At 71.4% G+C, this 115343-nt stretch carries 100 protein-coding genes and 1 riboswitch; of the genes, 40 read left to right on the top strand and 60 right to left on the bottom strand.

The genetic code is table 11. The features are described 5' to 3' along the window. Positions 1-325: 325 nt before the first annotated feature. The 5 genes from ligA to ACZ573_RS04625 form a co-directional block, all read right to left on the bottom strand. The gene (ligA, locus tag ACZ573_RS04645; protein WP_471298863.1) at positions 326-2527 is read right to left on the bottom strand and encodes an NAD-dependent DNA ligase LigA; all 2202 of its coding nucleotides are present in this window, start codon (positions 2525-2527) and stop codon (positions 326-328) included. 31 nt (positions 2528-2558) lie between these two features. Beyond that, the gene (locus ACZ573_RS04640) at positions 2559-3542 is read right to left on the bottom strand and encodes a methionine synthase (RefSeq protein ID WP_471298860.1); all 984 of its coding nucleotides are present in this window, start codon (positions 3540-3542) and stop codon (positions 2559-2561) included. Beyond that, positions 3539-4228, bottom strand: a complete 690-nt coding sequence (locus ACZ573_RS04635; RefSeq protein WP_471298857.1) for an SDR family oxidoreductase — start codon at positions 4226-4228, stop codon at positions 3539-3541. The genes ACZ573_RS04640 and ACZ573_RS04635 overlap by 4 nt, the downstream gene beginning before the upstream one ends. Before the next feature lie 295 nt (positions 4229-4523). Then, positions 4524-4868 carry a DUF1330 domain-containing protein gene (locus ACZ573_RS04630; protein WP_471298854.1) on the bottom strand — a complete coding sequence of 115 codons (345 nt, stop codon included), beginning with the start codon at positions 4866-4868 and terminating at the stop codon, positions 4524-4526. 89 nt (positions 4869-4957) lie between these two features. Beyond that, on the bottom strand, positions 4958-5923 hold the full coding sequence (locus ACZ573_RS04625) for a GlxA family transcriptional regulator (protein WP_471298851.1): 966 nt from the start codon (positions 5921-5923) through the stop codon (positions 4958-4960). 116 nt (positions 5924-6039) lie between these two features. On the opposite strand from ACZ573_RS04625, the gene ACZ573_RS04620 reads away from it, so the two are divergent. Next, positions 6040-6963 carry an NADP-dependent oxidoreductase gene (locus ACZ573_RS04620; RefSeq protein ID WP_471298848.1) on the top strand — a complete coding sequence of 308 codons (924 nt, stop codon included), beginning with the start codon at positions 6040-6042 and terminating at the stop codon, positions 6961-6963. Positions 6964-7119: 156 nt separating this feature from the next. After that, complete coding sequence (locus ACZ573_RS04615; RefSeq protein ID WP_471298845.1) at positions 7120-7416, top strand: hypothetical protein; 297 nt, start codon at positions 7120-7122, stop codon at positions 7414-7416. Here the strand turns inward: ACZ573_RS04615 and ACZ573_RS04610 are convergent. After that, positions 7402-9924 (bottom strand): helix-turn-helix domain-containing protein, encoded by a 2523-nt coding sequence (locus ACZ573_RS04610; protein ID WP_471298842.1) that lies wholly within the window; start codon positions 9922-9924, stop codon positions 7402-7404. The genes ACZ573_RS04615 and ACZ573_RS04610 overlap by 15 nt on opposite strands. 200 nt (positions 9925-10124) lie before the next feature. Between ACZ573_RS04610 and ACZ573_RS04605 the strand changes: the two genes are divergently transcribed. Then, the gene (locus ACZ573_RS04605; protein WP_471298839.1) at positions 10125-10898 is read left to right on the top strand and encodes a PE-PPE domain-containing protein; all 774 of its coding nucleotides are present in this window, start codon (positions 10125-10127) and stop codon (positions 10896-10898) included. Positions 10899-10967: 69 nt separating this feature from the next. On the opposite strand, the gene mnmA is transcribed toward ACZ573_RS04605, so the two are convergent. Then, the gene (mnmA, locus tag ACZ573_RS04600) at positions 10968-12101 is read right to left on the bottom strand and encodes a tRNA 2-thiouridine(34) synthase MnmA (protein ID WP_030725384.1); all 1134 of its coding nucleotides are present in this window, start codon (positions 12099-12101) and stop codon (positions 10968-10970) included. Between the two features lie 61 nt (positions 12102-12162). Between mnmA and ACZ573_RS04595 the strand changes: the two genes are divergently transcribed. Further along, complete coding sequence (locus ACZ573_RS04595; RefSeq protein WP_471298835.1) at positions 12163-12831, top strand: N-acetylmuramoyl-L-alanine amidase; 669 nt, start codon at positions 12163-12165, stop codon at positions 12829-12831. 50 nt (positions 12832-12881) lie between these two features. Here the strand turns inward: ACZ573_RS04595 and ACZ573_RS04590 are convergent, their stop codons facing one another. From ACZ573_RS04590 to ACZ573_RS04540, 11 genes are all read right to left on the bottom strand, one after another. Continuing rightward, a complete protein-coding gene (locus ACZ573_RS04590; protein ID WP_471298833.1) occupies positions 12882-14045 on the bottom strand; it encodes a cysteine desulfurase family protein in 1164 nt (387 codons plus the stop codon). Between the two features lie 181 nt (positions 14046-14226). Beyond that, positions 14227-15084 (bottom strand): thioesterase family protein, encoded by an 858-nt coding sequence (locus ACZ573_RS04585; protein WP_471298830.1) that lies wholly within the window; start codon positions 15082-15084, stop codon positions 14227-14229. 47 nt (positions 15085-15131) lie between these two features. Further along, positions 15132-15788: a trimeric intracellular cation channel family protein gene (locus ACZ573_RS04580; protein ID WP_471298828.1), complete on the bottom strand. Its 657-nt coding sequence runs from the start codon at positions 15786-15788 to the stop codon at positions 15132-15134. Between the two features lie 152 nt (positions 15789-15940). Further along, positions 15941-17017, bottom strand: a complete 1077-nt coding sequence (locus tag ACZ573_RS04575; protein ID WP_471299085.1) for an ABC transporter ATP-binding protein — start codon at positions 17015-17017, stop codon at positions 15941-15943. 32 nt (positions 17018-17049) lie between these two features. Beyond that, positions 17050-18114 (bottom strand): ABC transporter ATP-binding protein, encoded by a 1065-nt coding sequence (locus ACZ573_RS04570; RefSeq protein WP_471299082.1) that lies wholly within the window; start codon positions 18112-18114, stop codon positions 17050-17052. 83 nt (positions 18115-18197) lie between these two features. Next, positions 18198-19205 carry an ABC transporter permease gene (locus tag ACZ573_RS04565; protein WP_327737522.1) on the bottom strand — a complete coding sequence of 336 codons (1008 nt, stop codon included), beginning with the start codon at positions 19203-19205 and terminating at the stop codon, positions 18198-18200. Between the two features lie 152 nt (positions 19206-19357). Then, positions 19358-21106 carry an ABC transporter substrate-binding protein gene (locus ACZ573_RS04560; protein WP_471298825.1) on the bottom strand — a complete coding sequence of 583 codons (1749 nt, stop codon included), beginning with the start codon at positions 21104-21106 and terminating at the stop codon, positions 19358-19360. 78 nt (positions 21107-21184) lie between these two features. Further along, positions 21185-22180 carry an ABC transporter permease gene (locus ACZ573_RS04555; protein WP_471298822.1) on the bottom strand — a complete coding sequence of 332 codons (996 nt, stop codon included), beginning with the start codon at positions 22178-22180 and terminating at the stop codon, positions 21185-21187. Positions 22181-22599: 419 nt separating this feature from the next. After that, complete coding sequence (locus ACZ573_RS04550; protein WP_301366361.1) at positions 22600-23340, bottom strand: enhanced serine sensitivity protein SseB C-terminal domain-containing protein; 741 nt, start codon at positions 23338-23340, stop codon at positions 22600-22602. 94 nt (positions 23341-23434) lie between these two features. Then, positions 23435-24169: an enhanced serine sensitivity protein SseB gene (locus tag ACZ573_RS04545; protein WP_471298820.1), complete on the bottom strand. Its 735-nt coding sequence runs from the start codon at positions 24167-24169 to the stop codon at positions 23435-23437. A gap of 151 nt (positions 24170-24320) precedes the next feature. Next, positions 24321-24977, bottom strand: a complete 657-nt coding sequence (locus ACZ573_RS04540; RefSeq protein WP_471298817.1) for an AAA family ATPase — start codon at positions 24975-24977, stop codon at positions 24321-24323. A gap of 206 nt (positions 24978-25183) precedes the next feature. Continuing rightward, a riboswitch (glycine riboswitch) is annotated at positions 25184-25287 on the top strand. 175 nt (positions 25288-25462) lie between these two features. Between ACZ573_RS04540 and gcvT the strand changes: the two genes are divergently transcribed. The 5 genes from gcvT (at position 25463) to ACZ573_RS04515 (ending at position 30728) form a co-directional block, all read left to right on the top strand. Next, the gene (gcvT, locus tag ACZ573_RS04535) at positions 25463-26578 is read left to right on the top strand and encodes a glycine cleavage system aminomethyltransferase GcvT (RefSeq protein WP_471298815.1); all 1116 of its coding nucleotides are present in this window, start codon (positions 25463-25465) and stop codon (positions 26576-26578) included. A gap of 101 nt (positions 26579-26679) precedes the next feature. Then, positions 26680-27063, top strand: coding sequence for a glycine cleavage system protein GcvH (gene gcvH / locus ACZ573_RS04530; RefSeq protein ID WP_327383136.1), 384 nt, complete (start codon positions 26680-26682; stop codon positions 27061-27063). Between the two features lie 17 nt (positions 27064-27080). Continuing rightward, positions 27081-28337 carry a serine hydroxymethyltransferase gene (glyA, locus tag ACZ573_RS04525; protein WP_301366366.1) on the top strand — a complete coding sequence of 419 codons (1257 nt, stop codon included), beginning with the start codon at positions 27081-27083 and terminating at the stop codon, positions 28335-28337. Positions 28338-28675: 338 nt separating this feature from the next. Beyond that, positions 28676-30058 (top strand): L-serine ammonia-lyase, encoded by a 1383-nt coding sequence (locus tag ACZ573_RS04520; protein ID WP_030009293.1) that lies wholly within the window; start codon positions 28676-28678, stop codon positions 30056-30058. Between the two features lie 163 nt (positions 30059-30221). After that, positions 30222-30728, top strand: coding sequence for an AMIN-like domain-containing (lipo)protein (locus ACZ573_RS04515; RefSeq protein ID WP_471298811.1), 507 nt, complete (start codon positions 30222-30224; stop codon positions 30726-30728). A 56-nt stretch (positions 30729-30784) separates the two neighbouring features. On the opposite strand, the gene ACZ573_RS04510 is transcribed toward ACZ573_RS04515, so the two are convergent. Together ACZ573_RS04510 and ACZ573_RS04505 are read right to left on the bottom strand one after the other, a co-directional pair. After that, on the bottom strand, positions 30785-31429 hold the full coding sequence (locus ACZ573_RS04510; protein ID WP_471298808.1) for a dihydrofolate reductase family protein: 645 nt from the start codon (positions 31427-31429) through the stop codon (positions 30785-30787). Between the two features lie 52 nt (positions 31430-31481). After that, positions 31482-32195 carry a flavodoxin family protein gene (locus ACZ573_RS04505; protein ID WP_471298806.1) on the bottom strand — a complete coding sequence of 238 codons (714 nt, stop codon included), beginning with the start codon at positions 32193-32195 and terminating at the stop codon, positions 31482-31484. 111 nt (positions 32196-32306) lie between these two features. Here ACZ573_RS04505 and ACZ573_RS04500 point away from each other — a divergent pair, with 111 nt between their 5' ends. Next, complete coding sequence (locus tag ACZ573_RS04500; protein WP_471298803.1) at positions 32307-32855, top strand: PadR family transcriptional regulator; 549 nt, start codon at positions 32307-32309, stop codon at positions 32853-32855. A gap of 87 nt (positions 32856-32942) precedes the next feature. Here the strand turns inward: ACZ573_RS04500 and ACZ573_RS04495 are convergent, their stop codons facing one another. Next, the gene (locus ACZ573_RS04495) at positions 32943-33155 is read right to left on the bottom strand and encodes an EF-hand domain-containing protein (RefSeq protein ID WP_030009288.1); all 213 of its coding nucleotides are present in this window, start codon (positions 33153-33155) and stop codon (positions 32943-32945) included. A 256-nt stretch (positions 33156-33411) separates the two neighbouring features. Here ACZ573_RS04495 and ACZ573_RS04490 point away from each other — a divergent pair, with 256 nt between their 5' ends. The 3 genes from ACZ573_RS04490 to ACZ573_RS04480 all read left to right on the top strand — a co-directional run bounded on the left by ACZ573_RS04490 (position 33412) and on the right by ACZ573_RS04480 (position 35387). Further along, positions 33412-34170 (top strand): tRNA-dependent cyclodipeptide synthase, encoded by a 759-nt coding sequence (locus ACZ573_RS04490; protein WP_471298800.1) that lies wholly within the window; start codon positions 33412-33414, stop codon positions 34168-34170. Continuing rightward, the gene (locus tag ACZ573_RS04485; RefSeq protein ID WP_471298798.1) at positions 34151-34315 is read left to right on the top strand and encodes a hypothetical protein; all 165 of its coding nucleotides are present in this window, start codon (positions 34151-34153) and stop codon (positions 34313-34315) included. The genes ACZ573_RS04490 and ACZ573_RS04485 overlap by 20 nt, the downstream gene beginning before the upstream one ends. 118 nt (positions 34316-34433) lie before the next feature. Continuing rightward, entirely contained in the window at positions 34434-35387 is a 954-nt protein-coding gene (locus ACZ573_RS04480; protein ID WP_471298795.1) for a cytochrome P450, read from the top strand. Positions 35388-35467: 80 nt separating this feature from the next. On the opposite strand, the gene ACZ573_RS04475 is transcribed toward ACZ573_RS04480, so the two are convergent. From ACZ573_RS04475 to ACZ573_RS04450, 6 genes are all read right to left on the bottom strand, one after another. After that, positions 35468-36655: a YncE family protein gene (locus tag ACZ573_RS04475; protein ID WP_471298793.1), complete on the bottom strand. Its 1188-nt coding sequence runs from the start codon at positions 36653-36655 to the stop codon at positions 35468-35470. Continuing rightward, positions 36652-37443, bottom strand: a complete 792-nt coding sequence (locus ACZ573_RS04470) for a polysaccharide deacetylase family protein (RefSeq protein WP_471298790.1) — start codon at positions 37441-37443, stop codon at positions 36652-36654. Before ACZ573_RS04470 ends, ACZ573_RS04475 begins: the two co-directional genes overlap by 4 nt. Before the next feature lie 363 nt (positions 37444-37806). Then, complete coding sequence (locus ACZ573_RS04465) at positions 37807-38319, bottom strand: ATP-binding protein (protein ID WP_301366375.1); 513 nt, start codon at positions 38317-38319, stop codon at positions 37807-37809. Positions 38320-38575: 256 nt separating this feature from the next. Then, a complete protein-coding gene (locus tag ACZ573_RS04460) occupies positions 38576-39343 on the bottom strand; it encodes an enoyl-CoA hydratase/isomerase family protein (RefSeq protein WP_471298787.1) in 768 nt (255 codons plus the stop codon). An 83-nt stretch (positions 39344-39426) separates the two neighbouring features. Then, positions 39427-40653 (bottom strand): L,D-transpeptidase, encoded by a 1227-nt coding sequence (locus ACZ573_RS04455; protein WP_471298784.1) that lies wholly within the window; start codon positions 40651-40653, stop codon positions 39427-39429. A 421-nt stretch (positions 40654-41074) separates the two neighbouring features. Then, entirely contained in the window at positions 41075-42295 is a 1221-nt protein-coding gene (locus ACZ573_RS04450; RefSeq protein WP_471299080.1) for a L,D-transpeptidase, read from the bottom strand. Between the two features lie 182 nt (positions 42296-42477). On the opposite strand from ACZ573_RS04450, the gene glgX reads away from it, so the two are divergent. Together glgX and ACZ573_RS04440 are read left to right on the top strand one after the other, a co-directional pair. Then, complete coding sequence (gene glgX, locus ACZ573_RS04445; protein ID WP_471298781.1) at positions 42478-44787, top strand: glycogen debranching protein GlgX; 2310 nt, start codon at positions 42478-42480, stop codon at positions 44785-44787. A 115-nt stretch (positions 44788-44902) separates the two neighbouring features. After that, positions 44903-45625 (top strand): CDP-alcohol phosphatidyltransferase family protein, encoded by a 723-nt coding sequence (locus ACZ573_RS04440; RefSeq protein ID WP_471298778.1) that lies wholly within the window; start codon positions 44903-44905, stop codon positions 45623-45625. Here ACZ573_RS04440 and ACZ573_RS04435 read toward each other — a convergent pair. Beyond that, entirely contained in the window at positions 45606-46109 is a 504-nt protein-coding gene (locus ACZ573_RS04435) for an FAD synthase family protein (protein WP_471298775.1), read from the bottom strand. The genes ACZ573_RS04440 and ACZ573_RS04435 overlap by 20 nt on opposite strands. 150 nt (positions 46110-46259) lie before the next feature. On the opposite strand from ACZ573_RS04435, the gene ACZ573_RS04430 reads away from it, so the two are divergent. The 3 genes from ACZ573_RS04430 to ACZ573_RS04420 are packed head-to-tail and all read left to right on the top strand — an operon-like array spanning position 46260 to position 50448. Next, on the top strand, positions 46260-47471 hold the full coding sequence (locus ACZ573_RS04430; RefSeq protein WP_471299077.1) for a glycosyltransferase: 1212 nt from the start codon (positions 46260-46262) through the stop codon (positions 47469-47471). Then, positions 47468-49225, top strand: a complete 1758-nt coding sequence (locus tag ACZ573_RS04425; protein ID WP_471298772.1) for a lipopolysaccharide biosynthesis protein — start codon at positions 47468-47470, stop codon at positions 49223-49225. Before ACZ573_RS04430 ends, ACZ573_RS04425 begins: the two co-directional genes overlap by 4 nt. Then, positions 49222-50448: an MATE family efflux transporter gene (locus tag ACZ573_RS04420; protein WP_471298769.1), complete on the top strand. Its 1227-nt coding sequence runs from the start codon at positions 49222-49224 to the stop codon at positions 50446-50448. The genes ACZ573_RS04425 and ACZ573_RS04420 overlap by 4 nt, the downstream gene beginning before the upstream one ends. 263 nt (positions 50449-50711) lie before the next feature. Here ACZ573_RS04420 and ACZ573_RS04415 read toward each other — a convergent pair whose 3' ends face one another. Then, the gene (locus tag ACZ573_RS04415; protein WP_471298766.1) at positions 50712-52235 is read right to left on the bottom strand and encodes a hypothetical protein; all 1524 of its coding nucleotides are present in this window, start codon (positions 52233-52235) and stop codon (positions 50712-50714) included. Positions 52236-52330: 95 nt separating this feature from the next. Between ACZ573_RS04415 and ACZ573_RS04410 the strand changes: the two genes are divergently transcribed. Genes ACZ573_RS04410 through ACZ573_RS04400 form a run of 3 tightly spaced genes read left to right on the top strand, consistent with a single transcriptional unit; the run spans position 52331 to position 54252 of the window. Continuing rightward, positions 52331-52870: a WcaF family extracellular polysaccharide biosynthesis acetyltransferase gene (locus ACZ573_RS04410; protein ID WP_471298764.1), complete on the top strand. Its 540-nt coding sequence runs from the start codon at positions 52331-52333 to the stop codon at positions 52868-52870. An 8-nt stretch (positions 52871-52878) separates the two neighbouring features. Beyond that, positions 52879-53994, top strand: a complete 1116-nt coding sequence (locus tag ACZ573_RS04405) for a glycosyltransferase (protein ID WP_471298761.1) — start codon at positions 52879-52881, stop codon at positions 53992-53994. 33 nt (positions 53995-54027) lie between these two features. Beyond that, on the top strand, positions 54028-54252 hold the full coding sequence (locus ACZ573_RS04400; RefSeq protein ID WP_471298758.1) for an HD domain-containing protein: 225 nt from the start codon (positions 54028-54030) through the stop codon (positions 54250-54252). On the opposite strand, the gene ACZ573_RS04395 is transcribed toward ACZ573_RS04400, so the two are convergent. The 4 genes from ACZ573_RS04395 to gmd all read right to left on the bottom strand — a co-directional run bounded on the left by ACZ573_RS04395 (position 54245) and on the right by gmd (position 59385). Then, positions 54245-54463 (bottom strand): DUF6458 family protein, encoded by a 219-nt coding sequence (locus tag ACZ573_RS04395; RefSeq protein ID WP_471298755.1) that lies wholly within the window; start codon positions 54461-54463, stop codon positions 54245-54247. The two genes, ACZ573_RS04400 and ACZ573_RS04395, sit on opposite strands and share 8 nt — an antisense overlap. Before the next feature lie 110 nt (positions 54464-54573). Then, positions 54574-55245: a hypothetical protein gene (locus ACZ573_RS04390; protein WP_471298752.1), complete on the bottom strand. Its 672-nt coding sequence runs from the start codon at positions 55243-55245 to the stop codon at positions 54574-54576. Positions 55246-55341: 96 nt separating this feature from the next. Next, the gene (locus ACZ573_RS04385) at positions 55342-58125 is read right to left on the bottom strand and encodes a CBM96 family carbohydrate-binding protein (protein ID WP_471298749.1); all 2784 of its coding nucleotides are present in this window, start codon (positions 58123-58125) and stop codon (positions 55342-55344) included. A gap of 246 nt (positions 58126-58371) precedes the next feature. Beyond that, positions 58372-59385, bottom strand: coding sequence for a GDP-mannose 4,6-dehydratase (gmd, locus tag ACZ573_RS04380; RefSeq protein WP_189742990.1), 1014 nt, complete (start codon positions 59383-59385; stop codon positions 58372-58374). Positions 59386-59651: 266 nt separating this feature from the next. Between gmd and ACZ573_RS04375 the strand changes: the two genes are divergently transcribed. Further along, the gene (locus ACZ573_RS04375; protein ID WP_471298746.1) at positions 59652-60596 is read left to right on the top strand and encodes a GDP-L-fucose synthase family protein; all 945 of its coding nucleotides are present in this window, start codon (positions 59652-59654) and stop codon (positions 60594-60596) included. Between the two features lie 22 nt (positions 60597-60618). Here ACZ573_RS04375 and ACZ573_RS04370 read toward each other — a convergent pair whose 3' ends face one another. Beyond that, positions 60619-62094 (bottom strand): sugar transferase, encoded by a 1476-nt coding sequence (locus tag ACZ573_RS04370; protein WP_471298743.1) that lies wholly within the window; start codon positions 62092-62094, stop codon positions 60619-60621. A gap of 382 nt (positions 62095-62476) precedes the next feature. On the opposite strand from ACZ573_RS04370, the gene ACZ573_RS04365 reads away from it, so the two are divergent. Then, a complete protein-coding gene (locus ACZ573_RS04365; protein WP_471298741.1) occupies positions 62477-64747 on the top strand; it encodes a M4 family metallopeptidase in 2271 nt (756 codons plus the stop codon). Positions 64748-64841: 94 nt separating this feature from the next. Here the strand turns inward: ACZ573_RS04365 and ACZ573_RS04360 are convergent, their stop codons facing one another. Together ACZ573_RS04360 and ACZ573_RS04355 are read right to left on the bottom strand one after the other, a co-directional pair. Further along, positions 64842-65525: a hypothetical protein gene (locus tag ACZ573_RS04360; protein WP_471298738.1), complete on the bottom strand. Its 684-nt coding sequence runs from the start codon at positions 65523-65525 to the stop codon at positions 64842-64844. Between the two features lie 168 nt (positions 65526-65693). Next, entirely contained in the window at positions 65694-67259 is a 1566-nt protein-coding gene (locus ACZ573_RS04355; protein WP_471298735.1) for an MFS transporter, read from the bottom strand. Positions 67260-67404: 145 nt separating this feature from the next. On the opposite strand from ACZ573_RS04355, the gene ACZ573_RS04350 reads away from it, so the two are divergent. After that, positions 67405-68406 carry an Lrp/AsnC family transcriptional regulator gene (locus ACZ573_RS04350; RefSeq protein WP_471298733.1) on the top strand — a complete coding sequence of 334 codons (1002 nt, stop codon included), beginning with the start codon at positions 67405-67407 and terminating at the stop codon, positions 68404-68406. A 19-nt stretch (positions 68407-68425) separates the two neighbouring features. On the opposite strand, the gene glgP is transcribed toward ACZ573_RS04350, so the two are convergent. Together glgP and ACZ573_RS04340 are read right to left on the bottom strand one after the other, a co-directional pair. Beyond that, the gene (glgP, locus tag ACZ573_RS04345) at positions 68426-71062 is read right to left on the bottom strand and encodes an alpha-glucan family phosphorylase (RefSeq protein ID WP_471298730.1); all 2637 of its coding nucleotides are present in this window, start codon (positions 71060-71062) and stop codon (positions 68426-68428) included. Between the two features lie 120 nt (positions 71063-71182). Continuing rightward, complete coding sequence (locus tag ACZ573_RS04340) at positions 71183-72052, bottom strand: serine/threonine-protein kinase (protein ID WP_471298729.1); 870 nt, start codon at positions 72050-72052, stop codon at positions 71183-71185. Positions 72053-72720: 668 nt separating this feature from the next. Between ACZ573_RS04340 and ACZ573_RS04335 the strand changes: the two genes are divergently transcribed. The 4 genes from ACZ573_RS04335 to glgB all read left to right on the top strand — a co-directional run bounded on the left by ACZ573_RS04335 (position 72721) and on the right by glgB (position 80380). After that, a complete protein-coding gene (locus tag ACZ573_RS04335; RefSeq protein WP_471298726.1) occupies positions 72721-74715 on the top strand; it encodes an alpha-1,4-glucan--maltose-1-phosphate maltosyltransferase in 1995 nt (664 codons plus the stop codon). Further along, positions 74712-76430, top strand: a complete 1719-nt coding sequence (gene treS, locus ACZ573_RS04330; protein WP_471298724.1) for a maltose alpha-D-glucosyltransferase — start codon at positions 74712-74714, stop codon at positions 76428-76430. Before ACZ573_RS04335 ends, treS begins: the two co-directional genes overlap by 4 nt. Positions 76431-76613: 183 nt before the next feature. Beyond that, a complete protein-coding gene (locus ACZ573_RS04325; RefSeq protein WP_471298721.1) occupies positions 76614-78065 on the top strand; it encodes a maltokinase N-terminal cap-like domain-containing protein in 1452 nt (483 codons plus the stop codon). Further along, the gene (gene glgB, locus ACZ573_RS04320) at positions 78062-80380 is read left to right on the top strand and encodes a 1,4-alpha-glucan branching enzyme (RefSeq protein WP_471298718.1); all 2319 of its coding nucleotides are present in this window, start codon (positions 78062-78064) and stop codon (positions 80378-80380) included. The genes ACZ573_RS04325 and glgB overlap by 4 nt, the downstream gene beginning before the upstream one ends. Positions 80381-80405: 25 nt before the next feature. On the opposite strand, the gene ACZ573_RS04315 is transcribed toward glgB, so the two are convergent. Together ACZ573_RS04315 and ACZ573_RS04310 are read right to left on the bottom strand one after the other, a co-directional pair. Beyond that, on the bottom strand, positions 80406-80747 hold the full coding sequence (locus tag ACZ573_RS04315; RefSeq protein ID WP_471298716.1) for a thioredoxin family protein: 342 nt from the start codon (positions 80745-80747) through the stop codon (positions 80406-80408). A gap of 25 nt (positions 80748-80772) precedes the next feature. Then, entirely contained in the window at positions 80773-81165 is a 393-nt protein-coding gene (locus ACZ573_RS04310; protein WP_266605082.1) for a MerR family transcriptional regulator, read from the bottom strand. Between the two features lie 339 nt (positions 81166-81504). Between ACZ573_RS04310 and ACZ573_RS04305 the strand changes: the two genes are divergently transcribed. Next, positions 81505-82188, top strand: coding sequence for a helix-turn-helix domain-containing protein (locus ACZ573_RS04305; RefSeq protein WP_471298712.1), 684 nt, complete (start codon positions 81505-81507; stop codon positions 82186-82188). A gap of 137 nt (positions 82189-82325) precedes the next feature. On the opposite strand, the gene ACZ573_RS04300 is transcribed toward ACZ573_RS04305, so the two are convergent. Beyond that, positions 82326-83351, bottom strand: coding sequence for an ATP-dependent 6-phosphofructokinase (locus tag ACZ573_RS04300; RefSeq protein ID WP_471298709.1), 1026 nt, complete (start codon positions 83349-83351; stop codon positions 82326-82328). A 224-nt stretch (positions 83352-83575) separates the two neighbouring features. Between ACZ573_RS04300 and pta the strand changes: the two genes are divergently transcribed. The 3 genes from pta to pyk all read left to right on the top strand — a co-directional run bounded on the left by pta (position 83576) and on the right by pyk (position 88469). After that, positions 83576-85720 (top strand): phosphate acetyltransferase, encoded by a 2145-nt coding sequence (pta, locus tag ACZ573_RS04295; RefSeq protein ID WP_471298706.1) that lies wholly within the window; start codon positions 83576-83578, stop codon positions 85718-85720. Between the two features lie 45 nt (positions 85721-85765). Beyond that, entirely contained in the window at positions 85766-86980 is a 1215-nt protein-coding gene (locus tag ACZ573_RS04290) for an acetate kinase (protein ID WP_471298703.1), read from the top strand. A 61-nt stretch (positions 86981-87041) separates the two neighbouring features. Next, on the top strand, positions 87042-88469 hold the full coding sequence (gene pyk / locus ACZ573_RS04285) for a pyruvate kinase (protein WP_471298701.1): 1428 nt from the start codon (positions 87042-87044) through the stop codon (positions 88467-88469). A 112-nt stretch (positions 88470-88581) separates the two neighbouring features. Here pyk and ACZ573_RS04280 read toward each other — a convergent pair whose 3' ends face one another. The 7 genes from ACZ573_RS04280 to ACZ573_RS04250 all read right to left on the bottom strand — a co-directional run bounded on the left by ACZ573_RS04280 (position 88582) and on the right by ACZ573_RS04250 (position 99165). After that, on the bottom strand, positions 88582-89235 hold the full coding sequence (locus ACZ573_RS04280) for a hypothetical protein (protein ID WP_471298698.1): 654 nt from the start codon (positions 89233-89235) through the stop codon (positions 88582-88584). An 11-nt stretch (positions 89236-89246) separates the two neighbouring features. After that, positions 89247-93731, bottom strand: coding sequence for a polymorphic toxin-type HINT domain-containing protein (locus ACZ573_RS04275; protein ID WP_471298695.1), 4485 nt, complete (start codon positions 93729-93731; stop codon positions 89247-89249). A gap of 20 nt (positions 93732-93751) precedes the next feature. Next, complete coding sequence (locus tag ACZ573_RS04270) at positions 93752-94639, bottom strand: FG-GAP repeat domain-containing protein (RefSeq protein ID WP_471298692.1); 888 nt, start codon at positions 94637-94639, stop codon at positions 93752-93754. A 242-nt stretch (positions 94640-94881) separates the two neighbouring features. Then, positions 94882-96198: a hypothetical protein gene (locus ACZ573_RS04265; protein WP_471298689.1), complete on the bottom strand. Its 1317-nt coding sequence runs from the start codon at positions 96196-96198 to the stop codon at positions 94882-94884. Beyond that, positions 96188-96775: a DUF6114 domain-containing protein gene (locus ACZ573_RS04260; RefSeq protein ID WP_471298687.1), complete on the bottom strand. Its 588-nt coding sequence runs from the start codon at positions 96773-96775 to the stop codon at positions 96188-96190. The genes ACZ573_RS04265 and ACZ573_RS04260 overlap by 11 nt, the downstream gene beginning before the upstream one ends. Before the next feature lie 109 nt (positions 96776-96884). After that, complete coding sequence (locus ACZ573_RS04255; RefSeq protein ID WP_369475589.1) at positions 96885-97532, bottom strand: DUF6230 family protein; 648 nt, start codon at positions 97530-97532, stop codon at positions 96885-96887. A 628-nt stretch (positions 97533-98160) separates the two neighbouring features. After that, positions 98161-99165: a tetratricopeptide repeat protein gene (locus ACZ573_RS04250; RefSeq protein WP_471298684.1), complete on the bottom strand. Its 1005-nt coding sequence runs from the start codon at positions 99163-99165 to the stop codon at positions 98161-98163. Positions 99166-99439: 274 nt separating this feature from the next. Here ACZ573_RS04250 and ACZ573_RS04245 point away from each other — a divergent pair, with 274 nt between their 5' ends. After that, a complete protein-coding gene (locus ACZ573_RS04245; protein WP_471298681.1) occupies positions 99440-100060 on the top strand; it encodes a TetR/AcrR family transcriptional regulator in 621 nt (206 codons plus the stop codon). 31 nt (positions 100061-100091) lie between these two features. Here the strand turns inward: ACZ573_RS04245 and ACZ573_RS04240 are convergent, their stop codons facing one another. From ACZ573_RS04240 to ACZ573_RS04220, 5 genes are all read right to left on the bottom strand, one after another. Beyond that, positions 100092-100562 (bottom strand): hypothetical protein, encoded by a 471-nt coding sequence (locus ACZ573_RS04240; protein ID WP_471298678.1) that lies wholly within the window; start codon positions 100560-100562, stop codon positions 100092-100094. A gap of 75 nt (positions 100563-100637) precedes the next feature. Continuing rightward, on the bottom strand, positions 100638-102338 hold the full coding sequence (locus ACZ573_RS04235) for an acyl-CoA mutase large subunit family protein (RefSeq protein WP_471298675.1): 1701 nt from the start codon (positions 102336-102338) through the stop codon (positions 100638-100640). A 98-nt stretch (positions 102339-102436) separates the two neighbouring features. After that, entirely contained in the window at positions 102437-102766 is a 330-nt protein-coding gene (locus tag ACZ573_RS04230; protein ID WP_301366410.1) for a DUF3817 domain-containing protein, read from the bottom strand. An 89-nt stretch (positions 102767-102855) separates the two neighbouring features. Continuing rightward, entirely contained in the window at positions 102856-103362 is a 507-nt protein-coding gene (locus ACZ573_RS04225) for a MarR family winged helix-turn-helix transcriptional regulator (protein WP_301366411.1), read from the bottom strand. A gap of 21 nt (positions 103363-103383) precedes the next feature. Further along, positions 103384-104640: an MFS transporter gene (locus ACZ573_RS04220; RefSeq protein ID WP_471298671.1), complete on the bottom strand. Its 1257-nt coding sequence runs from the start codon at positions 104638-104640 to the stop codon at positions 103384-103386. Between the two features lie 113 nt (positions 104641-104753). On the opposite strand from ACZ573_RS04220, the gene ACZ573_RS04215 reads away from it, so the two are divergent. Further along, on the top strand, positions 104754-105752 hold the full coding sequence (locus tag ACZ573_RS04215; RefSeq protein ID WP_471298668.1) for an ArsR/SmtB family transcription factor: 999 nt from the start codon (positions 104754-104756) through the stop codon (positions 105750-105752). 292 nt (positions 105753-106044) lie between these two features. Here ACZ573_RS04215 and ACZ573_RS04210 read toward each other — a convergent pair whose 3' ends face one another. The 5 genes from ACZ573_RS04210 to ACZ573_RS04190 form a co-directional block, all read right to left on the bottom strand. Continuing rightward, positions 106045-106674 carry a TetR/AcrR family transcriptional regulator gene (locus ACZ573_RS04210; RefSeq protein WP_471298665.1) on the bottom strand — a complete coding sequence of 210 codons (630 nt, stop codon included), beginning with the start codon at positions 106672-106674 and terminating at the stop codon, positions 106045-106047. After that, positions 106671-107360 carry a DUF4166 domain-containing protein gene (locus ACZ573_RS04205; RefSeq protein ID WP_471298663.1) on the bottom strand — a complete coding sequence of 230 codons (690 nt, stop codon included), beginning with the start codon at positions 107358-107360 and terminating at the stop codon, positions 106671-106673. The genes ACZ573_RS04210 and ACZ573_RS04205 overlap by 4 nt, the downstream gene beginning before the upstream one ends. Beyond that, positions 107357-107998: a hypothetical protein gene (locus tag ACZ573_RS04200; RefSeq protein ID WP_471298660.1), complete on the bottom strand. Its 642-nt coding sequence runs from the start codon at positions 107996-107998 to the stop codon at positions 107357-107359. The genes ACZ573_RS04205 and ACZ573_RS04200 overlap by 4 nt, the downstream gene beginning before the upstream one ends. 171 nt (positions 107999-108169) lie before the next feature. Further along, a complete protein-coding gene (locus tag ACZ573_RS04195; RefSeq protein ID WP_471298657.1) occupies positions 108170-108466 on the bottom strand; it encodes an MTH1187 family thiamine-binding protein in 297 nt (98 codons plus the stop codon). Then, positions 108463-108807, bottom strand: coding sequence for a DUF3817 domain-containing protein (locus ACZ573_RS04190; protein ID WP_351151214.1), 345 nt, complete (start codon positions 108805-108807; stop codon positions 108463-108465). The genes ACZ573_RS04195 and ACZ573_RS04190 overlap by 4 nt, the downstream gene beginning before the upstream one ends. 197 nt (positions 108808-109004) lie before the next feature. Between ACZ573_RS04190 and ACZ573_RS04185 the strand changes: the two genes are divergently transcribed. The 5 genes from ACZ573_RS04185 to ACZ573_RS04165 all read left to right on the top strand — a co-directional run bounded on the left by ACZ573_RS04185 (position 109005) and on the right by ACZ573_RS04165 (position 112371). Then, positions 109005-109643: an AIM24 family protein gene (locus tag ACZ573_RS04185; protein WP_030009698.1), complete on the top strand. Its 639-nt coding sequence runs from the start codon at positions 109005-109007 to the stop codon at positions 109641-109643. Continuing rightward, the gene (locus tag ACZ573_RS04180; RefSeq protein WP_301366422.1) at positions 109643-110293 is read left to right on the top strand and encodes an AIM24 family protein; all 651 of its coding nucleotides are present in this window, start codon (positions 109643-109645) and stop codon (positions 110291-110293) included. The genes ACZ573_RS04185 and ACZ573_RS04180 overlap by 1 nt, the downstream gene beginning before the upstream one ends. Positions 110294-110304: 11 nt before the next feature. Beyond that, complete coding sequence (locus ACZ573_RS04175) at positions 110305-111117, top strand: AIM24 family protein (RefSeq protein WP_471299074.1); 813 nt, start codon at positions 110305-110307, stop codon at positions 111115-111117. A gap of 65 nt (positions 111118-111182) precedes the next feature. Continuing rightward, the gene (locus ACZ573_RS04170; RefSeq protein WP_471299071.1) at positions 111183-111659 is read left to right on the top strand and encodes a MarR family winged helix-turn-helix transcriptional regulator; all 477 of its coding nucleotides are present in this window, start codon (positions 111183-111185) and stop codon (positions 111657-111659) included. Between the two features lie 130 nt (positions 111660-111789). Next, on the top strand, positions 111790-112371 hold the full coding sequence (locus tag ACZ573_RS04165) for a PepSY domain-containing protein (RefSeq protein WP_471298653.1): 582 nt from the start codon (positions 111790-111792) through the stop codon (positions 112369-112371). 60 nt (positions 112372-112431) lie between these two features. On the opposite strand, the gene meaB is transcribed toward ACZ573_RS04165, so the two are convergent. Both meaB and ACZ573_RS04155 read right to left on the bottom strand, forming a co-directional pair. Further along, on the bottom strand, positions 112432-113394 hold the full coding sequence (gene meaB / locus ACZ573_RS04160; RefSeq protein WP_189743065.1) for a methylmalonyl Co-A mutase-associated GTPase MeaB: 963 nt from the start codon (positions 113392-113394) through the stop codon (positions 112432-112434). 137 nt (positions 113395-113531) lie between these two features. Then, positions 113532-114731, bottom strand: coding sequence for an acetyl-CoA C-acetyltransferase (locus ACZ573_RS04155; protein WP_471298649.1), 1200 nt, complete (start codon positions 114729-114731; stop codon positions 113532-113534). Between the two features lie 135 nt (positions 114732-114866). On the opposite strand from ACZ573_RS04155, the gene mce reads away from it, so the two are divergent. Next, positions 114867-115295, top strand: a complete 429-nt coding sequence (gene mce / locus ACZ573_RS04150) for a methylmalonyl-CoA epimerase (RefSeq protein WP_008738238.1) — start codon at positions 114867-114869, stop codon at positions 115293-115295. Positions 115296-115343: the final 48 nt, after the last annotated feature.

Below are 115343 nucleotides of genomic sequence, written 5' to 3'. Positions count from 1 at the left end.
ACGGCCGAAATCGCATCCTGCAGCCGTGCACGACAGGCGCACCCCTCAACAGTAGGACGCGCGAGGCTCCCAGGGGCAGCGGTCGGCAGTGGTTGCCCGAATGCGACCCAGCCATCCTCATCAGTACGGTATCCGCCGAACGGGCGAGTTTGGACCGGGCCCCCCTGTCACCCGTCCGATGATCCGACAGCTCACCGCCCTGCGACCAGCCTTGTACCGGCCGTTTACCACCGTTCGCCGCGCCTGGCGTGCGCCCGCCCGTACGGCCGCACGCCACGCATCCGTTCGCCTTCGCTACTCCTCCTCGGCGATTGCTCTGCCGGTACTACTGCGCTCCGCCCTCGCCGTCCACCGGGAGCGCGGCCTCGCGCGCCGCGTCCGGCCCCTGCTCCAGCAGTACGGCGAATCCGGCGTCGTCGAGGACGGCGAGCTTCAACTGCATGGCCTTGTCGTACTTCGAGCCGGGGTTGTCGCCGACCACGACGAAGGAGGTCTTCTTCGACACGGATCCGGTGACCTTGGCGCCGAGTCTCTGCAGGGCCTCCTTCGCGCCGTCCCGCGTGTGGCTCTGCAAAGTGCCGGTGACGACGACGGTCAGCCCCTCCAGGGGCCGCGGCCCCTCCTCCTCGGCGGAACCTTCCTCCTCCATCCGGACCCCGGCCTCCCGCCACTTGCGCAGGATCTCCTGGTGCCAGTCGACCGCGAACCACTCCTTGAGCGAGGCGGCGATGATCGCGCCGACGCCCTCGGTGGCGGTCAGCTCCTCCTCGGTGGCCTGCTCGATGCGCTCGATCGAGCGGAACTCGCGGGCGAGGGCCTCGGCCGCGACCGGTCCGACGTGACGGATCGACAGGCCGTTGATGATGCGGGCGAGCGGGCGGTCCTTGGCGGCGGCGATGTGCTCCAGCATGGACAGGGCGTTCTTCTTCGGTTCGCCCTTCTGATTGGCGAAGACCGTGACGATCTTCTCCTCGCCGGTCTTGGGGTCCCGCTTGGGCAGTCCGCTGTCCGGGTCCAGGACGTACGCCTTGATGGGCAGCAGCTGCTCGATGGTCAGGCCGAAGAGGTCGCCCTCGTCCAGCAGCGGCGGCTGCGCGGGCTCCAGCGGGCCGGTCAGCGCGGCCGCCGCCACCATGCCGAAGTTCTCGATGTCCAGGGACTGGCGGCCGCCCAGGTAGAAGAGCCGCTCGCGCAACTGGGCCGGGCAGGTCTGGGCATTGGGGCACCGGACATCGATATCCCCCTCCTTCATCGGCCGCAGCTCCGTCCCGCATTCGGGGCAGATGGCCGGCATCACGAACTCCCGCTCGGTGCCGTCGCGCAGGTCCACCACCGGGCCGAGGATCTCGGGGATGACGTCGCCCGCCTTGCGCAGGACCACGGTGTCCCCGATGAGGACGCCCTTGGCCTTGACGACCTCCTGGTTGTGCAGGGTCGCGAACTCGACCTCGGAGCCCGCCACCGTCACCGGCTCCACCTGCGCGTACGGGGTCACGCGGCCGGTGCGGCCGACACCGACCTTGATGTCGATCAGCTTGGTGTTGACCTCTTCGGGCGCGTACTTCCAGGCGATGGCCCACCGCGGGGCGCGTGCGGTGGAGCCGAGCCGGCCCTGGAGGGAGATCTCGTCGAGCTTGACGACGACGCCGTCGATCTCGTGCTCCACCGAGTGCCGGTTCTCACCGAAGTCCGCGATGAACTCCCGGACCTCGGCAAGGGTGGCGACCACCTTGTTGTGCTGCGCGGTCGGCAGGCCCCACTCGTGCAGCAGCTCGTACGCCTGCGACTGGCGCTCGATCTCGAAGCCCTCGCGGGCGCCGATGCCGTGCACGACCATGTGCAGCGGGCGGCTCGCGGTGACCTTGGGGTCCTTCTGCCGCAGCGAACCGGCCGCCGCGTTGCGCGGGTTGGCGAAGGGCTTGCCCTCCGCCTCCACCAGCCGCGCGTTGAGCTCCTGGAACTTCTCCATCGGGAAGTAGACCTCGCCGCGGATCTCGACCAGGGCCGGGATCCGGTCGCCCTTCAGCCGGTCCGGGATCTCGGCGATGGTGCGGACGTTGGGCGTGATGTCCTCACCGGTGCGGCCGTCGCCGCGGGTGGCCGCCCGGGTGAGACGGCCGTTCTCGTAGGTGAGGTTGACGGCGAGGCCGTCCACCTTGAGCTCGCACAGGTAGTGGTAGTCCGAGGTGTTCACGTCCCGGGCCACCCGCTCGGCCCAGGCCGCCAGTTCCTCGTCGTCGAAGGCGTTGTCGAGGGAGAGCATGCGCTCCCGGTGCTCGACGGAGGCGAAGTCCGTCTGGTACGCCGTGGCCACCTTCTGGGTGGGCGAGTCGGGCGTACGGAGCTCCGGGTACTGCTCCTCCAGCGCCTCCAGCGAGCGCAGCAGCTGGTCGAACTCGGCGTCGCTGACGACCGGCTGGTCGTTCACGTAGTACCGGAAGCGGTGCTCCTCGACCTGCTCCGCCAGCAGCGCGTGCTGATCACGCGCCGCCGTCGGTACTGCCGTGTCCTGCTGTTCGGCTGCCATGCCGTGTCCTCCCGTGGCCCGTCTTCGACCGTCACTCAGGGTTGTCGGCGAGCGACCTCGCCGCCCTGACGCAATGCGCCTGCACCGCGCGGGCGTAGGCGGGCGAAGCGCCCGCCAGACCGCACGACGGGGTGACCACGACGGACTCCGCCAGAGTCCCCGGGGCCAGCCCCAGCCTGCGCCAAAGCTTCCTGACACCCATGACGCTACCGCCCGGGTCCGACAACGGGGCGTCGGTGCCGGGCACCACTCCGGCGAAGAGTTTCGTGCCGCTCTCGACCGCCTCCCCGATGGCGTCGTCCTCGCGCTCGGTGAGCAGCGAGAAATCGAACGACACCCCCGTGGCACCAGCCCTGCGGAGCAGGCCGAAGGGGACCTCGGGCGCGCAGGAGTGCACCACGACCTCCCCGTCGTGGACGGCGAACACGTCGCGCAGGGCGCCCTCGACCACCTGTCGGTCTACGGCGCGGTAGGTGCGGTAGCCGCTCGCCGAGCGGACCCGTCCGAGCAGTACGGCCGTCAGCGAGGGCTCGTCGAGCTGCAGCACGACCTGGGCCCCCGGAATGCGCTTGCGTACGTCGGCCAGGTGCTCGCGCAGACCCTCGGCCAGCGATCCGGCCAGGTCCCGGCAGGCCCCCGGGTCCTGGAGCATGGCCTCGCCGCCGTGCAGCTCCAGGGCGCCGGCCAGCGTCCACGGTCCGACGGCCTGGACCTTGAGCTTCCCCGCGTACCCCTGGGTGAACTCCTCCAGCGCGTCGAGGTCCTCCCCGAGCCAGGACCGGGCCCGCTTCGAGTCCCGTCCCGGGCGGTCGCTGATCCGCCAGCCGCTGGGTTCGACGTGGGCGTACATGTCGACGAGCAGGCCGAGGGACCGGCCGATCATGTCCGCGCCGGGCCCGCGGGCGGGCAGCTCGGCGAGGTAGGGGAACTTCTCGAAGGAGCCGGTGACGGTCTTCGCGGCCTCGCGGGCGTCGCCGCCGGGCAGCGAGCCGACGCCGGTGGCGCCGGCGCTCATCGGCCCGGCCGGACGCTCAGGTCGTTGACCTCGGCGTCGCGGGGCAGGTCGATGGCCATGACGATCGTGGTGGCCACGGACTCGGGGTCGATCCAGGCGGCCGGGTCGTATTGCTTGCCCTCCTGCGAGTGCACCTTGGCCTGCATGGGGCTGGCGGTGCGGCCCGGGTAGACGGAGGTGACGCGGATGCCGTTGGCCCGCTCCTCGCCGCGCAGCGAGTCGGCGAGCGCCTTGAGCCCGTGCTTGGAGGCGGCGTACGCGCTCCAGTCGGGGTGGGCGGTCAGACCGGCGCCCGAGTTCACGAAGACGACGGTGGCCTTGGAGGCGCGCAGGGTGGGCAGCAGCAGCCGGGTGACCTCGGCGGGGGCGATCAGGTTCACGTTGAGCTGCTGGTGCCAGGTCTTGGGCCGGAGCTCACCGACCGGTCCGAGGTCGACGATCCCGGCGATGTGCAGCAGGGAGTCGATCCGCTCCGGGACGGCCTGCTTGGAGAACGCCCACGACAGCCGGTCGGGGTCGGCGAGGTCACCGACGAGGGACGTGGCGCCGGGGTAACGGTCGACGAGCTCGCGGGCACGGCCGGCGTCCCGGGCGAGGAGGACGAGGTCGTCGCCGCGGGCGTGCAGACGGGCCGCGACGGCGGCGCCGATGCCGGAGCCGGCACCGGTGATCAAGTGAGTAGCCATACCGCCCATGCTCGCAGGTCCCGCGTGCCGGGGAGAGCGAAGCCCCGGCGCCGCGGCCCGCCCCGGGACTGCCGGTCCCGGCGGTCCGGCCCGGCACGGACGGGGCGTCCGCACGGCGGCCGCTCAGCCGGCTGCGGCAGCCCGCCGGGACGGTTCGACGACCGCCCGCGCCAGGGCCGCCCGCCGCGCGGTGACGGCGGGCGGGAAGGCGGTGCCGATGACCGTCCGCGGGTGCGCGGCGGCGAGCTGCGCCCGCCGGTCGCCACGCGGTTCGCGAAGGTGGCCGGGTTGCCCGTCAGAGGCCGGCTTCGGCGCGCAGGGCGGCGGCCGTCTTCTTCGCGTCGTAGCCGGCCGGGACGCCCTCGACCAGGATGGCCTCACCGGCGATGTGGTCCGTGCGCAGCGGGAGGATGGCCTGGTAGGCGTCGGAGGCGTACCAGGCGCGCGCCCGCTCGATGTCGGGGAAGCCGATGACGACGACCGTGCCGGGGAAGGGGCCCTCCAGGACCTCGACCTGCTTGCCGTGGACGAGGAAGCGGCCGCCGAAGGGATCCATCGTCGACTGGATGGTCTCGATGTACGTGAGGATGTCCTCGTTCATCGTCTCGGGGCGGATGTGGGCGATGGCGTACGCGGTCATGGTCGGCTCCCCTGTCGGCCGGCCCGTCGGTCCGGGCCCGTTGATCCGATCCTGTCAGCGCGCGGCCCCGGCGGCGATTACCTCCCAGGTCATGCCGATGCGGGCTGGAAGGTGCGCCGGTAGGCGATCGGTGAGACGCCGAGGGTGGAACGCATGTGCTGGCGCAGGGAGTTGGCCGAGCCGAAGCCGGCGCGGTGGGCCACCAGGTCGACCGGAAGGTCGCTGGACTCCAGCAAGTGGCGGGCCAGTTCGAGGCGTTGCGCGGTCAGCCACTGCACCGGGGTCATGCCGACCTCGTCGCGGAACCGGCGGGTGAAGGTGCGCAGGCTCATCCGGGCGTGCGCGGCCAGCTCGCCCAGGGTGACCGGTTCGGCGAGGCGTTCCAGGGCCCACGCGCGGGTGGCGGTGGTGGTGGCGACGGTCGGCTCGGGGACGGGGCGGTCGATGTACTGGACCTGGCCGCCGTCGCGCCAGGGCGGGACCACGCACAGCCGTGCGGCCCGGTTGGCCACGCCCGTGCCGTGGTCCTGGCGGATCAGGTAGAGGCAGAGGTCGATGCCGGCGGCCACGCCGGCCGAGGTGAGGATGTCGCCGTCGTCGACGAAGAGGACCTCTTCGTCGAGCCGGACGCGCGGGAAGCCGCGCTGGAACTCGGGCGCGTGCAGCCAGTGCGTGGTGGCGGGCCGGCCGTCGAGCAGTCCGGCGGCGGCCAGGACGTACGAGCCGGTGCAGAGGGAGACCAGCCGGGTGCCGGGCCGGATCGCCGCGAGGGCGTCGGTCAGCGGCTGCGGCAGGGGCGCGCCGTGCGCGAGCTCGTCCATGGCGTGGGTGGGCGTGACGATCACGGTGTCGGCGGCGGCGAGGGCCTCGGGGCCCGCCGAGACGCCGACGGTGAAGCCCGCGTCGCTGGTCACGGGCAGGCCGTCGGCGGTGCAGACGGTCACCTCGTAGAGCGGTGCCCCGGCTTCGTCCTGGGCGTTGCCGAAGACGCGGGAGGGGATGCCGAGCTCGAACGGAGGGACCCCTTCGAGGGCGAGTACGGCGATTCGGTGCATGGCCAGATCCTGTCACATGGTGGCCGTACGGCCAACACTGCGAGGGGCGGCGAGCGGGGAAAGTGAGGTCATCGGCCGGGACACCGGCCGGCAGGAACCCAGCAAGGAGACATGTCATGCGCGCCGTCGTCATCAGCAAGTGGGGCGGACCCGAGGTCCTCGTCGAGACCGAGGCCGAGCGTCCGGAGCCCGGTATGGGCGAGGTCCTGGTGCGGGTCCACGCCGCCGGGGTCAACCCCGTGGACTGGAAGACGCGCGAGAGCGGCGCGCTGATCCCCTGGGGCCCGGTGCCGGCGGTCGGCTGGGACGTGTCCGGCACCGTCGAGGCCGTGGGACCGGGCGTGACCCTGTACCGGGTGGGCGACGAGGTGTACGGGATGCCCCGCTTCCCGCAGCAGGCCGGCGCGTACGCCGAGTACGTGACGGGCCCCGCCCGGCATTTCGCCCCCAAGCCGGCCACGCTGGACCACGTGCAGGCCGCGGCGCTGCCGCTGGCCGCGCTGACCGCCTGGCAGGCCCTGGTGGACACGGCCGGGGTGAGCGCCGGGCAGCGGGTGCTGGTGCACGCGGCGGCCGGCGGGGTGGGCCACCTGGCGGTGCAGATCGCCAAGGCCCGCGGCGCGTACGTGATCGGCACCGCGAGCGAGGGCAAGCACGCGCTGCTGCGCGAGCTCGGCGCCGACGAGGTGATCGACTACCGCACCACGGACTTCGAGGACGCCGTCGCCGACGTGGACGTCGTGATCGACGCCATCGGCGGGGACTACACGCGGCGCTCCCTGAAGGTCCTCAAGGCCGGCGGCCACCTGGTGACCCTGCCCGGCCCGGACTCCCTGCCCGCCGACCCGCAGGGGGTGCACGCCTCCTGGGTCCTGGTGGAGCCGGACCTCGGCGGCCTGCGGGAGATCGCGGCGCTCGTCGAGCAGGGCCTGCTGAAGCCGCTGGTCGACACGGTGCTGCCGCTGGAGCAGGCCGCGAAGGCCCACGAGATCGGTGAGCAGGGCCGCACCACCGGCAAGATCGTCCTGACCGTCGCCTGAGGCGTACCCCGACCGCGATCCGACCGCGACCCGAGCGCGCGATCAAGTTCGCCGCAGTCCGCCCGCTGCCCCGGCGTGACCGGGGACGGCGGGCGGCCGGGTCCGTCGGGCCACCCCGCCCCAGGGTCACGTGGCGACCCGGTGCAGACTCGGGCCATGGAGCATGCGCAGCGACACATGTACGAGGTGGTCGACGCGCTCGTCCGGGCCGGCAGCAGCTTCCGCCCGCGTTCGTCCAGCCTCGGCGACGATGCGTTCTGGCCGACCAAGAGCGACCAGCGGTGCTCCATGGAGACGCCGATCGACTTCGTGGTGGCCAGGTCCGTACCGGGTCAGCCTGCGGACCTCACCTTCGACGAGGACAACGACATGATCTCCTGCGGGCTCTGCTGGGCGACGATCACCGGGCCGGACCACCGCCCGGAGAAGTTGTGGAGATCATCGAGCAGATGACCCTCCGCCCGGCACGTCCTGGCCTGCGGGCCCCGCCGGCCGGCCGCGCAGGTGGCGCTGGAGGCGGGCGTGGCGGAACTGGTAGACGGCGCCGACCTGGCGCAGGACACCGCGCCGGTAGGCGTCCTCCAGGAAGGCGACCGTCGCCCAGGGGAGGCGGCCGGTCAGCGGCAGCCAGATCCGGGCCAGGAGCAGCCACTGGCCCCAGGCGGTGAACGCCAGCGCGTAGGAGAGCGCGCCGGCCACCCCGCCCACGGCGCCGAGCGCGAGCCCGTCGGCCATCGGCCAGGTCAGGGGGCCGACGACGCCCTGGAGCAGCTCGGTCATGAGCCGGCCGCCGAAGGCGATCACCAGGGTGAGCATCGGCGCGAGGAAGAGTGCCTGGCGCACCACGATGCTGCGGTTGAAGGCCAGCAGATCCGTCGGGGTGGCGGCCCGGCCGAGGTCGATGGGGGTCTCCAGGGTGGCCACGAGCCCGAGTACGAGGCCTCCCGCCAGGGCGAACGTGAGCCCGTACATGAGGCAGTTCACGGCCGTCGCCTGGATCACCGCCGCGTTGACCGGCACCCCGCCGTACGTCAGCTGCGCGCCCACGGTGAAGGCGATCCCGCACCCGAGGCCCATCACGAAGCCGCCCAGCAGTCCGGCCGGGACCAGGGTGGCGAACCTGCGGGAGGACGGTCCGGCACCCCGCCGGCGGCGGCCGGGCAGCCGCATCCGCACCCGGGACGGCTCGAACGCCCGGATCCCGAGCACGGTCAGGAGCCCGTGGACCAGCCCGAAGGCGAGGCCGACGGCGGGGCCGAACAGCACCGCGTCCAGCAGGCCCGCACCCAGGGCGAACGCGGCGCCTCGGCCCGCTGCCAGGTTCTTCGCCGGGAAGACCAGCCAGTCGGCGACGGCGGTGACGAGGGAGCAGGCGAGGACGACGGCCAGGATCCGCGAGGACGGCCGCAGCCAGTCGCGCAGCTGCCACCACGCCAGGTCCTGGCCCCCGGAGCGCCCGGGCCGGTCCAGGTGGTCGGCGAGGTGGCCCAGGTAGTGCCCGGCGCTGTACGGGTCCCAGGTACGGGGCCTGCGCCCGCGGCGGGCGCCCGGGACGGCCGCGGGCAGGGGCTGGTAGACGCTCGGCACGAACCCGGCCAGCAGATGCTCCTCGATGGCCTCCGGGGTCGGGAAGCGGGCCTCGTCCAGCAGCCCGGCCGGGTCCTGGGCCGGGGTGTCGCTGTAGGCGGTCCGGGCGAGCAGGACCATCAGCGGGGTGCTCAGTACGGCCCTGAGGCGGGCGCCCGGCCCGTCGTCCGGGTCCGTGCGCAGCCGCTCCAGGACGGGGTCCCAGCCGGTGGCGGCCCGGCCCTCCCCACCGGCCCGGCCGTCCGGTCCCTCCCGGCCGGCCGGCGCGCCCGGGCGCGCGGTGCGGGGCAGGTAGTGGACCAGGTCCTCGGCGTCCAGGTCCAGCAGCTCGATGCCCGCGGTCCGGCGGAGCACCTCGACCCCGACGGCCTCGGCGAACTGCTCGGTGCGGCTGGTCAGGAGCAGCGGCAGTGAGCTCGCGTTCAGTTCGCGCAGGGCGACGCCGAGCAGCCCGGTGGCCATCTCGTCGAACCCGTCCAGGACCGGCAGGATCCATCCGGCGTCCACGAGGGCGGCGGCGAGGGTCGAACCGCCGGGGGCGCGGGCGTCGAGGTTCGGGTGGTCGCGCAGCAGGCGGGCGATCAGCCAGTCGCGCAGGGTGGTGCCGGCCGGGTCCCACGATCCCATGCTGAAGACCACGGGCACGGGCTCGGCGTCGGAGCGCGCGCCCAGGTGGTCGAGGACGAACCGCAGGACGAGGACGGTCTTGCCCGAGCCGGCCCGGCCGAGCACCACCAGCCGCCCGGACCGGACGCGCCGGTAGACGTCAGCGATGTCCGTGAGGCCGCCGTCCAGGGTCAGCGGGCCGCGGGCGGCTGCGGGCTCGGTGCCGCGGATGTTGTCCCAGTGGTCCAGCAGATCGGCGGGGGCCGACCGCCACCGGACGGGCAGCGGGAAGGGGTCGTGGATGCGGCGCTGCTCCTCCTCGCGGATGCAGCGGCCGTAGACGTCGTGGGCGAGCGCCCCGGCGGCCTCGGCAAGGGCACTCCGGGACGTCGGCAGGGTGCGGTGCGGCACCGGCCGGGCCGGACGGTCCGGTTCGGGCGTCCGCTCCGGCACCGGCCGGGGCGCCCGCACCGGCTCCGGCACCGGTACGGGAGCGCGTGCGGCGCTCAGGTCCTCCCCGGCGGCGGCTCCGTTGGCGCGGTGGGCGGCCAGCAGGTCCGTCCAGAGCTCGTCCCGGTCGCGCTTCAGCTCGTCGGCCAGCGCGTGCGCGACCTGCTTCACCGTTCCCATCCGCGCGTCGGTGGGTTTGCCGGTCTCCAGCCGGTGGATGGTGCGGACCCCGAGCCGGGACCGCTCGGCCAACTGCTCCTGCGTCATCCCCGCCTCGTGCCGCAACCCGCGGAGCAACGCACCGAACCGGCTGCCCACTTGAATGCCCTTCCCCCGACGACGACCCTGCCACTTGAGTCCGATGTCCTCCCGGATCCCGGTCAAACCACGGGGCATCACCGACCGGCCACATATGGCCGGTTGCGGGCATGGTCCCCCGACCAGCACGAACACCACGATGAGTGCCGGTCGCCGCACCCGACGCGGTGCCCGCCTTGACCCAAGGGGAGTTGACTCGTATGTCCACCAGGAAGCCGCACGGGCTCGCCCGTCGCCTCAAGTCCGTCGTCGCGTCGACGGTCCTCCTGCTCGCCGGCGCCGTGGCCGCGCCGACCACCGCGCACGCCGCCCCGGCGAACCACTACTACATCGAGATCGGTGGCACCGGCGCGGCCGCGGAAGCACCCGGATGCACCACGAGCTTCGACGCCGCGAACCGGCATCTGAACGGGGGCATCGCGATCCCGGTCTGCTACGTGGCCAGCGGCGGCCCCTTCGTCGGCAGCCACAACGAACAGCCGGCCCCCTTCGCACCGAGCTTCGGCGACAGCGTGAACCAGGGCTACTGGAACGCGAAGGCCGCCCTCGAGCAGGCCTACCGGACCGACCCGGCCGCGACCTTCACGATCGCCGGCTACTCCCAGGGCGCCTGGGTCGCCGACCTGTTGCTCCAGACGATCGCCGCGAACGGCACCGAGGTGCCGCGCGACCGCGTCGACGGCATGCTCTACTCCGACCCGATGCAGCCCGGAACCGGTTTCTGGCGCCTGGTCCCCCAGGGGGTCCTCATCCCGTTCGTGGCGTACTCCCCCGGCACCGGACCGGAGGACTTCCCCGGAGTCCCGGTCCGCCGCCACTGCATCAAGACCGACGGGGTCTGTGACGCGACGTCCCTGGACTCCTTCCCCGGCTTCCTGCAGCAGCACCCGCGCTACTTCCGGGAGGGCGAGATCATCGCGACCACCCTCGCCCAGCACGGCGGCAACGGGACCGTCTGGTACCCGGCGGCCTGACCGGGACAGCACGGCGCCGCGGCCCGCCCGGGGGGACGGGCCGCGGCGTCATGCCGTGAAGGGCGCCGTTCAGACGGTGGCGGCGGCCCGCGTCGTGGTCGCGATGGTGGCCGAGCCGACCACGCGGGTGCCGTCGTAGAGCACGATCGCCTGGCCGGGGGCCACGCCCCGGACCGGCTCGGTGAAGGAGACGCGCAGCTCGCCGTCCACGACCTCGGCGAAGACCTCGGTCTCGCCGCCGTGGGCGCGCAGCTGGGCGGTGTAGGTGCCCGGGGCGGCGGCCACGGCTCCGCACCAGCGGGGACGGATCGCGGTGAGGGCGGTGACGTCGAGGGCCTCGACGGGGCCGACGGTGACGGTGTTGTTCACCGGCGAGATGTCCAGGACGTAGCGCGGCTTGCCGTCGGGGGCGGGGTGCCCGATGCGCAGGCCCTTGCGCTGGCCGATGGTGAAGCCGAAGGCGCCCTCGTGGGTGCCGACCTTCTCGCCGGTCGCCTCGTCGACGATGTCGCCCTCGGCCTTGCCGAGGCGGTTCGCGAGGAAGCCCTGGGTGTCGCCGTCGGCGATGAAGCAGATGTCGTGGCTGTCGGGCTTCTTCGCGACGGCCAGCCCCCGCTCCTCGGCCTCGGCGCGGATCTCTTCCTTGGTGGTGAGGGTGTCGCCGAGCGGGAAGAGGGCGTGGGCGAGCTGCTTCTCGTCGAGGACGCCGAGGACATAGGACTGGTCCTTGGCCATGTCGGAGGCGCGGTGCAGCTCGCGGGAGCCGTCCTCGTTCAGCACGACGGTCGCGTAGTGGCCGGTGCAGACGGCGTCGAAGCCGAGCGCGAGGGCCTTGTCGAGCAGCGCCGCGAACTTGATCTTCTCGTTGCAGCGCAGGCAGGGGTTCGGGGTGCGCCCGGCCTCGTACTCGGAGATGAAGTCCTCGACGACGTCCTCGCGGAAGCGCTCGGCGAGGTCCCAGACGTAGAACGGGATGCCGATGACGTCGGCGGCCCGGCGGGCGTCTCGGGAGTCCTCGATGGTGCAGCAGCCGCGGGCGCCGGTCCGGAAGGACTGCGGGTTCGCGGAGAGCGCCAGGTGGACGCCGGTCACGTCGTGCCCGGCTTCGACCGCGCGGGCGGCGGCGACGGCGGAGTCCACGCCCCCGGACATGGCGGCCAGGACGCGAAGGGGACGGGCGGTGCGCGGCAGGTTCTCAGTCATAGCACCGTCCAGAGTACGGGGGAACCGAGCGGGGTCACAGCGCGTTATCGGGGTACGGGGGGTGGATCACATCGTCGAGCAGGGGAACAAGGGGAAGAAGTCGCCGGGGCGGACCCGCAGGGCCGTGCTCTTCGGCGGACTCGGGGTCTTCGCGGTGGCGGCGGTGGCCGGCCGGGAGGAGATCGGCCGTGCCTGGTGGCTGATACCGGGTGTGGACAAGCCGCGCAAGGAGGGCGAGCTCGACCACGCGGGCGCGAGCTGGACCTCGGCCTCGCCGGCGAACTGGCGAAAGGCGGACCGCCCGGCCGACTACCGGGTGGACCGGATCGTCGTGCATGTCACACAGGGCGGCTTCGAGTCCTCGGTGGACGCCTTCAAGAACCCGTGGCACAAGGCGTCGGCGCACTACATAGTGCGCGGGGACGGGCACGTGGAGCAGATGGTGCGCGAGCTGGACGTGGCCTTCCACTCGGGGAACCGCTCGATGAACGAGCGCAGTGTCGGCATCGAGCACGTGGGCTTCGTGGACCGTCCGCAGGACTTCACGGACACGATGTACGCGGCTTCGGCCCGGCTGGCGGCCGACGTCTGCCGCCGGTACGGCATACCGGCGGACCGCACGCACATAGTCGGCCACTCCGAGGTGCAGGGCGCCGACCACACCGATCCCGGCCGCCACTGGGACTGGAACCGCTACATCGGCCTGATCCGCGCCGCCCTGGAGGCTTAGGCCGTCTCTTTCGGATCTTGCCGGGCCCGGCAAGATCCGAAAGAGACGGCCTAGCTGAGGCCCGCCGTGCGGGCGCGCTCCACCGCCGGGCCGATGGCCGCGGCCAGGGCCGCGACGTCCTCCTCGGTGGAGGTGTGGCCGAGGGAGAAGCGCAGGGTGCCGCGGGCCAGCTGCGGGTCGGTGCCCGCGGCCAGCAGGACGTGGCTGGGCTGAGCCACGCCCGCCGTGCAGGCGGAGCCGGTGGAGCACTCGATGCCCTGGGCGTCGAGCAGGAGCAGGAGCGAGTCGCCCTCGCAGCCGGGGAAGCTGAAGTGGGCGTTGGCGGGAAGCCGCTCGTCGGGGTCTCCCCCGAGGACGGCGTCGGGCACGGCCGCGCGGACGGCGGCGATCAGCTCGTCGCGCAGGGCGCCGATCTCGGCGGCGAACCGCTCGCGCCGTTCGACGGCGAGGACGGCGGCCACGGCGAAGGCGGCGACGGCCGGCACGTCGAGGGTGCCGGAGCGGACGTGCCGCTCCTGGCCGCCGCCGTGCAGGACGGGTACGGGGCTCTGGTCGCGGCCGAGCAGCAGTGCGCCGATGCCGTAGGGGCCGCCGATCTTGTGGCCGCTGACGGTCATGGCGGCGAGGCCGCTGTCGCCGAAGTGGACGTCGAGCTGGCCGAAGGCCTGGACGGCGTCGGAGTGCAGCGGGATCCCGTACTCACGGGCGATGGCGGCCAGTTCGCGGACCGGCATGACGGTCCCGATCTCGTTGTTGGCCCACATGACGGTGGCGAGGGCCACGTCGTCGGGGTTGCGCTCGACGGCTTCGCGGAAGGCGTCGGCGTGGACGCGCCCGTAGCGGTCCACGGGCAGGTACTCGACCTGCGCGCCCTCGTGCTCGGCGAGCCAGTGGACGGCGTCGAGCACGGCATGGTGCTCGACGGGGCTGGCGATGACGCGGGTCCGGGCGGGGGCGGTGTCGCGCCGGGCCCAGTAGAGGCCCTTGACGGCGAGGTTGTCGGCCTCCGTGCCGCCGGCGGTGAAGACCACCTCGCTGGGGCGGGCGCCGATCGCCTCGGCGAAGGCCTCGCGGGCCTCCTCCACGGTACGGCGGGCGCGGCGGCCGGCGGCGTGCAGGGAGGAGGCGTTCCCCGTGGCGGCGAACTGCGCGGTCATCGCCGCGGCGGCCTCCGGCAGCATCGGGGTGGTGGCGGCGTGGTCGAGGTAGGCCATGATCCCCCGATTCTACGAGCCCGCCGGTGGCCGCTCGCGCCGCGGGACCCCACGATGGCCGGCAAGGCACCCCGGGCGCCGCCGGATCCGCCCGGCCGGGCCGGAGACCGGCGTCAGGCCCGCGCCGGAGACCGGCGTCAGGCCCGGGCCGGACCGGCGTCGGGCCCGGGCGGGACCGGCGTCAGGCCGGGCGCAGGGCGCGGGCCAGTTGGCGGGACTGCGCGACCAGGTGGTCCGAGGAGTCCCAGACCTCGGCGTCCTCCTCCAGGAAGCCGCCGGCCAGGTTGCGGGTGGTGATGGAGACCCGGAGCGGGCCGGGGGCCGGACGGCGGCGGACGTGGGTGGTGAGTTCGACCGTCGGGGTCCAGGCCACCAGGCCCATGTCGAAGGCGGTCGGCGGGAGCGCGTCGACGGCCAGGAGCATGGAGAGCGGGTCGGCGTCGCGGCCGTCGGCCAGCTCGAACCAGGCCCGCATCTCGCCCTTGCCGGAGGGCGCGCCGACGGCCCATCCGGCGGTCGCCGGGTCCAGTCGGAGCCGGAGCCGGTCCACGATGGCGGAGCTGCCGGGGATCGGGGCCGGGCCGGCCTCGGGGCCGATGCAGTCCTCGTAGGCGGGGATGGCGGGCGGCACGGCGACGGTGCGTACGTCGTCCGGCAGGGCCGCGAGGTCGCCGTAGGAGGCGAGGACGCGGATGCGCTCGACCTCGGCGCCGCTCTCGTCGTACTGGAACAGCGAGGCCTGTCCGGTGGAGAGGGTGCGGCCGACGCGGACGACCTGGGTGCGGATCACGGCGGGGCCGGGCACGGAGGAGGTCAGGTAGTGCGCGGAGACGGTGAACGGGTCCGGGTGCGGGAGGGCCGCCGACAGGGCCCGGCCGACCAGGGCCAGCAGGTAGCCGCCGTTCACGGCGGCGATGATCGTCCAGCCGGCGGAGAGTTCCGCGTCGTACACCCCGGGCTCGCCCGCGCGTGCGGTGATGGCGGTGTCGCGGTCGAACTCACTGTCGCCGATGGATGCCTTGGCAGCTGCGTGTGACATGTAAACGACGGTACACCGGCTTGCTACTAAGCGGTAGCTTTCTTTTGTTACGGCTCTTCGGCCACCGACGACCGCCTGTTCCAGGCCAGCGGCGCCCGCCAGTGGTAGCGCATGGCGAGGAGGCGCAGGACGAAGGTGGTGACGATCGCGAGGCCGGTGGTGATGCCGTTGAGGGCGTGCAGGCTGATGAAGACGGCCACCATCGAGGCGCCGACCAGCGCGGGGACGGCGTACATCTCGCGGTCGCGCAGCAGCGAGGGCACCTCGTTGACCAGCACGTCGCGCACGACGCCGCCGCCGACGGCCGTGGTCACGCCGAGCGCCGCGGAGGCGGTGAGGCCGAGTCCGAACTCGTAGGCCTTGGTCGTACCCGTGACGCAGAACAGCCCGAGGCCGGCCGCGTCGAAGACGTTGATGGCGCGGTTGATCCGCTGGACCTCGGGGTGCAGGAAGTAGACGATCGCGGCGGCGATCAGCGGGGTCACGAAGAAGCTGAGCTCACCGAAGGCGGCGGGCGGCACGGCGCCGATGACGAGGTCCCGGAAGAGACCGCCGCCCAGGGCCGTGACCAGCGCGAGGACGACGATGCCGAAGACGTCGAAGTTCTTGCGTACGGCGAGCAGGGCGCCTGCGGTGGCGAAGACGAAGATGCCGGCGAGGTCCAGGGCATGCTGGATCCCGGGCGGGAAGAGATCGTGGAGCACCGGGCCATTGTCACCTGCGGCGGGCTCGGCAGAACGCGGGGCTCCGCCGACGCCGGCGTGCCGTGCGGCGCCGTTGCGGGGGCGCTGCCCCCGAACCCCCGCGCCTCGAACGCCGGCGGGGCTGGAGCAGCGCGGCCCCGCCGGCGTTCTCGTCAGTCCGTGGCCTTGGCCACCGCGTCCGCCGCGCCCGGCAGGGGCTGGTCGCCCGGTGCCTGGTCGGGGGCGTTCTCCGGGTGGTGGCAGGCCACCTGGTGGCCCGGCTTCAGCGCCAGCAGCGGCGGCTCCTGCGTCGCGCAGATCTGCGTGGCCTTCCAGCACCGGGTGTGGAAGCGGCAGCCGCTCGGCGGCGAGATCGGCGACGGGACGTCGCCCTTGAGCAGGATGCGGCCGCTCTTGGCGCCGCGCCGCCTCGGATCGGGCACGGGCACGGCCGACATCAGGGCATTGGTGTAGGGGTGCATGGGCGCCCCGTACAGCCCCTTGTTGTCGGCCAGCTCGACCATCTTGCCGAGGTACATCACGGCGATGCGGTCCGAGACGTGCCGGATGACCGACAGGTCGTGCGCGATGATCACGTAGGTGAGGCCGAGCTCGTCCTGAAGGTCGTCCAGCAGGTTGACCACCTGGGCCTGGATCGACACGTCCAGCGCCGAGACGGGCTCGTCCGCGACCACCAGCTTCGGCTTCAGGGCGAGAGCCCGCGCGATGCCGATGCGCTGGCGCTGGCCGCCGGAGAACTCGTGCGGGTAACGGTTGTAGTGCTCGGGGTTGAGGCCCACGAGCGAGAGCAGCCGCTGGACCTCCGCTTTGAGCCCGCCCTCCGGGGTGACCTTCTGGAGCTTGAACGGCGCGCTGACGATGGTGCCCACCGTGTGGCGGGGGTTCAGCGAGCCGTACGGGTCCTGGAAGATCATCTGCACGTCCCGGCGCAGCGGGCGCATGCCCGACACCCCGAGGTGCGTGATGTCCTTGCCCTCGAACTCGATGGAGCCGCCGGTCGGCTCCAGCAGCCGCGTGATCAGCCGGCCCATGGTCGACTTCCCGCAGCCGGACTCGCCGACGATGCCGAGGGTCTCCCCGCGCCGGACGTCGAAGTCGAGGCCGTCGACGGCCTTGACCGCGCCCACCTGGCGCCGGATCAGCCCCTTGGTGATCGGGAAGTGCTTCGTCAGGCCGGTGACCTTGAGCAGGACCTCGGGGGAGTCCTTGGCCTGCGCGGGAATGACCACCGATTCCGGCTTCTTCGTGTCAGGCGTCTCGGTCACAGCTTCGGCGCAATCTCTTCGGTCCAGATCCGGGTCCGCTCGTCCTGCGACATGTGGCAGGCGGACCAGTGGCGGCTGTCGTCCTCGGTGAGCTCGGGCCGGACCGTACGCGTCACGTTGCCCTTGGGCACGTCGGCGTACGGGCAGCGCGGGTTGAAGGCGCAGCCGTCGGGGATGTTGATGAGGCTGGGCGGGGAGCCCTTGACCGGGATGAGGCGCTCGCTCTGCTCGCGGTCGATGCGCGGCATCGAGCCCAGCAGGCCCCAGGTGTAGGGGTGGCGGGGCTCGTAGAAGACCTTCTCGGCGGTGCCCCGCTCGACGCACCGGCCGCCGTACATCACGAGGATCTCGTCGGCCATCTCCGCGACCACGCCGAGGTCGTGCGTGATCATGATGACGGCGGAGCCGAACTCCTTCTGCAGATCGCGGATCAGGTCCAGGATCTGCGCCTGCACGGTGACGTCCAGGGCCGTGGTCGGCTCGTCCGCGATCAGCAGGTCGGGGTTGTTGACCAGCGACATCGCGATCATCGCGCGCTGGCGCATGCCGCCGGAGAACTGGTGCGGATAGTCGTTCACGCGCTTGCCCGGCTCGGGGATGCCCACCCGGTCGAGCATCTCGACGGCCCGCTTGCGCGCCGTCTTCTTGTCCACGTCGTTGTGGACGCGGTACGCCTCCACGATCTGGGCGCCGATCGTGTAGTACGGGTGCAGCGCGCTCAGCGGATCCTGGAAGATCATCGCCATGTCGCGGCCCCGCAGCCGGCGCACTTCCTCGGGATCGGCGGACAGCAGTTCCTTGCCGCCGAGCCAGATCTCGCCCGACATCTCCACGTTGGAGCGGTCGGCGTTGCCCGCCCGGTGCAGGCCCATGACGGCCAGCGAGGTGACCGACTTGCCGGAGCCGGACTCGCCCACGATGCCGAGGGTCTGGCCCTTCTCCAGCTGGAAGGAGAGCCCGTCGACGGACTTGACGACGCCGTCGTCGGTGGGGAAGTGGACCTTGAGGTCGCGTACGTCGAGGAAGGCCTCGGAGGGAGGGCCGTCGCCCGGTCCCGCCACGAGCGCCGTGGCGGTGGCGGTGTGCCCGGCACCGTCGGCGGCGGCGGACGCGCCGGCCTCGTTCCCCTTCGGAGTCGGATCGGTCACGACAGCCTCACCCTCGGGTCGATGATGGCGTAGACGAGGTCCACCACCAGGTTGCACAGCACGATGAAGGCTCCGGCGAAGAGGGTCACCCCGAGGATCTTCGGCAGGTCGTTCACCGCGATGGCGTGATACGCGTACTCACCGATGCCGTGGTACGAGAAGACCGTCTCGGTGACGATGGCGCCGCCGAGGAGCAGCCCGAAGTCCATGCCGAAGATGGTCACGATCGGGGTCAGCGCGGAGCGCAGCCCGTGGCGGGTGATGACCACCCGTTCGCGCAGGCCCTTGGCGCGCGCGGTGCGGATGTAGTCCTCACTCATGGTTTCCAGCATTCCGGCCCGGGTGAGCCGGGCGTAGAGCGCGGAGTAGAGGAAGGCCAGTGTGCTCCAGGGCAGGACCAGCCCCTGGAACCAGGCGGCCGGATCCTCGGAGAAGTCCACGTACACATTGGTGAACACGGGCCAGTTGAAGACGAAGACGGCCAGCGAGAGCGTGCCGGTGAAGAACATCGGCAGCGAGACGCCGGCGAGGGCCACGCCCATCGCGAGCCGGTCGAAGAGCGAGCCCGGCCGCAGGGCCGAGACCACGCCCGTGGTCACACCGGTGATCAGCCAGATGACGGCCGCTCCCAGGGTGAGGGAGGCGGTGATGGGGAGCCGGTTGACGATGTCGGGCCAGACCTCGACGTGGTCCTTGAAGGAGTAGCCGAGGCAGGGGGCGCTGCACTGCGAGGGGTCGGGGCCGTAGTTGAACTCGCGGCCCGCGAAGATGCCCCGCAGGAAGTCCCAGTACTGCGCGTACAGGGGCTGGTCGAAACCGAGGTTCTTCTTGACCGCGGCGATGGACTCGGGCGAGGGGTTCTTGCCCACGTACTGGGTGGCCAGCGAGTCGGCCGTGCCGCCGGCCAGCCGGGGCAGCAGGAAGAAGATCGCGAAGGTGATCGCGCTGACAACTAGCAGCAGGAACACCGCGGCGAACAGCCGCCGGACGATGTACACAAACACGGGGGTCGGCTTCGGCGTCCGCCGGTCCGCCCCGCACCCCGGTCGGGGGCGCGGGACGGACCGGCGCGCGCACTGCTGCCTTCACCTGCCTTCCACGGTTCTGGCAGATCTGGCTGAGAGGGTCGAACTGCCTGAGGACTTGACGTCCGGGGTTACTTCAGGCCGATGTTGAGGTAGTCGTACTGACCGCTCCACGCCGGGTTGGAGACCACGTTGGTGAGCTTGGGCGAGCGGTAGTGCAGGACCTTGAAGTAGGTCAGGGGCACGATGACCGCCTGGTCCATGACCTTCTTGTCGATCTCGCCGTAGACCTTCTCGCGGGCGGCGGAGTCGGTGTTGGCGATGTTGTCGTTCAGCATCTTGTTGATCTCGGGGTCGTTCAGCTGCGACAGGTTGGTGTTGCCCGTCTTGCTGATCGCGTCACCGTGGACGACCTGCTGGAGGAAGCCGAAGCCGCTCGGCCAGTCGGCGCCCCACTGCATCATCATGAGGCCGATCTTGTTGTCCTCGGTGAACTTCGGGACGCCCGCGTAGTCGCTGAAGTACTTGCCGGCCGGGAACTGCTGGATCTTGACCGTGATCCCGATCTTCTTCAGGGACGCCTGGATGGCCGTGGCCATGTCGACCTCGCCGGCGCGGTCGTTGCGCGCGGTGATGGTGGTCTCGAAGCCGTTCGGCTGACCGCAGGCGGTCAGCGCGGCCTTGGCCTTGGCCTCGTCACCCTTGTCGTCCGGGGTCTTGTAGGTGTTGAAGTCCACGTGACCGGGGATGTCGGTCGGCAGGACGGTGCTGGCGATGGCGCCGCGGATGGGGCCGCCGAAGGCGGTCTGCACCGACACCTTGTCGATCGCGTACTGGACCGCCTTGCGGCACTCGACGTTGTCGAAGGGCGCCACCTTGGTGTTCATCGCCATGTAGACCAGGCGACCACCCTCGGCGTTGTCGGTGTTGGGGTCCTTCGAGGTCAGCAGCTCGGTCTGGGTCTGCTGGGCCACACCGTTACCGACGATGTCGATGTGGGTGTTGCCGGCCTTCAGGTTGGAGTCGATCGTCTCCTGGTTGACCTTCAGCTTGACGACGATCTTCTCCGGGAGCTGCTTGCGCAGCGGGTCCGTGGAGGCGTCCCAGTTGGGGTTGCGGACCAGGACGGCCTGCTTGTCGTGCTCGTAGCTCTCGAACATGTACGAGCCCGAGGAGACGATGTTCTTCACATAGTCCGCGCCGTTGTCCTTGGCCTTCGGCACGGGGGCCGACTGCGGGTTCGCCAGCAGGTAGTCGAACTCGGCGAAGGGCTGCTTCAGCTTGAAGATGATCGTCTGGTCGTCGGGGGTCTCGATGGACTGCAGTCCGGTGTCGGACTTGTCCTTGTACGGGCCCTCGTACGGGGTCTCGTTGTTCTTGAGGTACTGCGCGAGGTAGTTCGGGCCGTTGGAGTGCACGTCACGCGCGAAGTTGCTGCGCTCGACCGCGTACTTGACGTCCTTGGAGGTGACCGCCGAGCCGTCGCTGTACTTGACGCCCTTGCGCAGCTTGTACGTCCAGGTCGCGCCGCCGTCGCTCGGCACGCCGAGGCTCTCGGCGAGGTCCGGGACCACCTTGTTGCCCTCGGCGCCCGGGGCGGGCGCGAAGGTCGTCAGCGGACGGGCGTACAGGCGGCTGAAGTTGAAGACGAAGCCGTAGTACGTGTTGCCGGGGTCGAAGGAGTCGGGGGTGTCGGACGCCTCGTAGACGACCGTCCCGCCCTTCTTGTCCGAGGCGTTGACCACGGCCTTGACGGCGGCGTTGGCGCCCGCCGACTTGTCGTCGCCGCCGGTCTTGTCACCACCATTGCAGGCGGAGGCGGTGAGGGCGACGGTGATGGCGGCGGCAAGCACCGCGGCTGTTCTCGACCTGCTTCTCATGGCGGAGTGATGCCCCCTGATTCGGAGTGATGGTGGGTACTGGCGGAGCCTCGGCCGGGTGCCCGAGGAACGGGAGGGTCAGCGCGAGCTCTTGGGGTCCAGGGCGTCGCGCAAGCCGTCGCCGAGGAGGTTGAAGGCGAGCACGGTGACGAAGATCGCCATGCCCGGGACGACCATGAACATCGGGTCGACCTTGTAGTAGGCCACCGCGGAGCTGAGCATTCCGCCCCATGAGGCCTGCGGCGGCTGGATACCCACGCCGAGGAAGCTCAGGGAGGCCTCGAAGAGGATGTTGGTCGGGATGAGCAGCGTGGAGTAGACGAGGATCGGCGCCATCAGGTTCGGGAGCAGCTCGCGGAAGACGATGAAGGGGCCGCGGGCGCCGAGGCTGCGGGCCGCGTCGACGAACTCCCGCTCACGCAGCGAGAGGGTCTGGCCGCGCACGATGCGTCCGATGTAGGGCCAGCTGAAGAAGCCGATCACGAAGATCAGCACGCTGATGTGCAGCGGCAGTCCTTCGAGGCCGAAGGCCCCGCCCTGGAGGGCGGCCGAGATGGAGATCGCGAAGAGCAGCAGCGGGAAGGCGAGGAAGGTGTCCATCATGCGGCTGATCACCGTGTCGGCCCAGCCTCCGTAGTACCCGGCGACGACGCCCAGGACGGAGCCGATGAACACCGAGAGCACGGTCGATCCGAAGGCGACCAGCAGGGAGACCCAGGAGCCTTCCAGGATGCGGGTGGCGATGTCGCGGCCGAACTTCGGCTCCACGCCCAGCGGGTGCTCCCAGCTGATGCCGCCGAAGGAGCCCACGGGGGTGGCCAGGGAAGGATCGATGAGGTCCTGGTGCAGGGCGTCCGGGTCCAGCCCGAAGATCCACTGGATCGGCTGCGAGAGCATGGCCAGGACCACCAGCAGCAGCACGACGATGCCGCCGGCCATCGCCACCTTGTCGCGCTTGAGTCTGGTCCACGCGATACGGCCGAGCGACCGTCCCTCGATCGCCTTGCGCGGAACCTCGGAGGTGGCCACGGCCGCGGGCTCGGCCGCGCTGGTGTCCTGCAGTGGTGCCGTCATCGTGGTGGGACCCCTCTCGGCCGACATCGGTCGGCCCATGCCCGCCGCTGTGGCGGCTTGGTTCAATCGGCGTCGCTGGTGGTGCGATTGGCACGAAATGTGCCGGAAGTGCACGTGAAGAGCTGGTGTTCGCGAGATGGACCGGCCTTCGGTGGGGTGGAGTCTTCAACGCCCTCTCGAGCGCCCGCCAGACCCCCCGGGGATGTGATGCGCAACCGTGATCTACGCCTACACCTTCCGTTATCCGAACCCCGGGATCTGGTGAGCGGTGAAACACCGCCCGTTCTGCACGGAACGGACATCCGGCCCAACTGCCCTTTCGAGCATGGATCTTGGGCGGATTCACCGGATATGCCGAAGGCCGCACCGATGGGATCGGTGCGGCCTTCGAGAAGGATGTCTCGATATTCGGATACGGGTCAGTACGCCGGCGCCTGGCCTTCACGGTCGTAGAAGGGCCGGGTCTGCGCGCGCAGCCACATGGCGACGGGGTCGTGCTCGTCCCCGAGTGCGACCGTGCACACCGGGACGCCCTCGGGGACCACCCCGACCGACTGCCGCATCATCTCCCGTACGGATTCCAGCGCGGGCGCGGAGGCGTCGTACAGGTCGAGCCCGACCGCGAGGTACGGGGAGCCGAGCGCGGGCTGCACCCACGCGCGGCGCAGCGACCGCACGGCCGGGGTGCGGTGCGCGTGCTGGGTCAGCAGGCCGTAGAACTGCGGGAGCTCGATCGCGGGCTCCGAGAGGCGCAGCGGGCCGGCCGGCATCCGGTCCAGGCCGGTGGCGATCCGGCGCAGGTCCGCCCAGGGCACGCCGAGGCCACCGCCCTGGGCGTGCGGGTTGAGCCACAGGCCCCAGCGGTCCGGGTACAGCGCGCGGGCGATGTCCCGCCCGGTGACGACCTCGTAGCCCCGGTTCCAGCCGCTGGCGGCCAGCTCCTGGGGGGAGGTGACGCAGGGCGCGTAGCCGAGGCTCTCGACCTCCATGCCGCCGTACTGGGCGTCCGGGGAGCCCGGCTGCCCCTGCCAGAGCAGCATCCACAGCCGGCCCTCGGAGAGAGCGTGCAGGAGTGACTCGTAACTCTCGTAGCGCCCGGGAGTCACCTGGCGCATCATGTGCTCGACCTGCCCGGCCGCGGCCGTGCCTGACGCACTCACCCGGAACCCCTCTTCGTCCGCCCGTCGCTCCACGCGTGTCCTCCGAACCGGCAGTCGCGCGTGCGGCCAGGAGATGTAACCAGCTTAAGCGGCCCTACGGCAGGTAGAAGGGGCGTACGCGCTCACGAATCCAGTCCGTGACCGGGTCCTGGACGGCGTCCAGCAGGATCAACTGCACCGGCCACGGCGGCGGGACACGGGTCAGGGCCCTTCCGAGGGCCTCCATCGGCGCGGCCTGCATCTCGGGTTCCCATCCCACCAGGCGGACACCGACGAACAGCTGGGGCGCCCCGCCCTCGACGCTGGCGAGGCAGCGGTGCGCGGCGGCGACCACCCCGGTGGCCCGGAACTCCTCGGTGGCGGCGGCGAGGAAATCCACCGGATCGTCCTGCCAGTCGGGCTCGAAGAGCCGGACCCGGCCGCCGGTGGCCGGGCCGTCGAGCGGGGTCCGGCCGCTGCGGCAGAGCTCCGCGACGGCGGGCGGCGGGAGCGGTACGCCGACGGCCCCCTCGGGGTTGAGGGCGATGCCGAGCTGCGGGGGCAGGCCGCGGGCGAACTCGACGGCCGGAGCCACCGCGAAGTCCATGCCGGGGCCGACGCAGGCGAAGAACTGGGCCTCGGAGCTGTAGACGGGGACGTACGCCGCCCCGCCGATGTCCATGGTGGGCAGGTCGAGGCCGGCCGTCGTCGGGGCGCCCCCGCCCGGCAGGGGGACCCAGACCTGGCTGCGCCCGAGGACCTCCAGGATCCGCCCCCCGGCGTCCGGCTGCCCGAGTGCCGCTCCGAGCACCTGCTCCAGCTCATTCCCCGGCCAGCCGCTGCCCTGCATCTGCCCCTGCCTCTGTCTTGTTTCCCGCGCGTGTCGCCCCGCAGGGTACCGGCCCCGCGCGCGGCCGCTCCGCCGGGGTTCGGCCGGCGCCGAAAAGACCGGGGCTCCGCCCCGAACCCCGCGCCCCGAACGCCGGCGGGGCTTGATCCGGTCAGGCGGTGAAGGCTATACGGGTAACCGTCGCGGCCGAGGCCCGGTCCAGCAGGGTCGCCGAGGCGCAGCCCGCGGGCGGCCGGCCCGCTTCGGCGTCGCGGAGCAGCCGGGTCACCGCGCCGCGGTGGCGGGCGAAGGCGTAGGCGGAGACCCGGCGGCCGCGCGCGGCCTGACCGGAGAGGGCCTCCTCGGGGCTGCTGTCCAGCAGGAGCAGGTGCAGCGCCCGGCCCCGGCGGCGCGCGGCGGCCGCGAGCAGGCCGCGTACCCAGGCCTGCGTACCGCAGTCGTGGACGACGACGGAGGCCCCGGAGCGCAGGATCCGCCACAGCCCCCAGTAGTGCGCGGCGCGCACCAGCGGCCGGTACACCGCGTACGGCAGTGCCGCAGGCATGCGGCGCTCCCAGCGCTCACGGGTGTCCTGGGAGTCCACGGCCCCGCCCTCGGCGGCCGCCCGCTTGATCAGCGTGCTCTTGCCGCCGCCGGGCAGGCCGGACACCACGACGATGTCCCCGTCCGCGAAGCCGAGCCGGCGGGGGGCGCGCCCGGCCGGTCCGCGCAGGTCGCGTACGAGGCCGAGGCCGGTGTCGGCCGCCCGGCCGCGCCCGCGCGCGCCGCGCTGCGCGGGTACCGCCTCCACGGTTCCCGTCGTCGTCACCACTCCGAATCTCCGCACAGTGTTCGCCTCCCCCGAATCGGGTCACCAGGACCCTTGCCCACTGAGTGTAAAGAGACGGTAATCCGGCGGCCCCGGTTCCGGTCCGGCCCTTCGGAGGGCCGTACGAACTTTCGGACCCCGCCGCCCGATCTCGGGCATGGCGTGCAATGATGTGCGCCATCTGGACCAACTGCATACCGGCCGCTTGAATCCGCGCGGGAGAGTCCCGGCACGCCGCAAGGCCGTGCGCGGGCGCCGAAGGAGCAAGAACCTCCCTTGAATCTCTCAGGCCCCGTACCGCGTGGATGAGGCAGATCTGAAAAGCGAGCTGCTGCGCAGCTCCACCCAAGGTGCAAGTCGATGAGAAGAACCGGCGATCTGCTGATCGGCGGAACTCTCGGCGAACCTCTCAGGTTCCGATGACAGATGGGGAGGAACGTCCTCGTCATGTCATGTCGATGCCCTGGGACCCGGGAGCCACACCCATGAGCACTGCCCCCCGCCTGACCGCCCTCGATGCGCTGCACCGCTCGCTCGGTGCGACCATGACCGATTTCGCGGGCTGGGACATGCCGCTGCGGTACGCCAGCGAGCGCGACGAGCACAACGCCGTACGCACCAAGGCCGGTCTCTTCGACCTGTCCCACATGGGCGAGATCACGCTGACCGGCCCCGAGGCCGTCAAGGCCCTGGACTACGCGCTGGTCGGCAACATTTCCACTGTCGGCGTCGGCCGCGCCCGCTACACGCACATCTGCCAGGAGGACGGCGGGATCGTCGACGACCTGATCGTCTACCGCCTCGGCGAGACCGAGTACATGGTCGTCGCCAACGCCTCCAACGCCCAGGTCGTCCTGGACGCCCTCACCGAGCGCGCCGCCGGCTTCGCCGCCGTGGTCCGCGACGACCGCGACGCGTACGCGCTGCTCGCCGTGCAGGGCCCGGAGTCCCCCGGCATCCTGGCGTCCCTGACCGACGCCGACCTGGACGGCCTGAAGTACTACGCCGGCCTGCCGGGCACCGTCGCCGGCGTGCCCGCGCTGATCGCGCGCACCGGCTACACGGGCGAGGACGGCTTCGAGCTGTTCGTCGCCCCCGAGCACGCCGTGGAGCTGTGGCAGGCGCTGACCAAGGCCGGCGAGGGCGTCGGCCTGGTCCCGGCCGGCCTGTCCTGCCGCGACACCCTGCGCCTGGAAGCGGGCATGCCGCTGTACGGGCACGAGCTGACCACCTCCCTCACCCCGTTCGACGCGGGCCTGGGCCGGGTCGTGAAGTTCGAGAAGGAGGGCGACTTCGTCGGCCGCGCCGCGCTGGAGGGCGCCGCCGAGCGCGCCGCCACGAACCCGCCGCGCAAGCTGGTCGGTCTGATCGCCGAGGGCCGCCGCGTCCCGCGCGCCGGGTTCCCGGTCGTCGCCGACGGTCAGGTCATCGGCGAGGTCACCTCCGGCGCCCCGTCCCCGACGCTGGGCAAGCCGATCGCGATGGCGTACGTGGACGCGGCACACGCCGCGCCCGGCACGTCCGGCGTCGGCGTCGACATTCGCGGTACGCATGAGCCGTACGAGGTTGTGGCGCTGCCGTTCTACAAGCGGCAGAAGTAGCCCCACGCACCACGTCCGCCGTCCGGGAACCCGCACGGCGCCGTCTCAGTACCCAAGACCGCAGTTCGTATCCACTCCCCCGCATCCAGGAGAATCAGGTCATGAGCAACCCCCAGCAGCTGCGTTACAGCAAGGAGCACGAGTGGCTGTCGACCGCCGAGGACGGCGTCGCGACGGTCGGCATCACGGAGTTCGCGGCCAACGCGCTCGGTGACGTCGTCTACGCCCAGCTCCCCGAGGTCGGCGACACGGTGACCGCGGGCGAGACCTGTGGCGAGCTGGAGTCGACCAAGTCGGTCAGCGACCTGTACTCCCCCGTCACCGGCGAGGTCGTCGAGTCCAACCAGGACGTCGTGGACGACCCGGCGCTCGTCAACACCGCCCCGTTCGAGGGTGGCTGGCTGTTCAAGGTGCGCATCGCGGAGGAGCCGGCCGACCTGCTCTCCGCCGAGGAGTACGCCGCGCTCACCCACTCCGACAACTGACACCCCAGGGGATCCTGATGTCTGTTCTCAACACCCCTCTGCACGAGCTCGACCCGGACGTCGCCGCCGCCGTCGACGCCGAGCTCGCGCGCCAGCAGTCCACCCTGGAAATGATCGCGTCGGAGAACTTCGCTCCGGTCGCCGTCATGGAGGCCCAGGGCTCGGTCCTGACCAACAAGTACGCCGAGGGCTACCCCGGCCGCCGTTACTACGGTGGCTGCGAGCACGTCGACGTCGTCGAGCAGATCGCGATCGACCGCATCAAGGCGCTGTTCGGCGCCGAGGCCGCGAACGTCCAGCCGCACTCCGGTGCGCAGGCCAACGCCGCCGCGATGTTCGCGCTGCTGAAGCCGGGCGACACGATCATGGGTCTCAACCTGGCCCACGGTGGTCACCTGACCCACGGCATGAAGATCAACTTCTCCGGCAAGCTCTACAACGTGGTCCCGTACCACGTCGACGAGACCGGCGAGGTGGACATGGCCGAGGTCGAGCGCCTCGCCAAGGAGTCCAAGCCGCAGCTGATCGTCGCCGGCTGGTCCGCCTACCCGCGCCAGCTGGACTTCGCCGCCTTCCGCCGCATCGCGGACGAGGTCGGCGCGTACCTGATGGTCGACATGGCACACTTCGCCGGCCTGGTCGCCGCCGGTCTGCACCCGAACCCGGTGCCGCACGCCCACGTCGTCACCACCACCACGCACAAGACCCTCGGCGGTCCGCGCGGCGGTGTCATCCTGTCGACGCAGGAGCTGGCCAAGAAGATCAACTCCGCGGTCTTCCCGGGTCAGCAGGGCGGCCCGCTGGAGCACGTGATCGCGGCCAAGGCGGTCTCCTTCAAGGTCGCGGCCTCGCCCGAGTTCAAGGAGCGCCAGGAGCGCACCCTGGAGGGTGCGAAGATCCTCGCCGCCCGCCTGGTCCAGGACGACGTCAAGGCCGTGGGCGTGGACGTCCTCACCGGTGGCACCGACGTGCACCTGGTCCTGGTCGACCTGCGCAACTCCGAGCTGGACGGTCAGCAGGCCGAGGACCGCCTCCACGAGGTCGGCATCACGGTCAACCGCAACGCCATCCCGAACGACCCGCGGCCGCCGATGGTCACCTCGGGTCTGCGGATCGGTACGCCGGCCCTGGCCACCCGCGGTTTCGACGCCGAGGCCTTCACCGAGGTCGCCGAGATCATCGCGCAGGCGCTGAAGCCCGCGTACGACAGCGAGGCCCTGAAGGCTCGCGTCTCCGCGCTGGCCGCGAAGTTCCCGCTGTACCCGACGCTCTAACCGGCGTCCGGCCGACGGCCACGGAGGGCCCGGCCTTGTTCCCGCACAGGCCGGGCCCTCCTCATGACCGGGGCCCGACACCCCCTCCCCCCGTCGCGGCGGGCGCCCGCCCCCGCCCCCGCCCCTGCGACTCACGGCGGCCACGGCGCCCCGCGGCCCGCACCGGCCCACGGCCCCGGACACCCGGCCGACCTGTCCGCGTAATCCTTCCCACCTCGTCCGGCAGCCGGGACGTTCACTTCGCCGCGTTAAGCTCGTCTACCGGACAAAATCCGAATAATCCACTTCTCCTCTCCTGCCCCCTCCCACCCCACGAGCAGACAAGGGAGTCCGCCACCGTGGCCATCTCCGTCTTCGATCTCTTCTCCATCGGTATCGGTCCCTCCTCCTCCCACACGGTCGGTCCGATGCGGGCCGCGCGCATGTTCGTGACGCGGCTGAAGAAGGACGGCGTGCTGGCCCAGACCACCTCCGTCCGGGCCGAGCTCTTCGGATCCCTCGGCGCGACCGGCCACGGTCACGGCACCCCCAAGGCGGTGCTGCTCGGTCTGGAGGGCCACTCCCCCCGCACGGTGAACGTCGAGACCGCCGACGACGAGGTCGAGCGCATCCGCAAGAGCGGCCGGCTGCGGCTGCTGGGCGCGGAGATAGGCGATGTCCACGAGATCGCCTTCGACGAGCCGAACCAGCTGATCCTGCACCGCCGGCGCTCCCTGCCGTACCACGCGAACGGCATGACGCTCTTCGCGTACGACAGCGCCGGCACCCCGCTGCTGGAGAAGACCTACTACTCGGTCGGCGGCGGCTTCGTCGTGGACGAGGACGCGGTCGGCGAGGACCGGATCAAGCTCGACGACACGGTGCTGAAGTATCCCTTCCGCTCCGGCGACGAGATGCTGCGCCTGGCGAACGAGACCGGCCTGTCGATCTCCTCGCTGATGCTGGAGAACGAGAAGGCCTGGCGCACGGAGGAGGAGATCCGCGAGGGCCTCCTGGAGATCTGGCGCGTCATGCAGTCCTGCGTCTCGCGCGGCATGTCCCGTGAGGGCATCCTCCCGGGCGGTCTGCGGGTCAAGCGCCGGGCCGCCGCCACGGCGCGCCAGCTGCGCACCGAGGGCGACCCGATGCTGCACCGCAGCGAGTGGGCGACGATCTACGCGATGGCGGTCAACGAGGAGAACGCGGCCGGCGGCCGGGTCGTGACCGCGCCGACCAACGGCGCCGCGGGCGTCCTGCCCGCCGTGCTCCACTACTACATGAACTTCGTGCCGGGCGCGGACGAGGACGGCGTGGTCCGCTTCCTCCTCGCCGCCGGCGCGATCGGCATGCTGTTCAAGGAGAACGCCTCGATCTCCGGCGCCGAGGTCGGCTGCCAGGGCGAGGTGGGCTCCGCCTGCTCGATGGCGGCCGGTGCCCTCGCCGAGGTCCTCGGCGGCACCCCGGAGCAGGTCGAGAACGCGGCCGAGATCGGCATGGAGCACAACCTCGGTCTGACCTGCGACCCGGTCGGCGGCCTGGTGCAGATCCCCTGCATCGAGCGCAACGGCATGGCGGCGGTCAAGGCCGTCACCGCGGCGCGGATGGCGATGCGCGGCGACGGCAGCCACAAGGTGTCCCTCGACAAGGTCATCAAGACCATGAAGGAGACCGGCGCCGACATGAAGGTCAAGTACAAGGAGACCGCCCGCGGCGGCCTCGCGGTCAACGTCATCGAGTGCTGACGCGCACCGCGTGACGCGAGAGGGGCCCGGCGCGTGCGCCGGGCCCCTCTTTTCCGTCCACGGATCCCGGGAACGGACGCGGGCGGAAGCGGAACCGCGCGGTCCCCGAGGGCGTCCTCGGTAGTGCCACCGGTCCCCGTCTCTCGAGAATCGAGGGGACGTCATGATCCACGCCCGTCTCCGGCAGTTCGTGGCCCTGGCAACCGGCGCCCTGCTCGCCGCCTGCCTCTCCTTCGCCGCACCTGCCTCGGCCTCCACCACACTCGCCACCGCAACCCAGGCCCCGACCCCGCTGGTCGTCAACGCCCGCTGGGCCGGGCACCCCACGTACGACCGCATCGTCATCGACCTCCAGGGCTACGCCCCCGCGGTCACCGTCACCCCCGTCCCGCACCTGGTCTACGACGGCTCCGGCAAGCCCGTGCCGCTGCCCGGAAAGTACTTCCTGGAGATCCGGCTCCACCCCGCCGCCGCGCACAACGACGCGGGGCAGAGCGTCTACCAGGGGCCCAAGCTGCAGAAGATCGACCTCAGCAAGCTCAAGGGCATCGCCCTGACCGGCGACTACGAGGGGTACGTGACCTTCGGCGCCGCCTTCGACACCCTGCCCTACTACCGCGCCTACACCCTGCACGCGCCGGAGCGGTTCGTCGTGGACATCGCGCACTGAACCCACTCCTGACCGACGGGCCCGGGGCGTCGCACACGCCCCGGGCCCCGCCGCCGTCACCTGCGCCAGAACAGGTGGTGCGTCACCCCGCTCGCACTGGGCACGACGTCGAGGTGGAACCGGTCGAGCAGCTCTTCGGGGGACTCCCAGAGTCTGACCCCCGCTCCGATCTCCACCGGGGCGACCGCCACGTGCAGGGTGTCGACGAGATCGGCGTCGAGGAACTCACGGATGGTGGTGGCCCCGCCGCCGAGCCGGACGTCCTTGCCCTGCGCGGCTTCCCGCGCCCCGTCGAGGACCGTGGCCGGGTCGGCGTCGACGAAGTGGAAGGTGGTGTCGGAGAGCGTGAACGAGGGACGCGGGTGGTGGGTCATGACGAACACGGGGGTGTGGAACGGGGGCTCCTCACCCCACCAGCCGCGCCACTCGTGGTCGGCCCAGGGCCCGCGCTGGGGACCGAACTTGTTGCGGCCCATGATCTCGGCGCCGATGTTGTGCGTGAAGTCCCGGGTGAAGTAGTCGTCGAGACCCCGGCTCCCACCGGGGTCGGTGCGGTTGGGCCAGCTCGCGGTGGCTCCGGCCCAGAAGAACAGCTCGCCGGGGTCGGCGTGGCCGAACGGCCGCTCGAGGCTCTGGTGCTCACCGGCACCGAATCCGTCGCGCGAAACGGTGAAGTTCTGGACTCTCAGCAGTTGCTCCACGGGCTTCCTCCGGTCGTGTCGTCCACCATGGGACCGCCCCGGGACGCAGAACTCATCGGTGTTCGGGGTTGGGGGAGTCCGAGCGGCAGCCCGCGTCCCACTGCGCGCGCTGGTTGCCGTGCGGCGGGATGCCGCCCGAGCGCTTGAGCAGGGCGGCCAGGTGCATGAGGTTCCAGGACATGAAGGCGGTGTTGCGGTTGGTGAAGTCGTTCTGGGGGCCGCCCGAGCCGGGGTCCAGGTAGGAGGGTCCGGGCCCGGCCTCGCCGATCCAGCCCGCGTCGGCCTGCGGCGGAATCACGTAGCCGAGGTGCTGGAGGCTGTAGAGGATGTTCATGGCGCAGTGCTTGACGCCGTCCTCGTTGCCGGTGATCAGTGCGCCGCCGACCCGCCCGTAGTAGGCGTACTGGCCCCGCTCGTTCAGCAGCGAGGAGCAGGCGTAGAGCCGCTCGATGACCTGCTTCATCACGGAGCTGTTGTCGCCGAGCCAGATGGGGCCGCACAGGACGAGGATGTCGGCGTCCATGATCTGGCTGTAGAGGACCGGCCACTGGTCGCTCTCCCAGCCGTGTTCGGTCATGTCGGGCCACACCCCGGTCGCGATGTCGTGGTCGACGGCGCGGATGAGGGAGGTCCGGGTGCCGGCCGATTCCATGACCCTGCGGCTCCGGTCGATCAAGCCCTCGGTGTTGCTGGTCTCGGGTGAGCGTTTGAGCGTGCAGTTCACGTAGAGGGCGGTCAGGTCCGAGTAGTCGTATTCGGCAGCCACACCCCCAGCCTCGCCACGGCGGGTCGGCGCCGCCAGCGGGCCGCGCCCGTCCGGGGGCGCCCCGCGGAGGCGGCGTCGGAGCCGGCGCCGCCGCAAACCTAGGATGGCGCCATGTCGCTGCCGCACGCCATCCTCACCGCCCTGCTGGAGAAGCCTTCGTCCGGGCTGGAGCTGACCCGGCGGTTCGACAAGTCGATCGGGTACTTCTGGTCGGCGACGCACCAGCAGATCTACCGCGAGCTGGGGCGGCTGGAGGAGTCCGGGCTGATCCGGGAGCTGCCGACCGAGGTGCCGGTGCGCGGGCAGAAGAAGGAGTACGAGGTGCTGCCCGCGGGCGGCGCGGAGCTGGCCCGGTGGGTCGGCGAGAGCCAGGACCCCAAGCCGATGCGCGACCCGCTGCTGCTGCGGATCCGCGCGGCGGGTGTCGTGGGGCCGCAGGGGCTCGGTCCCGAGCTGCGGCGCCATCTGGAGCTGCACCGGCGCCAGCTCGCGCAGTACGAGGCCATCGAGGAGAAGGACTTCCCGCCGGGGCGGGACGCCGTGGAGGACCGGCTGCGGCGGCTCGTGCTGCACGGCGGGATCGCCCTGGAGACGTTCTGGCTGCACTGGCTGGAGGAGGCCCTGGGCGAGGTCGAGGACATGTCCGGACCGCAGGCCTGACGCCGCCTGGCCCGTTGGCCGGCGCCCGGCGCGGACGCACGCTGCCGCCCCGCTCCGGCGGTCCGGGGCGGGGCGGCAGCGGAGGGACTACTTGTTCAGGGAGGCCCAGAACTCGTCGAAGCTCAGCAGGCCGTCGCCGTTCGCGTCCTTGGAAGCGATCACGGCGTCCGCGACGGGGCCGGTGACGAACGGGTCGCCCATGGCCGCCATGGCCGCCTTGAACTCGTCGGCCGTGACGAAGCCGTCACCGTTCACGTCGAACTTGCCGAACGTCGTCCGTGCGCTCTCGATGTCCGCCACTGGGTCCACTCCTTCTTGATGCCTTGTTGACCGGCTCAGGGTAGCGGCCGTCCCGGCCCGCGCCCGCCCCGGGTCCCGTTCGAGCGGCAGAAACGATTTCAATTACCGCCCCGTAATACGGAATCGACAATTCCGACCGAACAGATCAAGATTCCACTTGTCACACTCCGGGGCCACGGCATAACGTACTGGCATTGCCGCCACACCAGGAGCGCAGGGCTCCCAGGGACAAGTGGCAACAAGGGCGATCGATCAGATGATGATCACAGCTGATGCATCATTCGAAGTTCTGCCCTTCACCCGCACCTGCCGACATATCTGGGAAGACGGCGATCACGTGCTCATCGGCGTCAGTCCCGGAAACAGCTATTTCAGCGCCGACCGCGTCGCCGGCCTGGCCCGATGGGCCACGGCCCGGTTCGCACAGGTCGACTTCGTCTACGCGGACCTCCACGTGGACCGCATGTTCGCCGCCTTCGGCCACACCCGGAAGCACGCGGAGAAGCGCGCGGCAAAAGAGATCAAGGCGGTCCGGCGGCGGATCCTCAAGGGCGTGGCGGAGTCAGGGCCCCCACAGGCCGAGATCCGCGTTCGGGCACTTTCCGAATTCCGGTCGAACCCCGTCTACCAACTACTGCACCGGCGCGTCCTCCATTTTCTGGAGACCGACGACGAATTCCGCAAGGGCTGCGAGGAAATGGCCCTGCATTTCGTCGGCTCCAAGTTGCCGGAAGGTGAATCGATCACGGCCGAGCAGTTGCGCGTCTGTTTCGATTACATGGCGGCCGAGCTGCCGTTCTTCGTGGACACCCCGAGCATTCTCGACGTGCCGTCCTCGGTGGCGGCCTACCACGTCAGGATGCCGCTGACCGATGTCCTGTTCGCACGCGGCGGGGGCCTGCGCGCGACCCGCAACCAGGCGTACGCCGTCGTACGGCCCGAGGCCCCCGCGCCCGGGAGCACCGCGGACCACGCACCGACCGGAAGGACCGCCGATGAGCGTCGAGCAGCTTGAGGGCCCGGGGAGCGCGGAGCGGCCGCTCCTGGACTTCCCGCTCTCCCGGCGCGGTGACGTGCTCCCGCAGGAGTGCGCCTGGCTGCACGAGAAGCGCCGGTCGCCCGGGTCCGCACCCTCACCGGGGACCCGGCCTGGCTGGTGAGCAGCTACGCCCTGGCCAAGCAGGTCCTGGAGGACGAGCGCTTCAGCCTCAAGGACACGGCGAACGCCGGGTCCCGCGGCAGTACGCGCTGACGATCCCGCCCGAGGTCGTCAACAACATGGGCAACATCAACAGTGCCGGACTGCGCAACGCCGTGATGAAGGCGCTGAACCCCCGCCAGAAGGGGCTGCGGGACCTGCTGCGCGCCCGGGCCGGCGAGCTCGTCGACGCGCTCGTGGCGGAGGGCGGCCCGGCCGACCTCCGGGCGGGCTTCGCCGACCCGTTCTCGGCGGCGCTGCACTGCCAGGTGCTGGGGGTGCCGTTCGAGGACCGGCGCCGGCTGATGTCGGGCCTGGACGTCGCGTTCATGACCGCGCGCGAGCCGTTCGCCGACTCCGCCCTCAACTGGTACAAGGATGTGGGCTACTTCGCCGGCCGGCTGAACGACCAGCTCGCGCTGGCCCCCGAGGAGCGTACGGGGCTCCTCGGCAGGTTCGCCGGGCTGAAGGGGGCGGACCCGCAGTCGTCGCACCTGACCGACGACATGTTCGCGACGGTCGCCGTCTCCCTCTTCGGTGCGGGCGCGGTCTCCACCTCCGCGTTCCTCACGCTCGCGGTGCTCGCACTGCTCCAGCGGCCCGAGCTGATCGGGTACCTGCGCCGGCACCCTGAGCGCACGGCCGGGGCGGTGGAGGAGCTGCTGCGCTGGAACCTGTCCGTCGGCGACGGCCTGCCGCGCATCGCCCTGGCGGACATCCAGGTCGGTGACGTGCTGGTGAAGGAGGGTCAGCTCGTCCTCGTCCTCCTGGAGGGGGCCAACTTCGACCCGGAGGCCTTCGAGCGTCCGGACGAGCTGGACCTGGAGCGCGAGAGCGCCAACCCCCACCTCGCCTTCGGTGCCGGCCGGCACTTCTGTCCGGCGTCCGCGCTGGGCCGGGCCCATGCCGAGATCGCACTGGAGGTGCTGGTCGACCGGCTGCCCGGGCTGCGGCTCGCGGTGCCCGCCGAGAACCTCGTCTGGCGTACGGGCTTCATCAAGCGGCTTCCGGAGCGGCTTCCGGTCGCCTGGTAGCCCGTGGTCCGGCGCGTGGACCGCGGTGTCCCGGGAGCTGTGCGAGCTTCCGGGGCACCGCTGCGTACCGCCCTGACGGCCTAGCGGAAGATGCCGGTGTGGCCGAGGGAGTAGCGGCCGGGCTGCGGGTACACGGCGAGTCCGTGCGGGCCGCCGCCCACCGGGATCCGGGCGATCTGCTTGCCGGTCCGCGTGTCGAGGGCGTAGACCTCGGAGTTGTAACGGCCCGACAGCCACAGCACCTTGCCGTCGGCGGAGACCCCGCCCATGTCGGGGCTGCCGCCGTCCGGCAGCGTCCACTTCTTGGTGAGCTTGTTCTCGGGGAAGTTGAAGACCGAGACGGTGCCCTCACCCCGGTTGGAGACGTACATCTCCTTGGAGTCGCGGCTCACGTAGAGGCCGTGGCAGCCCTTCCCGGTGGGCAGCAGTTTGGGGGTCTCGAACTTGTCCCCGCTGAGCACCCACATGCCGTGCGCCATCATGTCCGCGACGTAGAAGGTCTTCCCGTCGGGGGAGACCTTGACGTCCTGCGGCATGGCACCCTCGAACGGCAGCTTCTGCTGGCCGACGACCTCCATGCGCTCGGTGTCGACCTTGAGGAGTTCGCCGGAGAACTCGCAGCTCACGATGAAGTAGCGCCCGTCGGCGGAGAAGTCGGCGTGGTTGACCCCGTAGCAGGTCACGGGCACCGTCTTCACCCGGTCCATGGTGTGCGGATCGCGGAAGACGAGCTCCTTGTCCATCGAGGCCATGACGATGGCGTACTTGCCGTTCGGCGTGAAGTACAGGTTGTACGGGTCGTGCACCTCGACCGGCTTTCCGGCCTCGCCGGTGGCCGGGTTGATCGGGGTGAGGGTGTGACCGCGGTTGTTGTTGACCCACAGGGTCTTCAGGTCCCAGGAGGGGACCACGTGCTGGGGCTGGACCCCGACCGGGATGGTGTCGATGACCTGGTAGGTCGTCGGGTCGATGACGGACACCGTGTTGGAGTTGGTGTTCGGCACGTAGACGCGGGACGGGAAGTCCTTGACCACGGGGGAGAGCTTGTTCGGCCGGTCCGCCGCGTAGACGTCGTCCGGATCGAGCACGGGCGGCATGCCGGGCAGACCGGGCGGGGCGGCCGGCGCGGCCTTGACGGGCTTGGCCGGGCCCTTGGTGCCGAGCGCCTCGGCGGGTTCCTTGCCGGCTGATCCGCAGCCGGCCAGGGCGGCGAGGACCAGACCTGCCAGCAGCACGCCGGCAGTCCGGGGAAGGCGGGTGGTCGTCATGGGGTCAGCAGCTCCGTGGTGGTCACCGCGCGCAGTTCGCGGCGCGCGAGTTCTTCGAGGAGGGGAGGCATCGCGTCGACCGTGTCCGCGTAGCCGAAGTGCAGGCTCACCACCGATCCGGGCCGGATCGTCCCGATGACGGTGCGGATGACGGCCGCGGCGCCGGGCGAGGTGAAGTCGAGGGAGTCCACGTCGTACGAGAGGACGTGCGGGTAGCCCGCCCGCTGGGCCAGTTTCTGGACCAGGGGGGTCGCGTACTGGGTCTGGGAGGGCCGGAACCAGGTGCCGATGGATCCGGTGAGCCGCTTGAGCCGCTGGGCGCAGCCGGTGATCTCGGCGTAGGCCTCCGCCTCGGGCATGCCGTTGATCGCGAGGTGGCGCTGGGTGTGGTTGCCGAGCTCGTGACCGCCGTCGAGGATGCGCCGGGCCAGTTCCGGGTGTGCGTCGAGCCAGCTTCCGACGGCCAGTACGGTGACCCGCGCACCCCCCTTCTCGGCCGCGGCCAGCACCGCCCGGGCGATGGCGGGGTCCCCGTTGCCGTGGAAGGTGAGGGCGACGCGGGGGCGGTCGCGCGGACCGTGACCGATCTCGACGGGCTGCCCGGCGAACCGGCGCGGGGCGGCCGCCGGAGCCGCCTGTGCCGGCCGGGCCGGACCCGGCGGCGGCCCGGAGGGCGCGGTGGCGGGCCGACCCGGTCCGCAGGCGGCGGTGAGGCCGGCCGCGGCGGCGCCGGCCGTCCCGAGAGCGGCCGCACGCAGGGCCGCGCGGCGGCCTGGTTGTGAGAGCACCTGCCCATTTAAGGGGTGGATGACCCGGAAGGTAATGATTGACCCAATTCAAGACGGTCGCCAAAAGAGGCCAACCGGGTGGTCGGGTCGCTATGTGATCAACGATTCACACAGAGCAGTCGATACTTATTCATAGATTACGAGGTGAGTGGCCCACCTCACCTAGGATTTAGCTAGAAAGTCTTATGATTTGCCCACTTATGTCCAAGTAGGGACTTTTGGCGTTCGGGCCCTCGTCTGCCATAGTCGGAACCACGACTTCCCATTGACCCGAGCGAAGTCGCCACGCCGAGGATCACACCCCCTTAGATCCTCGGCGCACCCATGAAGCCCCCACACCGCCCCACTCGGCGCACGGGGGCTTCAGGCGTTCTGGCGGTCGGCGACCCGCATCTCGAACCAGGTGATCTTCCCGCGCGGCAGCAGGTCCGCGCCCCAGCGGTCGGACAGCTTGTCGACGAGGAAGAGACCCCGGCCGGTGGTGTCCATCTCGTGGACCGGCATCAGGCAGGGCAGTCCGCGCGAGGGATCGCGCACCTCCACCCGGATCCAGCCGCGACGGCGCAGCATGCGTAAGCCGAAGGAGCGGGCCCCGGTGTGCCGGACCGCGTTGCCCACGAGCTCCGAGACCAGCAGGACGGCATGCTCGGCGATCTGCGGCGAGAGGCCCCAGAGGCGGACCACCACGCACTGGGTGAGCCGGCGCGCGGTGCTCGCCGACTCCGGCATGGACGGCAGCGTCACTTCGGCCTCGGCCGGATTACCGTACAACTCCAGTGCTTTGAGGCCTTGTTCGTCCTCAACAGCCGCCGTGAGCCGCACCGCCGAAGCGCTGCCGCGCTGCCGCGGCTGTTCCACACCCTCCAGGCCCGCCATGCACCCATCATGGACGGCCGACCCGCCCTCCCGGGCCGTTCCACAGGAAAACACCCCCCGGATTCAACCACTCCAAGGGGGTGTCCTGTCATATGCGGGAGGCAATCGGAGTGCCCTGGCGCCTACCTTGACCTGCGGTGACGCATCGCACGGAAGCGATCACAGCGAGTGGATCACTCATTCTCCTTAAGGCTGCCTTAAGGCCTGGCTAATCCACCCGCAGGGAGGACCAGGGGTCCTCGGGCGAGGTTCCGGCTCAGACGAACTTCGCCTTGCCCGGGCCCTCTTCGACGAAGCTGCGCATCCCGCGCTCACGGTCCTCGGTGGCGAACAGGCCCGCGAACCAGTTGCGTTCGATGGTGAGACCGGTGTCGATGTCGGTCTCCAGACCCGCGTCCACGCACTCCTTGGCGGCGCGCAGCGCGATCGCCGGACCCTGCGCCAGCTTGGCGGCCCAGGCGTGCGCCTGCGCGTACACCTCGGCGGCCGGCACCACCCGGTCGACCAGGCCGAGGGACAGCGCCTCGTCGGCCTTGACCATCCGCCCGGTGAAGATCAGGTCCTTGGCCTTCGACGGTCCGACCAGCCGGGACAGCCGCTGGGTGCCGCCCGCGCCCGGGATCAGGCCGAGCAGGATCTCGGGCTGGCCGAGCTTGGCGTCGTCGGCGGCGATCCGGTAGTCGGCACACAGCGCGAGCTCGCACCCGCCGCCCAGCGCGTACCCGGTGATGGCCGCGACGACGGGCTTGGGGATACGGGCGACGGCGGTGAACGCGTCCTGGAGCGCGCGGGACCGGGCGACCATCGCCGCGTGGTCCATCGTCTGCATCTCCTTGATGTCCGCGCCCGCCGCGAACACCTTCTCGCCGCCGTAGATGATGACCGCGCGGACGTCCGCCCGGTCGGTCGCCTCCACCGCGAGCTCGCGCAGCCGGTCCTGGGTGGCGATGTCCAGGGCGTTCATGGGCGGCCGGTCCAGGCGGATGGTGCCGACGCCTTCGGAGACTTCGAGAGAGAGGGTCATACGGGCCAGGTTAGCGCCGGTTAACGCGATGTGGCCCGGTGCTGTGGGTCACAGCACCGGGCCCTCACCGCGTGGGCGGCGTACTACTTGATCCACTCCGCCCACGGCATGTTCCAGCCGTTGAGGCCGTTGTCCGGGGCGATCTGCTTGTCCTTCGAGTTCTTCACGACGACCACGTCGCCGATCAGCGACTCGTTGAAGAACCAGGCCGCCGGGGCGTCGGGGTCGCCGCCGCCGCGCTCGTCGCGCAGGCCCACGCAGCCGTGGCTGACGTTCGCCGAGCCGAAGGTGCCGGAGGAGGCCCAGTAGTTGCCGTGGACGAAGGTGCCGGAGTTCGACAGGCGCATGGCGTGCGGGACGTCGGCGATGTCGTACTCGCCGCCGAAGCCGACGGTCGCACCGTTCATCCGGGTCACCTTGTACTTCTCGCTGATGACCATCTGACCGTTGTACGTGGTCGTCGACGGGGCGCCCGCGGTGATCGGGACGTTCTTGAACACCTGGCCGTCACGGACGACCTCCATCTGCTTGGTGCTCGCGTCGACCGTGGAGACCTGCGAGCGGCCGACGGTGAAGGTGACCGTACGGGTCTGCTTGCCGTAGACGCCGGGGCGGCCTTCGACGCCGTCGAGGGCGAGCTTCACGGTGACCTTGGTGCCCGCGGCCCAGTAGTTCTCGGGGCGGAAGTCGAGGCGGTCGTTGCCGAACCAGTGGCCCTCGATCTGGACGGCCGGCTCGGCGGTGACCGTGATGGCCTTCTCGACGGCCTCGGGGTTGGTGATCCCCCGGGTGAAGTTGATCGAGACCGGCATGCCCACGCCGACGGTGGCGCCGTCCTCGGGCGTGTAGTGGCCCACGAAGGTGTTCGTCGGGGTCAGGGTGGTGAAGGTGGTGTCCTTGGCGGACTCCCGGCCGGCCTCGTCCTTGGCGACCGCGTGCACCTTGTACTCGGTGGCGGAGGCCAGGTGGCGGGCCGGCTCCCAGCTCGCGCCGTCGTCGGCGAGCTTGCCCTCGACCGCGTTGCCCTTGGTGTCCGCCACGGTCACCGTGGTGAGCTTGCCGCCCGTGCTCGATATCTTCAGGACGCCGCTGGTCGCGACCTCCTTCGCCCCGTCGTCGGGCTTGACGCTGACGACCGCCTTGGAGGCCTCGGTACCGGTCTTGCCGCCACCCCCGGCGTTGTCGCCACCGCTGCCGCCGCCGTTACCACCGCCACTGCCACTGCACGCGGTGGTGAACAGCAGCGCCGCCCCCAGCAGAAGGGCCGGCAGGCCGGTGCGGGCGCGGCCGCGTATCGGCTGCAGGTTCACTCGTGTTCTCCCCATGTCCCCCGCGCGCGGACTGTCGCGCGCTTGTTGACAGGTAATCACACGGAGAGATCACGATGAGCCACGGTCTTGTCACCGTTCCGTCCCAACTGCCCGGAGAAGTGCCGCGGCGACCGCCCCCGTGACCGGGGGCGGTGTAGGTGATCAGGCCAATCCCGAGGGGGCGGCCGCCGAGGGGTCAGGCGCGGGGGCCCTTGTCGTGCTGCTGCCGTGGGTGGCGGAGCCGGCGGTGAGGAAGCCGGCGCCGGCGGGCGGGGGGGCCAGCGATCCGGCGCCGACGACGCCCACGTTGCAGCGGCTGTCCCCGCCCGCCTGCTTGTCCTAATCGAAGTCGCCGAGGCCGACGAGCCGGCCCTCGGACTCGGAGGCCCGGGCGGGGCCGCCCGAGGGGGTGTCTCGTCGATCAGGCGATGGCCGAGCCCGCGACCCAGTCCGCCCAGGACATGTTCCATCCGCCCAGCCCGTTGTCGGGGGCGACGGTCTTGTCCTGCGAGTTCACCACCTGCACCACGTCCCCGACGAGGGTCCGGTCGAAGAACCAGCCGGCCGGGGTGTCGGAGCCGCCGCCCTTGTCGTCGCGCAGGCCCACGCAGCCGTGGCTCACGTTGGTGGTGCCGAAGGTGTCGGGGCTGGACCAGTAGTTCCCGTGCAGGAAGGTTCCGGAAGAGGTGAGCCGCATGGCGTGAGGGACGTCGGGGATGTCGTACTCGCCGCCGAAGCCGACGGTCTGGCCGTTCATACGGGTGACGTCGAACATCTCCATCACCACCATCTTGCCGTTGTAGGTGGTGGTCTTGGGCGCCCCGGCGCTGATGGGCACGGTCGACACCAGCTGCCCGTCCCGGCGGACCTCCATGGTGTGCGCGGCCGCGTCCACGGTGGAGATCTGGGAGCGGCCGACGGTGAAGCTGACGGTCTTGTCCTGGATGCCGTACACGCCGGGCGCGCCCTCGATGTCGCGCAGGTCCATCTTCACGGTGACCTTGGTGCCGGACTTCCAGTACTCCTTGGGCCGGAAGTCGAGCCGCTCCCGCCCGAACCAGTGGCCGACGACCTGTACGCCGGGGTCGGAGGTGACGGAAATGGCCCGCTCCACTTCGGCGCGGCGCTCGATCGCCTGGCTGAAGCGGAAGGAGACGATCATGCCGGTGCCGACGGTGGAGCGGTTCTCGGGCTTGAAGTAGCCGATGAACCGCTCCTCGGGAACGAAGGTGGTGAAGGTGGTGTGGCGGGCCTGGCGGCGGTCGTGCCCGTCGAGGGCGACGGCGTCCACGGTGTACTTGGCCGCGAGCGCGAGCCGTCCGGAGGCGGGGTCGGGGCTCCAGCTGAGCCCGTCGTCGGCGATGGCGCCGGGGACCTGTTCCTGCTGCGCGTCCTCCACCTTGGTGACGACGACCCGCTCCAGGCGGCCCTCGGGCACGGTGACCGACAGCCGTCCGTCCGCAGGGACCCCCTTCGCGTTGTCGTCGGGGGTGATACGGATCGCCTCGTCCGGCGAGCGGGGTTTGCCGGGCAGCTGGATCTCGACCGGGGCCTTGCCGTCCTGGGTGCATCCGGCCAGGCCGCCCAGCAGGCCCGCCCATGCCGCCACGGCGGCCAAGCCCGCCCCTGCCCGCCTCGTCAGAAGTGTCACGATCCCTCCAACGACCGGGCGCTGCGGGGGAAACGTGAGCGCGGGCCACGTTCCGGGCAGAACTGTCCGGGCAGAACAGTGTGAAGGACCAGACGGGGGCGGGCCCAGGCCGGGACGCCGGGGCCGCACTCTCCCCTACCCCCGCCGGTACCCAGGAGCCGTGGAGGCGGGCAGTGTCGAGCGCAGCCGAGCAGGAGGCGGTGGAAGCCGTCAGCAATGCCGCGGAAGCGGTGCGGAGCGGCCGGGCCGCGCCCGTACCGCAGACCGACGGCCGACTGAAGGAGCGGCCGAACGGCCAGGTCAGGGGCCAGGTGTTACGGGTGCACGCGCGCCCGGGGGCGCCGGTGTGGCCGGGGTCCTCGCATCCGCTGGGGGCCCGGTTCCATCACGGTCCGGACGGGACCGCGGGCACCAATTTCGCCCTGTGGGCGCAGGGCGCGGAGGCGGTGGAGGTGTGTCTCTTCGACGAGGCCGGCGCCGAGACCCGCTGTACCCTGACGGAGCACACGCACGAGATCTGGCACGGATTCGTGCCGGGCGTACGCCCCGGGCAGCGGTACGGATTCCGGGTGCACGGCCGCTGGGATCCCTGGACGGGCGCCCGCTACAACCCGGCGAAGCTGCTCCTGGACCCGTACGCGCGGGCCGTGGACGGGGACTTCACCCTGCCCCCGGAGGTGTACGCGCACGTCCGGGACTGGCCGCAGCAGTACATCGCGGACACCGTGCGCGACGACCGGGACTCCGCGCCGTTCGTCCCGAAGGGCGTGGTCGTCCACGACGACGACGACTGGGCGGACGATGTCCGGCCGAAGACCCCGTGGGCCGATTCGGTGATCTACGAGCTGCACGTGCGCGGCTTCACGATGCGCCATCCGGGTATTCCCGAGGAACTGCGCGGCACCTACGCGGGCCTGGCCCACCCGGCGGCGATCGAGCACCTGACGGGTCTGGGGGTGACGGCGGTCGAGCTGCTGCCGGTGCACCAGTTCGCACACGAGGACCATCTGCTGCGCCGGGGCCTGCGCAACTACTGGGGCTACAACTCGATCGGCTACTTCGCCCCGCACGCGGCGTACTCGGCGAGCGGTACGGCCGGGCAGCAGGTCGGGGAGTTCAAGCGGATGGTCCGGGCCCTGCACGCGGCCGGGATCGAGGTCATCCTCGACGTGGTCTACAACCACACGGCGGAGGCAGGCGAGCTGGGCCCGACCCTGTCGCTGCGCGGGATCGACAACCGGGGCTACTACCGGCTCCAGTCCGACCCTCGGCGGTACTCCGACTACACGGGCTGCGGGAACACCCTGCACGCGGGGCGCCCGCACGTGCTGCGGCTGATCACCGACTCGCTGCGCTACTGGGTCACCGAGATGGGGGTGGACGGCTTCCGCTTCGACCTGGCGGCGGCACTGGCCCGGTCGATGCACGACGTGGACATGCTGTCGCCGTTCCTCGCGGTGATCGCCCAGGACCCGGTGCTGCGGCGGGTGAAACTCATCGCCGAGCCGTGGGACGTGGGCTCGGGCGGCTACCAGGTGGGGGCGTTCCCGCCGCTGTGGACAGAATGGAACGACCGTTACCGGGACGCCGTACGGGACTTCTGGCGGGGCGCGCTGCCCGACGTACGGGATCTCGGCTACCGGCTGTCGGGCTCCAGCGACCTGTACGCGTGGGGCGGGCGGCGGCCGTACGCCTCGGTGAACTTCGTGACCGCGCACGACGGTTTCACCCTGCGCGACCTGGTGTCGTACGAGCGCAAGCACAACGAGGCGAACGGGGAGGCCAACCGGGACGGGACGAATGACAACCGGTCGTGGAACTGCGGGGCGGAGGGCGAGAGCGACGATCCCCGGATCGGCGTGCTGCGCCGCCGCCAGCTGCGCAACCTGCTCACCACGCTGCTGCTGTCCACGGGCGTGCCGATGCTGGTGGCCGGGGACGAGTTCGGGCGGACGCAGGACGGCAACAACAACGCGTACTGCCAGGACAACGAGACGGGCTGGGTGGACTGGTCGCTGCTGGAGGATCCGGCCTGGCAGTCGCTCTTCGCCCTGACCTCCCGGCTGATCTCGCTGCGCCACGCCCATCCGGTGCTACGGCGGCGGGCGTTCTTCTCCGGGCGTTCGCAGGGCGCGGACGGGCTGCGGGACCTGGCCTGGTTCACCCCGGCGGGCACGGAGATGACGGAGCGGGACTGGTACGCGCCGGCCTCCTCGCTGGGGATGTACCTGTCGGGGCGGGACATCCCGGGCCGTGACGAGCGGGGCCGGCAGGTGACGGACGACAGCTTCCTCGCGCTGCTGCACACCGGGGACCGGCCGGTGGAGTGGGCCTTGCCGGGGGCGCCCTGGGCAGAGGTGTACGAGGTCGTCCTGGACACCTCCCTGGAGGCCCAGTCGGATCCTCCCCGGACCCGGCACCGCGGCGGGCAGGCCCTGACGGTCCCGGCGCGGTCGGTGCTGCTGCTGAGGGTGGTGAGCTGAGGACCGGGCCGGCCCGGTCCCTTGTGCTGGTTCCGGACGTACCCGACATCCGGAACCAGCTCCCTCGTTCGTGCTGCGATGATGTGTTCGACATCGTCTCGGAGGGGGGCCCTGCATGGGCAGAGTCACGACCGCGCTGCAGGACCTGCGCGGGGCGCAGAAGTCGGCGAAGGGGGTGTCGCTCTACTCCCGGTTCGCCAACCGGCCCGCCGGGCGGTACCTGGCCGCCGGTTCGTACGCGCTGGGGCTCACCCCGAACCAGGTGACGCTGATCAGTGCCGCCTTCAGCTTCGCCGCCGTGGCCGCGGTCGCGCTGTCCGCCCCCTCGTGGGGGCTGGGGATCGCGGTGTGGGCCGCCCTCGCCGTCGGTTTCGCCTTCGACTCCGCCGACGGGCAGCTCGCCCGGCTGCGCGGCGGCGGCAGCGCGGCCGGCGAATGGCTCGACCACGTGGTGGACGCCGCCAAGCTCACCGCCCTGCACTCCTGCGTGCTGATCGCCTTCTACCGCTTCCCCGAGGCGTACGGGACGGGCGCGCACGGCTGGCTGCTGGTGCCGCTGGGCTTCCAGTTCGCCGCGGTGGTGACCTTCTTCGGCGGGCTGTTGACCGAGAAGCTGAAGCCGAAGCCGGCCCCCGGCAGCCCCGCGGCCGCGCCGTCGACCGCGCGCGCGGTGGCCCTGCTGCCCGTGGACTACGGGGTGTTCTGCCTGGTGTTCCTGCTGCTCGGCGGCGGGAAGCTGTTCGTCTGGGCGTACGCGGGACTGGGCGTGGCCGCCGCGCTGTTCCTGCTGGCGTTCCTCGCGAAGTGGTTCCGGGAGCTCAGCGCCGTTCGCCGGTGACCTGGCCCGGCGCCTGGGCCGGTTCCGCGAGCGCGTCCAGTGCCCGGCGCAGCTGGGTGCTGGACGTGTGCACGGTGTAGGGGAAGTACACGACGTCGACGCCGTGGGCGGCGAAGTCCTTCTCCAGCCGGTCGCCCTTGGGCGTGCCGCGCCAGTCGTCGCCCTTGAAGATGACGTCGAAGCGGACCTGCTTCCAGGTCTCCACCTTGTCGGGGACCGTCTCGACGAAGGCGGCGTCGACGTACTTCACGCTGCGCACGATCTCCAGCCGCTCGACGAGCGGGATCATCGGGCGGCGCCCCTTGGCGAGCTCGGCCATCTCGTCCGAGACCACTCCGGCGACCAGGTAGTCGCACTGGCTCCGGGCGTGCCGGAGGATGTTGAGATGCCCGATATGGAACAGATCGTAGGCGCCGGGCGCGTAGCCGACTCGATACGGCCTGCGCGCGGGCGCAGCAAGGTCGGTCATGTCGTGCTCCGTCATCATTTACCCCCAGCAGCCACACCCCCCGGTGCAGCGGATTAGCAGACAATAGCGTGCACGTTCCGCACCACGCGGGTGAACGAATAGGGTGACGTGCGCATCATCCAGGGGAAGAGGGGACGCACGGTGTCCAGATCCGGTCAGCGGCGCATGCTGCTGGTTTCCACCAATTACGCTCCGGAGCATGCGGGAATCGGCCCGTACGCCACCCAGATCGCGGAGCACTGGGCGGATCTCGGTCACGAGACGCACGTCCTCGCGGGCATGCCGCACTACCCGGCCTGGTCGCTCGAACCCGAATACAAGGGGGCGTTCCAGCGCACGGAACAGCGCGCGGGTGTCACCGTGCACCGGCGTGCGCACACCGTGCCGCCGCGCCAGACCGCCGTGAAGCGGGCCCTTTTTGAAGGATCGATTCTGCTGCACGGCGCCGTGGCCCCGCCCCGGATGCCCAGGCCCGACGCGGTCCTCGCCCAGATGCCCAGCCTGGCCGGCGGAGTGCTCGCCGCCCGGCTCGCGGCCCGGTGGAAGGTCCCCTACATCCCGGTCGTCCAGGACCTGATGGGCGCCGCCGCCGCGCAGAGCGGGATCAGCGGCGGCGACAAGGCCGCCGCGATCGCCGGCCGCGCCGAGGCCTACGCCCTCAAGCGCGCCACCCTCGTCGGCGTCATCCACGAGACCTTCGTGGACCGGGTCGTCGGCATGGGCGTGGACCCGGCCAAGATCCGCCTCGTCCCGAACTGGTCGCACGTGCCGGTGCCCACCAAGCCGCGCGGAGAGACCCGCCACCACCTCGGCTGGGCACCCGGCGAGACCGTCGTCCTGCACTCCGGGAACATGGGCCTCAAGCAGGGCCTGGAAGTCCTCGTCGGCGCCGCCCGGCTGGATCCGAGCGTCCGGTTCGTCCTGATGGGCGACGGCAGTCAGCGGGCGGCCCTGTCCGATCTCGCGTCGGATGTGCCGAATCTGGACATCATCCCCCCTGCCGCTGACGGTGAGTTCCCGGATATCCTCGCCGCGGCGGACGTTCTCGCGGTCACGCAGCACGCCGCCGTGCTGGACATGAGCGTCCCGTCGAAGCTGACCTCGTACTTCCAGACCGGCCGGCCCGTCGTCGCCTCCGTGGCCGCGGAGGGCGGGACCGCGCAGGAAGTGGAACGCTCGGGCGCAGGGGTGCTCGTACCGCCGGAGGACCCCGAGGCCCTGCTGAAGGCCGTACGGGCCCTGGCCGAGGACCCGGAAGGCGCGGACGCACTGGGAGCGGCCGGACCCCGCCACGTGGCGGCCCATCTGAGCCGCGAAGCGGGCCTGGCCCGCATCGACGCACTGATAGACGAAGCACTTGGGGGACCCCGGCCGTGATCGAGACGAACCGCCCTGCAGCGGCACCGGCCGACGACGAACCCGATCTCCTCAGAGACCAGTTCCGGCAGCTCCTGCGCTACCGCAGGCTCATCGGCGCGGGCATCGGGATCGGCCTGCTGGGCGGCGTCTACCTCGGCATCTCCACGGCCGACACCTATGTCGCGACCGCCGACGTCGTCCTGCGCGCACCCACCGACGACCCGTTCAACCCGAGCCTCGCCCCGGACAAGGCGATCAACATCGGCTCGGAGCGCCAGGTCGCGCTCAGCTCCTCCATAGCCAACGAGGCGGCGAAGAAGCTCGGCGTGGGCGCGTCCGGCTTCGCCGCCCTGCGCAGCGGTCTGCAGGTGACCAACCCCCCGCAGACCATGGTCCTGCGCTTCACGTACACGGCGGACTCCCCCAAGGAGGCCGCCAAGCGCGCCAACACGATGACCGAGGCGTACCTGCTGAAGCGGCAGGAGGCCCTCGACGCCACCCGCGACAAGATGGTCAAGGGGTACAAGGAGCAGCGAGATCCGATCGCCAAGCAGCTCGACGAGCTGTCGAAGGAGATCGCCCGGATGCCGGCCGGCGCCGGACGCGACGCCGCCACCTCCTCCAAGACCGACCTGCAGAGCGAGGTCGGCGGCTACAACACCAAGATCACCAAGCTCGAGGCCCTGGACATGACCCCGGGCCGCGTCACCAGCGCGGCGACCGCGCCCACCGCCACCGACGGCCCCGGCATCGTCATGTCGCTCGCGCTCGGCGCGGCCGTCGGCCTCGCACTCGGCCTGCTGGCCGCCTGGGTCCGCCTCGTCTTCGATCCGGCCCCGCGCTCCGAGGGCGACGTCGCCCGGGCACTTCGCGCACCCGTCCTGGGTTACCTGCCCCGGGACCGGACGGGCGGCGGACCGCTGCTCGCCGCCGGCGAGGCCGATCCCCGGCTCGCCGAGGAGTACCGCTCGGTGGCCTTCCGCCTCGCCTACGACTCCCGCTTCGCCGACCGGCGCCGCCTGCTCGTCGTCGCCCCGCGCGGCAGCAGCGAGACCGCCGCCGCGGTGGCCGTGAACCTCGCCGCCTCCTTCGCGGAGACCGGCAAGGACGTCCTCCTCATCGAGGCCGACCTGCGCACCCCTGTCCTGGCCAGCCAGCTGCCGACGGACGCCGGCGGCAGGCCGCGCTGGAGCCAGACCCCGGGCAGCCCGAACCAGGGCGGCCGTCACTCGGACACCGAATGGCCCGACGGGCGCCAGCTCGTCGTGGACGCCGGGGAGTCCGGATCCTTCGACCTCATCCCGGGCGAGCGGGCACGCAACGTCCCCCGCTCGCTGACCTCGGCCCGCGCCACCCGGCTGATCTCCGAGGCCGACTCCCCCAACTCCACGGTCGTCGTGCTCGCTCCGCCCGTGCTCTCCTACGCCGACGCCCTGGCCCTCGTCGACCGCGTCGACGGCGTCCTGGTCGTCTGCGACCCGCGCGCGGTGCACCGCACCGACCTGTCCCGGATCCGCGAACTGATCAGCGGCGCCGGCGGCACCGTCCTCGGCGCGGTGCTGCACGCGCCGCTGCCCGGCGAGAAGCGCGGCCGCAGCAAGGACAAGGCCGGCCCGGCCCCCGCCGGGGGTCCCGGGACCTCCTCGAAGCCCGGGCGGTCCGTGCCGGAGCCCCGGCCGATCCCGTACGAGGTGGCCGAGCCCGAACAGCACATCCCCGGTGACGGCACCGACACCGTCGCGCTGCGCACCGTCCGCATGGGCCGCAGATGAGCCGACGCGGCCTCGCCGCCGTCGCGTCGGTCCTGGACCAGGCCGCGTCCAGCGCCACGAACATCCTGGTGCTGGTGCTGGCCGCCCGGCTGTCCTCGGCGTCCGGGTTCGCCGACTTCTCCATGGTGTACGTGACCTTCAGCGTGCTCCTCGGACTGAACATGGCCTACGTCGGCCAGAGCCTGGTGCTGGAGAAGGGCGAGCGGCTCGGCGCCGAGTGCCGCTCGGCCGTGGGCTTCACCGCGGCCGCGTCGGCCGCCGTGGGCGCGCTGCTGCTGGTGGTGGGCCTCGCCCTCCCCGGGCCCACCGGGACCGCCTTCCTCGCGCTGGGCCTCGTACTGCCGCTGGTGCTGCTCCAGGACGGCCTGCGGTACTGCTTCTCCGCGCTGCGCGCCCCGCAGCGGGCGCTGGCCGCCGACGTGCTGCGGCTGGTGTGCGTGGTCGCGGCGCTGGCCCTGCAGCCCGAAGGGGCCTCGGCGGGACGGCTGGTGCTCGCGTGGGGGCTCTCGGCGCTGCCGGCGCTGGGCGTGGGGCTCTGGCTGCTGCGGCCGTACGTACGCGGCGTGCGCGCCGACCTGCGGCCGTACCTGCGGCGGGGCCACCTCGGGCAGCGGTTCGTGGTCGAGTTCGCGGTGGGCAACGGCTCCAGCCAGCTCGCCGTCCTGGGCCTCGGCGTCTTCGCGACGCCGCTGGCCGTCGGCGCGCTGCGGGGTGCGACCACGCTCTTCGGGCCGCTGAACGTGCTGTTCAACTCCGCGAACGCCTTCGGACCGCCGGTGCTCGGGCGGCTCGGCGGCAAGCGGGCCGTGGTGCGGGCCACGGCCGCACTGGGACTCGTACTGGCGGCGGTCGGCGCGGGCTGGGCCACGGCCCTGTACCTGCTGCCGGACCGGCTGGGCCGGGAACTGCTCGGCGACACCTGGGCGGGCGCGTCGGCGCTGCTGCCGGCGACGGGGGCGCAGTACGCGGTGATGGGGCTCGGCACGTGCGCGCTGCTGACCCTGCGGGTGCTCGCGCCGAAGGCCACGCTGTCGTTGCAGGTGGTCTTCTCGCTGCTGTCGGTGGGGCTGCTGCTGGGTGGCTACGCGGTGTGGGGGGTGGCGGGCGCCGCGTGGGGCCTGGCGGCCGGCTCGGCCCTCAAGGCCCTGGCCGCCTGGTGGCGCGTCACCCGCCTCCCGGCCGCCGCCGGCTCGTGGGACACCGAGCCCGTACCTGCTGCCTGACCCGCTCGCGCGGAGCGATGAGCCCCACCGGGCCGCCGCCGTGTGAGCCGCTGCGCGGGCTTCTCTCCCCGCCCCGCCCTTTCACCGTTTCCCGGGCCCTGCCCGGACCCCGCGCCTCAATCGCCGGCGGGGCTGAAGTACCGGGCTCCGCCCGGACCCGGTCCTCACGCCGGACGGGCTGAAAATCCAGGGGGGTACGGGGCGGAGCCCCGGGAAGCGGTGGCGCGGACAAGGTGCGGGCGGGCCCCACAACAGCGGCGCGGTCAGCGCAGGGTGGTGGACTTGTCCGTGCGGTAGGTCGCGACCAGCGCAAGGCAGAGGGCCGCGATCGCCACCCGCCCCGACGCCTGCAGCAGCGGCCCCCGCAGCAGGATGAACGAGTAGCCCGCGACCAGCGGGACCACCACCGAGATCAGGCTCCCCGGCGGACTCCTGCGCGTGGCCCGCTTCGCGTAGCGCCGGTCGACGCGGGCCGAGGCGTACCCCATGCCCAGCAGCCCCGCCCCCATGCCCAGCGGCCCGAAGTCCAGCCACAGCTCCGCCCAGATCGGGGAGGAGAGGTTGGTGTTGACCGTGCCCATCCACTGGCCGACCATCACGCCCGTGTCCCGCGGCTTGCCGGGCCACACCGCGCGCGGCACCGCGAAGAAGATCGATCCCGCGAGCTGGCGTCCGTAGTAGTGGCCGGGGCCGGAGTTCGAGAAGGTGATGGTGTTCGCGAACATGCCGATCTGATCGTAGTCCTTGAGGGCCATGGGCTCCAGGAAGGACGTGGTCTCGACCGGCCGGTAGTTCTTCTCGTCGTAGCGGAAGCGGTCCGCGAACGGGAAGATCAGGAGCGCGACGACGACCGCCATGGACAGCGCCACCCGGTACATCGCCGCGCTCACCGGGAAGACGGTGAACAGCAGGGCGAACATGACCGTCAGGAACCAGTACCGCGGGTTCGAGATCGGGTTGTTGACGATCAGGTTGAGGCCGGCCAGTGCCGCCCACGTGACGATGATCGACACCTTGCGGCGGGCGAACTTCGAGGTGATCAGCCAGCGGGTGTACAGGAGCAGCGCGAGCAGCGCCGGTACGGTGCCGAAGCCGCGCAGCAGGGCCTGGCCCGCCTGGCCGTCGCCGTTGGAGACGCCCGCCTCCTCGATGCCGGCGATGATCTCCTGGCGGCTGGAGAAGAAGACCGCAGGGCCGCCCAGCTTCATGACGAAGGCGGCGCTGCACAGGAACGACAGGATCGTCAGGAGCTGGAGCCGGCGCCGGTGCGCCATGACGGGCTTCGACTCCTTCTGGGAGCCGCCCGCACGCCCGGCCGGCCGGTGCCGGGCCAGCAGCACGCCGACGTCGAAGGCCGTGCAGCCGAGCAGTACGAGCCCGATGGCGACGGTCAGGTCGGTCCGCGGACCGACGACCGGCGTGGGGACCTGGCCGAGGACGGCCTGCGCGAGCGGGGCCACGCCCATGGCCATGTAGACGAAGAGCCAGAAGGAGCCCTGCAGCAGTTTGCGGCGGCTGGTGAGGACCATCGCGGAGAGCCGGGCGCCCGCGTACATGGTGAGCAGCAGCTGGAGCCAGAAGGCCGCGTCGCGGACGCCGGCACCGGTCTGGACGGCGACGAACAGCGGCAGGAAGACGGTGAATCCGAGCGCGAGCGGGACGGACAGCGCGCGCGAGAGGAGCGTGCGCGGGAGGGTGGCCCGGCCCCACAGGCTCTCGTCCTCGAAGGGGGACGGAACGGGCTGCTTCGGCGGCGTCGCGGAGGGCTTGCGTATGTCCGTCGTCACTGCCGCCCCCACCCGATGTGCCTGGTCCGCGCGCAGTCTAGTCTGAGCGGGCCACGCCCGGGGAGGCGGCGGCTGAGTGCAGATGGGGGCGACAGTTGCGGGATCTTCCTTCCTTCACGCTGGCCGGGTACGACAAGGGCCGCGGGCTGCTGACGCAGGCGCTCTGGTTCGCCGTGATGAACACGCTGTTCATGAGCTGGTTCTGTCCGGCGCGGGTGCGGGTGGTGCTACTGCGGGCCTTCGGGGCGAAGATCGGCGAGGGCGTTCTCATCCGGCACCGGGTGCGGGTGCTGTGGCCGTGGAAGCTCGACATCGGGGACCACACCTGGATAGGTGAGGGCGCCTGGCTGCTGAACCTGGAGCCGGTGACCATCGGGGCGAACGTGTGCGTCTCGCAGGAAGCCATGCTGTGCACCGGTTCGCACGACCACCGGGCCGCCGACTTCCGCTACCGCAACGCCCCGATCGTGGTCGAGGACGGCGCGTGGGTGGCGGTACGGGCGACCGTGCTCGCCGGGGTCACGGTGGGGCGCTGCGCCGTCGCGGGCGCCGGTTCGGTGGTCCACAAGAACCTTCCCGCGCTGACCCTGCAGACCCAGGACGGGCACCGCCGCCCGGTGGAGGAGCCCAATTGAGTGCCGCGATGAGAGTCCTGCACGCCGTCACCCTGCACTCCCCCTCGCACGCCTTCGGCGGACCGGTGCGGGTCGCGCTGAACCTGGCGAAGGGGCTGCGGGCCCGGGGCCACGAGGCGCGGCTGCTGGCGCTCGGCGAGGGCTTCGAGCAATGGCCGGCCTCCGTCGAGGGGGTCCCGGCGAAGCTGTTCCCGGCCCGCCGCCTGCTCCCCCTCGGCTTCAGCGGGATGACCTCCCCGGCCCTGCTGGCCTCGGCCGGCCGGCTGGTGCGGGACGCCGATGTCGTACACGTCCACCTGGCCCGGGACCTGGTGACGCTGCCGGTCGCGCTGGCGGCGCTGCGGGCGGGCAAGCCGCTGGTGCTGCAGACCCACGGCATGGTGGACCCGAGCGAGAAGCTGCTGGCCAAGGTGCTGGACGCGGTGGCGGTACGTCGGCTGCTGCGCGGCGCGGACGCGGTGCTGTACCTGACCCCGCACGAGCGAGAGGGGCTGGACGCGGTGGCCGGCGCGCCGCCCTTGGCGCAGGCGGTCCGCCTGGTCAACGGGACCCCGGCGCAGGAGGAGCGGCCCCCGCTGAGCGGCCCGCCGCGCATCTTGTACTCGGCGCGCCTGCAGGCCCGTAAGCGGCCGGTGGACTTCGTGGACGCGGCCCCGGCGGTTCTCGCCGCCCACCCGGACGCGCAGTTCGTGGTCGCGGGCCCGGACGAGGGCGAACTGGCCGCCGTACGGGCGCGGATCGGGGCGCTGGGCCTCACCGACCGGTTCACGGTCCCGGGAGCCCTCTCCAGCGCGGAGGTCCTCGCCGAACTGCGCCGGGCCCACGTCTACGTACTGCCGTCGGTGGACGAGCCGTTCCCCATGTCGGTGCTGGAAGCCCTCTCCGTGGGCGTCCCCACGGTGGTGACCCACTCCAACGGCCTGGCCCGCGACATCGCCCGCACCGGCGCCGGCCACGCGGTCGACCCCGGCCCGGCAGGCGTCTCCACCGCCGTCCTGAACCTCCTGGACCCGGCAGCCAACCACGAGGCCTCCCGGTCGGCCCGCGAACTGGCCGCGGAGTCCTTCTCCATGGACGCCGTCCTGGACACCCTCCTCCCGGTCTACGAAGGCATCCGCCACTGAGGGACGGCGGCCCGCGTCGATACGGTGTGGGCCATGCCCTCATCCGCACTGCAATCTCCGCAAGGAGCGGCCAGGCCGGCGCAGTCCCTGCTGCCTCCGCCGGGCGACCGCCGGCTGCACACCCAGGGCGTCGCGGAGCGGGCGCGGGAACTGTCCCGATCCGTTTCTGAGCAGGACAGGGAACTGCTGGTCGCGGCAGCATGGCTGCACGACATCGGCTATGCCGGCGCGAAAGCGGTTGCCGATGACGTCAGATGACGTCGCGGCGGTGTTCCTCGACCACCGGGATGGCGCCGCCCGTGGTGCGGCGGCGCTTGTAGATGCTCGTGTACACGGCGAGGCCGATTCCGCCGACCGCCATCATGATCAGGCCGACCAGGTCGAGGTTGACGCTCTCCAGCTCCCAGTCGCTGGCGAAGGTGAGGATCGCACCCACCACGATCAGGACGATGCATCCGCCGATGCCCATGGGATCCGCCTTCCGCTGTCGGGACTGTGACCGCGCGGGTACCCGGGTTCCGGGTACGGAAACGCCCCCGGGGGCCGGGAGTCCGGTCCTCGGGGGCGTTGACGGCTCGGTTACGCGGGGATCCAGGCGTAGCAGCCCGTGGAGTTGAACTCCGCCGTGCCGGCCGGGATCGTCGCCGTGATCTTGTCGCCCGCCTTGGGCGGGGTCTCCGGGCCCGAGGCGAGGGTGGCGCCGTCCTTGCCCTTGGCCTCCCATTTGCAGTTCGTGGCCTGGGTGAGCGCCCGGTAGTTGCCGGCCGCGGGCGAGGTCCGGGGGCCTTCGGGGAAGCCCTTCTCCGCCGCGGCGAGAATCGGCTTCTGGTCCGGGCACAGGAGGGTGATCGCGTCCTTGGCGCCCGGGATCTCGCCGGTGATGACGGCTCCGGTCGCCGCGTCCTTGTCGTGCTTCGCGGTGCGCTGCACCCGCTGGCAGGCGTCCTGGCCACCCTGCAGCACGGACGCCGGGTCCACCTTGTCGGGGACCCGCCCGCTCAGGTACTTCTTCTCCTCCGCCGTGAAACTGCCCGTCTTCGGGGTGAGCTTCGCGTCCGGCAGGACGGGGCCGGTCGGCTTCGCGTTCGGGTCGGTCGACGGCTGCGGAGCGTCCGCCGGGTCGGGGGCCGACGAAGAGGCCGGGGGCTTCGGCTTGGCGCCGGAGTCGGCCTTGTCCCCGCCCGAACTGCAGGCGGTCAGCGTCAGGGCGGCGGCCAGCAGGACAGCAGCCGCTGCGGAGCGTCGGTACATCGGATGGCTCCCGTACTCAAGGGGGTGTGCAGCGGGGCCCGGCCACAGAGAGCCGGACCCCGCACGCCGTCAGGCGGTTGTTTCGGTTGTCGTCGCTTACTTCGCGCCGAAGGTGAGGACCAGCTGCGGAGTACCCTCCGCCGCCGTGGCCTCGGAGGACCAGATCCACAGCGGGTCGGTGCCCGTGCTCGTCAGGCCCAGGGCGTAACTGGTGCCCAGCGCCGCGGAGACCGCGGTGGTGTCCAGCTCCACGTTGTGGACCGCGGAGCCCTCCGGCACGCCCACGATGCTGCCGAGCGGGGTGGTGCCGAGGGTGGGCTTGGTGTTGAAGGTGGTACCCGCGCCGGTCCAGTTACCGGTGACCGGGAGCACCTTCACGGTGTCGGCGGTGCCGGAGTTCGCCTGCGTGCTGGTCTTGATCTGCAGCGAGGCGGACTTCAGGACCTGGCCCGCCGGGGCGGCCGGCAGGTTGAAGCGCATGTACGTCTCGTACAGCGAGCCGCTGCCGCGCACCGCGAGCGAGGTGGACGTGCCGTAGGCGGTGCTCGGGGCGCCCTGGTTGATGTAGGTGTCCTCGGTCGTCTTGACCGCGGAGACCGTGTCGGTGGGCGCCTTGGCCAGGTCGAAGTGGCTCTTGACCTGGGCCTGGGTGAGCGCCGACGGGTAGACGGCGGTCTCATCGAGCTGACCCGCGAAGAAATTGCTCGTCGGGCGGGTCGGCCAGTTGGCGAGGTTGTCCCCGCCGACGTGCCAGTAGCCCGCGAAGGTGCTGTTGCTCGTGGCGTTCAGGGAACCCTTGTTCTGGCCGTCGACGTACAGCGTGATGCCGCCGGGGCCCTGGGTGCCGACCACGTGGTGCCACTTGTTGTCGTTGTACGTCTCGAACAGGCCCGTGGAGACGGTCCGGGTCGAGCCGTTGTAGACGCCGAAGACCAGGCGACCGGTGTTGGTCATGTACAGCTGGCGGTCGTACGAGCCGCTGTTGCGCGCGGTGTTGTTGCCGAATCCGATGAGCTTGCCGCCGCGCGTGGTGTCCGTCTTGAACCAGGTCTCGATGGTGAACGCGTTGCCGACCGTCTGGCGGCGGTCGCTGTACACCTGCTGGCTGGTCCCGTTGAAGCCCATCGCCGTGCTGCCGGAGACGGCGCCGGGCGACTGCTTCAGGGCGGGGGCGTTGAGCTGGACACCGCTGCGGTTGCCGGACACCGAGGAGTCGGCGACGTAGGGGCTGACCGCGTCGTCGTAGCGCCAGTAGAGGTCGGCGCCGTCGGCGCGGACCTGGTTCGGGTAGGACTGGACCGAGGTCGGGACGGTCACCGAGGCGACGGCCGACAGGGCGCTGGTGTTACCGGCGGCGTCGGTCGCGGTCACCCGGTAGGTGTAGCTCTGGCCGGCCTTGGCCGTGGTGTCGTTCCAGGAGGCCTGGGGGCGCTCCCACTCCAGCGAGCTGGCGGTGACGGTGGCGGCCGGGGTGGCCGAGCCGTTGCGGTAGATGCGGTACGTCAGCTTGCTGTCGTCCGCGTCGTAGCTGGTGCGCCAGCGGACCTGGACCTCGCCGGGCTTGACGCTGGAGGCGCTGGCCACCGGGGTGGTCGGGGCGCCGACGTCGCCGGTGGAGGCGAAGCGGGTCAGGCCCCACTGCGGCTTGCCGTTGATGAGGGTGAACTCACCGCCGACCCACATGTACTTGACGTTGTTCTTCTCGGCCACGGCCATGACGCGCGGGCCGATGCCCTCGGTGCCGTCCATGCCGTCGTTGGCCGTGGGGTGCCAGCCCAGCTTGCCGGGGCCGCGCACGAAGCCGTCCACGGGCGCGGGGGCGGCGCCTTCGTGGTTGGTCGGCTGGGCCAGCAGGAAGTTGCGCTTGCCGTCGGGGAACTCCAGCTCGGTGGAGCAGTCGTGCCCGTGCGAGGAGCTGTAGAGCACTCCCTCGTACGGCAGGACGAACTGGGTGGCGCCGAGGCAGCGGTCGCGCCACTTCTCGGTGAAGTCGCTCAGGCGCAGGCCGATGCGACCGTCGAAGACGCCGCCGCCGGAACCCTCGTGACCCGTGTAGAAGCCGGTGTCGTCGGTGGAGATGTCCTTGACGACCGAGTTCGACGGGATGTTGGCGTACGTCTTGGTGACCGCGCCCGTGGTGGCGTTGACCACGGCGAGGGCGTGGCTGTTGGAGCCGTTGACGGTGAAGAAGTCGCCGCCGAGGAGGACGTTCTTGCCGTCGGGGGTGACCTCGACGGCGCGGCCCGGCTCGTCGACGTTGGCGACGAAGGGCTTCAGCGCACCGGAGGAGGCGTCCACGGCGGCGAACCGCTCGCGGGTCTGGCCCTCGACGGCGGCGAAGTCGCCACCCGCGTACAGGGTGTCGTCGGTGACGGCGAGCGCGCGCACGGTGGCGGGGAAGCTCGGGTGGAACGATGCCTTGGGGGTGCAGCTCGCGATGTCGATCGCGGCGAGGCTGGAGACCGGGGTGCCGTTGACGGCGCCGAAGGACCCGCCCGCGTAGAGGGTCTTCTTGTCCTTCGAGACGACCAGCGTACGAACGGTCGCGGTGCCTTCGCCGATGGTGAAGGCCAGCTTGCAGGAGGTGGGATTGCCGGTCGCGGCGTCGAGCGCCACGAAGTTCACGGCACTCTGCTCCGCGCCGGCCACGCCCTCGGGCGGACGGACGGCCGAGAAGGTACCGCCGGCGAAGACGGTGCCGTCGGCCTGGGCCATCGCCCAGACGACGCCGTTCGTCTGCCAGGTCGGCAGCTCGTCGGCGGTGAATGCCACCGGAGCCGTGATGGCGGACGCCTGAGGCATCAGCACCAGGCCTATGCCGGTGCCCGCACCGGCCAGTGACAGGACGAGGGCGGCAGTCAGCCCTCTGGATCTACGCATGAGCCCCCCAGGGCAATTGCCCGGTTTGATGGCTGGAACTATCCGAACAGCCATATGTACTGGCGCAGACTAGGGCTCACTTGAAGGCCCGGTCACCTCTCTTGACCCATTGCATACCAACTTGGAATCAACAGGTTCAGCCTGGAGGGTGCACAAGGGACATACGGCAGGTTTACCTCGGCCATACCCCTGCAGAGCTGCGGAGCATGGCCGGAACACGGCAAACCGTAGGGGAAATATAAGGCCTCAGCGGTCGATGCGGACTGTCACGCCCGCCAGTTGGTCCTCGACCTGACGGATGTCGGCGTCCACCATGATCTGCGCCAGTTCCGCCACCAGGACCGTCGGCTTCCAGCCAAGCAGGTCATGGGCCTTGGACGCGTCGCCGATGAGGGCGTCGACCTCGCTCGGGCGCTCGTACTTGGGGTCGTAACGCACGTGGTCGGTCCAGTCGAGACCGGCGTGCGTGAAGGAGGACTCGACGAACTCGCGGACGGTCGCGGCCACGCCGGTGGCGACGACGTAGTCGGTGGGCTCGTCCTGCTGGAGCATCCGCCACATGGCGTCCACGTACTCGGGGGCGTAGCCCCAGTCGCGCACCGCGTCGAGGTTGCCGAGGTAGAGGTGGTCCTGAAGACCGGCCTTGATACGGGCCACCGCGCGGGTGATCTTGCGGGTCACGAAGGTCTCGCCGCGGCGCGGGGACTCGTGGTTGAAGAGGATCCCGTTGACGGCGAACATGTCGTACGCCTCGCGGTAGTTCACCGTCGTCCAGTACGCGAAGACCTTCGCGGCGCCGTACGGGCTGCGCGGGTGGAACGGCGTGGCCTCGTTCTGCGGGGGCGGGGTGGCGCCGAACATCTCGGAGGACGAGGCCTGGTAGATGCGGGTGTCGACACCGCTGGCCCGGATGGCCTCCAGCAGCCGCAGCGCGCCGAGGCCGGTCACGTCACCCGTGTAGAGCGGGGCGTCGAAGGAGACGCGGACGTGGGACTGGGCGCCGAGGTTGTAGACCTCGTCGGGGCGTATGTCGCGGAGCAGGTTCACGAGGGCGACGCCGTCGGACAGGTCGGCGTGGTGCAGGACGAAGGACCGGTTGGCGGTCTGCGGGTCCTGGTAGATGTGGTCGACCCGCTCCGTGTTGAAGCTGGAGGACCGCCGCACGAGCCCGTGCACCGTGTAGCCCTTGGAGAGCAGGAGCTCGGCGAGGTACGAGCCGTCCTGTCCGGTGACTCCGGTGATCAGTGCGGTCTTGCCCATGGGGTCCCCTTGCTGGTGGTTTCTGTCGGTCGTGGTGAGGCTGTGCCTCGGGGTGGGTGCGGAGCCGGCCCTGCGGGGCGGCGCGCCGAAGGGTCGGGTCGCGGCCAGGGGGGCTGGATGCGTACCGTACACGGCCGCCCCCGACGCCCCCTGCGGGGCGGCCGCCGTCTCGTGGTCCTGACGCCGCCCGGCACGCCCCCGGTTCCGCAGGCTCGGGCCGTGGACCCCTGCGCCCCCCGCGGGAGGGGACTGGCATCATCGGCGGTATGACAAGTTCGCTGCCGCTCCTGCCCCCGAACGCCCGCGTCTTCGTCGCGGGTCACCGCGGCCTCGTGGGGTCCGCGGTCGCCCGGCGGCTCACCGCCGACGGCCATGAGGTGCTCACCCGGGGCCGCGCCGACCTCGACCTGCGCGACGCCGCCGCGACCGCCGCGTACCTGAAGGACGCCCGCCCGGACGCCGTGGTGCTGGCCGCCGCCAAGGTCGGCGGGATCATGGCCAACAGCACGTACCCGGTGCAGTTCCTGGAGGAGAACCTGCAGATCCAGCTCAGCGTGATCGGCGGCGCGCACGCCGCCGGCGTGGGCCGGCTGCTGTTCCTGGGATCGTCCTGCATCTACCCGAAACTGGCCCCGCAGCCGATCCGCGAGGACGCCCTGCTGACCGGCCCGCTGGAGCCGACGAACGAGGCCTACGCCCTCGCGAAGATCGCCGGGATCGTCCAGGTCCAGTCGTACCGCAAGCAGTACGGGGCCTCGTACATCTCGGCCATGCCGACGAACCTCTACGGCCCGGGCGACAACTTCGACCTGGAGACCTCGCACGTCCTGCCGGCCCTCGTCCGGCGCTTCCACGAGGCCGCCGCCGAGGGCCGTGACGAGGTCACGCTGTGGGGCTCGGGCACCCCGCGCCGGGAGTTCCTGCACGTGGACGACCTGGCCGCGGCCTGCGCCGTGCTGCTGAACACCTACGACGGCGACGAGCCCGTCAACATCGGCTGCGGCGAGGACCTGACCATCAGGGAACTGGCCGAGACGGTCGCCGAGGTGACCGGCTTCCGCGGCCGGCTCGCCTGGGACACGTCCAAGCCGGACGGAACCCCGCGCAAGCTGCTGGACGTGAGCCGCCTGACGTCGCTCGGCTGGAAGCCCGCCGTCTCGCTGCGGGACGGCATCGCCGCCACCTACAAGTGGTGGCGCGAGCAGAGCTGATCGCACAGGCGGCCCAGGATCCTCAGTACGCTCCGCGACCGTCTACGACGGCGCGGAGCGTACGGCCCATCACGTCGACATCACTGGTGAAGGACCAGTTGTCGACGTACTGGAGGTCGAGCTGGATGGTTTCGTCCCAGGACAGGTCGGACCGGCCGCTGATCTGCCACAGTCCCGTCATCCCGGGCCGTACGGTGAGCCGGCGCAGCTCGACCTCGTCATACTTCGCCACCTCCTCCGGAAGCGGCGGGCGCGGGCCGACCAGCGACATGTTGCCGGTCAGCACGTTGATCAGCTGCGGGAGCTCGTCCAGCGAGGTGCGGCGCAGCAGCCGGCCCACCCGGGTCACCCGGGGGTCGCGGCGCATCTTGAACATCAGGCCGTCGTTCTCGTTGGACCCGGACAGGTCGTCCTTCATGGCGTCGGCGTCCACGACCATCGTGCGGAACTTCCACATGACGAACGGGACCCCGTCGCGGCCGATCCGCCGCTGCCGGTAGAAGGCCGGGCCGCGCGAGCCGAGGCGGATGGCCAGGACGATCCCCAGGAGGACCGGGGAGAGCAGCAGCAGTCCGGCAGCGGCTCCGACCCGGTCGAGGGCGGACTTGAGCAGGGTCTGCACCCCGCGGCTGACGGGCGGCGCCACCCGCAGCACGGCGAGCCCGCCCGCGGACAGGGTCTCCAGGCGCTTGACGGAGACCTCCACCAGCCCGGGGAAGACGGCGAGTTCCAGCCCGGCGTCGTGCAGCGCCCAGGCGATCCGGCGCAGCCGCTCCCCCGTGATCCGCACGCCGGGGGCCACCAGCACCAGGTCGGCGTGGTGGCTGGCGACGGCGCCGAGCACGGCCGCGGAGTCGCCGTTCGGGACCTCGGAGGTCCCTCCGTCGAGCCGCGCCGCCACGGGCACCCCGCTGACGAGCGGCCCGGCACCGACCGGGACCACGCCGACGACGACGTACGGGTGGTCGGTGCGCGCGGCGAGGTGTGCGATGACGTCCTCGGCCGCGTCGGGCTCGCCGACGACCAGGACCCGGCTGACGGCCTGGGCCTCGCGGCGGGCGGCCGAGAGGTGCCGGTAGGTCAGCTTGTGGACGGCGACGGTGATGAGCAGAGCGGGCAGCAGGGCCCCGAGAGCGGACAGCCGGGGGGTGGCTTCTTCGGTCACCACACGCGCCACGGCCAGAACGCCGATAAGAATCAGCCAGTCATGCACGACCGGCAGCACACCGCGGGACTCCCCGAGCGTCCGGGTCGCGTAGCGCCGGCGCAGCGCCTGCACCCCGGTCCACGCCACGGCGGCGGCCAGGGCGCAGTAGACGGGCCGGACCTGCTGCGCGGCGTCGAAGACGAGTCCTACCGGGATCGCGGCACCGAGGAAATCGGCGGCGATTGCGGCCGGGCGGTACCAGCGGGCCTTGTCCCCGAGGCGCCGTGCGGGCGCAAGGGACTCCCTGGCCGCTCTGGCCACTCTTTGCGCAGGAATATGAACATGCCTCATGGGCCCCCCTGGCACGTGGTCTATGACTGTGGCGGACGCCCATCGCTTCCCCTGGCAACGAACATCTGCCGCACCGGGAAACAGTACGACAAACACCCGTACGGTAAATGCCGTTTGGGTCAACGCAGCCTCTTGTTGCGCAAGTGTTAGCAACCGGTATCAGGCGTTCCGGATGCCGGACGACCCAGGAGGCTTACGGAGGTAAATGGTCCGGATACCGGATACGCATCTTCGGACAACGGACCGTTTCCGGCCAACCTTTTGACGCGGCCCTGACATCTGACGCTGTGAGTGGCAATCTTCGACCGTTCATCGCACCAGCCCTGTTCTGCCCGGAGGCCCACCCAGCCATCCGGAACCCCCCTTGCAGAAGGAGTCTGCGTTGAGGTCCACCCCCCAGAGGCGTGCCACCGCTGCCGGCGCGCTCGTTGCCGCGGCAGCCCTGCTCGCCGTAGGCATACAGGCCGGCACCGCGACCGCCGACGCCACCGCGTCGCAGGCCTCCAAGGCCGCCCAGCCCAACCCGGGCGCGGCCAACCGCGCGCTCAGTGCCTCGGAGCGTGCGACGCTCCTGGCCGATGCCAACTCGACCACCGTGCAGGCCGCCAAGGCGCTCGGCCTCGGCAGTGGCGAGAAGCTCGTCGTCCGCGACGTGGTCCAGGACGCGGACGGCACCACGCACACCACCTACGAGCGCACCTACGACGGACTCCCCGTCCTCGGTGGTGACCTCACCGTCCACGCCAAGGACGGCGTCACCAAGAGCGTGACCAAGGCGACCAACCACGAGATCAAGGTCGCCGACACCAGCGCCACCGTGACGCCGGCGGCCGCCGAGAGCCAGGCCGTCTCCGCCGCGAGCGCCGAGGGCTCCAAGGAGGCCAAGCCCTCCAAGAACGCCCGCAAGGTGATCTGGGCTGCCGAGGGCGCGCCGGTCCTCGCGTTCGAGACCGTCGTCGGCGGCCTCCAGCACGACGGCACGCCGAACGAGCTCCACGTGGTGACCAACGCCAAGACCGGCGCCAAGATCACCGAGTGGCAGGCCATCGAGACCGGCACCGGCAACACGATGTACAGCGGCCAGGTGACCCTCGGGACCACCCAGTCGGGCAGCACCTGGAACCTGACCGACGCCGCGCGCGGCGGCCACAAGACGTACAACCTCAACCGTGGCACCGGCTCCGGCACCGGCACGCTGTTCTCCGGCCCGGACGACATCTGGGGCAACGGTCTGCCGTCCAACCTGGAGACGGCCGGCGGTGACGCCCACTACGGCGCCGCGGTCACGTGGGACTACTACAAGAACGTGCACGGCCGCAACGGCCTGCGCAACGACGGCGTGGCCCCGTACAGCCGGGTCCACTACGGCAACGCCTACGTCAACGCGTTCTGGAGCGACTCCTGCTTCTGCATGACGTACGGCGACGGTGAGGGCAACAACAAGCCGCTCACCTCCACCGACGTGGCCGCGCACGAGATGACCCACGGTCTGACCTCGGTCACCGGCAACATGACCTACAGCGGTGAGCCCGGCGGTCTGAACGAGGCGACCTCCGACATCATGGCGGCGGCCGTCGAGTTCTACGCCAACAACCCGCAGGACGTCGGCGACTACCTGGTCGGCGAGAAGATCGACATCAACGGCGACGGCACCCCGCTGCGCTACATGGACAAGCCGAGCAAGGACGGCGCGTCCAAGGACAGCTGGTACTCGGGCCTCGGCGGCATCGACGTCCACTACTCCTCGGGCCCGGCCAACCACTGGTACTACCTGGCCTCCGAGGGCTCGGGCGCCAAGGTCGTCAACGGCGTGAGCTACAACTCGCCGACCGCGGACGGCCTGCCCGTCACCGCGATCGGCCGTGACGCCGCCTCGAAGATCTGGTTCCGCGCGCTGACGGTGGGCTACTTCAAGTCGACCACCAACTACGCCGACGCCCGTGTCCAGACCCTGAAGGCCGCCGCCGACCTCTACGGCCAGGGCTCGGCGATCTACAACAACGTCGCCAACGCGTGGGCCGGCGTCGCCGTCGGATCCCGCATCTCCAACGGCGTCACGGTCAGCCCGATCGCCAACCAGAACACCGCCACGGGCAGCGCCGTGAGCCTGCAGGTCCAGGCCACGAGCACGAACCCGGGTGCGCTGAGCTACGCGGCGACCGGCCTGCCGGCCGGCCTGTCGATCAACTCCTCCAACGGCCTGATCTCGGGCACGGCCTCCACCGCGGGCACGTCCAACGTGACCGTCACGGTGACCGACTCGCAGAACCAGACCGGTACCGCGGCGTTCACCTGGACGGTCGGCACCACGCTGCCGAGCGTCTTCGAGAACACCACGGACTATCAGATCGCGGACAACTCGACCGTCGAGTCCCCGATCAACGTGACGCGATCGGGCAACGCCCCGAGCGCCCTCAAGGTGGACGTGAACATCGTCCACACCTACGTCGGTGACCTGGTCGTCGACCTGGTCGCCCCCGACGGCAGCGTCTACAACCTGCGCAACCGCACCGGCGGCAGCGCGGACAACATCGTCCAGCAGTTCACCGTGAACGCCTCCTCCGAGGTCGCGAACGGCACCTGGAAGCTCCGCGTCCGGGACGCCGCCAGCCTGGACACCGGCTACATCAACAGCTGGAAGCTCACCTTCTGACCCCGGCGGGGCAGGGTGAACGTCAGCTGAGCAGATAGACACGGGGCCGCCCGGGAGGAATCCTCCCCGGGCGGCCCTGTTCCATGGGCCCGGGTCAGCCCAGGGCGCGGAAGAGGGCGGTGAGGAGGTCTTCCTCCTCCTCTTCCTCGTCGTTCTGGTTCTGGTTCTGGTTCTGGTCGGTCTGGTCGGTCTGGTCGGTCTGGTCGTCGCGCGACTGGTCGTCCCGGCCCGGCCAGGTGCCGTTGCCGCCGTTCCCGCCATTGCCGGCGCCGCCGCCGGTCTGGTCCTCGCCGGCCTCGTCGTCACGCGGCCGGTCGTCCCGGCCCGGCCAGGTGCCGTTGCCGCCGTTCCCGCCGTTCCCGCCGTTCCCGCCGGTGTCGCCGTTCCCGCCGGTGTCGCCCCGGCCCGAGTCCTCCTCGTCCACCGGCTTGAAGTAGACCGAGACGACCTCCACCCGCCTCGCCCTCTCCCCCGGCTTCAGTACCTTCTCCGCCTCGCCGTTGCAGCTGCGGTTGTCGAAGAGGACCGCCAGCGACTCCGTCTCGTTGCGCACCTCGATGGCGGGCTCGTCGCGGGAGGTGCGCGTCAGCAGGTAGCAGGTGTCGTTGTCGGCGGGCCGGATCTGGCCCCTCCTCTCGGTGCCGGCCGCGTCCAGGTACTGGTAGTGCAGCGTGCCGAGGGCGCGTTCGCCGTGGTCGTCGGCCACCGACGGGCCGGCGGTGGGCAGGGCGAGCGCGAGAGCGCCGACGAACACGGCGGCGGTCGAGCGAAGACGCATGGGGGGAGTCCGTTCCTCGGGTTCCGCGGATACCGGTCCGGTGGCATCCTCGGGCAGCGTAGGAGCGGAGGAGGCCGCTGAATCGATTCGGCATGCCCAGTACGTTCGAAGGTTCACCCGTGAGGTCCCAGCCGTACGGCCCTCCGCGCGGTCTCCCTGCGTACGGCCTCAGTTCCGTACGGCCGGTGCCCCCGCCGGGTCCTCGGCCCCGGTGGACTGCGTGCGGGGCCGCGGGATCGGAGCTGCGGCGGCCGGCGTCCCGCCGCGGAGCAGGAGGAAGACCGCCAGCGCGCCGGCCAGCCCCATCGCGGCCGAGACCAGGAACGTCTCGCGCAGACCGTTCGCGAAGGCGGCCTCCACCAGCCCCGTCAGCGCCTCGCGGGCCGCGCCCGCCGGGGCCTCGGCGAGCACCTGCCCGGCGCCGCCGGAGGCCAGCGGCTCCGCCAGCCCCCGGCCGCCCTCACCGAGCCCGGAGCGCAGCCCCGCGTGGAAGACCGCGCCGAGCACGGCGATGCCGAGGGCGGTGCCCAGCTGGCGCGCGGTGTTCAGGGCGCCGCCCGCCATGCCCGCCCGGGCCGGGGCCACGGCCCCCATCGCGGTGGCGGCCAGCGCCGGGGTCGCGGCGCCCACCCCCACGCCGGTCACGAGCAGCCCGGGCACCAGGGCGGTCCAGCCGTCCCCGGCGTCGAGCATCCAGGCCTGGAGCAGCGCGCCGACGCCGATCAGCAGCAGCCCGCCGCCGATGGTCAGCCGGGGCGGGACCCCGTGCAGCAGCCGTCCGGCCACCACGGCGACGACGAAGCCGGCCGCGCTGAGCGGCAGCAGCACCAGGCCCGCGCCGACCGGGCTCATCCCCTCGGCGGACTGCAGCCAGAGGGAGACGTACATGAGGTACGAGAACGCGGCGCCCGACAGCAGCAGTCCGGCGGCCATGACGGCGACGAAGGTCCGGCTGCGGAAGAGCGAGAGGTCCAGCATCGGGCGGGTGCTGCGCAGTTCGACGAGGACGAAGGCGGCGAAGGCGGCCACGCCCAGGCCGAGCAGGCCGAGGGTGGTCGGCGAGCCCCAGCCGTTCTCGCCGACGCGGATCACGGCGTAGGTGACGGCCGCGGCGCCCGCGGTGAAGGTGGCCATGCCCGGCAGGTCGAGGCGCTCGGCGTGCGGGTTGCGCGACTCGGCCACCGCCTTGAGGGTGACGTACACGGCCAGCGCGCTGACGGGCAGGTTGATGAAGAAGATCCAGCGCCAGCCGAAGTTCTCGGTGAGCAGTCCGCCGATGATCGGCCCGGCCGCGGCGGCGGCGCCGTTGACCGCGCCCCAGACGCCGAAGGCCACCCCGCGGTCGCGGCCCTGGTAGGACGCGCTGAGCAGGGCCATGGTGGTGGCGAACATGGCGGCGCCGCCGATGCCCTGGACGGCGCGGAAGGCGATGAGTTCGGCAGGGCCGGTGGCCAGCCCGCAGGCGAGCGAAGCGGCGGCGAACAGCCCGAGCCCGATGAGGTAGACGCGGCGGCGGCCGATCCGGTCGGCGAGCGAGCCCGCTCCGAGCAACAGGGCGGCCAGCGCGAGGGCGTAGACGTCCATCACCCACTGCAGGCCGGCGAAACCGCCGAAGGAAGAGTCGTCAGCCATGTCGGCGGACATGTCGGGCAGGGCGACGGTCACGATCGTGACGTCGACCAGGAGCATGAAAGCCCCGAGGCAGACGGCCGTCAGGGGCAGCCATTTGCGCATGGGAGTTCTCCTCGGGTTGCGGAGGGGCGGGGTCGCGGGCGGATCCGCGGTGACCCCAAGGTCCCATCGCCCACCTCCGTTCCCCCATCCGGCGGCCCGCTCCTGCCGGATTTCCTTCATCTAGGTCCCTGTCATGATGGAAACCATGAACGAGACGCAGCTGGACGCACTCGACCAGTCCATGGTGCAGGCCCTCGTGATCGACGGCCGGGTCTCCTTCAGCCGGCTCGCCGAGGTGCTGGAGGTCTCCGACCAGACCGTCGTGCGCCGCTACCGGCGGCTGCGGAGCACCGGTCTGGTCCGGGTGGTCGGGCTGCCGCAGGGCAGCCGCGTCGGCCTGTTCGAGTCCTGGCTGCGGGTGCAGTGCGCCCCCGACGCGGCGCTCCCGGTGGCCGAGGCGCTCGCCCGCCGCCCGGACATCGCGTGGGTGACCCTGAACTCGGGCGGCACGGAGGTCCACTGCATGACCCGGGCCCGTACCCGCAGGGACCGGGACACCCTGCTGCTGGAGAAGCTGCCGCGCACCCGCCGGGTGACCGGCATCAGCGCCCACACCATCCTGCGGAAGTTCTTCGGCGGGCCCGACTCGTGGGCGGGCGTGGACGTGCTGCGCCCGGATCAGATCGCGGCCCTGGAACGGCCCGCGGCCCCGCCCGGGCCGGGCCGGTACGCCCTGGACGAGACGGAGTCCGCGCTGCTCGCGGTGCTGGGCCGGGACGGCCGCGCCGGGTATCCGGAACTGGCCCGCGCCACCGGGCTGTCGGAGTCGACCGCCCGCCGGAAGGTGGAACGGCTGCGCGATCTCGGAGCGCTCTTCTTCGACGTGGAGTTCGTCCCCTCGCTCTTCGGCTACGAGGCCGAGGCGACGATGGTGCTGACCGTCCCGCCGGCCCGGCTGGCGGAGGTGGGGGCCGCGCTGGCGAGCCACCGCGAGGTGCCGTTCGCGGCGGCCGTGACCGGGGCGGCCTCCCTGATGGCGGTGGTCGTGTGCCGGGACACCGACGCGCTCTACACGTACCTGACCGAGCGGATCGGCGCGGTGGACGGCGTGGGGCAGGTGGAGGTGATCCCGGCCCTGCGCAGCGTCAAGCGGGCCGGGATGCTCGTGGAGGGCGAGCGGCTGGTGGATCCGCCGCCCGCCCCCTGAACCGGTACCGCCACGGTGCCTACCGCAGCAGTACCCCGCCCCCCGCGTCCGTCTCCACCGGGGCCGCGACCAGACCCAGTTCCGCCGGGGTCGCCAGCAGCGGATGCGCGGGCAGGATGCGCACCGTGTAGCCGAAGGGCCCCGTACGGTCGAGGGCGAGCGGCCCCTCGTACACCCAGCGGCCCTCCAGGTCGGGCCCCGCGGCCGGCTTCAGCGGGAAGCTGCGCCCGTCCCGGATCACGTCCTGCGGGTCCACCCGGCCGGCGAAGGCCTGTACCTCCACGTCCTCGGGGGTGAGCGTGTCCAGCGCCACCTGCACGCGCAGGGTGAGGGTGGCGCCCAGTTCGGCGGTGCCGCCCACCGGAGCCGCGGCCAGCGTCTCCACGTGCTCGACGGAGAGCCGCGGCCAGGCCGCCCGGACCCGCCCCTTCCACCAGGCGAGGTCACGCGCCGCCCCGGCGTCCAGGGCCCGGTGGGCGAGCGCGGCCGGCGTGTACAGCCGCTCCACGTACTCCCGGACCATCCGCCCCGCGAGCACCTTCGGCCCGAGCGAGACGAGCGTGCGCCGGACCATCTCGATCCACCGCACCGGGAGCCCGCTGCCGCCGGCCCGGTCGTAGAACCGGGGCGCGACCCGGTTCTCGATCAGTTCGTAGAGGGCGCTCGCCTCCAGGTGGTCGCGCCGGTCCTCGTCCGCGCCGAGCCCGTCGGCGGTCGGGATGGCCCAGCCGAAGTCCGGCTCGAACCACTCGTCCCACCAGCCGTCCAGCACGGACAGGTTGAGGCAGCCGTTCAGGGCGGCCTTCATCCCGCTCGTGCCGCAGGCCTCCAGGGGCCGCAGCGGATTGTTCAGCCAGACGTCGCAGCCCGGGTAGAGCTTCTGCGCCATGGCCATGCCGTAGTCCGGCAGGAAGACGATCCGGTGCCGTACCCGCGGGTCGTCCGCGAAGCGGACCAGTTCCTGCACGAGCCGCTTCCCGCCGTCGTCGGCCGGGTGCGCCTTGCCCGCCACCACGATCTGCACCGGCCGCTCCGGGTCCAGCAGCAGCCTGCGCAGCCGGTCCGGGTCGCGCAGCATCAGCGTCAGCCGCTTGTACGAGGGCACGCGCCGCGCGAAGCCGATGGTCAGCACGTCGGGGTCGAGTACGGAGTCGACCCAGCCCAGTTCGGCCGCCGCGGCCCCGCGCTGGCGCCACGAGGCGCGCAGCCGGTCCCGTACCTCCTGCACCAGTTGCTCGCGCAGTACCCGGCGCAGGTCCCAGACGTCCTGGTCCGGGATCTCGGCGACCGCGTCCCAGCGCGGGGAGCCGCCGACCGACAGGGCGTCCTCGGTACGGCCAGGGCCGATCTGGCGGGCGCCGAGCCGGACCACCTCGGGGGCCACCCAGGTGGGGGCGTGCACCCCGTTGGTCACGGAGGTGATGGGCACGTCGGCCGGGTCGAAGCCGGGCCACAGCCCGGCGAACATCTCCCGGCTGACCGCGCCGTGCAGGGTGGACACCCCGTTGGCCCGCTGGGCCAGGCGCAGGCCCATGACGGCCATGTTGAACACGCCGGGGTCGCCGCCGGGATAGGTCTCGGCGCCCAGTTCCAGGATCCGCTCGACCGGTACGCCGGGCAGTTCCCCGCCCTCCCCGAAGTGCCGGGTGATCAGGGCCCGCTCGAAGCGGTCGATCCCGGCCGGGACGGGGGTGTGCGTGGTGAACACGGTCCCGGCGCGCACCGCCTCGACGGCGCCGTCGAAGCCGAGGCCCTGCTCCCGTTCCAGTTCCCTTATGCGTTCGAGCCCGAGGAAGCCGGCGTGCCCCTCGTTGGTGTGGAAGACCTCGGGATCGGGATGGCCGGTGATCCGGCAGTACGCGCGCACCGCGCGCACGCCGCCGATGCCGAGCAGCATCTCCTGGAGCAGCCGGTGGTCGCTGCCGCCGCCGTAGAGCCGGTCGGTCACCTCGCGGGCCGCGGCGTCGTTGTCCTCGACGTCGGAGTCCAGGAGCAGCAGCGGCACCCGGCCGACGCGGGCCTGCCAGATGTGGGCCTGCAGGGTGCGTCCGCCGGGCAGGGTCAGCGAGACGCGGGCGGGGGTGCCGTCGTCCTGGCGGAGCAGTCCGAGCGGGAGTTCGTTGGGGTCGAGGACGGGATAGTGCTCCTGCTGCCAGCCGTCGCGGGAGAGCGACTGGCGGAAGTAGCCGTGGCGGTAGAGCAGGCCCACCCCGATGAGCGGGACGCCGAGGTCGCTGGCGGCCTTCAGGTGGTCCCCGGCGAGGATGCCGAGGCCGCCGGAGTACTGCGGCAGGGCGGCGGTGATGCCGAATTCGGGGGAGAAATAGGCGATGGCGGCGGGCAGTTCCGCGCCGTTCTCCTGGCTCTGGTACCACCTCCCGCCGTTCACGTAGTCGTCGAGGTCGGCCGCGGCGACGGCGAGCCGGCGCAGGAACCGGCGGTCCGCGGCCAGTTCGGCGAGCCGGGCCGCGGAGACCGCGCCGAGCAGCCGGACGGGATCGCCGCCGGCGGCCTGCCAGCCCTCGGGGTCGACGGATTGGAAGAGTTCACGGGTCTCGGAATGCCACGACCAGCGCAGATTGCGCGCGAGCTCGGTGAGCTGCAGCAGGGGTTCCGGGAGGACGGGGCGCACGGTGAATCGACGGATAGCCTTCACGTGTTCCACCTTCGCAGGGGATTACGGATCGGAGCGGCCGCACCACGCTGTGCACCCGCGCATCACCCCGGGAAGGCTAGCGGCGCCCGCGGGTTCCGGCCATGGCACCTCCGGCGGGGCTCACCGGCCGCCGCGGGCCCGGTCCTCCTCCAACAGATCGTCCAGATACGGCCGCAGCACCTGCGGCAGGGCGGCGCGGTCCATCGTGCGCAGCAGGGCGAACGCCGGTTCCGCCAGGAAGCGGCCCAATGCGAGCAGTGCGTGCAGGTGGGACTCCAGCGCGTCGTGGTCCTGCTCCCGCACCGCGGCCCGGGCCAGCGCGCCGCACAGGTAGCGGCCCACCTCGGGCGCCCAGGAGTCCGGCCGGTCCGCGATGGCATCGGCGGCGGAGCGCCGGGTCCGGGGGTCGGGGGAGCGCAGCCGCGGTGCGCACTCCCGGGCCCGGGGTTCGGCTTCCAGGCGGTCCCACTCGGCCAGCCCCCGCGCGCCGGGTCCCGACAGCAGCACCCGGGCCGTGCAGCCGGGGTCCAGCCGGTCCACGGCCCTGCCGTAGACCTCGATCCGCTCCAGGACCACCCACGCCCCGCCCGGGGTGCGCAGCCCGAGCCCGGAGTGCGGGGCTCCGCGCAGGCAGCGTACGGCGGCCCGGGTCGCGTCGCCGACGGGTTCGGCAGGCCCGGAGATCTGCAGCCGGGCGGCGCGGACGAGCAGCGCGGCCAGGACCGGGGAGTCGGCGCAGCGGCCTGCGAGGCGGACCAGCGCGGCGTCGCCGAGGGCCGGTTCGACGGCGGGCAGCGCGTCGATCTGCGCGGCCAGGGCGGCCGGGTCGTCCTCGCGGCCGACGGCGTCGGCGAGCGCGGCGGCCAGGTACCGCTCCTGGTCCGGGCCCCAGGCGACGTCCAGCGCCCGGCGTGCGGCGGCCTCCCGCCGCCGGGGGTCGGCCGCACGCAGCTGTGCGCCGATCAATTCGTGCAGTGCCTCCGAGTCCATGTGGCATTGTCCCCCGTCCGGATGACAGCTCGGGCGCGGCACGGGACGGCCGCCCGGGACGCGTACCGCCGGGGATCCGCTGCGCGAGCGGCCGCTGCGGCTCCTCGATCGGCACGGGCGAGGCTTCCGGGCAGCCGGACCGTGACCGCCGCACGCGACCGCATCGTTCAAGACCCCTGGATCACCGGCCACTCGCACCTCTCGGCATGACGGGCCGTTGTCCCCCCGGGGCAGCCCTCAGCGGCCCTCCGGGCGGGGCGCGCGGGGCCCGTGGGACAGGTGGTTCCCACCCCGTCCGCGCGGGGGCTTCGTCAAGTCGGCGGCCCCTACGTCACCTAGTCCCGGCCGACTTGACGGAGCCCCGGCGGATGTCGACCCGGGTCTTGGTATCGGCCGTGCCACTACGTACGAGTAGTTAACCGAGCGCGCGGATTGGGCGGGGTGAGAGTGGGAAGGGCTCCCCGGGTACACGTCGTACACGCACGGCGCACCCGCCCACAAACCCTCTCCCCGCCACCCGAGTGAACGCGGACAGGAGCGGCCATGCCCGCAGCCCAGCCGTCCACTGAGCGGCTAGAAACAGAGCGAACAGAGCGTGCACTACCGGTCGCCGTCGCGGCCGGCCTGTTGTCACCGAGCCCTGCGAACTGCCCCCAGGTGATCCCATCATGATCGGTCGCATTCCCGTGCTGGACGTCCGCCCCGCCGTCGACTGCGGCGCCAGACCCGCAAAGGCGGTCGTGGACGAGGTCTTCGAGATCTCCGCCACCGTGTTCCGCGAAGGACACGACGCCGTCGCCGCCCACCTCGTCCTGCGTGATCCGGGCGGTCGGCTGCGGGCCCCCGTGCCGCTTTGCGAACTCGCCCCCGGCACCGACCGGTGGGGGGCCAAGGTCTCCGTCGAGGTCGAGGGGAGGTGGACGTACACCGTCGAGGCGTGGAGCGATCCGGTGGCCACCTGGCGGGCCCATGCCGCGATCAAGATCCCCGCCGGGATCGACACCGGCCTCATGCTGCTGGAGGGCGCGGAGCTCTACGAGCGGGCCGGGGCCCGGATCCCCAAGCGCGACGGGCGCGAGACCGTCCTGGCCGCCGCCAGGACCATGCGCGACGAGGACCTGCCCGCTGCCGAACGGTACGAGGCCGCCCTCGACCCGGCCGTGGACGCCGCGTTCGCCAGGCGCCCGTACCGGGAGCTGGTCACCGCCTCCAAGCCCCTGCCGCTGCTGGTGGAGCGCAAGCGGGCCCTCTTCGGCTCCTGGTACGAGATGTTCCCGCGCTCCGAGGGAGCGGTGCTGGAGCCCGGCGAGGCCCCGGTCAGCGGGACCTTCCGGACCGCCGCCGAGCGGCTGCCCGCGATCGCGGCGATGGGCTTCGACGTGGTCTACCTGCCGCCCATCCACCCGATCGGGTCCACCTATCGCAAGGGTCCGAACAACACTCTTTCCGCCGGAAGTTGGGACCCGGGCGTGCCGTGGGCGATCGGCTCCACCGAGGGCGGGCACGATGCGGTCCACCCGGAGCTCGGCACCATCGAGGACTTCGACGCCTTCGTCGGGCGCGCCCGCGAGCTGGGCATGGAGATCGCGCTGGACTTCGCGCTGCAGTGCTCCCCCGACCACCCGTGGGTGGAGAAGAACCCGCAGTGGTTCCGTCACCGGGCCGACGGGACGATCGCGTACGCCGAGAACCCGCCGAAGAAGTACCAGGACATCTACCCGATCCACTTCGACACGGACATGGCCGGCATCGTCGAGGAGACCTGCCGGATCCTGCGGCACTGGATGGACCACGGCGTCCGCATCTTCCGGGTCGACAATCCGCACACCAAGCCGGTCGTCTTCTGGCAGAAGGTGATCGCGGACATCAACAAGTCCGACCCGGACGTGATCTTCCTGGCCGAGGCCTTCACCCGGCCCGCGATGATGCGGGCGCTGGCCGCCGTCGGCTTCCAGCAGTCGTACACGTACTTCACCTGGCGCAACACCAAGGCCGAGCTGACCGAGTACCTGACCGAGCTGGCGGACACCCCCTCCGCCTCGGTCATGCGGCCGAACTTCTTCGTCAACACGCCGGACATCCTGCACGAGTACCTGCAGCACGGCGGCCGTCCCGCCTTCGAGGTCCGGGCCGTCCTGGCCGCCACCCTCTCCCCCGCCTGGGGGGTCTACGCCGGCTACGAGCTCTGCGAGAACACCCCGGTGCGGGAGGGCAGCGAGGAGTACCTGAACTCCGAGAAGTACGAGTTCCGGCCGCGCGACTGGGCCGCCGCCGACCGCACCGGCGCCACCATCGCCCCGCTGATCACCGCGCTGAACCGGCTGCGCCGCCGCAACCCCGCGCTCCAGCAGCTGCGCGACATCCACTTCCACTCGACCGACAACGAACAGGTGATCGCCTATTCGAAGCACGCCGGAGCCAACTCCGTACTGGTGGTCGTCAACCTCGATCCGCACCACACCCAGGAGGCGACAGTGTCGTTGGACATGCCGGTACTCGGCCTCGACTGGCACGGGTCCCTCGCGGTGCGCGACGAGCTCACCGGCGAGACCTATCACTGGGGCAGGGCGAACTACGTGCGCCTAGAGCCGGGCCGCACGCCCGCGCACGTACTGGCCGCTCTGCGACCGTCCCCGCCCACCGGAGGGTCACCCACCACATGATGATCAACGATCCCGTCCACGACACCTTCGAGGACACCCCCGCCAAGGACCGCGATCCCGACTGGTTCAAGCGGGCGGTCTTCTACGAGGTCCTCGTCCGCTCCTTCCACGACAGCAACGGCGACGGCGTCGGGGACCTCAAGGGGCTCACCAGCAAACTGGACTACCTCCAGTGGCTCGGTGTCGACTGCCTCTGGCTGCCGCCGTTCTTCGCCTCACCCCTGCGCGACGGGGGTTACGACGTCGCCGACTACACCTCCGTGCTGCCCGAGTTCGGCGACCTCGCCGACTTCGTGGAGTTCGTGGACGCCGCGCACACCCGCGGCATGCGGGTGATCATCGACTTCGTCATGAACCACACCAGCGATCAGCACGAGTGGTTCCAGCAGTCACGCAAGGACCCGGACGGTCCGTACGGCGACTACTACATGTGGGCCGACAACGACAAGCAGTACCAGGACGCCCGCATCATCTTCGTCGACACCGAGACCTCCAACTGGACGTACGACCCCGTACGCAAGCAGTACTACTGGCACAGATTCTTCTCCCACCAGCCGGACCTCAACTACGAGAACCCGGCCGTGGTGGAGGAGATCGTCTCCGCGCTGCGCTTCTGGCTCGACCTCGGCATCGACGGCTTCCGCCTCGACGCCGTGCCCTACCTGTACGCCGAGGAGGGCACCAACTGCGAGAACCTGCCCCGCACCCACCAGCTCCTCAAGCGGGTCCGGGCCGAGATCGACGCGCACTACCCGGACACCGTGCTGCTCGCCGAGGCCAACCAGTGGCCCGAGGACGTCGTCGACTACTTCGGCGACTACGAGAAGGGCGGGGACGAATGCCACATGGCCTTCCACTTCCCCGTCATGCCGCGCATCTTCATGGCTGTCCGAAGAGAGTCCCGCTACCCGGTCTCCGAAATCCTGGCCAAGACCCCGGCGATCCCGGACCGCTGCCAGTGGGGCATCTTCCTGCGCAACCACGACGAGCTCACCCTCGAAATGGTCACGGACGAAGAGCGTGACTACATGTACGCCGAGTACGCCAAGGACCCGCGGATGCGGGCCAACATCGGCATCCGGCGCCGGCTCGCCCCGCTCCTGGACAACGACCGCAAGCAGATGGAGCTGTTCACGGCCCTGTTGCTGTCGCTGCCCGGTTCGCCGGTGCTCTACTACGGCGACGAGATCGGTATGGGCGACAACATCTGGCTGGGCGACCGCGACGGGGTGCGCACGCCGATGCAGTGGACCCCGGACCGCAACGCCGGTTTCTCCTCGTGCGATCCGGGCAGGCTGAACCTGCCGGTCATCATGGACCCCGTCTACGGGTACCGGGTCACCAACGTCGAGGCCGCGATGTCCTCGCCCGCCTCGCTGCTGCACTGGACCCGGCGCCTGATCGAGGTCCGCAAGGCGAACCCGGCCTTCGGACTCGGCTCGTACACCGAACTGCCGTCGTCGAACCCGGCGGTGCTCGCGTTCCTGCGCGAGCACGGGGACGACCTGGTGCTGTGCGTGCACAACTTCTCGCGCTTCGCGCAGCCCACCGAGCTCGATCTGCGGTCGTTCAACGGACGGGTCCCGGTGGAGCTCACGGGTGATGTGCGCTTCCCGCCGATCGGCGAGTGGCCGTACCTGCTGACCCTGGCGGGCCACGGCTTCTACTGGTTCCGGCTGCGGACCGAACGGCGCGGCGAACTGCGCGCCGAATAGGCGGGAGCCGGTCCGGAGGCGAACCGAGCCTTCGCACAAGGGGGCGGGCAGCTCGAATGGGTCAATCGCCCGCCCCTGTACGGACCATCCTGACCCGACACTCGCACATGCCGGAGAAGCAACTGCCGCGCATCCGGGACACTCTGCGCATTCTGTGACGGCCCGGGGAAAGGACGCGACGCCATGTCGGAGGCTGCATCCGCCCGGAGCCGGCTGACGGCCGACCGGGCCGCCGGGATCGCTCCACTGGAGCCGATGCTCAGGTCCTGGCTGCCCGCACAGCGCTGGTTCGCGGGCAAGGGCCGCACCATCAGCAGGCTCAGGACCGTCTCGGCGGCCGAACTGCTGCCGCCGGGATCCACCCCCGGACTGCTGCACCTGCTCCTCGACGTCGACGGGGACTGCTACCAACTGCTGCTGGGCATCCGCCCGTCCCTGCCGCCCGCCCTCGCGCCCACCCTCATCGGCCATGCCGAGAACGGTCCGTACGCGGGCCGGGCGGTCTACGAGGCGCTGGGCGATCCCCGGCTCGCGGCCATGCTGCTGGAACGGCTGCGCTCCCCCGGGGTCCTCGGCCCGCTGCGCTTCGACCGGGATCCGGCCACGGAGATCCCGGCGGGGCTCACCCCGCGGCCGCTGTCCGGGGAGCAGACCAACTCCTCGCTCATCTACGGAGATTCGTTCATCCTGAAGGTGTTCCGCCGGGTCGGCCCCGGGGTCAACCCGGACCTGGAGCTGCCCAGGGCGCTGGCCGCCGCCGGATGCGCCCGGGTCCCGGCCCCCGTCGCCTGGTACGAGGCCGAGCCGCCCGGCAGCGAGGCGCTGACCCTGGGCGTGCTCCAGCCGTACCTGCGCGGCTCCGACGACGGCTGGCAGCTCGCGCTGCGCCGGCTCGGCGCCGGGGACGACTTCACCGCCGAGGCGCACGCGCTGGGCCGGGCCACCGCCGAGGTGCACAGTGCGCTGGCCGCGGCGCTGCCCACGGTCGCGCTCGGCCCGGAACAGACCGCCCGGCTCGCGGCGGGGATGACGGCCCGGCTGGCCGCCACCGCCCGGGAGGTACCGGCACTGCGGCCCTACGAGGCGGGGCTGCGGGGCGCCTTCGACGCGCTGGCGGCCTCCCGGGGGGCGGGGGTGCCCGCCCAGCGGATCCACGGGGACCTCCATCTGGGTCAGACCCTGCGCACCCTCGACGGCAGCTGGTCGTTGATCGACTTCGAGGGCGAGCCGGCCCGGCCGCTGGCCGACCGGCGCCGTCCCGAACCGGCGGTGCGCGACATCGCCGGGATACTGCGCTCCTTCGACTACGCCGCCCGCTCGCACCGGCCGTTCGCGCCCGCCTGGGCGGACGACTGCCGGGCCGCCTTCTGCGAGGGCTACGCCCGCACCACCGGCCGGGACCCCCGCGAGGACCCCGTGCTGCTGCGCGCGTACGAGACCGACAAGGCGGTGTACGAGGCCCGTTACGAGTCCCGGCACCGCCCCGACTGGCTGCACGTCCCGATGGCCGCGATCCGGCGGCTCTCGGAACCCGTCCGGCCCGCCCACCGCGTGCCGCCGACCCCGTCCGCCCCCGGCCCCGTCTCCCCCCACCCCCACCCGCACCCGAAGCCCCCGAGGAGGCCGCTCGCGTGAGCGCCGCACGACAGCCGTCACCGACCGTCCGCGACGAAGCCGCACCCGCCCCCGCTCCGGCGGCGGCGCCGGCGCCGGCGCCGGCGAAGAAGGCCCGGGCGCCCCGGGCCCGCCGCGCCGCCCCTCCGCGCGGTGTCCGGCCGGCGCCCGCACTCGGCACGGACGAACGGGCCCGGCTGCTGGAGGGCCGCCACCACGATCCGCACGCGGTGCTGGGGGCCCGTGCCCAGCGGGGCGGGGTGGCCTTCCGGGTGCTGCGCCCCTATGCCAAGGCGGTCACCGTCGTCGCCAAGGGGCTGCGGGCCGAGCTCCTCGACGAGGGCGACGGGCTGTTCTCGGGGCTGCTGCCCCTGACCGGCGTGCCGGAGTACCGGCTGCTGGTCACGTACGACGGCGACGAGATCGAGATCCACGACCCCTACCGGTTCCTGCCCGCCCTCGGTGAGCTGGACCTGCACCTGATCGGCGAGGGCCGCCACGAGCAGCTGTGGAAGGCGCTCGGCGCCGAGCCGATGGAGCACCAGGGCGTGGCCGGGACCCGCTTCACGGTGTGGGCGCCGAACGCCCAGGGGGTCCGGGTCAGCGGGGACTTCTCGTACTGGGACTCCGTCGCCTACCCGATGCGCTCGCTCGGGTCCACCGGCGTGTGGGAGCTGTTCCTGCCCGGGGTGGGCGCCGGAACGCTCTACAAGTACGACATCACGCGCCCGGACGGCAGCCACACCCTGCGCGCGGACCCGATGGCCCGCTCCGCGGAGGTCCCCCCGGCGAACGCCTCGGTGGTCACCTCCTCCCGGTACGAGTGGCAGGACGCGGCGTGGATGGCCGGGCGCGGTGACCGGCCCCCGCACCAGGCCCCCTTCTCGGTGTACGAGCTGCACCTGGCGTCCTGGCGGCCGGGGCTCTCGTACCGGCAGCTCGCCGAGCAGCTGCCCGCGTACGTCAAGGAGCTGGGCTTCACGCACGTGGAGCTGATGCCGGTCGCCGAGCATCCGTTCGGCGGCTCGTGGGGCTATCAGGTCACCGGCTTCTACGCGCCGACCTCGCGGATGGGCACCCCGGACGACTTCCGCTTCCTCGTGGACGCGCTGCACCGGGCCGGGATCGGGGTGATCGTCGACTGGGTGCCGGCGCACTTCCCGCGCGACGACTGGGCGCTGGCGGAGTTCGACGGGCGGCCGCTGTACGAGCACCAGGACCCGCGGCGGGCCGCGCACCCGGACTGGGGAACGCTGGAGTTCGACTACGGCCGCAAGGAGGTCCGCAACTTCCTCGTCGCCAACGCCGTGTACTGGTGCGAGGAGTTCCACGTGGACGGCCTGCGCGTGGACGCGGTGGCCTCGATGCTCTACCTCGACTACTCGCGCGGCGAGGGCGAGTGGGCGCCCAACGAGCACGGCGGGCGGGAGAACCTGGACGCGGTCGGCTTCCTCCAGGAGATGAACGCGACCGTGTACCGGCGCTGCCCGGGGGTGGTGACCATCGCGGAGGAGTCCACGGCGTGGACGGGCGTGACCCGGCCGACGGACGGCGGCGGGCTCGGCTTCGGCCTGAAGTGGAACATGGGCTGGATGCACGACACCTTGCGCTACATGTCGAAGGAGCCGGTGCATCGCAAGTACCACCACCACGACATGACCTTCGGGATGATCTACGCCTTCAGCGAGAACTACGTGCTGCCGATCTCGCACGACGAGGTGGTGCACGGCAAGGGTTCGCTGGTGTCGAGGATGCCCGGGGACGACTGGTGGCAGCGGCGGGCCTCGCACCGGGCGTACCTGGGCTTCATGTGGGCCCACCCGGGTAAGCAGCTGCTCTTCATGGGGCAGGAGTTCGCGCAGGGGTCGGAGTGGTCGGAGGTGTACGGGCCGGACTGGTGGCTGCTGGACTCCTCCTACGCGGCGGCCGGTGACCACCGCGGCGTACGGGACCTGGTGCGCGACCTGAACCGCACGTACACGGCGGCGCCCGCCCTGTGGGAGCGGGACACCGTGCCGGAGGGCTTCGCCTGGGTGGAGGCGGACGCCGCGGAGGACAACGTCTTCGCGTTCCTGCGGTACGCGCAGGACGGCTCGCAGCTCCTGGCGGTGTCGAACTTCTCGCCCGTGGTCCGGCACGGCTACCGGATCGGGGTGCCCGAGGAGGTGCCGCTGTGGGGGGAGGTGCTCAACACCGACCTGGAGGTCTACGGCGGCAGCGGCATCCACCACACGCAGCCGCTGCGGCCGGAGCCGGTCCCGGCGCAGGGCCGCCCGGCGAGCCTGCGCATGACCCTCCCGCCGCTGGCGACGGTCTGGTTCCGGCCACAGGGCTGAGCCCGCGGGGGCCCGGCGCCGGGGCTCAGGCCGTGGCCAGGTGCTGCTCCAGTTCCCCGAGCAGCCGGCGCTTGGCCCGGGCCCCGACCATCTGCTGGACGGGCTCGCCGTCACGGAAGACGAGCAGGGTCGGCATGGACAGCACCCCGTACCGGGTGACGGCCCCGGGGTTGCTGTCCGCGTCGATCTGCACGACCTTGAGCCGGTCGGCCTCCTCGGCGGCGATCGAGGAGAGTACGGGGGCGAGCTGGCGGCAGGGGCCGCACCAGTCCGCCGTGAACTCCACGAGGACGGGCCGTCCCCGCTCCCCCAGCACCTCGGCCTCGAAATCCGCGTCGGTCACCTGCGCCACACCGTGAGCCTTCATGCCACCGTCCCTCTCGTCCATCCGGTCATCCGGTCATCTCGCACTTCGGCACGGCCGCTTCGCCGGCCGCCCGTTCCGCGTCGGCCAACTGCCGTCCGAGCTGCTCGCGCACGTCGGCCAGCTGGCCGATCAGGCCGTCCAGTTCGGCGAGCTTGCGCCGGTAGACGGCGAGCGAGGCGGGACAGGAGTCCCCGGCCGGGTGGCCGGCCCGCAGGCAGTCCACGAAGGGCCGGGTCTCCTCCAGCTCGAAGCCGAAGTCCTGGAGCGTGCGGATCTGGCTCAGCAGCCGCAGGTCGTCCTCGTCGTAGGTCCGGTAGCCGTTGCCGGCCCGCCGCGCGGGGAGCAGCCCGCGCGACTCGTAGTACCTGAGCGTCCGGGTGCTGGTCCCCGCCCGCTCCGCCAGTTCGCCGATGCGCATGGCACGACCGTATTCCTTGACGCCGACGTCAAGGCAAGGAAAGGAACGGGCGGGGAAGAAAGGCGGGGCCCTCGCCACCCCCGTCGGCGAGGGCCCCGGAAAGGATCACGCAGAAAACGGCCGGCCGGTTCGGATTGTGCGAAGAGTGTGAGAGGTCTTGCATCGACGGGCGTTGGCTGGAACCGTACATACGGAAAAGATCTTCCGCTTCACCGATTACCGGACAGTCGCCCGGAAACCCGGCGAAAGGCCTTAACTTCATAGGACGTTCCTACGAGGTATGGGCTTGTTTGTTTGGTCTGTAGGCGCCGCAGCCTGGCCACTTCTACGGTGTGCGGTGTGCACTCCAGCCCACCTTTCAATGCCCCCGCCGCGCGTCGCCTGCGCGCGGCCCTGGGCATGGCTCCCGGACATGTCGCCTACGGCCTGCGTGCCCAGTACGGACTCGTCGTCGCGCCCGAGACCGTGATGGCCTGGGAGCGTGGCGAGATATCACCTTCCTCCGCCGAGCTCACGGCTCTCGCGGGCGTCCTGTGGTGTGCGCCCGGCGAACTGCTGGCCGAACCGGTCACCCTGCGGGAGCATCGGGTCGCCCGGGGGCTCGCGGCGGACGACCTGGCCCGCCGGATCGGCCTGGAGACGAGCTCGTACCAGAAGATGGAGGACACCGGGCGCTGGAAGGGCAACGAACGGCAGTCCGCCGCCCTGGCCACGGTGCTGGGTCTGACGCTGGCCCAGTTCGTGACGGCGACCGGCAAGCACGAGGAGCTCGCCGATCTGCTGCGCAGTGCGGTGACCACGCGCTGGCAGGCGTACGTGAAGCCGCTGGGCAAGCTGCTGCCGATCCCCAAGCACCATCTGGAGACGGTGCTGGAGCAGCTGCACGGCGACTACCAGTCGCGGATGGTGGCGACGCTCAGCTGGGGCGGCGGCCAGGGCGAGGCCGGCAGCGGGGACGCGGGCCGGGAGTTCCTCGCCGAGATCGTGGACCGGTTCTGGCACCTCGCGGGCGGTGCGGCGTAGGACGAACGCATCGGGCGGACCACCGGCATCGGCGAACGGCCCCGGACCCGGCGCGGACGCGCGGGGACCGGGGCCGTTCGGCATCGGAGGCCGGGGAAGCCCGGGAAGCCGGGTCGCAGGTCCCGCCCGGGCCGGCGTCAGAAGACGGATTCGGCCTCGTACATGCGCTGGTCGGGGACGGTCTTCAGCTCGGTGACGGCCTCGGCGAGCGGGGCCATCACGATGTCGGTGCCGCGCAGTGCGGTCATGTTGCCGTATTCGCCGCGGTGCACCGCCTCCACGGCGTGCCAGCCGAAGCGGGTCGCGAGGACGCGGTCGTAGGCGGTGGGGGTGCCGCCGCGCTGGACGTGGCCGAGGATGACCGGGCGGGCTTCCTTGCCCAGACGGTGCTCCAGCTCGGTTGCGAGGCGGTTGCCGATACCGGCGAAGCGCTCGTGGCCGTAGGCGTCGATCGCGCCCTTCTCGTACGGCATGGAGCCCTCGGCCGGGTGCGCGCCCTCGGCCACGCAGATCACGGCGAACTTCTTACCGCGGGCGAACCGTTCCTCCACCATCTTCACCAGGGCTTCCACCTCGAAGGGGCGCTCCGGCAGGCAGATGCCGTGTGCACCGCCGGCCATACCGGACTCCAGGGCGATCCAGCCCGCGTGGCGGCCCATGACCTCGACGACCATGACGCGCTGGTGCGATTCGGCGGTGGTCTTGAGGCGGTCGATCGCCTCGGTGGCGACCATGACGGCGGTGTCGAAGCCGAAGGTGCGGTCGGTGGAGGAGATGTCGTTGTCGATGGTCTTCGGTACGCCGACGACCGGCATCCCGGCGTCCGACAGCATCCGGGAGGCGGTCAGGGTGCCTTCGCCGCCGATCGGGATGAGGGCGTCGATGCCGTAGCGCGTCGCCAGCTCCTGGGCGTTCTCGGCGGCTTCGTGGAGACGGGCGCGTTCCATGCGCGCCGAGCCGAGGATCGTGCCGCCGCGGGCGAGGATGCCACTGACGGCATTGATGTCGAGGGGGCGGAAATGGCCGTCGAGGAGGCCCTTGAAGCCGTCCTCGAAACCGATGACCTCATCTCCGTGCCCGACCAGGGCGCGGTGTACGACCGACCGGATGACAGCGTTGAGGCCCGGACAGTCGCCGCCTGCGGTGAGAACTCCGATACGCATCGTGCTGTGTCTCCTGCCGTACATATGAAGGGCGTAATGGTGAAGCCTGTCCGATTGTTCCACGGGCCCGGGGCGCCGCACGTTTTCGGCGGCTGCGCCCCGGAGGCCTTCCGGCCCTCCCGGCCAGGCCTTTTTCCGGGGGGCGCCCTATCCATTGACAGAGGTATTGTCAAGGGGTCGAGCCAGACCAAAATGACATTCACAGCATGGGACGGAGAGCGGGCGTGACGCGCAGCGTGTACGTGACCGGTATCGAGCGGGGGGACGGCCGGCAGGTCGTCGAGCTGGGAATCATGGAGCTGCTGACCCGGCAGACGGGCCGGGTCGGCGTCTACCGTCCCCTGCTGCACGACGCACCGGACCGGCTCTTCGACCTCCTCAAGGCCCGCTACCGGATCGATCAGGACGCCGCGGCGGCCTACGGCATGTCCTACCAGGAGGCCTCGGCGATCCTGGCCGAGAAGGGCACCGACGAGCTGGTCTCGCAGCTGGTGGACCGCTACCACCGGGTGGCCCGCGACTACGAGGTCATGCTCGTCCTCGGCACCGACTACGCGGAGACCAACCTCCCCGACGAGCTGGCGCTCAACGCCCGCCTCGCCAACGAGCTGGGCGCGGTCGTCGTGCCCGTGGTGGGCGGCACCAAGCACCACGCCGAGGCCGTGCGCGCCGAGGCCCGCAACGCCTACCGCGCCTACGAGACCCTGGGCTGCCACGTCGTCGCGATGGTCGTGAACCGGGTGGCCGCTGAGGACCGCGACGTCATAGCCGAGCGGCTGGCCGCCCGGCTGCCCGTGCCCTGCTACGTGCTGCCGGACGACAAGTCGCTCTCCGCCCCGACCGTCGCCCAGATCACCCGGGCGCTCGGCGGTGAGGTGCTCCTCGGCGACGAGGCCGGGCTGGCCCGCGACGCCCTGGACTTCGTCTTCGGCGGCGCCATGCTGCCGAACTTCCTGAACGCCCTGACCCCGGGCTGCCTGGTCGTCACCCCGGGGGACCGCTCCGACCTGGTCATCGGCGCGCTGGCCGCGCACACCTCCGGCACCCCGCCGATCGCCGGTGTGCTGCTCACGCTGAACGAGCGTCCGACCCCGGACATCCTGACGCTGGCCTCGAAGCTGGCTCCGGGCACGCCCGTGGTGTCGGTGGCCGGCAACAGCTTCCCCACCGCCACCGAACTCTTCTCGCTGCAGAGCCGGTTGAACTCCGCGACCCCGCGCAAGCTGGAGACCGCGCTCGGCCTGTTCGAGCGGCACGTGGACACCGGCGAGCTGCGCGGTCTGCTGTCGGTGGCCCGCTCGGAGCGCGTCACCCCGATGATGTTCGAGCACGAGCTGCTGGAGCGGGCCCGCTCGGACCGCCGCCGCGTCGTGCTGCCCGAGGGCACCGAGGAGCGTGTGCTGCGCGCCGCGGACGTGGTGCTGCGCCGGGGCGTCTGCGACCTGACCCTGCTGGGCGACGAGCAGGCGATCCTGAAGAAGGCCGCCGCCCTCGGCGTCGACATCTCCGGCGCCCAGCTCATCGACCCGGCGACCTCCCCGCTACGGGAAGGTTTCTCCGAGTACTACGCCCAGGTCCGCGCCCACAAGGGGATGACCGTCGAGCTGGCGGGCGACGTGGTCACCGACGTCAACTACTTCGGCACCCTGATGGTCCAGCGGGGCCTGGCCGACGGCATGGTCTCCGGTTCGGTGCACTCCACCGCGGCGACCATCCGCCCGGCCTTCGAGATCATCAAGACGGACGCAGCCGCGCGAAGCGCGTCGGACAGGGCGGTGGCGGGCGACGGGAGGGCGAAGCCCGAGGCGTCCATCGTCTCCTCGGTCTTCTTCATGTGCCTGGCCGACCGGGTCCTCGTCTACGGCGACTGCGCGGTCAACCCGGACCCGAACGCCGAGCAGCTCGCCGACATCGCCGTCCAGTCGGCCGCCACCGCGGCCGCCTTCGGCGTCGAGCCGCGGATCGCGATGCTTTCGTACTCGACCGGCACCTCGGGCAGCGGGGCGGACGTGGACAAGGTGCGCAAGGCCACCGAGCTCGTCCGCGCGCAGCGCCCGGACCTGCAGATCGAGGGGCCGATCCAGTACGACGCGGCCGTGGAGCCCTCGGTCGCGGCGACCAAGCTGCCCGGTTCCGAGGTGGCCGGCCGCGCGACGGTGCTGATCTTCCCCGACCTCAACACCGGCAACAACACGTACAAGGCCGTGCAGCGTTCGGCGGGCGCGGTGGCGGTCGGCCCGGTCCTCCAGGGTCTGCGCAAGCCGGTCAACGACCTCTCGCGCGGTGCGCTCGTCCAGGACATCGTCACCACCGTGGCCATCACGGCGATCCAGGCGCAGGGCGCGCCGGCGCCCGCGGCCACCGCCTGATCCCCCGCCCTCTCCCACCGCCCGCGACAAGGAAAGACCCTCATCGTGACCGCATCGCGCGTACTCGTCCTCAACTCCGGCTCCTCGTCGGTCAAGTACCAGCTCCTCGACATGGCGGACCGGTCCCGGCTCGCCGCCGGCCTGGTGGAGCGCATCGGCGAGGAGACCTCCCGGCTGGTGCACGAGCCGCTCGCGGGTCCGGGCGCCGCCGCCGGCCGGCGGGAGCGGCTCGGCCCGATCGCGGACCACGGGGCCGCGCTGAAGGCCGTGGCCGCGGAGCTCGCAGCGGACGGGATGGGCCTGGACTCGCCGGAACTTGCGGCGGTGGGGCACCGGGTGGTGCACGGCGGAACACGGTTCACCCGGCCGACCGTGATCGACGACGAGGTGCTGGCGGAGGTCCGGAGCCTGATCCCGCTGGCTCCGCTGCACAACCCGGCGAACGTGACGGGCATCGAGGTGGCGCGCTCGCTGCGGGCGGACCTTCCGCAGGTCGCCGTCTTCGACACGGCCTTCCACGCGACGATGCCGGAGCACGTGGCGCGGTACGCGATCGACGCCGCGACCGCCGAGGCGTACTCCATCCGGCGGTACGGCTTCCACGGCACTTCCCACGCCTACGTATCGCGGGCGACGGCGCGGCTGCTCGGCAAGCCGGTGGAGGACGTGAACGTGATCGTGCTGCACCTCGGCAACGGCGCCTCCGCCTCGGCCGTGCGGGGCGGGGTGTGCGTGGAGACGTCCATGGGCCTGACCCCGCTGGAGGGGCTGGTCATGGGAACCCGTTCGGGCGACGTCGATCCGGCGGTCGTCTTCCACCTGGCGCGGGTGGGCGGCTTCTCGGTGGATGAGATCGATTCGCTCCTGAACAAGAAGAGCGGTCTGCTGGGCATGTGCGGCGACAACGACATGCGCGAGGTGCTGCGGCGCGCGGGCGCGGGCGACGAGGCGGCGAGCCTCGCCTTCGCCGCGTACGTCCACCGGCTGAAGAAGTACATCGGGGCCTATACGGCGGTGCTCGGGCGGGTGGACGCGGTGACCTTCACGGCCGGGGTCGGCGAGAACGCCCACCAGGTCCGCGAGGCGGCGGTCGACGGCCTGGCCGGGCTGGGCCTGGTGCTGGATCCGGAGGCCAACGCCGTGCGGTCCGCCGAACCCCGGCTGGTCTCGGCGGAGCATGCCCGGGTGGCGGTGGCGGTGGTCCCGACGGATGAGGAACTGGAGATCGCCACCCAGGCGTATGCGCTGGTTACCGACTAGTCACTTGGACTTTCCGCCAGACGGAATATTCCGCTACGAAACAAACCGATAGGATCCAGTCATGCGCCGTTCCAAAATTGTCTGCACGCTGGGCCCCGCCGTCGACTCGTATGAGCAGCTGAAAGCGCTCATCGAGGCTGGTATGAACGTGGCCCGATTCAACTTCAGCCACGGGTCCCAGGCAGAACACCAGGAGCGGTACGACCGCGTCCGGCAGGTCTCCGAGGACACCGGGCGCGCCGTCGGCGTCCTCGCCGACCTCCAGGGCCCGAAGATCCGTCTGGAGACCTTCGCCGAGGGTCCCGTCGAGCTGGTGCGCGGTGACGAGTTCACCATCACCACCGAGGACGTCCCGGGTGACAAGTCCATCTGCGGCACCACCTACAAGGGCCTCCCGGGCGATGTCGCCAAGGGCGACCAGATCCTGATCAACGACGGAAACGTCGAGCTCCGGGTGACCGAGGTCGAGGGCCCCCGGGTCCGCACCATCGTCATCGAGGGCGGTGTCATCTCGGACCACAAGGGCATCAACCTGCCGGGTGCCGCCGTGAACGTCCCCGCCCTGTCGGAGAAGGACGTCGACGACCTCCGCTTCGCCCTGCGGATGGGCTGCGACATGGTCGCCCTGTCCTTCGTCCGCGACGCCAACGACGTCAAGGACGTCCACAAGGTGATGGACGAGGAGGGCCGCCGGGTCCCCGTCATCGCCAAGGTGGAGAAGCCGCAGGCCGTCGAGAACATGGCGGCCGTGGTCGACGCCTTCGACGCGGTCATGGTGGCCCGCGGTGACCTCGCCGTCGAGTATCCGCTCGAAAAGGTCCCGATGGTCCAGAAGCGGCTCATCGAGATGTGCCGCCGCAACGCCAAGCCGGTGATCGTCGCGACCCAGATGATGGAGTCGATGATCACCAACTCCCGCCCGACGCGCGCGGAGGCCTCCGACGTCGCCAACGCCATCCTCGACGGTGCGGACGCGGTCATGCTGTCGGCCGAGTCCTCGGTCGGCGCCTACCCGATCGAGACCGTCAAGACGATGTCGAAGATCGTCACGGCGGCCGAGGAGGAGCTCCTCTCCAAGGGCCTCCAGCCGCTGGTCCAGGGCAAGAAGCCCCGTACCCAGGGCGGCTCCGTCGCCCGCGCGGCGTGCGAGATCGCGGACTTCCTCGACGCCCAGTCGCTGATCGCCTTCACCCAGTCCGGCGACACCGCCCGCCGGCTGTCGCGCTACCGCGTGACCCAGCCGATCCTGGCCTTCACCACCGACATCAACACCCGCAACCAGCTCACGCTGAGCTGGGGCGTCGAGTCCTACATCGTCCCGCACGTGGACACCACCGACGCGATGGTCGACCTGGTGGACGGCGAGCTGCTCAAGCTCAACCGCTACAACCAGGGCGACACCATGGTCATCACCGCCGGCTCGCCCCCCGGCGTCCCCGGCACCACCAACATGGTCCGCGTCCACCACCTGGGCGACACCCAGGCCTGACACCGCGGGCCCGCTTGAACTCTGCCGCACAGAGACCGAGGGCGGCACCCCCGATCCTGAGAAGGATCAGGGGTGCCGCCCTCGGTGCTTGCCGACCGCCGATCAGGCGGGATCAGTCACGCCGGACGTTGAAATCGCCGTCCTCCACGACCTCCTTCTCCAGCCCCAGCAGCTCCGCGAGCTCACGGTAGGCCTCGACCCGCTCGGGGTCGATCACCACGGAATAGGACTTGAGCACCCGCACCAGCAGCCGGAACCCGAGATCGGGATCGACCTCGGCGACGACCCGGCGCAGCGCCGGAACCACGCCGGACACCGCCGCGTAGGCGTGCCCGGCCGTGGCCGACTCCAGGGCCTGGGCCACCATCGCGATCTCACCCAGCACCGCTTCCCCGAGCCCACGAGCGGGTGGCGGATCCACCGGGTCCGGCGCGTTCCCGACGTTCCAGGTGATGCGGTACTCGGCGATCTCCTCGATCCACGTGAGCCACTGTCGTCCCTCGATCCCGCAGGCCTCCAGGTCGAAGTCACCGAACGTCCCCGCCCGCCAGAGCACGGACAGCTCCGGGCCCGGTAGGTCCGAGGCCAACAGCCGCCTGGCGTCGTCCAGCAGCTGATGGGCGAACGCACCGTCCTCGCGGTCCGCGAACGACCACACGGTGGCGAGGGCGATGGACATCCTGTTCGTCCGGGGATAGTGGAAGGTCTTCATCAGGCAGCTGAGCCCGATGTCCGAACCGAGGCGGCGGTGGTGGTCCTGGTTCACCCATGTGTCCTTTACTGCGGGAAGCTCGTGTATACGACGTATCCGCCCGGATGCTTTCCGCCGGGACCCTTCGGCACCATCTTGATCTGGATGACCACCTCGTTCCCGACCGGAGTCGACACGAGGGTCGGGTTGCCGTCGGGGTCCGGCGGACCCTTGGCCCACTTCTTGCCCAGGGACCCCTTGTCCTTCAGTGTCCATTTGATCGGGTAGAGGTCGAAGCGGGGGTCGAAGGGCTTGTTCGCCTGCCGCTTCTTGGTCAGCCACTTCTCCAGCGCGTCCTTGTTGCCCGGGGCCGCGCTCCACTCAGCGAATGCCCGCTGAACGGAGGCGACAGCGGTGGCCTCGTCGGTCCACTCGGTGGCAGAACCCTTCTCCAGCTTCGCCAGAATCTTCGCCCGATCCAGACCGACATGGTCACCCAGAGTGTGGGCACCCGAAACACCCTCGTCATTGACGATGTCCAGGCAGTTGTGGACGAGTACGTCCACGGGTGCCGGACCCTGGGCCTGCACGAAGAAGGTGTGCAGACCGTCGACGGTGAGGTCGAACACCTCCACGGGGGTGATGTTCCCGCGGTCACCCAAAGCGGTGATCGCCTGCTCCCGACCCTGCGGATCCCACAGCCGGTCGTTCACTCCCAGATCGGAGGCGTAGGTCCAGCCACGACCCGCCACGAACAACCGGTGGCCCGCCGTGGTGCTCAGACTGCTGCCGTCGGCCAGGGTGATGTCGATCAGCCGGCCGGTGTCGTGCCGGAAGGCGGCGGTCACCGGCTGCGGCTTCACCGTCCCCGCCAGGGTGTCGCCTGCCATCACCAGGTCGCCGACCCGCACCGACCCGATCGTCTTGTGCGAACCGTCCGCCATGAGTACGGGTACCGATGCGGGGAAGCTGTTCCGCTTGCACGAGGCGAACAGCCGCTGGGACACCTCGATCTCGTTCTCGAGAGCGGCGATCGTGCCTGGGTCCATCTCGGCCTTCTTGGCCAGCGCCCTGGCGTCCTCCAGACCCACGCCGGTCCTCATGACGGCGCGGTAGGCCTGCATCGACTCCATGAGGAGTTCCATCCGCTTGCTGGCGGCGCTCATGGCCAGGTCGACGCCGACCGACAAACAGGCTTCCAGCTCGTGTCCCTTGACGCACCTGTAGAAGTCGTCCGTGAGCATGTGCCAGAGGGTCTTCAGGAACACCTTGTCGAAGATCAGGGCGAGTTCGAGCCTGCTGAAGTACACGTCCTTGTAGTACGCCTGCTGACCCATGTTCTGGGCATACATCCAGGTCACGTACTCGGCCGGGCAGTTCGCCTCGGTCACGTTCTCCGGGGCCGCCGGGTCCGTGCACATGTAGAAGTCAATGGTGAGGTTGTAGGTCAGCTTGAACTTCACCGTGCAGCCGTCGAACCCGATGTCCAGGACGCACTTGTTCTGGTCCTCGGGTTCTCCGATCGGTTCGATCTTGGAGCGGACGAACACGCCCTTCTGGCCGGTCACACCGCCCGAGGCGATCGCATCGCGGCTCTTCTGGTTCTCCGCGCGGGTCGCCGCGTCCTGCGCCTCCTTCGCCGCTTCCTGGGCCCGCTTCGCGGCCGTCTCCGCCGTGGTGGCGTCGGTTTCGGCCTTGGTCGCGACCGTGTCCGCGGTCTTCGCGTCGGCCTCCGCCGCCGTGGCCGCCTTGCGGGCGGAAGCGGCGTCGCGCTCCGCGTCCGTCGCCGCCGCGTCCGCGGCGGAGGCGTGGGTGCCCGCTGTGGTGGCCGCGGTCTGCGCCGCCGTGGCGTCCGCCGTGGCCTGCCGGTTGTACTCGACGGTCTTGGCCTCGGAAGCCTTCGCCGCCTTGGCCGACGCTGCCGCCTCGTTGGCCGACTTCTGCGCGGCCTGCGCCGACTTGGCCGCCTTGGCGGCCCAGTCGGCCGCCTGCAGTGCGGCGTCCGCCGCCGCCTTCGCGTCCGCGTCCGCCTGCTCGGCGAGCTTCTTCGCCTCGGCGGCCGCCTTGGCCGCCTGGTCCGCCTTGGCCTGGGCCAGGGCCGCCTGCTGTTCCGCCGCCGTCTTGGCGGCCTGACCGGTCAGCACGGCCAGACCCGCCGAGGAGTCGGTCTCCTTGTACGGAGAACCCAGCTCGATGGCGTCGTTGGCCGGCTTGACCACCTGCATCGCCGACTCGCTGGCGGCCACGGCCGCCTGCGCCGTGGAGAACGCGAACCCGGCCGTACGGATGGATTCGGCTCCGGCAGCCACCGCTTCGCTGCGGGCCACCGAGGCATCCACCTTGGCCTTCTCCGCCTGCTGGTGCGCCGTCTCCGCCTGCGACTTCGCGGTGATCGCGTTCCACTTGGCCGCGTCCGACGCGTCGATGGCATCGGCCGCCGCCGCGTGGGCCTTCTGTACCGCGGCTTCGGTGACCGCGACGTCCCTCTTGGCCGCGTCCGCCGCCGCCTGGGCGCGCTTGGCCGCCCCCTGGGCCCGGGTCGCCGCCGCTCTCGCGTTGGTCGCGGCCTCGGTCGCCGTGTCCGCCTCGGCGCGTGCGGCCCTGGCCGCCGTGCCCGCGTTGTCTGCGGCGGTACGTGCGGCGGTCGCCGCGGTACGGGACCCTTCGGCCGCGCTCGTGCCCTCGTCGGCCGCAGCCTTGGACTCCTTGGCGTAGGCCTTGGCCTCCAGGGCGTCGCGCTCCTGTTCCGCGTCGACCGCCTTGTTCCGGGCCGTCACGGCCTTCTTCTCGGCGTCGACCGCGTCCTTCATCTTGTTCTCGGCGGTGGTTCCCGCCGTCTGCGCCGCGGCCAGCTGGCTGCCCGCCTCGGTCCGCTGGGTCTGGGCCCTGGCTTCCGCCGCCGCGGCCTTCGCCCGCTCCGATTCGGCGAGCTCCTTCTGCGACTTGGCGTAGTCCCGCTCGGCCTCGGCCTTCTCGCGCTTGGCCTTCGCATCCGCCGCGGCGGTCTTGGCCTCCTTCTCCGCTGCCTCCGCCTTGACCTGTGCCGCCTTCGCCTTCGAGGCGTTCTCCGCGGCCTTCACCGCCTGCGCCGCGGCTCCCTCCGCGGAGGCCTTCGCCTGGGCGGCGGCCTCCTCGGCGGCCTTGCGGCGGAACTCCGCCTTCGAGGCGTGCGCCTGCGTCATGGCCAGCGAGTTCAGCGTCTTGCTGTCGGCCGCCGAGGCGCGCGTCGCGTTCAGGGCGGTCTCGGCGGCCTTGGCCGCCGCCTGGGCGGCAGCCGCCGACGCCTTGGTGACCTGGGCCGCCTGCTGGCCGTAGAGGAGACCGCGGCCGCGGGGCAGGCCCGCGTTGTCGGCGATCGTGTACGCCGCGTTCTGCGCGGTGGTCACCTTGGCGGCCTGCGCCTGGGCGTCCTGGGCCGCGCGCGAGGCCACGTAGAGCCGCCCGGTCGCACGGGCCTGGGCCTGCTCGATCCACGTGCGGGCCTTGGTGAACTCACTGGCCGGCGGCCGTCCGCTGTCGGCCGGAACCTTCAGGAAGTGCGCCTCCCAGTCGGTGAGCCGACTGGCGATCATGGACTGGCCGAGCGCCTCGGCCATGGCCTGCGCGGCGATCTGCAGGTCCTTGGAGGCGGCCTGCTCGGCACCGAGGATGGTGTCCCGCTGGGCGTTCTGGCCCGCGATCTCGGCCTGCCACTCCGCGGAGGCGACGGCCGCCTCGGCCGTCAGGACCTTGTGCGGGTCGAGCGGGTTGCGCGTCGCACAAGACGCGAAGCGCGCCTTGAGCTGCTCCACATCGATCCGGAATTCCATCGAATCCGGGGCGGGAGCGCTGGTGGGAAAGCCGCCGTTCTGCAGGAAGATGCGGGCATCGTCGGCGTACATGGGGGTGGACCCCGCCATGTGCCACTCCCACTCCTTGCGGTCCTCGTAGGTCTCGTGCGTCTCCGAGTAGTACCGGGCCTTCGCGATCTTGGTGGCCGCGTCGACCGAGTCCTTGCCGGCCAGCGGGTGCGGATCGGCGTAGAACTCGCTCTGGCTCGTCCAGAACTGGTCCGCGATCCAGCCCCCGTAGCCCGTCGCCATGAAGATGCCCGGATTGTCCGGTGGCCACTGGAATCCCGTCACCGTGTAGCCGGGCGGGATGTCGGCCATGTACAGCGAGGCCTGCCACGCCTTGTTGCGCTCGTCCATCTCGGCGAACTTGGCGTTGGCGGCCGCGTGGTCCTTGTCGTACGCCGCGGACAGCGGGGTGCCCTCCCAGTAGTTGCGCGCCGCGGCGGCGAGCAGTTCGGGTTCGGTCCCCTTCAGTCCCGTGCGGGCGACGGCCTTCATCTGCGTGCCGCCCTTGCGCAGCACGTCGCCCAGCAGGCACTGCGCCTCGCGGACCTTCTGGGCCGCGTCCAGGTCGTAGGGGGCGGGTTCGGCGGCGGCGGCCGGGCGCAGGCCGTCGAGGGGCTGCACCCCGCTGCCGGTCAAGGTGACGGCGGTGGCGGTGGCCACGGCCGTGAGGGTCAGGAAGCTCGTCCAGTTGCCGAAACGACGGCGTCTGGGCGTGGTTGCGTTCTTGCGCATACCCGTATCAGCCGTTCTGCTCAGAAGAGGACATCGAAGGCCGCCCAGCCCGAGGTGCCGATCTGCACCCGGGCGGCGAAGGGGGCGGCCGGGTTGCCGGTGCCCTTGAACAGCCACAGTGCGCCCGCGGTATCGGCGGCGATCAGGTCGGTCTTCCCGTCGCCGTCGGTGTCACCCGCGGAGGCGAGCGTCTTGTACGCCTGCCAGCCCGGGCCCACGACGTACCGCGTGCCGACCACGGCGTCCACCGTGGCCGCGCCCGTACCGGCGTAGATGGCGAGCGTGCCGTCGGCCGTCCGGGCGAGGATGTCGGCCTTGTCGTCACCGGTGTAGTCGCCGCGGCCCACGAGCGTCATGCCGCCCCACCCGGTGCCGATCCGCATCCGGGCCGCGAGCGTGCCGTCGGACTTGCCCTGGTACAGCCAGAGGTTGCCGGCGGCGTCGCGGCCGACGAGGTCGGCGTCGGCGGAACCGCCCATGTTGCCGACGGAGATGATCGTGTCGTAGATGTCCCAGCCGCCGCCGATGAGCTTGGTGTCGTTGCCGTGCTCGGCGGTGTAGTAGAGCTTTCCGGCGGCACGGTGGTAGAGGTCGTTGCCCCGGCCGCCCTCCGACACGTTGGCCTGGACGAGTGCGGTCGCCTCGCCGAAGCCGCCGCCCAGCTCGTAGGCGGACTTCAGGCCCCCCGTACCGTTCGCCTCGTACGCCCGGAGCTTGCCGGTGCTCGCGTTGCGCGCAAAGAGCGGGAACGTCTTCAGGGGCGGGGCCGCGGCCTGGGCCCCCGCGGAGCCGGCGTTGGCGGTCCCGGCCGGCCAGAGCGGCGGAGCCACTCCGGACACCCCCAGCGCGACGGCGGCCAGCACCAGGCCGATCGCGCAGATCACCGCCCGGCGTGCCGAGCGTTTCATGGTGTGCAGCATAAAAGTGCAGGTCCTCAGGGAAGTCACGAGCGCAGGCATGCCAAGGGCACACCGAAGTGCTTGCGAGTCCCCCCGTGGACAGCTGCGCGCCGCGTGCATGACGGCGGCATTTGCACGCTAGCCGAGTGCGCAACTCCTGTGAAGATCATGTGAGTTACCCAAGGGTAACGGAAAGCGGACGGCCCGCCCCCGTAAAGGGGACGGGCTGTCGGAACGCTCGTGAGCCGGTGCTACTCCGGCGGGCCCATGTAGTTCTTCAGGCCCGGAACGGTGAGCGTGCCGCCGAACTGACCGGCCTGGACGACCTTGACGTTCGTGAAGAACGCGAACGGGACGTTCACGGGCGGCGGGCTGTTCGGGGTGAACTCGATCGGGATCAGACCGAACAGGTTCCCCTTGAGGCTCTCGGTGTACATCGTCACCGTGCCGCCGCGGATCTTGGACGTGGAGCCCGGACGCGACTTCAGGTGGGCGACGTTCCCCGACTTGCCGACCGTCTGGTACAGGTCCTTGATGTCCAGCGAGTCCGCGGTGAACTTCAGGACCTTCTTGGTCTTGCCGCCGGCCGTCTTCACCTCGACGATGCCGTGGTAGTCCAGGCCGTAGAGGGTCAGCAGCGAGCTGTCGAGGTACCAGGGCTCGTCCGGCAGGAGCGGGACACCCTGCTCCAGCTCGGCATCGGCCAGGGCTTTAGCGTCGTAGGTCGGGCACGGGAAGGGCTGCTTCCCGTCCGGGTCCTTCGTCGCCTCGTCCTTGGCCTTGTCCTCGTCGTCCTTGGCCTCGTCGTCCGCCTTGGACTTGTCGTCCGCGGCTTCGTCCTTGGCCTTGTCCTTGGCCTCGCCCGTCTCGTTCTTGGGGTCCTTCTCGGTCTTCTTGACCTCCTCGGACAGCTCCTTGACGTCGACACCGGCCTTCTTCGCCGCGTCGCGGATCGCGTCCGCGGCCGGGTCCGGGGCCGCCGTGGCGGTGCCGGAAGGGGTGGGCGCGGGCGTCGGGGTCGCCTTCGCCGTCGCGTCCTTGAGGGGCCTGCCGAGCTCGTCGACGAGGTTCTTGAGCGCGTCGCCGACACCCAGCGGGTCCAGCGGGTTCGTGGACTTGGTCGGCTCCGGAGCCGACGTCGTGGCCGGGGCCGCTGCCTTCTCGTTCGTCACCGGGGGCTTGGCCGCCGACGGCGAGGTGCTCGGCTTCGCCTTCGCGGACGCCGACGCGGACGGAGAGGGCGTCGCGGTGGGCGACGTACTCGGCGAAGGCGTCGTGGACGGCGTCGGCGACGGGGACTTCGACTCGGTCTCCGCGGGTTCGTCGGACCGCGTCACACACGGGCCGGGCGCGAAGGGGATCTCCTTGTCGTCGGCCACCGCGAGCTTGGGCGCCATGCCCATCCCGACGAACACGGCCGTCGGCATCGCCGCGAGCGCCATCGTCTTGCCGACGGGTATCTGGATCTTGTTCAGCAGCGACTTCCTGGGCGCCGCGTGGCGCGGCCCCTTCACTACACGGGACTCTGCGCCAGGGGCCACGCCCCGCTGCGTCTCGTCACCCCGCACTGTTCCTCCCGCCATCGGCGTGGGCAGTCGTCTCGCTCGCGTATGCCGTTTCCGTACCACGGGGGTCGGGAACGCCCTGGGCACCCATGTCTGCCGTCGCCTCCGCCTTGGTCAGGCCGACCGGGTCCGGCTGCTGCTCGGCCGCCGGCTGCGCGGCCTCCTCCGCCGGCTGCCCCGGCGCCCAGGCCAGGGCGAGAGCGCCACCGACCATGGAGAGGCTGAAGCCGATGAAGAAGCCGCCGAGGTTGGACACCGGGATCGAGACCAGGGCGAGCAGGATCGCGGCCACGCCGGCAAAGACGCGGATGGTCGCCTGGAACCAGAGCGCCAGGCCGAGCGTGATGAGCAGTGCACCGATGATCAGTGCGCCTGCGCCGCCCGTGGTGGCCATCGCAAGACTGACGTTGCCCAGCCGGAGGTCCGCGTAAGGGAAGTATGCGATCGGGAAGCCACCGAGGAGCGTGAACAACCCGGCCCAGAAGGGACGGCGGCCACGCCAGGCGTGGAAGTGGTAGTACGCCACGGTGGGCCAGGCGTCGTCTTCTGCGCGAACGTAAACCGGGGCCTGGGGGTTCATGGACAACAGCTCCCTGGAAACGGGTGGTACGTGAAAACTCTGTGGAGCCCGGACGGGCGGGGGCGACGGCTGTCACCACCCGCCCGTCCGGTCAGACACGGGGACTGAGTCAGTCCTTGATGTCCTGGTAGCAGGGCTGGTCGCCACCCATCAGGCGCAGCTTCAGGTTGGGCAGCTTGAAGGTGCCCGCCGTGGTCGCCCACGCCTTCTGCTTCACGTCCGTCAGAATCGCCCTGTCGGCGCGCTGGGAGAACGCGTAGGGGCTGGACACCGTACCGGCCTGCGGCTTGGTCTTGTGGCTCGCGTCGCCCACGGCGACACCGATGTCGAGGTTCTTGAACTCGGCGTCGGTGTCGAGCTCGGCCACATCCAGGTAGATGTTGGTCGCCACGGCCGGGGTGCCCTTGTGACCGGTCTTCAGCTGGAGCGTGATCGGCCCCAGCGGAGTCGGGGTCACCAGGGACTGGCACATGTTGGTGATCTCGGCACGGCTGAACCCGGAGATGGTGACCGGGTGGGCCTGCGCCTTGCCGTTGGGGTCGAGCTCGTGACCCTTGGCGATCCCGCCGTACTGGATGAGGTTTTCACCGTCGAGCTTGTCGGCCGAGACCTTGAAGTCCTGGCCGGAGACGCTGAACGACGCCGCGAGGGCGCCCTGCGCCAGACCCACACCGACCGCGGCCGTGGCCGCGATGCTCGGCACCATGACGAGCGCGAAGCGCTTCCATCTGGTCCCACCACGAACCTGAGAACTCATTTCGTTCCTCCTTCTCGGACGTACATCTCCGGTCCGGGCCGTGCCCGTCCTGGGATGGGAGAAGTGCTACGTCCTCGGGAAGGAGCGCAGGCGGCCGGGCCGCGGCTGTGCCACGTCCGATACACCGGCGATCACCCCCGAGCGACAACCACTGGGCCACGCGTTCGCGCAACCTGGAGGACAGGCCCCGCCGGAGTGGCAGAGACCCCCCTGTCCCACGGCCGGTGCCACTGCCACCGGCCGGCTCGGTGGGGACCCTTCACCGCGGCTCCGAGTGAGCGGCTCTGCGGGAAGGACCGAGCGTCGCCGATCGTGGTCCATTCCAGGCCGGGGCACAAGGGGGTTCGTTACTGGCGGGTAACGGCCAGATAACCGGGGTACGACCCACTGCCGTCGGGCAGCAACACAGGGTGTCACCCAGGGCCACGACAGAACGGACGAATGCCAAACACACCGGACAGTTCACGGGGTTCGATTTACTGCGAGTAACAGCGGCCGCGATTGCCAAGTTTTGGCAAAGCGCGGCCGCTGTTTATCCACGTGTCAACAAATCGCCGGTGGCCCGGCGATGTACGGGCGGCGCGTGGCGGCGGGTCCGGAGCGGCCGCGAAGCCGGTCCGGAGGCTGCCTAGAAGAGCACCCGCGCGAGCGCCGTACGCGCGGCGGAGACCCGCGGGTCGTCCGCGCCGATGACTTCGAACAGCTCCAGCAGCCGCAGTCGCACGGCGTCCCGGTCCTCACCGAACGTGACGCGGACGGTGTCCACCAGGCGCCCGAAGGCGTCCTCCACGTGGCCGCCGACCAGGTCGAGGTCGGCCGCGGCGATCTGCGCCGCCGGGTCGCGCGGGTTCTCGGCCGCCGCGGCCCGCACCGCCTGCGGGTTCATGTGCTGGACCCGGGCGAGGAGCTCGGCCTGGGCCAGGCCCAGCTTGGCCTCGGTGTTGCCCGGGTCGTCGGCGAGCACGTTCTTGTACGCCTGGACCGCGCCGCCGAGGTCACCGGCGTCGAGCGCGACGACGGCCGCCTCCAGCAGGGCGTCGTGCGGGCCGGCCGGGATCTCGCCCTCGGCCGAGGCGGCCGGAGCGGCCCCCTCCGCGTCCGGGTCCACCTCGATGCCGATGATCCCGAAGCGCTCCTCGGCGACCTGGACGAGCTGGGCGAAGGTCTCGCGGATCTGCTGCTCCGGCACCACACCCTGGAACAGCGGCAGCACCTGACCGGCGACCACGGCGAAGACGGCCGGGATGCCCTGGATCTGGAACTGCTGCATCAGCGTCTGGTTGGCGTCGACGTCGATCTTGGCGAGCACGAGGCGACCGTTGGCCTCGGCGATCAGGCGCTCGAGCAGCGGGCTGAGCTGCTTGCACGGCTGGCACCACTCGGCCCAGAAGTCCAGGACGACCGGAACCTCTGCGGAGAGCTGGAGCACATCGCGTTCGAAGCCGGCCTCGTCTACGTCGATGACGAGCGCGGACGGCGGCACGGCACCGGCGGACGGACCCGCCCCGCCGGCCTCGCCGGCCCGCTTCGCCGCTTCGGCGCGGGCTTGCTCGGCCTTGGCCTTGGCCTCGCCGGCCGCCTTCACCGCGGCGAGGTCGACGACGCCGCTCATGGACATGTTTCTGGGCTGCATGCGTACATCCTCCCCCGTGTGCGCGCGCCGACGAAAAAGATCGCGTGAATTGGCCGTGCCGCCGTACCGTCAATTGGCCGTGCCGCCGTACCGTCGCGATCGTGATGTTGAAACGGCGCCGGGTCCCCACCTGGCGCCTGTAGCTCTTCGCGTGGTTGTCGCTCTTACGCTACGAGCCGTAGCGTAACTCCCCCGGCGGCCCACCGGGCCCCTTCCGGCTCCGTGATCTGAACCACAGCGGCCGGTTCGGCTACCGGCGGGTATGGTCTCGGCCATGCGCAACCCCAGCCCCGGCCGCACCGGTCGTCCCCGCAGCGCCACCGCGGACGCCGCGATCCTCGCCGCGACCCGGGACGCGCTCGTCGAGCTGGGCTGGTCGAAGCTCACGATGGGTGACGTGTCCGCCCGCGCGGGGGTCGCCAAGACCACCCTCTACCGGCGCTGGGCGGGCAAGAACGAGCTGGTCGTGGACGCGGTCGCGGAGCTCTTCGACGCACTCGAACTCCCGGACCGGGGCTCCCTCGAAGCAGACATCGAGAACGTGGTGCTGCAGTTCGCGGAGCTGCTGCGGCGCCCGGAGGCCCGTACCGCCCTGATGGCGGTCGTCGCCGAGTCCACCCGGGACGAGGCCCTGCGTGACCGGATCCGGTCGGCGATCGTGGACCGGCAGAAACGTCTCGTCGTACTGGGTCGCGAACGGGCCCAGGCGCGCGGCGAACTCCCGTACGAGGAGGACGAGTCCCTCGCGGGCCGCACCACGGACCTGATCTTCGACGTGATCGCGGGCACGGTGGTGCACCGTGCCCTGGTGAGCTCCGAACCGGTGGACGAACTCTGGGTGGCCACCTTCACGGCGCTCCTGATGCACGGCCTCCGGGGCCCGGCCGCCGCCTGATCCCACCCGGCCGCCCGCTGCCGCCGCGCCGTCAGAAGATCGACACCCCGGAGCGGCGCCGGGATTCCAGGACCTGCTCCGCCAGCGCCGCGGCCCGCGGGTTATCCCCCGGCCAGGGCCGCCGACGGCCCGGCCAGCTGGCCCAGCGCAGCGCGTCGGCCTCCTCCTCGGGCCGCAGGCCGGCCGCGACGAGCGCGCCCCGGGCCACTTGGGCCCCGGCCGTGCGGTAGCCGATGTCGCGGGCGTCCGGCAAGTAGAAGCCGCCGTCGGTGATCAGGACCGCGGCCTCGACCCCGTCCAGCCCCAGTTCGATGCCGTCCCGCACCGCCCCGAGGAACTCGGCGGGCAGCCGCTCCTCCCGCGCCAGGTTCAAGATCTCCGTCCCGGCCGGTCCCGGCGGCTCGAAGTCGGCGACGACGTAGGCGTAGTGGCCGCCGCAGCCGCCCTTGTTCATCACCACGCGCGCGCTCACGCCCCGTACGGGCACAGGAAGGCCGGTCATGCCCCCACCATACGGGGGGCAGGACCGGCCGTTCCGGGCCTGTGGGCCTGGGGCTTGGGGCCTGTGGGCCTGGGGCTAGAAGCCCGGGGGCTCGGTGTACGTGCCCCACTCGTCGCGCAGGACGTTGCAGATCTCGCCCATCGTGGCCTCGGCCCGCACCGCGTCCAGCATGGCCGGGATCATGTTCGACCCGTCCCGGGCGGCGTCCAGCATCGCCTTCAGCGCCGCGTCGACCGCGGCGTCGTCGCGGCGGGCCTTGCGGGCCGCCAGCTCCCGCACCTGGACGGTCTCGACCTCGTGGCTGACCCGGAGGATCTCCAGGTCCCCGGTGACCGACCCGTGGTGCACGTTGACGCCGACGACGCGCTTGTCGCCCTTCTCCAGCGACCGCTGGTACTGGAAGGCCGACTCGGCGATCTCCCCGGTGAACCAGCCGTCCTCGATGCCGCGCAGGATGCCCGAGGTGATCGGCCCGATCGGGTGCTGCCCGTCGGGGTGGGCGCGCAGGCCGCGCTCCTTGATCTGCTCGAAGATCTTCTCGGCCTCGGCCTCGATGCGGTCGGTGAGCTGCTCCACGAACCAGGAACCGCCCAGCGGGTCCGCCACGTTGGCGACGCCGGTCTCCTCCATCAGCACCTGCTGCGTGCGCAGGGCGATCTCGGCCGCCTGCTCGCTCGGCAGGGCGAGGGTCTCGTCGAGGGCGTTGGTGTGCAGGGAGTTGGTGCCGCCGAGCACGGCCGCGAGGGCCTCCACGGCGGTGCGTACGACGTTGTTGTACGGCTGCTGCGCGGTCAGGGAGACACCGGCGGTCTGGGTGTGGAAGCGCAGCCACATGGACTTCTCGCTCTTCGCCCCGTAGACCTCCTTCATCCAGCGGGCCCAGATCCGGCGCGCGGCGCGGAACTTGGCGATCTCCTCGAAGAAATCGAGGTGCGCGTCGAAGAAGAAGGACAGGCCGGGCGCGAAGGCGTCGACGTCCATGCCGCGCGAGAGGCCGAGCTCCACGTAGCCGAAGCCGTCGGCGAGGGTGTACGCGAGCTCCTGCGCGGCCGTGGCCCCGGCCTCACGGATGTGGTAGCCGGAGACGGACAGCGGCTTGTAGGCCGGGATGCCCTTCGTGCAGTACTCCATGAGGTCGCCGATGAGGCGCAGGTGCGGCTCGGGTTCGAAGAGCCACTCCTTCTGGGCGATGTACTCCTTGAAGATGTCGGTCTGGAGCGTGCCGTTGAGGACGGCGGGGTCCACGCCCTGCCGCTCGGCGGCGACCAGGTACATGCAGAAGGCAGGGACGGCCGGGCCCGAGATCGTCATCGAGGTCGTGACGTCGCCGAGCGGGATGTCCTTGAAGAGGACCTCCATGTCGGCGGCGGAGTCGATGGCGACCCCGCAGTGCCCCACCTCTCCGAGGGAGCGGGGGTCGTCCGAGTCGCGCCCCATGAGGGTCGGCATGTCGAAGGCGACGGAGAGCCCGCCGCCGCCGGCGGCCAGGATCATCTTGTAGCGCTCGTTGGTCTGCTCGGCGTTCCCGAACCCGGCGAACTGCCGGATGGTCCAGGTCCGCCCGCGGTAGCCGGTGGCGTGGAGCCCGCGGGTGTACGGGTACTCGCCCGGCCACCCGATGCGCTCGAAGCCCTCGTACGCGTCGCCGGGCCGGGGCCCGTAGACCGGCTCGACCTCGTCGCCGGAGAGCGTGGTGAAGTCTGCCTCGCGCTTGCGGGCCTTGTCATAACGGGCCTGCCAGCGACGGCGGCCTTCCTCGATGGCGTCAGCGTCCATACTCATGAATTTACTAGGACGTCCTAGTAAATGTCGATGGCAAACCCCCGGGGACTCGCCCCGGGGGTGGGTGACGCTCGCCTCGTACGCGGAGGCGATCAGGCCTCGGCGGTCGCGACCGAGTCGCTGACCAGCGGCTCGACCTCGGCGCGGACCTTGCGCTCGACGAAGAAGGCCGCCACCGGAATCGTTCCGCTGAGCATGACCCAGAGCATCTTGCCGAAGGGCCACCTGGCCTTGGAGCTCAGGTCGAAGGCGAAGACCAGATAGATCATGAAGAGCACACCGTGGGCCTGCGAGACCACGAAGGTCAGGTCGGCGCCGGTGTCGAAGCCGTACTTCGCCACCATGCAGGCACAGAGGATCAGGAGCATGACCGCGGTCACGTAGGCCATGGCGCGGTAGCGGGTCAGCACGCTTCGTTTCATGCCGACGAGCCTAGCCGTCCGTTTTGCTCGATCTTGACGCGGCCCCGGGCCCCGGCCACGGGCCCCGCCCCCGGCTCGGCGGCCTCCGGCTACTCCTCGAAGTCCGCCGCGGCCACCCGCAGCGGGCGCAGCAGCGCGAAGATCTCCCCGCACTCCTCGGCGTCGTACGCGCCGAGGCCGAAGTCGACGGCCATCAGGTCCTTCGTGGCGGCCTCGACGACCTCGCGGCCCTTCTCCGTGATGGAGGCGAGGGTGCCGCGGCCGTCGTTCGGGTTGGGCCGCTTGGCGACGAGTCCGGACTTCACCAGCCGGTCCACGGTGTTGGTCACCGACGTCGGGTGGACCATCAGCCGCTCGCCGATCTTGGACATCGGCAGTTCGCCGGCCTTGGAGAAGGTGAGCAGCACCAGCGCCTCGTACCGGGCGAAGGTCAGCCCGTACGGTTTGACGACCGCGTCGACCTCGCCGAGCAGGATCTGGTGCGCGCGCATGATCGAGGTGATCGCGGCCATCGAGGGCACGGGTCCCCAGCGCTGCTGCCAGAGCTCGTCGGCGCGGGCGATGGGGTCGAAGGGAAGGCTGAGCGGCTTGGGCACGCGTCCGACCCTACCGGGAGGTCACTTCACCGCGAGGGCCGTCTCATCCCTCAGTCGTTCCTCCTGCCGGGCGGCGGCCCGGAGTTCGGCGAGGAGCAGCAGGACGACCCCCGTACCGAGGACCCCGGCGCCGGTGACGACCTCGTGCACCGGGCGGAATTCGGCGGCGAGGCCGGCCAGGGCCATGCCCACCCCCTGGAGGGTCATCAGGCCGGTGCTGAGCAGCGTCATCGCCCGGCCGCGCAGCTCGTCGGGAACGGCTTCGACGTACCACCGGTCCAGCCCGAGGGTGTAGGCGTGGGCCAGCCCGGCGAGCAGCAGGGCGGCGAGGACCACGGGCAGCCCGGGCCGGACCGCGAAGAGCAGGAGCGGCAGCAGCCCGGTGGCGGCGAGCGGCGCCACGATCCGCGATCGTGTGCGCGCGGTGAGGGCCGAGCCGGCCCAGAGCTCCCCGGCGATGGTGCCGACGGGCATGGCGCACATCATCAGGCCGAGGGCGGCGGTGCCCGCGCCGATGCCGTCCGCGTACGGGGCGAGCAGCGCCTCGGGGACGACGAGGAAGACGGGCGGCAGCCAGAACAGCAGCATCAGCGCGCGCAGCCGGCGCCGGCCGAGGACGGCGCGCAGCCCGGCGAGCGGGGAGGTGCGGGCGCCGCTGCGGGCGGGGCGGCGGCGCGTGCCCAGCCGCAGCAGCAGTGCGGAGCCGAGGAAGCCGGCGGCGGTGAGGGCGATGGCCGCGCGCGGCGCGAGCACGGTGAGCAGCAGCCCGCCGAGGCCGAAGCCGATGAGCTGGGCGCTCTGGGCCACCATCCGCAGCAGCGAGCGGCCCAGGACGAAGGCGTCGCCGGTGCCGAGGATGTCGGAGAGGGAGGCGTTGCGCGTGCCCTGGAACAGCGGCGCCACGAAGGCCATCGCGCAGCGCAGTACGAGGAGCACGGCGACGGGCGTGCCCGGCGCCACCATGGCGGCCGCGCAGAGCGCGCAGACGAGGTCGCACCCGACGAGCACCAGGCGGGCGGGGTGGCGGTCGGCGATCCCGGCGAGGAGGGTGCCGCCGAGGACGTACGGGAGGAACCCGAGGGCGAAGGTCAGCGCGCTCATCAGGGGCGAGCCGGTGGTGCGGTAGACGAGGACGGACAGCGAGATCTCGGCGACGACCACGCCGAACACGGACAGCAGGTGGGCGGCGAAGACGGTCCGGAACTCCCGGACCCGGAACACGGAGCGGTAGCCCGGCGGCGGTGCGGACCGCCCGGGCGCCTGGGTGTCGGCTGGCATGGGCCCAGCGTCCCGGGCCCGCGGCCGGCGCCCCAGGGATTCGGCTGTGGCCGAATGTTGAGGCAGAGTCCTTACGTCGGCGGCAGTCTCGGAGAAGGGGAGGGAGCGCCGGGATGGGATTGCACCACCACTTCGGGCACGAGGACCTGCTGCGGTGCCGGTTCGCGCTGTCGCCCGCGTGGGAGACGCAGGAGGCGGTCCGCACTCTGAACCGCCCGGACCGGCAGGGCTACCACCTGCCCTGGCTGCGGCGGATCCGCGCCGCGGCCGACGGGCTGGACCTGCGGCCGCTGTGGCTGCTGATGCCGCACCGCGGGCACAGCGCGGACTTCATCGGCCCGCCGCCGAGCGGCCCCGGGGTCTCCTTCGAGCAGGAGATCGCGCTGATCCGCGGCGCGGATCCGGCCGCGGCGCGCGAGGACATCCGCAAGTCGCTGGCGTGTACGCCCGGCGCCCTCGACAGCGACCCGGGCCGGGCCCTGCTGGCCGATCCGGCCCGGGCCGTACGCGATCTGGCCGACCTGCTGGAGCGGGCCTGGAGCGTGCTGATCGAGCCGCACTGGCCACGGCTGCGGGCCCTGCTGGAGGCGGACATCCTCTTCCACTCGCGCCGCCTCGCCGCTGGCGGTCTCCAGTCGCTCTTCGACGGACTGCACCCGAGCCTCGCCTGGGACGCCGCCTCGCTCACCCTGACCATCGAGCGGCCCACCAGTCACCACGAGCGCGTCCTGGGCGGCCAGGGACTGCTCCTGATGCCGAGCGCCTTCATCTGGCCGGGCATAGCGGGCGGCTTCGACCCGCCCTGGCAGCCCACCATCGTCTACCCGGCCCGCGGCATCGGCGCCCTGTGGACCCCCGCCCAGGAGAACACCCCGGACGCGCTGGCCCGGCTGCTGGGCCGGGCCCGGGCCGAGGTGCTGTGCGCGCTGGAGGAACCGGCCTCCACCACGGCGCTGGCCCACCGGCTCGGTCTCGCCCCGTCCACGGTCTCGGCGCACCTGGGGGTCCTGCAGGCGGCGGGGCTGCTCATGTCCGCCCGCCACGGCCACCAGGTCCGCTACGAGCGCACCCCGCTGGCGATCGCGCTCACCACGGGCGACCCCGCCGCCTGAGCGCGGACCCCTGAGCCCGGCCCGCTGGACCCACCCGTACCGCTCGGCCCCGCCGCCCGGTGTCGCACAGCCATGCCAACTGTCCGACATGTCAACACATCCCGGTATCTCGCTCCGCTGCCCGACCCTTCGTCCCGAGGAAGCTGGATGCCCCCCGCCGCTCGCAGGCCGCGTTTTCGCACCACCGCCCCCGTCCTCGGCCTCCTCGCGCTCCTCGCCGCGGCCCCCGCCTGCGGCGGTACAGGGCCGTACGGGTGACGCGTGCGGCCGGTGCGGCCCCGGACGGCCCAGGTCAGCGGGTGCCGCGCCGCAGGCCGTGCCGCACCACGCGCTGGCTCAGGGAGCCGAGGCCTTCCAGCACGCCGGCCAGCCCGGCGAGCTGTTCCAGCGCGGCGAGCGCGCTGCCGGCGCCCCCCGGGTCCACCCCTTCGTACAGCTCGATGCCGATGAAGGAGGCGGCCGTGGCCCGGGCCAGCCCGGCGGGGTCGGCGTACCCGTCCAGCGGGGTCGCCGCCAGCAGCCGGGTGAGGACCTTCTCCAGCTCCTCGATCCACAGCCCGAGCCCGTCGGCGGTGGCGGCGGCCAGGACGGGCGAGGTCTGGCCGGCGGCCAGCAGCTGCCCGAGCAGGGCGACGTTCCCGGCGGCCCGCTCCTCCTCGTGCATGGCGCGGGCGAACTCCAGCAGTTCGGCGAGGCTGCCCAGGGCGGCGAGCCGGTCACGGTAGCGGGCCACGCGCTGCTCGGCGCCGTACCGGCAGGCCGCGGCGAGCAGCTCGTCCACGGAGCCGAAGTGGTAGAAGATCAGGCCCTGGCCCACCCCGGCGGTGGCCGCGACGGTGCGGGCGGAGGCCTTGGCGATGCCCTGCTCGGCCAGGGTGCGCAGGGCCCCTTCGAGCAGCTTCTCCTTGGTGGCGGCGCTCATGCCCGGACCTCCTCGCGGACCGGCCGCAGGTCGCCGCAGAGCCCGCTCGCCCACCGGTCGCGGGCGTCGACGTACTCCGCGGTGAAGGAGCCCTCGTAGCCGAAGAGCGGTCCGAAGCGGCGGTTGACCACCCGTACCCGGATCCGGAACCGGCCGGTGGCCTCGTCGAAGGACTCGCGGACCTCGGCGTCGCCGCCGATCAGATCGGGTACGCGGACGTCGAGGGGGCCCTCGCGGAAGCGGTGTTCACCGGAGCGGATGAGCAGCGAGCCGTCGGGCTCGGCGCTCATGTGGAGGTCGCTGGCGAGGTGCTGGTGGGTGCCCAGGTAGTCGAGGACGCAGTCGCGTTCGGGGCTGTGGACCATCGTGGCGTCGAAGCGGTGGGCTCCATCGGGCAGCTGGAAAGTCCGTACGAAGGTGACGGTCTCGCGCCCGAAGGAGTCGAGGTAGGGGAGGTTCTCGATGACGAAGGGGATGTCGCGTCCCTCGCGCGGCACCAGGATGTTCCGCATGCCGCCAAGCCGGAGGAAGGGCTTCACATAGCCGGGGCCGTGCCATATCCGCTCCATGGTGCCGCGGCCGATGCAGCCCTCGCCGCTCGCGAGCCCCACCGAGAAGCGGCGCTGGATCTGCGGGTGCAGACGGTCGAACCCGGCGCCCATGTGGGCGCGGAAGATGGAGGTCATGACGGCTCCAGGGTGCTGAGCAGGCGGGGCTCGGAGGCGGGGGTGCGGCCGGGCGGGGTGCGCAGGCAGCGCCGGGCGGCCGGCAGCGGCGCGTACACCAGGGCGGCCGCGAAGAGGAGTACGCGCAGGGCGCTCTCGCCGATCGCGCGGGCGAGGGCGTGGCCCGGGGTGGTCCCGCGTTCGCACCACAGCCGCAGCCGGTCGAAGGACCAGGCGGTGGCCCAGCCCATGAGCGGACGGAACACCAGCCGGTCGGCGAGGGCGCCGAAGCGGCCCCAGCGCGGGCGGTAGTCGTATCCGGTGAGGAAGCGGATCCCGTCGGGGCCGGGGACGTAGCGCCAGTACCCGCTGCCCTCGGCGAGCAGCGACAGCGGGTGCTCCGAGGCGAACCGCAGGGCGGAGACCCGGGTGCCGTCGGCCCGGTGGCGTTCCCCGGCGGAGATCCCGGTCCCGTCGACGGAGAGGAACGGCAGCACGCGGGTCGCGTACCGGAACCGCTGGGGTTCGCCCTCGGCGCGCGGGAGGTAGCCGATGGAGGTGAACCGCAGGTCCCACCTCTGGTGCTGCGCCGGATCCTGGCTGCGCTCCCAGAGCTCGTCCATGCCGACGCGGATCCCGGTCTCGACGTACAGGCCCATCCCACCCCCCGTTCCACGGTTTGAGCGATCGCTCAAGCGGCACCTTAGGGGAAGTTGAGCGATCGCTCAAACCCTGTCCGGGCGACTCCCGGGGCATACGGAAGCGCCCCCGGCCTGCGGGCCGGGGGCGCTTTCGGAAATACCGGTGGAAGTGGGACCGGTGAGGGCGCATCAGCCCCCGGCCAGGTGCCGCTCCACGGTCTCGACCTTGGAGGTGATCCCGTCGTGGACCCCGGGGCGGATGTCGGCCTTCAGGATGAAGGAGACCCGCGGTGCCCGCTCCTCGACGGCCGCCACCGCGCGCCGGACGACGTCCATGACCTGGTCCCAGTCGCCTTCCACGGTCGTGAACATCGCGTCGGTGCGGTTCGGCAGCCCGGACTCGCGGACCACCCGGACCGCGTCGGCGACGTACTCGCCGACCTCTTCACCGACCCCCAGCGGGGTCACCGAGAACGCGACGATCATGCGCCGGCCGCCTCGCGCGCCCGGGCCGCGATGACGCTGTCGCCCTCGTCGCGCTTGAGGAGCTTGTCGCCGTAGAGCCCGCCGAAGGGCACCAGCGCGAGCACGAAGAAGAGGAGGACCTTCTTGAAGGGCCACTTCGCCTTGTTCCAGACGTCCAGCAGGAAGACCGCGTACAGGACGAACAGGATCCCGTGGATGACGCCGAGCGGCATCATCAGGTAATCGATGTCCGAGACCCGGCTCAGCAGCGAGCCGAAGATCAGCAGGGCCGGGAACGACAGCGCCTCCGGAACGGAGACGAGGCGCAGTCGGTGCAGTGCGGAGGCGGTCTTGATGTCCACGTGGAACCTTCGGGGTGGAGGCCAGGGTCCCTCCCAGTGTCTCAGCCGCTTTACGGGATCTTGACCCGCCCCTCCCCCGCCGCGGCCTCCGCGGGCGGGCCGGGACGCCCGCGCGGTCGCACCGATATCTCCCGGGTGTGGCATATATCAGCCACGGGGCCCTGTTCGGGGTCGCCCGCTGCCGATAACGTCTCCCCGTGGCTCAGTTCCGACTCCAAGGCAGCAAGGTGCTGGCCGTCGACCTGACCGGGGACGCCGTGAAAGCGAAGAACGGCTCCATGGTCGCGTACGACGGGCAGATGGCCTTCAAGAAGATGACCGGCGGCGGCGAAGGCCTCCGCGGCATGGTGACCCGCCGGCTGACCGGCGAACAGATGACAGTGATGGAAGTGCAGGGGCACGGCACCTGCTTCTTCGCCGACCGTGCGAGCGAGATCAACCTGGTCAACCTGCGCGGCGAGAAGCTCTACGTCGAGTCCAGCAACCTGCTGTGCACCGACGCCGGTCTGCGCACCGGCACCACCTTCACCGGCCTGCGCGGCGCGACGACGGGCAACGGCCTGTTCACCACGACCGTCGAGGGCTCGGGCCAGGCCGCGATCATGTCCGACGGCCCGGCCGTGGTGCTGCGCGTGAGCGCCCAGTACCCGCTGTCCGTCGACCCCGGCGCGTACATCGCGCACACGGGCAACCTCCAGCAGTCCTTCCAGTCCGGTGTGAACTTCCGCACCCTCATCGGCGAGGGTTCCGGCGAGGCGTTCCAGATCCGTTTCGAGGGCGAGGGCCTGGTCTACGTGCAGCCCAGCGAGCGCAACACCGTCGGGGGCGACATCTGATGCCGTTCCGCGAGATCAACTCGAAGATGGTCGAGGCCCAGGTGATCCCGGGTCAGAAGATGTACAGCCAGCGCGGCGCCATGCTCGCGTACCGCGGAGAGGTCTCCTTCACCCCGAGCCTGACCGGCGGTCAGGGCGGGGTCATGGGCATGATCGGGCGCCGGGTGGCGAACGAGCAGACCCCGCTGATGGCGGTCGAGGGCAGCGGCACCGTGATGTTCGGCCACGGCGGCCACCACATCCAGGTCATCAACCTGACCGGCGAGACCCTCTACGTCGAGGCCGACCGGCTGCTCGCCTTCGACGGCACCCTCCAGCAGGGCACGATGTTCATGGGCTCCCAGGGCGGGGTCATGGGCATGGTCCGCGGCCAGGTGACCGGCCAGGGCCTCTTCACCACCACCCTCAAGGGCCACGGCTCCGTCGCCGTGATGGCCCACGGCGGGGTCATCGAGCTGCCGATCACCCCGCAGCGCCCGGTCCACGTGGACCCGCAGGCGTACGTCGCCCACCACGGCGACGTGCGCAACAAGCTCTCCACCGCGCTCGGCTGGCGGGACATGGTGGGGCGCGGCTCGGGCGAGGCGTTCCAGCTGGAGCTGTCCGGCCAGGGCGCGGTGTACGTACAGGCCTCCGAGGAGAAGCTGTGAACTTTGGCCCTGTGACCGGCGGACCGGGCGGCGCTGGCAGTCCAACGGTCTACGACCCGTACACGCTGCCCTCCGACGACAACGTGAACGCGTACACCTTCTGCGTGGAGCTCAAGGGGAGCCAGTGGTTCCTGCAGAAGGGCAAGATGATCTCGTACTACGGGCACATCGAGTTCAACGGGATCGGCAACGGCCGCTTCGACCGCCTGCTGCGCAGCAGCTTCCACTCGCCGCTGCACGCCAGTGACTGGGTGGTCGCCGAGGGCTCGGGCAAGATGCTGCTGGCCGACCGGGCCTTCGACGTGAACTCGTACGACCTGGACAAGGGCAACCTGACGATCCGGTCGGGCAACCTGCTCGCGTACCAGCCCTCGCTCGCCCTCAAGCAGTCGATCGTCCCGGGTTTCCTGACGCTGATCGGAACCGGGAAGTTCGTGGCGGCGTCCAACGGACCGGTGGTGTTCATGGAGCCGCCGCTGCGCGTGGACCCGCAGGCGCTGGTGGGCTGGGCGGACTGCCCCTCGCCGTGCCACCACTACGACCACGGTTACATGAGGGGCGTGATGGGCGGACTGCGTTCGCTGACCGGCATCGGGGGCAGCTCGGGCGAGGAGCACCAGTTCGAGTTCGTCGGTGCGGGCACGGTGCTGCTCCAGTCCTCGGAGATGCTGATGGCGGAGCAGGCGATCGGTGCGGTCGGCGCCGGGGCGGCCACGGGCAACGCGCAGGGCGTGCCGGGGGCCGGTCAGGGTCCGATGGGGCAGCTGGGCGTGCCGCGGATGCCGGGACAGCTGGGTGATCTCCAGCGCCGCCTCGGACTGTGATCGGCCTGACCTGAGATTTTTCGTACGCAATTCAACTTTTTAGGTAGAGTTCATTCATGGAGACCATGGAGACCGAGACGGCCACGCGCTGGCTGACCGACGCCGAGCAGTGCGCCTGGCGCACCCACCTGGACGTCAGCAGGCTGCTGATGCACCAGCTGGAAAAGGATCTCCAGCCCTTCGGACTCACCAACAACGACTACGAGATCCTCGTGAACCTCTCGGAGTCGCAGGACCACCGGATGCGGATGAGCGATCTCGCGACCGCCACGCTGCAGTCCAAGAGCCGGCTGTCGCACCAGATCACCCGCATGGAGACGGCCGGCCTGGTCCGCCGCGTGAATTGCGAGTCCGACCGCCGCGGCCTGTACGCGGTGCTCACGGACGAGGGCATGGAGACCATGCGGCGCGTCGCCCCGCACCACGTGGCGTCCGTCCGCCGGCACTTCATCGACCTGCTGCCGCCGGAGGCCCTGGCGGCGCTGCGCGCCTCGCTGACCCCGGTCGCCGAGCACCTGCGCGACAACCGCGGCAAGGTCTGAGGCCGGGAGCCGTCCGGGCAGCGCGGGCCCCACGGGCTCGTCGCGCCCCGGACGGCCATCGGCCCGACAATGGCTGGGAACGCTCGCTGCCGGCTCCGGTCCGCCGGGCCGGCCTGAGGAGGTCCAGCCTATGAAGCGCAACGTGTTCGTCTCAGCAGCCGCGTCCGTGGCCCTGCTGGTCGCAGGCCCCGTGGCGACCGCCGCCGCGGTGTCCGCCGACATGGCGGGAACCGCCCCCGTGGCCGCCGCCCGGGCCGACGTCACGGCCGAGCAGGCCCTCACCGCCGCTCTGAAGAACTATCCGGGTGTGGTCGAGTCCCTCGACCGGGACGGCAACGTCTGGCACGTGGACGTGATCACCAAGGACGGCAAGGGCCACGCCGAGCTGGAGGTCGACGCCGCCACGGGCAAGGTCACCCGCGAGAACGTGGACACCGATGAGAGCCCGGGCGAGCACAAGGGGCTGCTCGCGGCCAAGATCACCGCGGCACAGGCCGCCAAGGCCGCCCTCGCCGCCCACCCGGGCACGGCGTGGACCGTCGAATGGGACTCCGGCGACAACGGAAAGGCCCCGTACTGGCACGTCGAGGTCAGAGGCTCCGACGGCACGACGTGGGACGCCTCCGTGGACCCCACGACCGGCAAGGTCACCGCACAGACCGACTCCGACTCCGACTCCGACTCCGACTCCGACTCCGACTCGGGCTCCTGACGCACCCGGCCGGGCCCTGGCAGCGGCGCCGCACACGCCCTGCCGGGCCCGGCCCGGTCCCTACGCCTCCGTCAGCGTCGTCAGCAGCGCGTCCGCCGCCGCGTACGGATCCAGCTCGCCGACGGCCACCCTGGCCGCCAGCGCGTCCAGGTGCGCGTCGCCGTGCACGTCCGCCATCCGCGCCCGCAGCGCCGTCACGGCGATCGTCTCGACCTCCCGGGCCGCCCGGGCCGCCCGGCGCTGGGCCAGTACCCCGCGCTCGTCCATCCACGCCCGGTGCTTCTCCAGCGCCTCGACCAGCTCGTCGATGCCCTGGCCACGGGCCGCGACCGTCTTCACGATCGGCGGCCGCCAGTCGTCCCGGCCCCGGGCCTCGCCCAGGCCCAGCATGTGGTTCAGCTCCCGGGCGGTGGCGTCCGCTCCGTCCCGGTCGGCCTTGTTGACCACGTAGACGTCGCCGATCTCCAGGATGCCCGCCTTGGCAGCCTGGATCCCGTCCCCCATCCCGGGGGCCAGCAGCACCACCGAGGTGTCGGCCTGCGAGGCGATCTCCACCTCCGACTGCCCGACCCCGACCGTCTCGACCAGGATCACCTCGCAGCCGGCCGCGTCCAGCACCCGGATCGCCTGCGGGGCGGCCCAGGCGAGGCCGCCCAGGTGGCCGCGGGTGGCCATGGAGCGGATGTAGACCCCCGGGTCCGAGGCGTGGTCCGACATCCGCACCCGGTCGCCGAGCAGCGCCCCGCCCGAGAAGGGTGAGGACGGGTCGACGGCGAGGACGCCGACCCGCTTGCCGGCCTTGCGGTACGCGGACACGAGCGCCGAGGTCGACGTCGACTTGCCGACGCCCGGCGACCCGGTCAGCCCCACCACGTACGCCCCGCCCGTCAGCGGGGCCAGCGCGGCCATCACCTCGCGCAGCTGCGGGGACGCCCCCTCGACCAGCGAGATCAGCCGGGCCACCGCTCTCGGCCGGCCCTCACGGGCCTGGGCCACCAGCTGGGGGACGTCCACCGCCGTCATCTGTGCTGCGCTCCTCGGTTCTCGTACGGGATGCCTGCGGGCCGCCAGGCCCGGGGAAGGGGGTCCGCCGGCCCCCGCGAAGGGGCCCGGCGGCCTGGCGCCGCCTGCTCGGCGACTGCTCGGCGACTGCTCGGCGACTACTTGGCGACGCGGACGATCAGCGCGTCGCCCTGGCCGCCGCCGCCGCACAGCGCGGCCGCGCCGACGCCGCCGCCACGGCGCTTCAGCTCCAGCGCCAGGTGCAGCACCACACGGGCTCCGGACATGCCGATCGGGTGGCCCAGGGCAATGGCGCCACCGTTGACGTTCACCTTTTCCGGGGTCACGCCGAGGTCCTTCATTGACTGCACGGCGACCGCCGCGAAGGCCTCGTTGATCTCGATGAGGTCCAGGTCGGAGACCTGGAGGCCCTCCTTCTTCAGGGCGTGCAGGATGGCGTTCGACGGCTGCGACTGGAGCGAGTTGTCGGGGCCGGCCACGTTGCCGTGGGCGCCGATCTCGGCGATCCACTCCAGGCCGAGCTCCTCCGCCTTCGCCTTGCTCATCACGACGACGGCGGCCGCGCCGTCGCTGATCTGGGAGGAGGTGCCGGCGGTGATCGTGCCGTCCTTGGCGAAGGCCGGACGCAGCTTGCCGAGGGACTCCACCGTGGTCTCGGGGCGGATGCCCTCGTCGGTCGAGAAGATCACCGGGTCGCCCTTGCGCTGCGGGATCTCCACGGGGACGATCTCGGCCTCGAAGACGCCGTTCTTCTGCGCGGCCGCGGCCCGCTGGTGCGAGGAGGCGGCGAACTCGTCCTGCGGGGCGCGCTCGATGCCCAGGCGGGTGTTGTGCTTCTCGGTGGACTCGCCCATCGCGATGTTCTCGAAGGCGTCGGTGAGGCCGTCGTAGGCCATCGCGTCCAGCATCTCGACGGCGCCGTACTTGAAGCCCTCGCGCGACTTGGGCAGCAGGTGCGGGGCGTTGGTCATGGACTCCTGACCGCCCGCGACCACGATGTCGAACTCCCCGGCGCGGATCAGCTGGTCGGCCAGCGCGATCGCGTCCAGGCCCGAGAGACACACCTTGTTGATCGTGAGCGCGGGCACGTTCATCGGGATGCCGGCCTTGACCGCGGCCTGGCGGGCGGGGATCTGGCCCGCACCGGCCTGCAGCACCTGGCCCATGATCACGTACTGCACCTGGTCGCCGGAGATCCCGGCCCGTTCCAGTGCGGACTTGATGGCGAAACCGCCGAGGTCGGCACCCGAGAAGGACTTCAGCGAGCCGAGCAGGCGCCCCATGGGCGTGCGGGCCCCGGCGACGATCACAGAAGTGGTGTTGTTCGATCCGGACATGAGGCACAGCCCCTTGGATGAGGAGTGAACGAGGGTTTACGTGAATGTACTGGGCGGTACCGCAGCGGTCACCGGGCTGCCGGTGTGATCGCGCGCACGTTGCGTGACCGCCCCCTTCGGCGGTGCACTGTCACCATGCTGACAAGAATCGACCACATCGGGATCGCCTGCTTCGACCTGGACAAGACTGTCGAGTTCTACCGTGCCACGTACGGCTTCGAGGTGTTCCACTCCGAGGTCAACGAGGAGCAGGGTGTCCGCGAGGCCATGTTGAAGATCAACGAGACGTCCGACGGCGGCGCCTCGTACCTCCAGCTCCTGGAGCCCACCCGCGAGGACTCCGCCGTCGGCAAATGGCTGGCCAAGAACGGCGAGGGCGTCCACCACATCGCCTTCGGCACCGAGGACGTCCAGGGGGACTCCGAGGCCATCCGCGGCAAGGGCGTCCGCGTCCTCTACGACCAGCCCCGCACCGGCTCCATGGGCTCCTCCATCACCTTCCTGCACCCCAAGGACTGCCACGGCGTTCTCACCGAACTGGTCACCTCGAACCCCGAGCACTGACGGACCACTGATGGCCCGATTCCCCGGCCGGTAGAGTGGCCATGGCTC

This window comes from Streptomyces sp. NPDC040545 (assembly GCF_055595065.1).
This window is presented reverse-complemented; position numbering and strand designations above follow the sequence as displayed.

Bases quoted from the DNA above. Each gene is read 5' to 3' on its own strand.
- ligA (WP_471298863.1), bottom strand. From the start codon at position 2,527: ATGGCAGCCGAACAGCAGGACACGGCAGTACCGACGGCGGCGCGTGAT.
- ACZ573_RS04640 (WP_471298860.1), bottom strand. From the start codon at position 3,542: ATGAGCGCCGGCGCCACCGGCGTCGGCTCGCTGCCCGGCGGCGACGCC.
- ACZ573_RS04635 (WP_471298857.1), bottom strand. From the start codon at position 4,228: ATGGCTACTCACTTGATCACCGGTGCCGGCTCCGGCATCGGCGCCGCC.
- ACZ573_RS04630 (WP_471298854.1), bottom strand. From the start codon at position 4,868: ATGACCGCGTACGCCATCGCCCACATCCGCCCCGAGACGATGAACGAG.
- ACZ573_RS04625 (WP_471298851.1), bottom strand. From the start codon at position 5,923: ATGCACCGAATCGCCGTACTCGCCCTCGAAGGGGTCCCTCCGTTCGAG.
- ACZ573_RS04620 (WP_471298848.1), top strand. From the start codon at position 6,040: ATGCGCGCCGTCGTCATCAGCAAGTGGGGCGGACCCGAGGTCCTCGTC.
- ACZ573_RS04615 (WP_471298845.1), top strand. From the start codon at position 7,120: ATGGAGCATGCGCAGCGACACATGTACGAGGTGGTCGACGCGCTCGTC.
- ACZ573_RS04605 (WP_471298839.1), top strand. From the start codon at position 10,125: ATGTCCACCAGGAAGCCGCACGGGCTCGCCCGTCGCCTCAAGTCCGTC.
- mnmA (WP_030725384.1), bottom strand. From the start codon at position 12,101: ATGACTGAGAACCTGCCGCGCACCGCCCGTCCCCTTCGCGTCCTGGCC.
- ACZ573_RS04590 (WP_471298833.1), bottom strand. From the start codon at position 14,045: ATGGCCTACCTCGACCACGCCGCCACCACCCCGATGCTGCCGGAGGCC.
- ACZ573_RS04585 (WP_471298830.1), bottom strand. From the start codon at position 15,084: ATGTCACACGCAGCTGCCAAGGCATCCATCGGCGACAGTGAGTTCGAC.
- ACZ573_RS04560 (WP_471298825.1), bottom strand. From the start codon at position 21,106: ATGAGAAGCAGGTCGAGAACAGCCGCGGTGCTTGCCGCCGCCATCACC.
- ACZ573_RS04555 (WP_471298822.1), bottom strand. From the start codon at position 22,180: ATGACGGCACCACTGCAGGACACCAGCGCGGCCGAGCCCGCGGCCGTG.
- ACZ573_RS04545 (WP_471298820.1), bottom strand. From the start codon at position 24,169: ATGCAGGGCAGCGGCTGGCCGGGGAATGAGCTGGAGCAGGTGCTCGGA.
- gcvT (WP_471298815.1), top strand. From the start codon at position 25,463: ATGAGCACTGCCCCCCGCCTGACCGCCCTCGATGCGCTGCACCGCTCG.
- gcvH (WP_327383136.1), top strand. From the start codon at position 26,680: ATGAGCAACCCCCAGCAGCTGCGTTACAGCAAGGAGCACGAGTGGCTG.
- glyA (WP_301366366.1), top strand. From the start codon at position 27,081: ATGTCTGTTCTCAACACCCCTCTGCACGAGCTCGACCCGGACGTCGCC.
- ACZ573_RS04515 (WP_471298811.1), top strand. From the start codon at position 30,222: ATGATCCACGCCCGTCTCCGGCAGTTCGTGGCCCTGGCAACCGGCGCC.
- ACZ573_RS04500 (WP_471298803.1), top strand. From the start codon at position 32,307: ATGTCGCTGCCGCACGCCATCCTCACCGCCCTGCTGGAGAAGCCTTCG.
- ACZ573_RS04490 (WP_471298800.1), top strand. From the start codon at position 33,412: ATGATGATCACAGCTGATGCATCATTCGAAGTTCTGCCCTTCACCCGC.
- ACZ573_RS04485 (WP_471298798.1), top strand. From the start codon at position 34,151: ATGAGCGTCGAGCAGCTTGAGGGCCCGGGGAGCGCGGAGCGGCCGCTC.
- ACZ573_RS04480 (WP_471298795.1), top strand. From the start codon at position 34,434: ATGGGCAACATCAACAGTGCCGGACTGCGCAACGCCGTGATGAAGGCG.
- ACZ573_RS04475 (WP_471298793.1), bottom strand. From the start codon at position 36,655: ATGACGACCACCCGCCTTCCCCGGACTGCCGGCGTGCTGCTGGCAGGT.
- ACZ573_RS04465 (WP_301366375.1), bottom strand. From the start codon at position 38,319: ATGGCGGGCCTGGAGGGTGTGGAACAGCCGCGGCAGCGCGGCAGCGCT.
- ACZ573_RS04460 (WP_471298787.1), bottom strand. From the start codon at position 39,343: ATGACCCTCTCTCTCGAAGTCTCCGAAGGCGTCGGCACCATCCGCCTG.
- ACZ573_RS04440 (WP_471298778.1), top strand. From the start codon at position 44,903: ATGGGCAGAGTCACGACCGCGCTGCAGGACCTGCGCGGGGCGCAGAAG.
- ACZ573_RS04435 (WP_471298775.1), bottom strand. From the start codon at position 46,109: ATGACGGAGCACGACATGACCGACCTTGCTGCGCCCGCGCGCAGGCCG.
- ACZ573_RS04430 (WP_471299077.1), top strand. From the start codon at position 46,260: ATGCTGCTGGTTTCCACCAATTACGCTCCGGAGCATGCGGGAATCGGC.
- ACZ573_RS04420 (WP_471298769.1), top strand. From the start codon at position 49,222: ATGAGCCGACGCGGCCTCGCCGCCGTCGCGTCGGTCCTGGACCAGGCC.
- ACZ573_RS04405 (WP_471298761.1), top strand. From the start codon at position 52,879: ATGAGAGTCCTGCACGCCGTCACCCTGCACTCCCCCTCGCACGCCTTC.
- ACZ573_RS04400 (WP_471298758.1), top strand. From the start codon at position 54,028: ATGCCCTCATCCGCACTGCAATCTCCGCAAGGAGCGGCCAGGCCGGCG.
- ACZ573_RS04395 (WP_471298755.1), bottom strand. From the start codon at position 54,463: ATGGGCATCGGCGGATGCATCGTCCTGATCGTGGTGGGTGCGATCCTC.
- ACZ573_RS04390 (WP_471298752.1), bottom strand. From the start codon at position 55,245: ATGTACCGACGCTCCGCAGCGGCTGCTGTCCTGCTGGCCGCCGCCCTG.
- ACZ573_RS04385 (WP_471298749.1), bottom strand. From the start codon at position 58,125: ATGCGTAGATCCAGAGGGCTGACTGCCGCCCTCGTCCTGTCACTGGCC.
- gmd (WP_189742990.1), bottom strand. From the start codon at position 59,385: ATGGGCAAGACCGCACTGATCACCGGAGTCACCGGACAGGACGGCTCG.
- ACZ573_RS04375 (WP_471298746.1), top strand. From the start codon at position 59,652: ATGACAAGTTCGCTGCCGCTCCTGCCCCCGAACGCCCGCGTCTTCGTC.
- ACZ573_RS04370 (WP_471298743.1), bottom strand. From the start codon at position 62,094: ATGAGGCATGTTCATATTCCTGCGCAAAGAGTGGCCAGAGCGGCCAGG.
- ACZ573_RS04360 (WP_471298738.1), bottom strand. From the start codon at position 65,525: ATGCGTCTTCGCTCGACCGCCGCCGTGTTCGTCGGCGCTCTCGCGCTC.
- ACZ573_RS04355 (WP_471298735.1), bottom strand. From the start codon at position 67,259: ATGCGCAAATGGCTGCCCCTGACGGCCGTCTGCCTCGGGGCTTTCATG.
- ACZ573_RS04350 (WP_471298733.1), top strand. From the start codon at position 67,405: ATGAACGAGACGCAGCTGGACGCACTCGACCAGTCCATGGTGCAGGCC.
- ACZ573_RS04340 (WP_471298729.1), bottom strand. From the start codon at position 72,052: ATGGACTCGGAGGCACTGCACGAATTGATCGGCGCACAGCTGCGTGCG.
- ACZ573_RS04335 (WP_471298726.1), top strand. From the start codon at position 72,721: ATGATCGGTCGCATTCCCGTGCTGGACGTCCGCCCCGCCGTCGACTGC.
- treS (WP_471298724.1), top strand. From the start codon at position 74,712: ATGATGATCAACGATCCCGTCCACGACACCTTCGAGGACACCCCCGCC.
- ACZ573_RS04325 (WP_471298721.1), top strand. From the start codon at position 76,614: ATGTCGGAGGCTGCATCCGCCCGGAGCCGGCTGACGGCCGACCGGGCC.
- ACZ573_RS04315 (WP_471298716.1), bottom strand. From the start codon at position 80,747: ATGAAGGCTCACGGTGTGGCGCAGGTGACCGACGCGGATTTCGAGGCC.
- ACZ573_RS04310 (WP_266605082.1), bottom strand. From the start codon at position 81,165: ATGCGCATCGGCGAACTGGCGGAGCGGGCGGGGACCAGCACCCGGACG.
- ACZ573_RS04300 (WP_471298709.1), bottom strand. From the start codon at position 83,351: ATGCGTATCGGAGTTCTCACCGCAGGCGGCGACTGTCCGGGCCTCAAC.
- pyk (WP_471298701.1), top strand. From the start codon at position 87,042: ATGCGCCGTTCCAAAATTGTCTGCACGCTGGGCCCCGCCGTCGACTCG.
- ACZ573_RS04275 (WP_471298695.1), bottom strand. From the start codon at position 93,731: ATGCGCAAGAACGCAACCACGCCCAGACGCCGTCGTTTCGGCAACTGG.
- ACZ573_RS04270 (WP_471298692.1), bottom strand. From the start codon at position 94,639: ATGAAACGCTCGGCACGCCGGGCGGTGATCTGCGCGATCGGCCTGGTG.
- ACZ573_RS04260 (WP_471298687.1), bottom strand. From the start codon at position 96,775: ATGAACCCCCAGGCCCCGGTTTACGTTCGCGCAGAAGACGACGCCTGG.
- ACZ573_RS04255 (WP_369475589.1), bottom strand. From the start codon at position 97,532: ATGAGTTCTCAGGTTCGTGGTGGGACCAGATGGAAGCGCTTCGCGCTC.
- ACZ573_RS04250 (WP_471298684.1), bottom strand. From the start codon at position 99,165: ATGCAGCCCAGAAACATGTCCATGAGCGGCGTCGTCGACCTCGCCGCG.
- ACZ573_RS04245 (WP_471298681.1), top strand. From the start codon at position 99,440: ATGCGCAACCCCAGCCCCGGCCGCACCGGTCGTCCCCGCAGCGCCACC.
- ACZ573_RS04240 (WP_471298678.1), bottom strand. From the start codon at position 100,562: ATGACCGGCCTTCCTGTGCCCGTACGGGGCGTGAGCGCGCGCGTGGTG.
- ACZ573_RS04235 (WP_471298675.1), bottom strand. From the start codon at position 102,338: ATGGACGCTGACGCCATCGAGGAAGGCCGCCGTCGCTGGCAGGCCCGT.
- ACZ573_RS04230 (WP_301366410.1), bottom strand. From the start codon at position 102,766: ATGAAACGAAGCGTGCTGACCCGCTACCGCGCCATGGCCTACGTGACC.
- ACZ573_RS04220 (WP_471298671.1), bottom strand. From the start codon at position 104,640: ATGCCAGCCGACACCCAGGCGCCCGGGCGGTCCGCACCGCCGCCGGGC.
- ACZ573_RS04215 (WP_471298668.1), top strand. From the start codon at position 104,754: ATGGGATTGCACCACCACTTCGGGCACGAGGACCTGCTGCGGTGCCGG.
- ACZ573_RS04210 (WP_471298665.1), bottom strand. From the start codon at position 106,674: ATGAGCGCCGCCACCAAGGAGAAGCTGCTCGAAGGGGCCCTGCGCACC.
- ACZ573_RS04205 (WP_471298663.1), bottom strand. From the start codon at position 107,360: ATGACCTCCATCTTCCGCGCCCACATGGGCGCCGGGTTCGACCGTCTG.
- ACZ573_RS04200 (WP_471298660.1), bottom strand. From the start codon at position 107,998: ATGGGCCTGTACGTCGAGACCGGGATCCGCGTCGGCATGGACGAGCTC.
- ACZ573_RS04195 (WP_471298657.1), bottom strand. From the start codon at position 108,466: ATGATCGTCGCGTTCTCGGTGACCCCGCTGGGGGTCGGTGAAGAGGTC.
- ACZ573_RS04180 (WP_301366422.1), top strand. From the start codon at position 109,643: ATGCCGTTCCGCGAGATCAACTCGAAGATGGTCGAGGCCCAGGTGATC.
- ACZ573_RS04170 (WP_471299071.1), top strand. From the start codon at position 111,183: ATGGAGACCGAGACGGCCACGCGCTGGCTGACCGACGCCGAGCAGTGC.
- ACZ573_RS04165 (WP_471298653.1), top strand. From the start codon at position 111,790: ATGAAGCGCAACGTGTTCGTCTCAGCAGCCGCGTCCGTGGCCCTGCTG.
- meaB (WP_189743065.1), bottom strand. From the start codon at position 113,394: ATGACGGCGGTGGACGTCCCCCAGCTGGTGGCCCAGGCCCGTGAGGGC.
- ACZ573_RS04155 (WP_471298649.1), bottom strand. From the start codon at position 114,731: ATGTCCGGATCGAACAACACCACTTCTGTGATCGTCGCCGGGGCCCGC.
- mce (WP_008738238.1), top strand. From the start codon at position 114,867: ATGCTGACAAGAATCGACCACATCGGGATCGCCTGCTTCGACCTGGAC.